This is a genomic window from Clostridium pasteurianum BC1 (assembly GCF_000389635.1).
GTDB classification, from domain to species: domain Bacteria; phylum Bacillota; class Clostridia; order Clostridiales; family Clostridiaceae; genus Clostridium_I; species Clostridium_I pasteurianum_A.
Genome location: NC_021182.1, coordinates 3,285,581 through 3,400,923, shown reverse-complemented (window position 1 = coordinate 3,400,923; position 115,343 = coordinate 3,285,581). Strand labels below are relative to the sequence as shown.

The window sequence follows — 115,343 nt, the reverse complement described above, 5'->3', positions numbered from 1 at the left end:
AGTGCAGCAGGAGTATTAGAAGGAATATTTACTGAAATATGTGTAAAGAGGTTTAGCCTATATGAAAATATTAGGTTAAACCTTATTTTTATGCATATTTTTGTATGACCAAGTATAAAACCTAATTTTTATAATCTCACTTTTTATAGTAAATGGTAGGAAATAAATGTAATTAGATATCATATAATAAATAATCCCTATGTAAATTTAACAAATATTAAAATATAGCTTAAATAAATAATAAAAGTCTAAAAATGCAATTTTGATAATGCATAACTTTCATTTATATGATATAATTACACATGTTGGCTATAAAAATGAATGAAATAGCTGTATATACTTGCATGGGATTTAAGAGGGGGTTATTTTATGCGTAAGGATTTTTCACTAAGTAATGATAAAGCAATGATTAATTTTACTTCAAAATATTGTGTTACTCATGAGCAATTATTAACAAGTAATGGATTTAGAAGGGTTATGATAGCATATCTAAACAGTCTTGAGAAAAGAGGTTCCAATCTTTATAAATACATAAAGAAAAGTATAGATGAAATAGACGAGGAAAAACTAACAGATGACATAATAAATGTGTTTAAGTTATTAATTGTTATGGATAGGGAAGAAATTTTAAAATTAAACAACAAGTATGAAGTATTTTTAAAAGATAAAAATATAATTGTAAATTTCGTAGAAGGTTTGTATGGCTTTTGGAGAAAACTGGAAAGGTATACTATTGTTCAAAATACTAGAGTGAACTATGGATTTGAAAGTGTAAATTTCATTGATGCAAATACTCAATTTTCAAAGCTTATATTAGTAACTTATAGAAAGATTGAAGAAAACATAATAGGAACTAAGCCTAATGTTTATAGACAATTACCTGCTGGAGGTAATGTGGGTTTAATAATGAATCACATAAAATGGGGAATTCCAGAAGGCTATGAGTGCTTAAAAGATATACCTTTTATAGATTCAGTTTTAGTAGATCCTCCATTCATAATTTATCCTAAAAAGAACACCAGATCCGGTATATTCAATGAGTGTTTTGAAAATCCTATTGAAGGTTGTGAAATTAATTCAGATCACTGGTTCTGTTATCCTGCAAAGGTAGGAGAACTTTTGGCATATGTATATTTTCAAAGGGATTTTATGAGCCATGGTATTTCTATGTGCAATCTATTTGAGATGGCAAGACGTGAGGAATACGAAAATATTAAGCCAGATATAGTTTACGTATTTGGTGGAAAAGATGATTATGAAGAGGTTAGAACAGTTTTCTATGACGATAAGGAAAATGATATCATGCTTGGATATGTAAGCTATGATGATGCTATAGATTATTTTGGATACATGAAGAAAATGACATTGACACTTCATAATTTAATAATGATTAAAAGAGGATATTTGCCAATTCATGGAGCTATGGTGAATATTGTTACTAAAGATGATAAAATAGCTAATGTCATAATTATGGGAGATAGTGGCGCAGGTAAATCAGAAAGCCTTGAAGCATTTAGAGAACTCAGCGAAGACTATATAAGTGATATGACTATAATATTTGATGATATGGGAGTAGTAAAGCTGGATGGGGATAATAAACCAAAGGGATATGGTACTGAAATAGGAGCCTTTGTAAGATTGGATGATCTTGATCCTGGCTATGCCTTTAGGGAAATAGATAGGAGTATATTCATGAATCCTGATAAAATAAATGCCAGACTGGTTATGCCCGTAGCCACTTATAATGATATAACTAAGGGTTATCCAATAGATTTATTCTTATATGCAAATAATTATGACGATGATGGGGATAAATTAGAATTCTTTAATAGTCCAGAAGAAGCATTACCTACATTTAGAAATGGAGCAAGAATGGCAAAGGGTACAACTTCAGAAAAAGGACTAGTTAAAACTTATTTTGCAAATCCTTTTGGGCCTGTACAAAAACAGGAAGAAACAGAAAAACTTTTAATAAGCTATTTTGATCAATTTTTTAAAGCTGGAATAAAAGTTGGTCAGATAAGAACTTGTCTTGGTATTAAGGGTAAGGAAAAGGAAGGTCCTAAAAAGGCAGCAATAAAGCTTCTTGAAACAATAAAATCTCTATTTTAATTTAGGCATCCTAAAGAAGTGAAATAGAATATAAGTAAAATTTTGATTGTTATTTATTTCTAACGATATATTTAAAAAGATTTTGCATTAAAAATTAAAAAAAGATACGAAAATAAAGCCCTAAATGGGGGCTTTATTTTTTATAATATTATCTGTCTACTCTTCTATCCCTATCTCTTCCTAAGAAGGATATTGAGTATAAGCCTGCTATACCTACTAAGGCGTAGATAACTCTTGTGAAAGTAGACATATTACCGAATAAAGCGGCAACTAAATCAAATCTGAAGAATCCTATTAGACCCCAGTTTATAGCACCTATTATAACTAATACAAGTGAAATGATATCTAAGCTTTTCATAATAAAGCCACATCTCCTTTATTGAAATTTACAACTTTATTATGCCTAGTTTTTATTAAATTATAACTTTAATAAAGTAAATTTACTTAAAGTTTTATTCTATGTATCATTAAAATTGTATATTTCTATCTATTGGCTGCGATAGAGATATAAAGGTACTGGTTCTTTGGACACCGTCTATTACCTGTATTTTTGTCATAAGTAGATCTTGCAAGTCACCTATACTTTTACATATTACTTTAGAGAAAATGGAATACTCTCCAGTAGTATAGTGAAGTTCTACTATTTCTTTAATACCCTTTAACTGTTCTAAGGCACTAAGATATGAAGTAGCCTTATCCAGATATATTCCTATAAAACAGCATACGTCATAGCCCAATTTTGAATTATCAATAATGAGCTTTGTACCTTTGATAATTCCTAGGTCCTCCATTTTTTTCATTCTTACATGAATGGTTCCTCCACTTACATGACATTGTCTTGCTATTTCAAGATACGGTGTTCTTGAATCTTTAACTAAGATATCTAATATTTGAATATCAAGTTCATCTAAACCACTAATATTAAAATTCATCTAAATCAACTCCTACATTTAACAATCAATAATATTATACCAAATATATTGATAATTTATCAAAACAAAATTGAATAATTTTTAATAAGTTTCGTATTTTTCAAATATTGCACCTAAAAATTATTAAAATAATAAAAAACAATCAATATATTATTATTATTACACTTTTTGTGGAAAATTTATACATGTACTTTTAAGAAATTTAAGATAGTTTTAATTAATAATGAAATGTTGTATAATTATTTTAGAAATTATATAAATTGTTTTGGAGGATTACAATGTTTTTAAATGAAAGAAATTCTAAAATAGATATTGACGTAAATATGTTAAATAAATATAAAATGGACAAAATAGCCTATTTTGATATTGAGACTACAGGATTTGATAAGGATGAAGATGTAATAATGCTAATATCACTTGGTTATTTTTTAAATAAAAAATCTTTTTACATAAAACAGTATTATGCTGAAAATATTGAAGAGGAAAAGAATATACTTTTTGCGTTTAAGGAGGATTTAAAAAAATACAGGGGGTGGTGCTCCTATAACGGTAAAGCTTTTGATGAGCCATTTATAGCAAATAGAATGCTAAGAAATGATATAAATGATTTTATACCACCATCAGAGCATGTGGATCTCTATAGACTTATAAGGCCTTATTATAAGCAGCTAGGTATGGAGAGATGTAATTTAAAAAGTGTAGAAAAATATATAGGCATAAATAGATTGGATAAAATAGATGGAGGAATAAGTGTAGAGTTATACAATAAATATTTAAAAACTAATGATGAAAAATTAAAAGATGTAATAATGCTTCATAATTATGAAGATGTGCTTAATTTACCTAAAATATTCAAGGTAATTTTTGATATTGATAACTCTGAAGAAGTGGTAAGAGATAATAGCATAACAGAAAAGCAGCTGAGATATCTTAAGTTTTTACTAAATAAAAATAATGTAAATATTGATACTCCTTTAGAAAGAATTTCTAAAAGAGCGGCTTCTAAGGTTATTGATAATTTACTTAAAGGTAATTCAGAATCAGAAGAACTTTTAGATATTATTAATAACAGTTATTAATAAGTAAAATATAAAGAGGGGAAAGGAATTAAATAATGTAAGCATTAATAGAATTTTAAATTTCAGATGTAGTTTTTTACATCTGAAATTTAAAATTCTTCATTTAGAAAGTAACTATGTTATCTGGAGTGTTACAGTTGTTTACTTTTTTCCTTAATTAAACCCTTCCTATAAGCAAGAAGAAGCATTTTTAAATCTTCTATTTGGTGCTGAAGGACTATCCCTATGTCCGTATCCGCTACTCTCTTCCTAGCAGAGGAATGCTCTAAAACTACTATGGAGGAGAGTATATCTGTTTCTTCTTTTATTGCTTTTTCTGTAGATTCAAAGGGCTGATGGCATATTAGCTGCAGACCAAAGGAATTGTAAATTAAGGTGTATCCAGCCATACCGGTTTTGGATTGATAAGCCTTTGAAAAACCTCCGTCTATTACCATGAGTTTACCATTAGCTTTTATTGGGCTTTCTCCATTCTTTTTTTCTACTGGTACGTGGCCATTAACTATATGGGATTCTTCAGGATCTAGTCCAAATTCTATCAATATTTTATTACATATATCTTCATTGTCTCTAAAATCATAATAAGGATCCTTTTTTTCATAGTGAGTTTCTTCTTCTTTGATAAAATATCTTTCAAAGGTTGCCATTTTTTCCTTGCCGAAAAGTGGAGAAAAGGGTCCTGCCCACAAATACCACATTATATCTGTATTATGTTGACTTTGCCTTAGTTTATTTCCGTGGAAAAAACTTTCTCTAGTAAGAATTTCTAGCTTGTCTAAAAGTGCTTTACCACTATACTCTTTCCCCTCTAAATCCACTTTTTTAAAATCTCCATTTTCATCTAATGGAATGCAACCATGGTACAGAAGGTTAGAGTTAATTTTTAAATATAGGCTTCCATTTGAGAATAAAAAACGAACATGTTTATTAAGTTTCTCACTGCTAATAAAAGAAAATTTTAATTTTTCTAGAAGCTCTTTTTCCTCTGGTGTAAGCTTATATGGATTTTCAGGATTAATAGTTGGGAAATTTGTATCAGTGATTTTGTATACCTTTTCCCCAAGATGAATACATCCCTCTTTATAATCAATTTTGTCCAATAATAGCCTATTAGACATGTTGAATTCAGGGTGTCTTGAAATAATTTCTTTTTCCAGCTTAAATTGAATTATGGATATAGCCTTGTGCATTTGCGCTGTAAGTTGAATTTCCTTTAGAGTATAGGTACTTTCACCATCGAATTTTGGTAAGAAATTTTCGCAAGGGTCATTTTTATAGAACTCCATTGCAAAGGTAGCCAGAGGAAGCAGGTTTATTCCATAACCATTTTCTATAGTGTCCAAATTTGCATATCGTGTACAGATTCTTACCACGTTGGCAATACATACATCAGAACCAGAAGCTGCACCCATCCACAATATATCGTGATTTCCCCACTGGATGTCCACAGAATGATAATTAGCTAAAGTGTCCATAATTATATCTGCACCTGGGCCTCTGTCAAAGATATCCCCAATTATATGAAGTCTGTCTATAACTAATCTCTGTATTAATTTTGATAAGGCAATTATAAATTCCCTTGCTCTGTCGATATCAATTATGGTATTTATGATTTCACCATAGTATTCGTGTTTATCTGCTCTATCAGGTTCCTCGTGTAAAAGCTCCTCAATAATATAGGAAAAATCCTTTGGAAGGGCCTTTCTAACCTTTGAACGGGTGTATTTAGAGCAAACATATCTGCATATTTCAATTAATCTGTACAGTGATATTTTATACCAATCATTAATATTTTTTTCCTCTCTTAAAACTATATCTAATTTTTGTTCAGGATAATATATAAGAGTGGCAAGACTTTTCTTATCACTTTCACCAAGAGCATTGCCAAAGACATCTTCAATTTTTCTCTTAATTACACCAGAGGCGTTTTTCAACACATGGAGAAAAGGTTCATATTCTCCGTGTATATCCGTAAGAAAATGTTCAGTACCTTTTGGTAAATTTAAAATTGCCTGAAGATTAATTATTTCAGTAGAAGCTTCATTAATGCTGCTATATTGCTGAGCAAGTAAGTTTAAGTATTTTAGATTACTTTTAATTTTTGTATTTGGTATAGATTTGTTTGTCATAAACTAACATTCCTGCCTTTCTTAATGAATGTAATTACAAATACAGTTTATATAGTACTATTTTAACATAATAACCTATTTTAAAGGAGTATAAAATAATATTTTTTATTGCAAATAGAAGCAATTGAGTAGCACAATATATAATTAGTATATCAAAATAAAAGTATTAAAATAACTATATACAGATTATTTTAATAGTAGAAACTGTAATTAGTAATTTGAACCAATAAGGAGTACTTGTCCAATCTATATAATTTTCAATTACAAATAGCTTAATAATATTTGTGTAGATTTTGAGTTTCCATAGCTGTTAATAGCTTTTTAGTAATGTAAATTATATAAAATAAATTATATATTAAGAATTGGATAATGTGAAGATTGTATTGTAAATATATGTAAAAATATGCTATGATAATTAAGTGCTGTATATGCCGTAATAAATCAAAGCTTATAATTAATTTAATATATTACTCATTGATTGAAGTTTAAAAAAAATTTATACAATATCTATATGTTAATTGTTATTTATAAAATATAATAAATTTATTAATATTTATATCATATTTATTATTTCAAGACAATCTTAAATAATAAACTATGTAATTTTTATTGTAATTTAAAAAATATATAGTATGTAATTAAAAATTTTCTGTTTATCCTATGACTATCCACTCTAATACTCCCATCCTTTTTTAGTGGGAGTGAAGAGTGGATACGTCGCTGGATAACGATTTGCCCTAAAGGACAACGAGTTCTAAGCATCACAAATCGATACTAAGAACTCTGTTAGTAACCATCAGGTGGAATAAAAACTCCACCTGATGCCAAGACCCCTTTTTATACTATAAAAATTAATTTAAAATACCATTTTAGGATATATGTCAATAATATAAAAAATTTAAGGCGAAAGGAAATTATTTATGGAAAGCATAGAGAAAAAAACGTGGTTTACAATGGTAAATGAATTTATACACAAATATGAAGAATGTATATTTAATTTCTTTTTTTTGCTGTGTCTCTTTATAGCCTTCATATATGGCATTAGCTTTAAGATTATGAATGATGGCTTTTGGCACATTAAAGTAGGAGAATACATTATAAAAAATAGAACTATACCCTATCATGATATATTTTCTTGGTATGGCATGTCTAAGAACCTTCAATGGACTAGCCATGAATGGTTATTTGGGGTTCTTTCATATTTAATTTACTCTATTCATGGTTTCTTATCAGCAGCTATATTTATGGGAATAATGAATACATTGATTTCCTTTATGCTCTACAAGCTTTTAGAAATAAGAAGTAAAAGTAAATGGATAGCTCTCATTTGCATGGGTTCTTACATAATTATGTTTGGAAGTGAGGTATCCCTCGCCTTTAGACCTATAATTGTATCATTATTACTCATACCTGTTACCTGTATTTTGCTGGAAAAGAATAGATATATAGCTGCCATATTTGTAGTTATTTTAGGCATAAACTTTCATGGTGGTGTTTATCCTATATATATAATTGTATTTGCCTACTATACTCTATTTAAGAATTATAAGTATTTTGCAGCCGTACTTGTAGGAGTATTTGTGAACCCCTATACATATGGCATATATTTATATACTATTAGATCCATGAGTGAAATGCATCTGCAAAAGCAGTACATAAACGAATGGAAAGTTACTCAAATATATGATTTGAAGTTTTCACTGGCAATAATAATTTTTATTGTATTTATCTACATCCTCGGTAAAGTAAAGCTTAAAGACATTTTATTTTCTGGAAGCTTCATAATATTGTCTATTTCCGCTGTAAGGCAAATAATATTTTTACCTATTTTAGCATTGCCAATAATATCTCCCTACATAAAGCCTGCATTAAATGAGTTTATTGAAAGGTACATAGTTCACAATGAAATTATAGAATATATCAAATCAAAGATTGGATTTTTTAAGGGCACACTAATAAAAAGTATAATAATTATAGCAATAGAGTTAGCAATAATTATCCCTAATGGATCATACTGTTATGACTTTTTCAAAAATGGAATGAAAATATTTAGAATAAGTGCTTCAGATTGTCCTGTACAAGCAGTTGACTATATAAACAAACATCCTGAAATAAAATACAGTCATCTTTTAAGTCACTATAATGACAGCCAATACTTAATTTTTAGAGGGATACCAACCTTTGTAGATAGTAGGGCAGATTTATTTCTCCCTAGCTTTAATAAGGATACAAATGCCTTCTATGACTTTATGCACGCTTTTATAGATTTATATGATCCACAGGATCTTATTAATAAGTACAATATAAAATATATACTGGTAAATAAATCCTATTCAATCTATGGAATTTTAAATGGTTATAAAAATTTATCTGTGGTTTATGAGGACAGCAATTATTGTATTTTTAAAGTGGATTATTTTATAGGGAATATTTATTGATGTTTTTTTGTTATGTATTTGTATTGGCTCTATAGTGAGATATAATAATAAGGATAATAAATAGTATAAGTTTTTGTTTTAGAAAATAGTGTATGGTTATTATAAAAAATAACATCATAAAAGTTGAAAAAATTCATAATAGTTTAGCATTAAGCATTGAATATAATGATACGTTGTACAAAAATGCCCTGTTTTTTGATTTAGAGCACTATGTATATAAAAAGCCTATATGTATAGGACTTAAAAATTTAGAGAAAATATTTGAAATAGAAAGAGAAAGTGCGGTTATAAGTGGTTCTAATTTAGCTAAGACCATTAGTAAAATTATAAAGGATAAAGATTATTTCAGCAGAATACCTGAGGAGAAAAAAGATAAAATACTTTTGTATAATCAACAGGATATGGTGAGCCTTTTTTATATATTAACTAATTGGAAAAAATATGTATAGTTTATAATTAAAAAATTAAAAAATTAAAAAATAGCTTATGTATTTGTAAAATATTATCATAAGATTAATTTTTAACATATAAAATTTGAATTTTAAAATAAAAAATATAATTAATAACTGTAAATATGTAAAATTTAAGTAGAATTAATGAATTTATTATGCTATAATGAAGTCATAAAAATGTTGGATTACCAATAAATGTGCAGAATATTGTCGAATTGGCTTTAATAGCATAAAATTCTAAACTTAGCTAAGTGTTCCTTCTTATAAGTTTAGAAGAATTGTTTAAGGACATGAATTTGTTATATTAATGAACAAAAAAAATTATAATTAAAGATTTAGTTATAAAATATAACTAAAGTGTGATCTTGGAAATGAAGGTGCATAAATGTGGCAGCATTTAATAAGAAGAGAATTGGCGATTTATTAGTTGATTCAGGAAAGATTACAGAAGAGCAGCTTCAAACGGTATTAAAGAAACAAAAGGCAACAGGAAAGAGAATAGGAGAACTTTTAATTGAAGAAAAGTTTTTAAGCCAAGATGATGTTATAGATATTCTGGAAATACAAAATGGTATTCCTAGAGTATATATGGAAATGACTAATGTGGACAAGGAAGCTATACAAGCTGTACCTGAAAGCTTAGCAAATAAGTATGTGCTAATTCCAATTAAGATAAAAGATAATACAATCCATGTAGCAATGGTTGATCCATTAAATATGTTTGCTTTAGATGATGTTAAAATAGCTTCGGGCTATGAAGTGGAACCATTGCTTGCCACAAAGGATGAAATAGTAAAGGCTATAGATAAATATTATTCTAGTCAATATATTCAAAAGGCTGCAGAGGATTTGACAAAAGAGCATAGGTTGGCCTCTACGGCGGAAAGCCAAGAAATAGAAGAAGAAGTCAAAAATGCACCAGTAGTAAGACTTATTGATTCCATAATTAAGAATGCTACAAAGGCTGGAGCTAGTGATATACATATAGAACCCTTCGAAAATTATGTGAGAATAAGATATAGAATTGATGGAGAGCTAAAAGAAGTACTGAAATCACCAAAAGAAACTTTGGGAGCACTAATTGCTAGAATAAAAATACTGGCAAACTTAAATATAGCTGAGAGAAGAGTACCTCAGGACGGGAGAATATTTACAGAATTTGATGGGAATAAAATAGATCTCAGAGTCTCAATGATTCCTACAATATTTGGTGAAAAGGCAGTTATAAGAATTCTAAACAGAGAAAATTTTATAATTGGTAAAGAAAAATTAGGATTTAATAGTGTAGAGCTTGAACAAATTAATACTATGGTAAAGGCACCCTATGGAATAATTCTTGTAAGTGGACCTACAGGAAGTGGTAAATCTACTACACTATATTCCATATTAAATGATTTAAATACTGAAAATAAAAACATTATTACGGTAGAAGATCCGGTGGAATATATGATGGAGGGAGTAAATCAAGTTAATGTAAATGCAAAGGCGGGACTCACCTTTGCATCAGGTTTAAGATCTATTCTTAGACAAGACCCAGACATTGTAATGATTGGGGAGATAAGAGATAATGAAACCGCAGAAATTGCCATAAGGGCAGCTATAACAGGACATCTTGTTTTAAGTACTATACACACTAATGATGCTCCATCCTCCGTTGTAAGACTTTTAGATATGGGTATAGAGCCTTATTTAGTGGCTTCAGCAGTAGCTGGAATAGTATCTCAAAGGCTTGTGAGAAAGATTTGTCCACACTGCATGGAAGAATATGAAGCTGAAGAATATGAAAAAAAGCTTTTAAAGGCTGATGTAAATCAATCTTTAAAGTTAAAGAGAGGAAAAGGCTGTGATTATTGCAGCGGTCTGGGATACCTTGGCAGAATTGGAGTATATGAAATAATGGAAATATCCAGAGCACACAGCGAATATATTATGAAGAACAAAAATACAGATGAACTTAGGGATTTATGTATTGAAAATGGTATGAAAACCTTGAGAGATGCCTGTGTAGATCTAGTGCTAAAGGGTATTACTACTACAGAAGAAATGGCTAAAATTGCTTACTTAAAAGAATAAAAGCTTTAATAAATCTATTCACAAGAAGGGGGTGGATAGTTAATGCCTACATTTCAGTATGAAGCAAAAACAACTAAGGGAAACATAATAAAGGGAAAAATTGATGCAGTAGGTGAAGAAGCAATAATTGAAATATTAAGACGTAAAGATTATTATCCTATAAAAATTGCAGAATACAAAGAAGGTTTCAATGTAAATTTATCTGAATATCAAAAGGTTCCAATGAAAGACATAGCCATATTCGCCAGACAATTTGCAGTAGTTTTGGAAGCGGGTATTACTATTTTGAGAGCTATAGAAATACTTAAAGAACAATCTGAAAATAAGAAATTAAAGAGAATATTGTCTGAAGTTTTTGAAGAAGTCCAAAAGGGCAACAGTCTTTCCGAATCCATGGGAAAATATAAGGATTTTCCTAAAATGTTTATAAGCATGATATCTGTAGGAGAGGCTAGTGGAACCCTTGACAGCATAATGAACAGAATGGCAGGTTACTATGACAAAGAGTACAGGCTAAGACAAAAAATAAAAAGTGCAGTAACCTATCCTATTATAGTAAGTGTATTCGCATTTTTAGTTGTAGTAATGTTAGTAACTTTTGTACTACCAAAATTTGTTGTAATGCTTGATAGTTTAGGGGCAAAAGAATTGCCTTTACCGACGAGAATAGTTATGGGAAGCAGCAGCATAATACAACATTATTATATATTGATTATTTTGATTGTAATTGCAATTATAATCATAGCAAATAGTTTATTAAAGACAAAAAAAGGTACTATTGCACTGGATACCTTTAAGATGAAGGTACCTATGTTTGGAAGTATATATCAAAAAATAGTTACTGCAAGATTTGCAAGAACCTTTGGAATACTAGTTACCAGCGGCTTATCTGTACTGGAGAGCATTGATATAAGTAAAGAGGTTGTCGGAAATGTGGTAATAAAGAATGTGCTGGATCTTTTAGAAGAAGATATAAAAAAAGGTGAAAGCCTTGGAGAAAGTCTGAAAACAAGCAATGTCTTTCCACTGATGCTATCACAAATGATTAAAATAGGAGAGGATTCAGGTACACTGGATTATGTCCTTGATAAAACCGCAGAATTTTATGATGGAGAAGTGGATTCAGCCACAGCACAAATTGCTGTAATGGTGGAACCACTGATAATTATAGTACTTGCAGCAGTAGTTGGTTTTATAATAATATCCGTAATATTACCTATATTCGATATTTACAATGCCATGGGATAGGGTGATTTTACATAAAAATTATCATGGAGGTGTTTTTAATGAAAAATGAATTAGTATTAAATTCAAACAACATAGGCGTAAACACAACAAAGGAATCATTAATAAAAAAGAAAAAGAAAGGCTTCACATTGGTAGAACTTATTGCGGTTATTGCAATACTTGCAATATTGGCTGCTATTATTGTGCCTAGAGTTGCTAATTATACAACTAGTGCAAATAATGCAAAACGTTTGGCAGATGCGAAAACAATTGCTCAAGCCGCTGAACTTTATCAAACGGAAACTGGAAATACTATACCTGATGATACTCCTTTAACTGACTCTGATTCTACTGCGACTAATGATTTAAAAAGTATATTAACTACTACTGTTAGCGGAAAGACTTATTTAAGTAATTTTCCAACTGATTCCACTGAATTAAGTGCAATAGGCCCTAATTATTCTAATTTAAAGACGTACATTACAACAACTCATTAGCTTGGTATACTTATTTTAAAGATATTACTCGGAGAATTTCATTTCTCCGAGTGAACTTTAAAAATTATATAAAGTCTATAGAGATTTACTTTTATAAAATAAATATTTAATTATAATATATGTAATAAAAAGGTGATATTATGTTTTCAAAAGATATAATGGCTGTAAATATTGGTGATAGTATTATAAAAATAATAGTAGGCAACAAATCAAATATTAAATTATGTGAAAGCATAAAAACTCCAGCGGAAAGCATAGTAAACGGTAAAATGGTAAATTTAGATGTTGTGGCTCTAGCTTTAAGAAAATTTATAAATAAAAATAATATAAATGTAAAGAGAATTTCCTTTGCCATTAATGGTCAGGATATTGTCATAAGACAAATTGAGACTCCAATAATGAAAGATAAAGAGATAAAAAAGTCTGTGGATTGGGAAATGAATCAATACCTTAGAGAAGAGGGTTCAAATCACTATATAGATTTTGAAAAAGTAGATACTGTAATGTCAGAGGATAAAAAAGTATACAAGCTTTTAGTGGCAGCTGCACCTAGAGATAAAGTTGATCAATTGGTGGAGCTTTCTAAAACATTAAATATGAAATTGATTTCAGTAGATGTATTATCAAACTGTATTGTACGAGCATTCCAGAACTTTGGTATAACTTCTAAAGAAATGGAAAGTATTGCGGTTATTGATATTGGCTATGAAAATACAAGTATAATTATACTTGAAAAAGGTAAATTTTTTATAGAGAGAGTAGTACCATTTGGATTGAATAATATTGTCAGAGAAATATCAAGAAAAAATGGCATTGACATAGAAGAAGCTTTTACTTATATTGATGATAAATACGACATAAATAGTTTAAATAATGATGATGAAACTGAAAAGAGAATAGAAACTCTATTTGAAAATGTATACTCTACCTTTGCAAAAGTAATTCAATTTTATACTAGTAATAACACCAAGAAAAGTATTGATGAAATTTTTATAATTGGCAGTGGATGTAAAATTAAGGGTATAGACAGGTTCACCAGTAATTATTTTTCTATTAAAACTACTATTGCAGATTCTCCTGAAATAATAAAGCTTAATGCTAAATTCTCAAAGGAAGTTGATTTTAAATCCTTTGTAAGTACTTTTGGGCTTTTGCTTAGAAAGGAGTAAAATATGAAAGAGTTGAATTTAATTCCCTATGAAATTAAAGAGAAGAGAGATAAAGAAATATCTGTCTATAAAGCAGGTTTATATGGAATTATTGCTGTTTTTATTATATTTGTTATGCTTTATATACCAAATTTCATTCTCAATTATTATAAATCAGAAGGAAATCAGCTGAAATTAAAAATAGATGCTAATAGTAGTGTTAGTGCTGAAAAGGGAAATTTAACTGATGAAATAAATAGCTATAGGACATATACGGAGAAAATAAATAGTATATCCAAAGGGAAAATTTTATTCAGTGATAAGCTTAGAGGTATACAAAAGCTTATACCTAGTGATTTAACTATTGTTACATTAACTTATAATAGTAAAGTGATTACTATAAATGGAACTACTAATAATTATAATTCCATAAGTGAATTTGCTGCAAATTTACAGCTTACAGATAACTATAAAAATTCTAGAATAAATAGTATAACTTCTTCTAGTAATCAGGTTGGCGGTTCAAGTTATAATTTTACTATAGTTATTAATTGATAGGTGGTGGAGTAAGTGAGTAATTTAAGTAATCGAGAAAAATATTTAATAATAGCAATTGGAATCTTAGCTGTTATATATGTATATTATAGTTTTTTTCTATCACCTGTAATGAATAAGATAAAAGTTGAAAAATCTAAAGTGGATGCCTATAATACACAATTGAAAAATATAAATGTAATGAAAACTGACAATAAAAAACTTAGTAATGAGTTACATGCTTTAAGGGAAAAGAATAATCAGAATTCTATGGCCTTACCTAATTTTGAAAGAAATCCTGAAATTGCATATAAGTTAAAAGCTATAGCTGATAGTAATAAAGTAAGTATAAGTAATATTAATTTATCTCAGCCCACTGCTTATAGTCAAACTTCTTCAAATACGTCAAGTAATAATACTAATAATTCACCACAGAATAATACAAATAGTTCAAGTAATACGGTTACTGCAAAGCCAGGAAGTCTTTTAAGTATACCTGTCAATCTAAGTGTAACTGGAGATTATGATGGGATAGTAAATTTTATTTCTTCCATAGAAAAGGATGAGAGACTCTCAGTAATAAATAGTATCAATTTAAGTTCGCAAGGTACTAGCGGAAGTTCAAATTCAGGCTCAAATAGTATTACTGCAACTATTATGTTAGATTATTTTTATATTGTTACTTCGGAAAAAGATAAGGTGGAGTATGATTTTAATAAAGGGAATTATGGAAAGGATAATCCTTTTAAATAAGAATTCTATTGCTATTCATAAATATTTTATGTTAGGTGGTGTAGTAGAGTATGAAAAAAGGTTTTACTTTAGTTGAAGTGGTTGCGTCTATAGCTATATTTTCTATTACGATTTTAGCTATTTCAATGGCTTTTTCTACATCCTTAAATATAAGTCAGATGAACGATATTAAGCAGGATACATCACAGTACGCTAAGGCTATTACGGAAAATTATATAGCTCTGAGGTATAGTGCTATAAATATAAATGCAAATACTGAGGTGTCAGCTTTTAAATATTTTAATACAGTAGACGACATACAGAATTTATTTAATACGGGAAATAGTATGACAAACATTTCTGGAAGTGTAAATAACACTGCCTATCCTTCTATGCAGGGAATGAAGTTTGGTGTTTTAATAGATATTAGTAAAACTACCAATCTTAATGTAGATTTTTATCATATTTATGTGCGTGTATGGAGACTAGACAAGGGAGCACAAAGTCAATCTGTTAGAGATATTTATGAAAGTAGTGATTGATATGAAAAATCAGATTAAAAGAAAGGGCTGTTCACTTATAGAACTAATTGCTGTAATGGCCATACTTACTATTGCATATGGAATTATATTTGAGATTTTTACTACACAGACAAGGATATACAGTAACGAGATGGTAAGAAATGATGTGCAGAATTCGGCAAGATTGTGTTTGAGTAGTATAAGTGACAGCATACAATTGGCTTCATATTCTAAAGAAAATATAAATATAATGAAACAACAAAATACATTTGACGGATTAGGCCAATGCACACAGATTGTAAGTGTAAATAATGGTGAATATACCTATGTTATAAATAACAGAAGACTCTTCAAATATGTAAATAGTACAAATTATACAATGATTTCCGGTAATGTGGATGATATAACTATAACCCAAAATAATATTTATGAAATAGATGTAAATATAACAGGAAAACATTTTTATACTGAAGTTTCCTTAAGAAGTATTGAAATGGAGGTGCAGTAACTATGAATTCAAATAGAAAAAAAGGGTCGGTACTTATATTAATGCTGGCTGTAGTTGCCTTAATATTAGTATTTGTGACATCTCTTGTAATAGTGAATACCAGCACTCACAAAGTACAGATTTCAACTGATACAGTAAACAGGGTGAATTATATTGCAGAATCGGGAATAGAAGTGGCATGGGCTAATTATTTTGCAAATTATACGAATGCAAGCAATATTGATAGTTATATTACAAATTTGAACAGTAAACTAAAAACAATAACTGATAACAAAAGCTTAAAATCTCAAGATGGAAGTATATGGGTTAGCACACTTTATATTGATACTTCTTCATACAGAATAGTTTCAACTGCTACAAATGGAAACATTACAAAAACATTATATCATATAATTCAAGTTAACGATTTAAATAGTGGAAGTGACAGCCATAATATATTATCTCCTCTATTCTCCACAAAACGAAAATTTATGATTTTCAATGTAACCACTAATTCAAATTCTGATAATAATTTGAATTTTCTTGTTAAACCAGGTAATGATAAAAAGACTTATGATGAAAAATTTTTGTTTTTAAATATTGGGCAATATCAAAATAATTTTAATAATACTGATTATTCCTTTAGTAAAAATAATGGTGGCAATAGTGGTATTAAAGCAATATCAAATAGTTTTTTTGTTTTTCCTGTTTCTGATTGTACTTTACCAGGAATCAAATCTAGTAGTAACAATGATGAGTGGATAACCTATCCTAATACTAATGTGCAGTATTATGTATCAAGTACAAGTGTTGCTAATTCAATAAACAATTCAAATCTGACAAGCCCCAATAATGCATTTATTCAAGGATTAGTAACAAATAAAGATAAAGTTCGTGTAATAATAATTAATGGAGATATAACCCTTGATAATATAGACACCATTCATGCAAATACTTATTTAAATAACTTGATTGTGTATTGTACTGGTACTATTAATCTAAATAATTGCAATATACAATCTGGAAGCAATGGAAACAATGGTCAAAGTGATATTAATATTTGCTTTATAGGAAATAATTTAAATGTTCAAGGAGCAAATACTGTTAGTTATGTATATGGAAATAATTTTAATAGTAATGATGATGCAACAATTAAAAAAATTATTGGAGAAAATATTACTGCTGATGTAACTTGGCGTTAAGGCTTAGTACCAAGCAATATAGATGTGAAAGAAAGACAAGATGAGATGTACTTAATAAGTAGATCTATGGAAGAAAATGTGAAAGTAACAAGGAGTTAACGAGAAGATATGACATATTTACTTGCATAGCGCTGTAAAGATTTTGTAAGAATACAAATATAAATAATAAATTAAAAAGTTAGAAAAGATATGTTTTTATTGTTATATTGAATTGAACTGAAATAGTAATACTTATTAATTACTTTAAAGCTTAGTAATATAATGTTCAACTGTAAATAGCTCAATAATATTCTAGGAAACTTGAGTTTTCATAGTTATTCCTAATAGCTTTTTAGTAATGTAAATTAATTAAATTGCGTAAGTATATGTAAAAATGTGATATCGTATATTTGTGATTATGAAAAGATTTACAATTACTATTTATAAATCTTTTTCATTACGCTATTTGTATTAGTTCTACATTAGGATATAATAATAATAGAAATAATAATGAACAGCGTAAGTTTTCGTTTTAGAAAGAGTGATATATCGTGATTATAAGAAATAATACCATAAAGGTTGAACAAATTGATAAGAGTTTAGTACTAAGCATTGAAGATAAGAATGAACTATATAAAAATTCTCTGTTTTTTGATTTGGAGCACTATGTATATAAAAAGCCTATATGTATAGGAGTTTTTGGCTGCTCCTATTATGATGATGATAAAAGAGAATTATTTGTAACACAATATATGATAGAGGATAAAAAAGATTCTGAAGAAATTATCTCTAAGATAGAAGAATATTTTATAAAATATAAAAACAGTTATGAAAAGAAGTATATAGTCACTTTCTCTGGAAATAATGATTTTACAGTATTAAGATATTTATTCAAAGAAAGAAATATATATTTTGATATAGATTCAGAGTTTATTCATATAGATTTACAAAAGCAGTATGAAAAAGAGAAAAAAGAGGGAATTGGACTTAAAAATTTAGAAAAAATCTTTGAAATAGAGAGAGAAAGTGCAGTGATAAGTGGTTCTAATCTAGCAAAGACCATAAGTAAAATTATAAAGGATAAAGATTATTTTTCCAGAATGCCTGAGGAGAAAAAAGATAAAATACTCCTTTATAATGAACAGGATGTAGTAAGTCTCTTCTATATATTGACTAATTGGAAGAAATATATAGTACATGAGGAATGAAAATTTTACCATAATTTTGAAATAGTAATGCAAAATTATATATGCTATAATAAAAATATTTTAGTAGGCGGTGATAATTTTGGATAAAGAAACAAGACAGATGTTTGAATTGATATTAAAAAAGCTTGATGGCTTGGAAACAAGATTTGAAAGCATGGAAACAAGGCAAGAAAGTATGGAAACAAGATTTGATGTCATGGAAACAAGGCAAGAAAGCATGGGGAAAAGGCAGGATGAGATGTATTTGCTTTTCAGGTCTTTAGAGGAAAATGTGAAAGTAACAAGGGCTGAACAGGAAAAGGCTACATATGTGCTTGCAGATATGCAGGGTAAGCTTACAAAATTAACTGAAAAAGTAGAAGATCACGAAACAGTTATAGAGCAAATCAGAGCAATAAATTAGTATTATAATATATAACACAATAAAAGCCAATATAAAATTGTTATGGAAAATATGAGAATTTTAATTTAATATATAGTGAGATAGTTAGAAATAGCTATCTTTTTTTGTTACAGATAACTTAAAAAAATTAAAAATTTATTTAACCAAATAGGTATATATATTTAATTTCTGTCCATAATCAAGGTATAAAATACAAAATATATGAAGGAGAAGAGATGAGGATGGAAAATTTAAAATTGAAGGATTTAACAACAAAAAATATTAAAGTTAAAACAAAAAAGAAAGGTTTTACCCTTATAGAAGTCATAGCTGTCATTGCAATTCTTGCAATCTTAGGAGCAATACTCGTACCTAATGTTTTAGTTTTAGTTAATAAGCCTTTATAAATAGGAACTTACAAATAATCCGTCAAAAAATCGTCAAAAATTAAAATATTGTATTGATTTTTTTTGACGCATTTTCTATCATGTCAGATGTTACGTGAGAATAAGTATTCATGGTTTGTTTAATATCATGTCCTAGCAGCTTTGCGGCGGTTTTAAAGTCAACACCATGACTTATCAACATGGTAGCATAAGTATGTCTTAATTCGTGCACTGTTATACTATACCCAGCTTTTTTATAATTTCTACTCAAGTCAGACGATATCCCTACAAGTGATTTATTTTTAAAAATTCTATTATCAAAATTAATAGGATTTTCTTTTTTAAATTTCATAAGTTCATCCATAACCACTACAGGAATAGGGACTTCCCTTTTAGAATTATTAGTTTTTAATTTTCCTAATCCATATTTATTGCTATCAATTTTCTTCCATTGAAGCGATACTTGTAGAATAGACCTTGGTTCGTCAATATCTGACCATCTCAGACCAACAATTTCTCCTATCCTTAAGCCACATTTTGCAGCCAAAAGAGACATTAAGAAAAAAGGTTTATATTGTATTTTTTTTAACAAATCTTCTAATTGAGTTATAGTCAATGCAGTTTTCTCACTTGTATTTTCGTCTACAGGTATATCAATATTGGATGCTGGATTTTCCTGTATAAGCTTATATTTTTCTTTTGCATAGGCGAATATAAGTTTTATATTGGATAAATGCCATTTTATAGTGGAAGCTTTTAATTTTTTGTTTACAAGCAAGTCAATGCAGTTTTGAACATCTAGATTCGTAATTTCTGGTAAAGAAAGATCATAGAGAGAAGAGAATTTTTTCAAAGAACTGTAGTGAGAACTTATTGTATTAGCTGTTTTATATAAAGTTTCATGCTTAATGAACTTTTCCCCAAATTCTTTAAAACTCATTTTGTCACATTCATTATGTTCAACAATACAACTCTTTAATTTTAGTTCGTCTACTGTTACTAGAGCGGCATCTTTTGCAGCCTGTTTTCCCTCTTTGTTCAAAGGGAAGCCTTGTTTCGATTTCTGTTTCCATTTTCCCAAATTATCTTTGTAACTGATAATGTATTGCCATCCATTGTCTTTCTTTCTATAGGTTATATTGTATTGCATAAAAATTACCTCCTATCGTTTTCTTTTCGACAATAAGTACTTCATATATTGAACTATTTCGGACCTTTCAGTTTCGGTAAATTCTACATCATAAAAAGGTTCTAGTATTAAATTGTTTTTATTATCCACTACATATGAACTATTTTCTAAACCTTCTTTAACAATATTATGTATGTTCTTTATAGTATCAATAGTATAGTTCAACTGTTCCTCAGTAGTTAACAATTCTTTTATTGTAATTCCAAGCGCATCTGCAATTTTTTCAATTTTATCTATCGTTGGATTCTTTTTCTTATTATTTTCTATGTCACTCAGATATCCTACAGACATGCCAGCTAATTCAGCTAGTTTATTAATAGTAATATGCTTTTCTTCTCTAATTTTTTTTATATTATATCCATTCATTAATATCACCTCATTTGTAATTATTCTCCCATAACGAATATTTTATACTTAAAATATTTCAATGTCAACGAAATATTAAGAAAAATAAAGTATTTCGCTGAAAACGAACAACAGTTTGCTTTCTTCGCCTGTAGTGAAATAATATAAACTTTGTTCTCTACCAGAGAAAAACATATAATTTAAATATAGCAAACAGGGGGTGAGAAGATGAACAGAATAAAAGAATTTAGACAGTCTATAGGGATGACAGTAAAGGAATTATCATTAGCATCTGGTGTGGCCGTGGGGTATATAAGTGATATAGAAAATGACAATATGAATGAGACTAATCCAACAAAATTGGTAATGGAAAAAATATCAAGCGCTTTAGGGAAAACAGTGCCTGAAATATTTTATGAGGGGGTCAAGAGTTGTGGATAAGTTATTAACTAAAAAGGATTTAGCAGAAAGGTGGCAAGTTTCAGAAAGAACAATAGACCAGTACAGAGAGAATAGAATCATTGTTCCCGTAAAAGGAATCCCTTGCATCAGATACAATTTACAATACATTGAAAAGATTGAAGGTTGTATTCCGGAAAGAGCTACTTTAAGGGAAAGAAAACTTGAAAAGGAATTAGAAGAAGTAAAAAAAGAAAGAGATTGCTTTAAAGGGATTTTACAAACTGTTTTAGCGGAAAGCAGTAAGATAATATCTTTCCAAGAAAAGAAAGTAGTTTAATCATTTCAAAACCAAATATCAGCATTTCAATAACTAATCATATCTATAGTGCCGCAATGGCTAAAAAGTAAGAGTGGATAAAAAGAACCATGACATGATTAGGAGCTGTGGCTATAAAATATGTCATGATGCGAAAAAAAGTGAGGTAAGGAGGACTTGAATAAATATCAAAAAGTAATCAATCAAATAACTAAAGACCATTTAGAGAAAACTTTTATGCCAATACCATTTGTTACCACAAGAAAAGCAATCCGCAAAAAATTTAAAAGAGTAACTAATGAATATGGCTATAAGAGCCTTAGATTTTCAACGTTACTAAAAATCAAACAGTATGGCAAGGATCATGAATTTAGAGCATAGGAGGCGAAACCATTGAAGATTAATGAAAACTACAAAATTGAAGCCATTGATGAAAGAAATGTTTGCATCATGGAGCGTAAAATTCCAAAAGCAGAACCAGGAAAAGAACCAAAGAAACCTTATTGGAAAACAGAAGGCTATTATCCCAACATAGAATTTGCTCTTAAGAGTTTAGTTACAAAAGAGATTAATGGTACTGGAATAAAAGGTTTAAAGACGATTACAGATAAGATTAAAGAGTTGCATGAACTTATTGGGGGACTTAATTATAAAACAGCCATGGAGCTACTGGAATATGAGAAAAAGAATAAGGAGCTTGAAGCACAGCTTGAGGAAATGTCAGAGAGGATTTTAGATTTGGAGGCATGTAAGTAATGAAAATAACAGCCAAGAAGAAGAAGCAGGTAATTAATCTTAAGAAAGAAGGCAAGTCTTATAAAGACATATTTCTGATAGCTAGAGTTAGATTTGAAAATGCAAGAAAAATAATTAAGGAGGCAGGTGTTAAGTAATGGTATTTGAAAATCTAATGGCTCTCCATGTTGCTATAAGGCGAAATTGTCCGCCTGAAATAGCTTTTAAATATATAGATAATCTTGCATGGCTTGAACGTAAAAGATCTCCAAACTTTGATTGGATTGAGAAGGATGTAAAAGATGTTCTTAAATTCAGAGAAGAAGGCCTTAGTTGGAGCGAAATAGGTAGTTATTATGGGACTACTGCCAGTGGCGTATGCCATGCAGTTATAACAAGGAGGAAGAATAAAGTTGATAAGAAAATTGTTAGAGCAAAACGGTCTTAAGATGTCGGATACAAAATTTAAAGAGGTCATGACAGAAACTCAAAACGACATTAGAGAAAATCATCTTAGGTTAGGGGTTAGGACTTCAAAGGATTATCTGTTAAAGGTGGCAATTATTTATTATGGAATTTCAAAGAGTATATAAAAAAAGAGCTCTTAGAAAAAGAGCCAATAAATAAAATAGTGTATCCCTATTCTACTATGGAATGAGGGTAAAAGTCAAATAGGAGGAAATATAAATGCAGGTAAATATAAATAAGATAGCCATAAAAGGCTTTAAGGGCTACGTAGACGAATGCGAATTTGTCTTAGGTAAAAGAACACTGGTAAGTGGCGATAACGGTCTAGGAAAGTCTAGCATAGGTGAAGCTATAGCGTGGGCTATAACTGGTTGTGATATTAACGGAAATGAAAAGGCTACAGCAAGGCTTGTTAATGATAAAAAGCCTAAGTTGACTGAGGTGGTACTTGATCTTGAGATAGATGGAACACCACAAACTTTAATCAGAAGAAAGAAAGGTTCCAGTAATGAGATTTACTTGAATGACGTTAAAGTGGCCAACAATGATATCTCAAGGGACTTGTATAAGAGCAAAGATGTTTTCCTCAGTATATTAAATCCTTATTACTTTCCTAATTTAGCTCCAAAAGATGCAAAGAATCTTTTATCCAGTATCTTAAAGCCAATAAGCAAGGAAGACATATTTGCAGAGCTTGGAGACTTCTTAAAGGAGAAATTAGAAAAGAATAAGTTTAGAACTCCTGAAACTTTTCTTACAGATAAGAGAGCAGAATTAAAAGACCAGGAGGAAAATATCATCTTCCTAGAGGGGGTCATCGAAGGGGCTAAACCTATAGATATTCCTGAAAGAAAAAGTTTTGCTGATACAGAATTAAAGAATCTTAGAGAGCAGCTTAAAAGTTTAGAATCAGTATCTAAAGATCCTAATTTTGATAGACTGGAAAGAAAAAAAAGAGATTTAGAATTAGAACTTTTAAAAGGTTACCTTGATATAAAGCCTATAGAGGGTACTAAGTGGCTGAGAGCAGAGAAAGACAGTTTACTTAAAAGATTTAGAGATATTGAAGCCAAAACATCTAATATTGGTAAAAACGTGGTTACTTGTGATAACTGTGGTAATGAAATAGATCTTAATGCAACTCTAAAGGTTAGTTTAGAAAAAGAATTAAACGAGGTAAAGGCTGAGGGCATAGCCAAGAAAAAAGAGATAGATGAACTTGAAAAAGAAAATGAAATTACAAAAGCAGAGAATATGAAAGTAGTCCAGGAATGGGAAATAGGTCTTAAATATCAAATAGAGACTATTCAAAAAGAAATAAGTAACCTTGCAGCAGAAAAATCAAAAGAGGAAGAATCCAGAAAAGAGAAAATCACATCAATAAAAGCAAAAGTATTAGAGCTTGATGAGGAAGAGAGAAGAATTTTTGCTCATAACTCAAATATAGAAGCTCTTGAAAAGCAGAATGAAAAAATCAAGCATGATATAGAAAAATCCAAGAGAGAAATTGAAAACTCCAAGCTAAAAATAGCAGAATTAAAAGTTGCTATAGATGCCGGTAAGCAGTACAACTCTATAAAACTTAAAAAGCAAACTGAGATTATAGGTAAGTACCTAGATAAAGTAGAGTTGCAATTTGAAAAATTAACCAAAGATGGAGAGCTTAAAGATGATTTTAAAATCCTATATGAAGGTAGAGAATTCAATAAGTTATCTAATGCAGAAAAAATAAAGGCTGGCCTTGAAATGAGTAACTTTGTTTCAAATATGATGGATTTACATTTTCCAGTGTTCATTGATAATGCAGAGAGCATTACAGTTATACAGGAATTAGATACACAAATGATTATGGCTAAAGTAGTTGAAGGCCAAGAATTGAAAGTTGAGGTGCTTAAATAATGAGAAATGATAATACTGATGTTTTAGCAATGGGCAGAGTTGAGTATGAAGTTAATGGAACTCAAATAAAGTTAACTTCTACTATAGTAAAAAAGTATTTAGTAAGTGGTGATCCAACACGAGTTACAGATGAAGAAGTAGGAGTTTTCCTTCAATTATGCAAAGGTCAAAAATTAAATCCATTCTTAAGAGAAGCATATCTAGTAAAATTCGGCAATAAGCCAGCAGCCATGATAGTTGGCAAAGATACTTTTACCAAGAGAGAATTAAGAAATCAAGATAGTGAAGGCCATGAGGCAGGAATAATAGTTGTTAATCTAAAAAAAGAGGTTGAGCAGAGAAGCGGAACATTCTATCTTAAAGGCCAAGAAACACTAGTTGGTGGATGGGCCAAAGCTTATAGAAAAAATAAAAAATTTCCTACTGAAATTACAGTTACATTAGATGAATATATAGGAAAAAAAGCAGATGGCACGATAAATTCTAACTGGACCCAAAGACCGGCAACGATGATAAGAAAGGTTGCATTAGTACAGGCTCTTAGAGAAGCTTATCCGGAAGAATTTGAAGGCTTATATGTAGCTGAGGAAATGAATGTTGATGATAAAGATTTAAGTACAGATCCAGTAGACGTAGAAAAGGAAATTGAAAAAGAAAATGAGGCCCCAGAGCAGCCAAAACCAGTTCAGAAAGAACAGAAACAATATTTAATGCAGCTAGGAGCTCAAAAAGGATTAGTAACAGGCGAAGGCAAGGAAGCAGATGTGTCTAAGCTTGAAGCACTGGCAAATGAACACAAAATAAGTCTTAGAGGTCTAACCTACGATAGTGCAAACACTCTTCTAAAGTTAGTTGAAGAATACACTGAGGTTGTAGATGTAGAAGTAACTCCTGTAAATGATGATCCTGGTACTGACGCACCACCCGAAGACATTGATGACGCAGATCCATTTTAAGAGGTAATCTCATGATTTCAAATGCAAATATATTTTTAGAAGAAAATGACAAGTATTCATTCAAGCCATTAGACCGCAATAGTGACACCATTATATTTAAGTTTTCAGATGGAACATGGATAACTGGCACATGGGATGCATTTAATAAACTTTTTCACACAATAGATGAAATGCTGCACGAAGAAAAAGAAACCTATATATCATTACAGGATAGATTATCAGAAGTAGAAACAAAAGCAGATAAGCTTCAGGAAGAAAATGATTATTTACGAACAAAGCTATCTATAAGGAGGCAAGCATGAAAGACATAAAGGTAGTTAAAGAACAAATAATAAATCTTTTGAGTAATGTCAAAAGAGAAAATATAGATAAGGTTGCTAAATATTTGGTAGAGGGCGATTTTTTTACCGCCCCCGCTTCAACCAGATTCCATGGAAATTTTTCAGGAGGACTTGCAGAACATAGTCTTAATGTCTACGAATTATTCAAAAGAAAAAATGAAATATATGATTTTGGACTAAGCTATGACACGGTTACAATTTCTTCACTGCTCCATGATATTTGCAAAGTAAATTTTTACACAGTTTACGATAAGAATGTTAATATCGCAAAAGCAGGAGAAAAACCAAAATGGATTAAAACACCAGCATATGGGGTTAATGATTTAATGCCTATAGGACATGGCGATAAGAGTGTTATATTGCTTCAACAATTTATAAAACTAACTAAAGAAGAAGTTATCCTTATCCGTTGGCATATGGGTGGCTATGAAGCCAAGGAGAATTTAAATACTATAAGTAATGCATGGAATATGTATAAAGCTGGTGTTGCTCTTCATACAGCAGATTTAGAGTCTAGTTATATATTAGAAGATCACTTTGAACCAGGTGAAGATAGTAACCAAGTTAAATTTAAACAATGAGGTGAAATAAATGAATAGAGTTGTTTTAATAGGTAGGCTCACAAAGGATCCAGACTTGAAATTTACCCCGGGAAGTGGTAATGCAGTATGTACTTTTACCTTAGCTGTAGATAGGAATTTCACCGACAAAAATACAGGAAAAAGAGAAGCTGATTTTGTACCTATAGTGGTATGGAATAAGATAGGTGAGTCAGCTGCAAACTACCTGACAAAAGGAAAGCTTGCCGGAATTTCGGGGAGAATACAGACAAGAAATTATGAAGCTAAAGACGGTCATAGAGTTTATATTACTGAGGTTGTAGCTGATGAAGTCCAGTTCCTTGAATGGGATAAGAAGCCAGTTGATGGAGAGATAAATAATCAAGGCGGCAAAGTCCTTGAACCAGTAAAGAATATTGATACTGAGTACGGAGATATTACTCCGATAGATGATGGAGACATACCGTTTTAGTATGAAAGTAAAAAAATAGCCCTAATAAAGGGCCAAGTGGAATATTTAACAAAAGTAGCTACTGTATTATTGTATCATTATTGGAAACAATATACAAATTGATAAATGAACAAAGGATGATAATATGATTATTTTTTCTTAGATTTAGACTTAATTATTAAAATAAGAATAAGAGAAACAGCAAATAAAATTATTGAATATAAGATAGTAATAATGGCTCTATAGGCAGATTGATTTCGCAAAATATTTAACATTATATTCGCTCCGTAAATTAATATTTTATGTTGAGTAAATATAGTATTTCCTATTGTTAATATTATAAACAGTTTAAGTATTAGTACGTACTATGATAATAGGTCGAACTAGATGGGTAGATAAAATTGTACTTTGATAATTGAATAATGCGGTGTTTATAGAATAAACTTCTAATATATTTTATCGGTAATAATGGACGATATAGAATATTATGGTATAATTTCTATATGAATTAAGCTAAAAGTATAAGATATTATCTAGCAGTTATTATAGATAATAAATACTTAATTTATAGGTAGTGGTATAGCCGAAATTAAATATAAGGAGAGTTAATGGATGAAGAAAATAGGAATGATTGGTGGTCTTGGACCCGAATCAACTTTAGATTATTATCGCCTAATTATTGAAAAATATCGTAATGAAGTAAAGGATGGTAGCTACCCTGAAATATTGATTAATAGCATGGATATGAATATTCTTTTAAGTTTTGTTGAGAATAAACAATGGGACAACCTTGTAAATTGCTTAATTAAAGGTGTCGAGATACTCTATAAAGCAGGTGCAGATTTTGGATTCATTTCATCAAATACACCACATATAGTATTTGAAAGAATTAAGGAGTTATCTCCTATTCCATTAATAAGTATTGTTGAGGAAACATGTAAAAATGCTGAGGCGTTAGGAATAAAAAGATTGGCCTAATTGGGACTAAATTTACAATGGAGAGCAATTTTTTTAAGAAAGTATTTGACAAAAGTAATATAAAAATTATCGTTCCAAAAGAAGAAGAACAGGATTATATTCATCATAAACTAATGACTGAAATTGAATTTGGAAAGTTTCTTGATGAAACACGTAATGGATTACTTAATATTGTTAAAAGGATGATTGATGAAGATTCAATAGAGGGATTAATTCTTGGTTGTACAGAGTTGCCATTAATTCTTACAAAAGATGAATTTGGTATACCATTCCTTAATACTACAAAAATTCATGTTGAAAGTATTATTAAAAATTGTATTAAGGAATCTTAATTGATTTACAAAAGTAAAATTTTATTTATATATAATATTTATTAATAGTGAAAATTAAATATTTCATAAAACACCGTATTATTCAAGAATTCTACGGTGTTTTTGTTTCGCCATTCAAAATTAAACCGAAATAAGGTGATATAAAGTTGATTTTTTACAAGTGCAATGTTTGCGGTTTAATAACAAATAGAATTTTTAAAATATGTCCTGAGTGCGGTGTTGAAAGTACGAAAACTAAGCAGGAATTTAAATATTGCTGTAATCAAATATTATCAAATGACAATCAATTAATAAAAGAAGGTGAATGAATGCATTACAAATTTTCAGAAACAGAAATCAAGAAGCTTCTTAAGGAAAACTTCATGATTTTATATGATACCAGAGAGCAAATTAATGGTCATATCCTAGATTACTTTGATAAAAAGAAGGTCCCATATAAAAAGAAAAAGATTGATGAAGGAGACTACACTGCAATAATCACTAAGCGCCCGGATATGGGAATCTACAGAGATTTATATTTTCCAGTGGCAGTAGAACGCAAAAATTCCATAGATGAACTTGCCGGAAATCTTGCCGAAGAAACTGACACGCATGATGATGTAAGACTTATCAGAGAACTTCAAAGAGCAAAGACCAAAGGCATTAAGATTTATTTAATCATTGAAGATAAGAACGGTATGGAGAATATAAAGACAGGCAATTACAGGAGTCTATATACTCCAAAAGCTCTTTTAGGAAGGCTATCAAGTATACAGGACCTATATTTATATGACACCATATTCACTGAAAGAATCAACTCAGGTTTTGAGATTTACAGGAAACTTTACTATAGTGTCAGGAATTTCTTAAAGGAATTGGATATGGATATAAGCCCAGAGGCGGAAAGCTATGAGTGATATAAAGAAAGTAACTAGTGAAGAAGCAAGTAAAATAATCGAAACAAGAGAACCATTAGGAAAATTTTATACGATAGAAAAAGACTTTAAAACAGGAAAAAGAATTTATGTGGGTATAGATAATCAATGCGGAGACGCTTGGACAGAAGATTTTAAGTGCCTCACAACATGTAAAAATTGGCTTGGATAATATAAAAAATTATGTTTATAGGGGGGGTGGAAGAAATTTGGAAATACAGGATATAGATTTAAAAGAACTTATAGAAAGAGAAACAGGAGAACATTTTAATCGGCAGGGATACGTAAGGTGTCCCTTCCATAATGAGAAAACACCCTCACTTTCAGTTAAGTTTTTCCCGGATGCCAATAAAGAGAAATTTAAGTGCTTTGGCTGTGATGAAGTTGGGGACGCTATAGATTTCATCATGAAGCTTAGAAACTTAAACTATGTTGAAGCCAGGGAGTACCTGGGGCTGACAGTAGAGAAAAGTATCTACGAGATACAGACTGAAAAAGTTAAGTCTTATATTGAATGGCAAATAGAAAAGTGTGACTTTAGAAAAGGTCAAAAGCTTCTTGGTTTATTTGAATTTGTAAATGAGAAAAATGAAGTTGTATATTATAAAGCAAAATTATTAAAACCTGACGAAAAGAAAGATTTATCTTACTATCATGTAGAAGATGATAAGGTAATCAATAAACGTGGAACAGATGAACTCATATATAACTATCACAGCGTTTTGGAGGGCATTGAAGATAAAAAGATAGTAATTATATGTGAGGGTGAAAAAGATGCCAACAAACTTAGCAGTGTGCTTAAAAAGGATAAGTATGTTGCTACAAGTATTAAAGGCTGTAAAGACCTTTCTATTTTAGAAGGTGCTAAAATTTATGTTTGCAGCGATACTGGTGAAGCTGGAGAAAAATACAAGTGGCATATATACAATGAACTATTTGCGTGTGCCAAGGCATTTAAATTTATTAATCTTCCGGGTATAAAGAATTTAGGTGACAACAAAGATGTTACGGACTGGTTAGATGCTGGACATGATAAGTTTGATTTACTGAAGGCTTTTGGTAGATCATTAGATTTAAAATCAGAATACGAATTGCAGCAAAATAAAGATGGAATATATAAAACAGCTTATAAGGGTAAGGGTGAAGAAGCTGAAAAATATAAAAAATATATTGCCAATTTTAGATTACTTGAGGCTACCAGAATAAATTTTGTTGATGATAACAAAGAAGGAATTAAGCTAGTTTTTAAATCTTCTACAGGAGAAACCATAACTAGGGAAGGGCCTTCTACTGTATTTGATGATTTAAGGAGCTTTAAAAATTTTCTAGGGACTATAGATCTGAATTTTAAAGGCAAAGTTGAAGAACTAGGAGATTTTAAAGAGTGGGTAAATAATTATTTTGCTTTGGAAGTAGAAGAGATTCATGAGGGAGCAGGTTTTATTCAAAAAGATGAAAAGCTAATTTTCATAACAAATGATGGCACTATTGATAATGGAAATGTACTGAAAAATATAAAGGCTGATGCAAAAGACAATATAGATGTTATTGGAATAGCTCCTATAGAAAAAGAGGAATTAAAGGAAATTAGGAAACACATTTTTAAATTTGCTACACCTGAAAAAACAATAAGTATTATAGGCACAGTTATAAATAACTTAGCAGTATACCAAAATCAAAAAATGAAGGAAAAGTTGCATCATTTATTAATTGTAGGCGAGAGCGGGAGCGGTAAATCTACTATAACTGAAAATGTTATAATCCCAATTCTCAATTATCCAAGAAAAGCAAAAGAAGCTATAGGTTCTGGTAAACCATTCAGTATTATAAAGGGATTGAGCACAGGGAATTATACAAAAATATATGAAGAGTTTAAGCCTTCAAAAATGGATAGATATACAATATCAAAAATATCGGATATATTAAGAAACCTATATGATAGAGATACTATTTCTAGGGGGAATAAGTCTCTAAGAGTCGACTATTATCAGCTTATAAGGCCAGTAATTATAGTTGGTGAAGAAAGTTATCCAAACCAAGAAAAGGCCCTTATAGAAAGAAGTTGTATAGTGTATCTTGGAAAAAGGGAAAGAGAAGAAAAACACACTGAAGCTATGAAATGGATAACTGAAAATGAAGAGATTCTTAGTAAATTTGGTAGAAGTTTAATTGATATTGTTTTGAGTTTATCCTTGGATCAATACAGGGAAATGAGAAATGCAGCTGAATCAAATATAAAAGGATTAAAAGATAGACCTTTGTGTACTGCAGTCAATATATGCTGCGGAATTGAAATATTTAATATTTTACTTAAACAAAATAATATAGCTCCAATAAATAATTATTATAATCATATAATCACAAATATTAAATCTGAAATTCTTCAGGGTGGAGAAGAAGCTCATTCCGTAGTAGAAGGTATGCTTACTTTGTATAACGATTTAATAGAAGATGGCAGAGCCTATGAGTATGAAAAAGTTGTTAGATGCAGAGGTGACGGAGTGTTTATAAAAACGACAGAAATGCTTAATCAAATTAATGAATATATAAACAGAGTTGGCAACAACGATATTACATCCTTGGGCGTAAGAGATTTCAGGAAACAGGCGGCAAAATCCGGATATTTAGAGGGAACATCCAACAAAGTTATTAAAATTGATAATAAGCCAGTCAAATTTGATACTTATAGTAAAGAATTGTTAAAAAAATTAAATGTCAATTCTATAGTTCCTCCAGATTATATAGATGTAACAAGCATGGATGATAATGTAATTCCGTTCAAATAAAAGTGGGTAACCTTTGGGTAACTTTTCGGTAACCTTGGGAAGGCTGATAAATAAACGGATTAGAGTATTTGATGAAATATTCTGAATAATTAATAGTAACTTTTGGGTAACCGCCACAAACCCAGTGCTTTCGGGAGTTTAGATATATAATAATATAATAGTTACTTAAAATATAAATATAATATATATATATGAGACATATACACTCTCTATATATACACGCACATTATTTTTGAAAATAGGGTAACCAAGTAACCTTATCTCTAAAGTATTGTGAATAAAGAGTTGTAGCGGTTACCTAAGAGGGTAACTTTAGGGTAACTTTTAGGTAACCATGAAAGGAGTAAATAGCTATGAGCCTAGATAGTATCAAGGTTTACAAGCATAATATAGAAAATATCAAAAAGCAAGAAAATAGAGCAATTTTAGATAAAAAGTGGACTGAATTAGCTAAATTAAGAGTAAAAAGAGCTGATTTTGAAGCAAAAATTAAAGAGATTGAAGAAGGTAATTTGTAAAGTTATTACAAATTGCATACATTTATAAAACTAAAATGTTAATTAATACTAAAGTGGTATTTAATAACTCATTATTTTTAGTTAAAAAAGAGGTGTTTTTATGGCAAAAATAAGTGCTAATGATATGTATAAAAATAGAATTGAACAAATAAAGTATGATTTGCAGCAGGAGTATTACAAAGGTAAAAGGAAAAGCAATAATAAGATAAAAAAGCTTTCTGAGGAAAAGGAGAGACTAGAAAAGTTAGTTAGGTGGTGATGGGGTGGATGATAGAGTATTTAAAAAGATAGAAAGTGATTTATATAATTATAAATATTTAAATGTTAAAATTGAAAATCTAAAAATAAAAGTTGAAGATATAAGTAATAGTTATGATGGTTGTACTGCTATAAGTTATGAAGAAAGAACAGGTAAAACTAATAAATTCAATTCCAGTGTTGAAAATGAGGTTGTTAATAGAATTGAAAACGCTATGCCTGCTATTGGGGAATTGGAAAGAAAAATTACTTATTATATAAATCTTAAGAAGAAAATAGATAATGCTTTGACTGTTTTATCACCTATGCAAAGACAATTAGTAGAATTAAGATATTTTAGTTTTCCAACTAGATCATGGGTAAGTATAGAAAGAGATCTTCATATGAATAAAGATTATTGCTGTACTAAAAGAAAAGAAGTTATAACTCTTTTATCCAAGCTTATTTAAAGTATTATCAAAGCTTTATCTAAGTAAGTCCTCAATTTTATAGGTGATAAAGGAGCTATAATAGTATCATTGAAAGAATTAAATGAAAGGCACTTGCAGAAATGTAGGTGTCTTTTGTTATGTATGATTGTAGGAGGTGAGTTAATTGCTAACTAAAGATCAAGAAGAGCTAGTCACATTACTTATACAGGGTGAGAAAATAACTGATATTGCAAAGAAGCTTAATAAAGCTAGAAGTACTATTTATGAGTGGATGAAATTAGATGATATTAACAATGAACTGGACAGACGCAAGCAAGAGTTAGCACACCAAGGAAACAACTACATCATGAGAGATTTATATACTTATATAGACAATATTAAGGAACTTGCTGACGATAAGAGCGATAAACGCGTGTGCCTTGCTGCTAACCAATATCTTATAAATAGAATATATGGTAATCCAACTGCTGTTATTGATACCAATAGTGATGATGTAAACGAAAATGTAAATGAGAATGAGCTAGAATTAGAGTTAAAAAGGTTCAAACAAATAAGAAAAGTGAAGTAATCCACAACATATTGTGTATAATGTTGATAACATATACTACATGTATTCAACTGCAACAAATTTCAGTTTGACGCAGTTCACGAAACACTGCACAGTGGTGAAGCAGTTGCATACTATAACACTTTAATGTATTAAAGGGGGGGGCCTCATATTTCCAAATGGAAGAAAATCCCACAACGGACTCCACATTTTCTGCAAAATTTAAAAAAGTCGAGGTTATCAAAACGTTTTGTAGTCAGTTTAAAATTGAGAAATGCAATATTACCAATAATTAATTTAAATCACCCTATGAAGCTGTGAGGAGGTATAAAAGATGTGGTTAAGTGAATTCTTAGAGAAACATATATTTAAAGAAATATACGAGAAATATAGAAAATAATAATTATTTTTAAAATGCATGCATAATTATTGATTTATTAAGCTTAAATTTTAATTTATTGTTATATATGATTTTTTTTTAATAAGCTCTTTTACAGCTTTTTTAATTATAGGATATAAGATTGAAAAATTTACAATAATGTCTAAGACTAAATTAATATATTCTAAATTGTGTTTCATATAACATACCTCGCTTTATAAATCTAAAATGTATTTTATCCAACTTTTAAAATGATATTCTTCAAATAAAAATAATGAGGTGGTCAGCATGAATGTTTATTGGAGTGATGCTTAATGTTTAAGAATGAAGATGAACAAAACAGATATTTAATATATAAGTATCTTCAAGATGTAGGATTTTCCGAGGAAGCTACTATTGATATGATTATTAAGCATTCCAGCAATTTATTTGGGTATCATGGATTAGCTTATCAACTTGGAAAAATGAGTTTAGAATTTTTCTGTATGTATTTTCTCCAAGATATTTTCCTTCCTAAAGAAGATAATGCTGCGGCTCCTATAGCTAAGGTTCATGAAGAGATTTGGCAAGACATTCAAGAGTCTATTGTCGGTGATGGTAATAATCAGATTGGCAGAATACTTCCTAGAGGTACTGGGAAAAGTGCTTTTGGTACTTTTGCAGCCACTATATGGGCTCATGCATATAAATTTAAAATATATACTCTGATTTGTTCAGATATAGGAACCACAGCTGAGAAATTTATTAAGGATATTAAAGATACTTTTCTTGAAAATAAATATATTGAGAAAGCTTTTGGTAAGTTACTTGATGATAAGAATAAAAGATATATTTGTAATGCAACTCAATTAGAATTTACTAATAAGACTTTTATTGAGGCTATTTCCTCCGGATCTCCAATGCGTGGTCGTAAATATGGTAATAATAGACCTGACTTAATTATCCTTGATGACTATCAAAGTGAAGATGATGTAAGAACCGAAAGTGCTAGAGAAAAGAAATGGAAAAAATTCAGTGATGATGTTAAATATGCAGTTCAAAAGGCGGTTGTCCGCAATGGCAAAACTGTTAAAAAAGGTACCACACTTATAGCTCTTGGAACTCTACAGCATAAGGAATGTTTTTATAGTAGATTACTTAAACAGCCTACATGGAAATTTAAAATCGAGAAAGGTGTTCTAATTGATGATTTCGTAAATGAAGAAGACGAAAAAATCAATGGATTAGATCATTATTTTAGTACTGGATTGTGGGCTGAGTTTAAAAATATTCTTTTTAATTTTAAAAATAAAAATCATTTGGAAGATGCTAAAGAATTTTATTGGCAGCATGAATCTGAAATGCAATATCCATTACTTTGGAAAGAGTTTTGGGATTGTTTGGACTATGCGTTGTCATATTATGAAAATCCAACATCTTTTAAGCAAGAAGTGCAGAGTGATGTTGATAGCATAGGTGAAAAATGGTTTAAAACAGTTGCTACAGAACTAAGAAAAGAGATTGAAACTCATAAATTTATTAAAACAATGCTTTGTGTAGATCCTGCAAGTACATCTAAAGGTACTTCTGATTATTCTGCTTATTTAGTTGGAAGCCTTGGTGATAATAATTTAAAATATGCTCGTAAAGCAGAACTTGCTAAGATAAATGCAAGGACTGATTTTGATAAATATATAGGTCATATGATTAAATTGTTGCTAGAATATCATGAAATAAGAACAGTATATATTGAAAAAAATACTTTCAATGGCGCGGATGCAAACCAGCTTGAATTAAAAATTAATAAGAATTTTATATTAAAGTCCAGAAATATTAAAATCATAAATGAATCTCAAAGAAAAAATAAGGACGATAAAATTTCAACTATAATTCCATTTATGAATAAAGGGCAAATTATTTTTGCCGAAGAAGATGAAGATTTTACAGAGCAGATTTTAGAATTCAGAGGCCAAAAATTTAGTGTACATGACGATGCTCCTGATGTTACCGCTGAATTTGCAAATAGAATTGAAAATGTAAAGAGAAGTTCCTCAATGGAGCCTGTAGTTGTTAACGGATTATATTAAAGGGAGGTGAAATTTTGTTAACAGACTTAAGTTTTTTAGATATAGACCAACCGTGGCCGCCACAAAATGAAACTGATAGATTGCAGCAGTACCAAACTAATAAAAGATTGTTTGAAGGTGACCATACAGCTGTTTACGCTGACCAGTTCCATAGGATTGAGCGCGTTATCGGTAATTTTCAAGATATAATTAGTTATGCGGTACTGGCAAATTTCCAAAAGATCATTAGTCTTAAGACAGCGGATCTTCTTTTAGGTGAAGCACCACAAATTAAAATTGATGAAAGGTCAAGTGTTGAACAAAAGACTGTAGATTCTATAGTTGAAAGCTCAGATTTAATAAACACAGCCTATGAAAATACGATTGATATTAGTCGTTATGGAGATGGGCTGTTTTTTATTTATAAAGATACTGACACTGGAGCTGGAAGAATAGATGTTACTCAGCCTTCAATATGGTTCCCTATAGTGTCTGCTGATAATGTGAAAAAGATTCAATATCATGTTTTAGCATGGACTTTTGAGGTTAAGGCTCCACAAAAAACAGGTTTTTGGCAACAGTTTTTTACCTCCACAAGCGAAAAAGAAAGCTTTCTAAAGGTTCAAATCCATAGCAAAGGCAGCTATGAAGAAAAATTATATAAATTAGAAAACGGTACTCCTACTAGAATAAAAGAACTAATATCTAGTGACGTAAAGCAAACTGGTTTAAATAATTTTGCAATTGTTCAGGTATCCAATATAATTACCAGTGATAGAATTACTGGGCTTAATGATTATGACGATATAAGTAGTTTGATTTCTGAATTGGAGGTTAGAGTAAGTCAGGTCGCAAGAATTTTGGATAAACATGCAGCTCCTTCCGTTCAAGGCCCAAGTACTGCAATAGAAAAAGACCCAAGAACAGGACAATACGCACTAAAAATGGGGAATTATTTTCCTAGGGACTCTACTGATGATCCACCCGTGGAGTATGTTACCTGGGATGCTCAGCTTAATGCAAATTTTACAATTATCAATAAACTTATTAACCTGTTATATACAATTTCAGAAATGGGCAATACCATTTTTGGAGATATGAGTGGCCAAAGTATGGGTACTGGTAATCTTTCTGGAATAGCACTAAGACGTTTAATGATGTCACCACTGGCAAAGGTCAATCGAATTAGAATGAGAATGGATACAGCGCTTAAGAAGGCTCTAAAATTATGTTCTCAGCTTGGTGGTGAAGGTATAGTTGATTTGTCAGATAAGCCTATAAGCATTATTTGGAAGGATGGTCTTCCAGAAGATCCACAAGAAATGGCTCAGGTAATGCAAATTAGAACTGGTTCTAAACCAACAATTTCACAATTTAGAGCGGTGCAACAGCTTGATAACACCAATGATATTGATACTCAGCTTGAAATTGATAGAATTAATGAAGACGAGGCTAGGACTAATCCTATGAGCGGTCAAAACTTCCCATTTTCCAGTACCGCTGTGAACACTGATCCGAACAACAATAATAAAAATCATATGAATATGGGCGGTGCTGACTAATGAGTGATAAATTAGTCCAAAAACTTATTGAAATATATCAAAAGGCGAAGCAGGACCTTGTAAAAACTATAGCTGAAAAAGAGGCTATAGGGAACTTAGTAACTTATCAGAAAAGCTTATTGTTCCAGGTAAATCAAATATTATCTGAGTTAACTAGTCAAGCCTATAATCTGACTAATGAGATAGTTGAATCTTATTATAAAGATACTATTGATGAGGTTTTGCAAGACTTAAAAGACAAAGGTGAACAAATTCAAGCTACCGGATTTTCAAAACTTCATACTGGAGCTATAGCTGTTATTGCTAAGAATTTTTTCCAAGATCTTCAGGATGCAAATAACTTTGTTGGTAGACAAATATCTGATGCAATAAGAAAAGCTGGACTTGATGCAGTATCACAAAAAATTGCCACTGGTCAAACTGTCCAAGAATGTAAAAAGAATTTGGTTAATATGCTTATTGACCAAGGATTTAATGGTATTAAGGATAAAAGAGGAAGAATGATAAGCTTAGATGCTTATGCTTCTACTGTGGCACGTTCTACTACCACAGAAACAACGAATACAGCGACTACAAACCAACTTACAGAGCTTGGCTATGATTTAGTACAAATGACAGAACATTCGCCTACGTGCGCTATATGTGCTTTATATCAAGGGCGTGTTTATTCCATTAGTGGTAAAGATACTAGATTTCCATCTTTAAGTGTTGCCTTTAACGGTGAATTTGCAAATATTCATCCAAATTGTGCTCATAGACTTTTCCCTTATATTGAAAGTTTGGCAGATAACTTTGACAAAGATATTGAGTTTAGTAATAGACCTTTTGAACTATCCGAAAAAGATAAAAAGGTTTTGGAAACTTATAATAACCAGCAAAAGGAAAAAATTAAGCTGAGAAATGATAGGGATCAGTGGCAAAGATACAAATTAGCAATGCCACAGGATACACCTAAGAATTTTGCTAGTTTTAGAAGAAATAAAAATCTAAACAATAATAAGTACCAAAATTTATTGAGTAGTTATAGAAGTTTAAGACAAGGTGGTGAGGGAGATTGATTAAAACAATTATTATTGATTTAGCTGGTTTGTTTATGATTGCGTCATGTATTTATGATATGCATGTAAATCATAAAGCTGATAAATTCAATGAAGAAATGAGAGAAACAAATAAGGAACTGGAAAGACAAGTAAAGCAGATGAACACGCCTAAAATATCTATTCAGCTAGATAGTAAAGAAATAGTGAAAACTATAAATAAATCTATGGAAGCTGAGCAAAGGAAGGCTGGATTATAATGTCAAAAGTAAAAATAATATCTGATGGAGTAAAAACTAGGGTCTTTATAGATGATAAGCCAATAACAAGAGTTACGTCTTTGAAGCTATCTCAAAGTGCTATGGAAGCTCCAAAACTTACTTTAGAGATAGCTCCTAAAAGTCTTGAAATTGACGGTAAGGATATACCAATTGAATTCAGTGAAGATGTGAGTGTTAAAAATAGTTTCGGCTATGCACTGGAATTATTAAAGCATGGTAAAGCCGTTAAGCGTAGGGGATGGAATGGTAAAAATATGTTTTTATCCTATGTAACAGCTGCAGAATGGAATCCAAAGCACCGTAATTTACTACTGGGTTGGTTAAAATTAGGGTTTATAGCAATAAAAACAGCAGATGATTACGTAGTACCTTGGCAACCAAGCCAAGCCGATATGTTAACAGAAGATTGGGAAGAAGTAGAGCTTTGGAAATAAGGTTTTTTATTTTTACACTTTTTTATATGAAAGGAGAATATCAAAATGGCAGATTTAAAGAAAATACTTGGTGAAGAATTATATAACCAGGTTACTGAAAAATTAGGAGAAAACAAAATTGATGTTGTTTCTGATGGAAGCTATATTCCTAAGAATAAATTTGATGAAATAAACACTCAAAATGAAACTTACAAAACTCAAGTGGGTACACTTAATGGTCAACTAAAGGATTTTGAGAAAGCAGCAAAGGGTAATGAAGATTTACTTGCACAGATTGAAACTATGAAAACAGATAATGAGGCTTTAAATGGCAAAATCAAGGATATTACACTTGATAGTGCTATTAAACTTGGACTTGTAAATAACAATGCTAAATATGCAGATTTACTTACTGGAAAGATTGATAAATCAAAATTGCAGTTAGGTGATAATGGTTCTGTTATTGGTTTAGATGAGCAAATAAAGGGATTGCAAGAAGGTTATAAGGATTTATTTCAGTCTACTGTTAATCCATCACCAGGGGCTAACCCTGCTGGGGGTGGTGATCCAGTAAAAACAGATTTTAGAAATGCAAGCAAAGAAGATTATCAAAAGGAAATGGGTAAATATGGTATACACCGTTTTTTTTAACTATATTAAGAAAATTAAGGAGGAAATAATATGTCAGTAAATGCTTTTCCTGCTGCAATAGCAGCAATGATACAAAATGGTATTTTGGATAGAACATTCCAGGAGGCCTTGCTACCAAACTTTTTATACAGAAACTTAGCAACACAAAGACCATTCCAGGGAAACTTAGGTGAAACAGTTCTATTTACAAGGACTGGATTACTTTCTACAGCGGAAACACCTTTAACACCTGGTTCTGATCCAACGCCACAGAGCTACTCTATCGAACAATATGCAATGACACTTAATCAATATGGTAATGCCATGGACACTAATATGTTAACAAGTAAAATTGGATTATCTTCTAAATTCTTAGAGGACAATATGAAACTTGGTATTAATGCCGGTCAAACAGTTAATAGAATATGCAGAAATAAACTCTATGGTGCATATTCAAGTGGAAATACCTATGCCGTTGGTGCTGGCTCTGCGATTACTGCATTGGTAGTAAATGATGTTACTGGATTTACTACACAACTTGTTAATGGAGTACAAACTGCAGTAGGGGCCGGAAACCCTATACCTGTAGTGGTAAGTGGTAATGCAAATACTGTTGTAGCTGTTAATGTTGGAACTAAAACATTAACCCTTGGAACTGCTGCAACGTGGGTGGATAGTGACCCTGTGGTTGCTGTTAATGCACCACAGATATTTAGACCTAATGCAAGAGCTGATACAAAGAAACTTATTGCTGGTGATAGTGCTACACTTGCAATATTCCTTGATGCTGTAGCTGCTTTAAGACAAAATAATGTACCTAGTTTTGGAGGTTACTATGCAGCCCATATTGATGCTGTTACTGAAAGACAACTATTTGCAGATGCAGACTTTAAGCAGGCACTACAAGGTAGACAAGATTCTCCTGTGTGGGGTAGCTTATCTATTGGTAGATTCGCAGGGATTGACTGGGTAAGAAATACTGAGGCTCCAACTGTAGCTAATGGTGCATTAACTGTAAGAAGACCTATGGTTGTCGGTGCTGACGCTCTTATTGAAGGACCACTTCAAGGATTTGGAGAATTACTTGGTGAAGCAAATTTTGCAGAAGCTAGAGACTCAGGTATTGTTTCTATGGTTGATGGTGTTGCCTTCATACACAGACCACCAATTGATAGATTACAACAAGTAATTTCTAGTGCTTGGAGCTGGGTTGGTGACTATGCAGTACCTACAGATGCATTGACTGGAGCTGCAGCACAGTACAAGAGAGCGGCGGTGATAGAACATGTCTAAGATTGATGAAAAAGCGGAGGAGAAATCTTCTGATGATTCTGTTATTGAAGAAACTGAAAACAAACCAGTTGAAAAACCTTCTTCTTATATCATCAAAGAAGATTGTAAGGTAACCTATAAAGGACATTTTCTTGAATATAAGAAGGGCACAAAGCTTGATAATCTCATAGGCAAATATCTATTAGAAACAGGAGCACCAGTAAAAGAGGTGAAGTAATATGGCTGTAAATCTTGTTGTAGGTACTAATAGTTATATTGACGTACCTACAGCACAAACCTATTTTGATGATAGGCTTTATTCTGATGCTTGGGAAAATGCCACTGATGATAATAAGGCTAAAGCACTTATAATGGCAAGTAAAAAGCTAGATAGATTACCCATTAAAGGCGTTAAAGCTAATTATTATCAATCTATGGAGTTCCCAAGAGCACTTGAAACTGATTATAGATATTGGCAGTATATGAGTTTAACTATAGACGCTCATTTTTATGGCTACTGGTATGTTGAGCCTGCTGTAACTGATAATGTGAAAAATGCTGTTTGTGAAGAAGCTCTTGCACTTTTAAAAGGTGTTCCAAAACGTATTGAACTTCAAAGACAAGGTGTAAAATCATTCAGTTTTAATGGTGGTATGAGTGAAAATTATGGTAATGGCAAAAATATGCTTTTGTATTCTCAGGAAGCAAGAGAATTTATGCAGCCTTATTTTGGGAGTGTGAGCCTAGCATGATAGAAGATTATTTTAATTCCAATGTTGTGTGGAAAAAATCAACCGGCACAAATGCTTATGATGAAAAGACATATGAAAATATAGATACACCTTGTCTTAAAATAGATAAAATCAGACTTACTAGAAATAAGTTAGGTGAACAGGTTAGTTCTACATCTACTATACGTATGAAGAATGAACCTGGTTATGATGATATGCTTGACGATAGAACTATCATTACTATAAATAGTATGAATGGCTTAGATGGTATTGAAGGATATGAGGTGCTAATATGAGTGATACTGAATGGACACAGATTGAAGGCTTAGCGGAACTTGAAAAGAACTTTGATAAAGCTCTTAAAGAAATGGGTGTTATAAATAATAAAGCTTTTACCGATATCACACTTGACTTACTTGGTAAATCAGTAAAAGAAGCTCCTGTGGATTTAGGAGATTTAAGAGGTTCTGGAAGTGCTACTATAAATGGTACTACTGTAGCTACTGGAAATAAAGAGGGTGGTATCAACCCTGGCGGTAATGCACAAGACGAAGAAATTATGCAGGGAACTGTTGGATTTAGCGAACCATATGCAGTAAAGCAACATGAGCATTTAGAATATCAGCATCCTAAGGGGGGAAAGGCCAAATATCTTGAAGATCCTTTTAAGGCTAATTCTCAAAATTATATTGACCATATTGCACAAGCAAATAGAGATCATTTAGGATAGGTGAGTTTATGTTAGAAGAAATAGGAGCAGCTCTGCAAAGTAAAAATATAGCAACTCTGGCGGTAGATTTATTTTATAATTCAATGCCAAGTTCGCCAGATATATGTACAACATTATATCAAACTGGAGGATTTGAACCGGGATTAAATTTTGATAAGTCATCCGAAGAAAAGCCAACTTTTCAGGTAATGTGCCGCGGTACTTCTCAAGTTGAAACAAATGCAAGGATTCAAAGTATATATAAATATTTACATGGAAACAGTGATATATTCCCGTTTATTCAAGCAATACAAAGTCCAACAAGCTTGGGACGTGATGCTAACAATAGATGGGAATTTTCATGTAATTTTAAAATAATAAAAGAATTATAGGGGGTAAAATATGACTACTAAAACAGGTATTAAAGGTAATGTGAAAATAGATATAGATTTAAGTGGTGCAACTGCTTTTCAACCAACGCATCCATATGCCATAGGTGATTTAGCTACTAATACAGGCAAAACATATTATTGCACAACAGCACATACTTCCGGAGCTACATTTGATACAACAGAACAATTAAACTGGGTAGATGTTACAAATGGAGCTATGGTATCTAAATTAAATGCCTGGAAGATTGCAATAAAACAGGCCTTAATCAATGCAACTTATTTTGGAGATGGTGGCTGGGATAGTTCAGTCCCAGGGATAAAGGACTGGTCTGGTCAGGCAGATGGATCATTCAATGTTACAGATGATAAGATTGGACAAAAAGCTATTCAAGATGCAATCACTGATGGATCACTTATTACTTTAAGTCTAATCGTTGATGATTCTGTAGATGCAGAAAAGTATTCAGGAAAAGCTTATATTTCAGAAGTTGACATTGATACTCAAACAAAAGATTTAGTTAAGTTTAGCTTTAAATTTACTGGTAACGGTCCATTGACTATGCCATCATAGGGAGGAATTTTTAAATGAGAACTAAAAATGTAACAGTTGCAGGAATTGAGGTTACCGTAAGAGAACGAAAAATAAAAGAACTTAAGGAGTTAGCAATAACATTGGGTATAAATCAAGACTTAATGAAGCTGGGTCCTTCTGCTTTATATGATAAAGCTAAAGATCTATTCTATAATCAAATATCTGTAGTATTTCCAGAATTGAAAGGTACTGACTTGGAAGAGGCTTATCCCTCTGAATTAGAAGAGCTGGTAAATGCATTTTTAGATGCCAATTTTACAGGAGCGAAGAAGGTAGCTATTCCTTTGTTGAGTTTAGCACAGAGATACTTGTCTTCTTCGCAAAAGAACTAAGTTATAAGAAAAGAGATATTGAAGATTTAACTGTTAATGAATTCTACGGATTATTAAATTCTGATTTCTTGGCTTTTAAGAATAAGGAAAAATATTATATAGAAATGACTAAGCTTGTTAAAGTAATGAGGTGGACTATTTCTGCTTTGAATAATATTAACTTAGATGATTTACCAAGTATTGAGGATTTCATAGGTGAATATCCAACCTATGGAGAAAAAGAAACTATTAAAGAGGAAACGCCTATAGAAGATAAACAGGAACCTAGTGAATCAGAAAAAGAATGGGTTGAGTGGGCCAAAAAGAATGGTTTATCTGTGGCAAAGACATCTACAGGTGTTAAAATTAGAAAATAAACTCCAATTTCCCCAAGATATATGATAAAATTTACTAAATATATATTTTGGGAGGGAGTTAAGAATGTTTTATATTTTGTTCATTATTTTAGGTATTACAATTTTGGGATATGTTCTTTTAGATAATTTTCAATCTAAAATAAAAAATAATTTTACAAGAGTGTATCCTGGAAAAGTATATACTGAAAGTATATTCTATTATATTGTAGAGGATGATGGCGTAATTTTAGTTCCTAAACTTTCTTCAGGAGATAAAAGTAAGCATATTAAGCTTTCAAACATAAATGATATTAGATTTTTTAAAGATGGAAAAGAAAAATCTAATACTGATAAAGCTGTAGTTGGTGCAGTTACATTTGGAGTTCCAGGGGCAATTATTGGCTCCAATATGAAAACTAAGAAAATAATAAAAGATATGGGAATAAAAATTTATACAGATAAAGAAGTTTATTCTCTTGATTTTGTAGGTAATGGCTGTGAAGAAGGTAGAGCTGTTTACAGAAGAGCTGCAGCAAGAATTGATTTTACTTATAATATGTTATTAAAATATATTAAAAAAGATAAAGACAACATAGAACATAAAGAAATCATAGATATTACAGGACAAATAGAAAAACTTGCAGATTTAAAAGCAAAAGGAATATTAACAGAAGAGGAATTTCAAAATAAGAAAACGGAATTATTAGAAAGAATATAAAGGATCACTAAGGTGATTCTTTTTTATTGCTATTTTTTAAGAAAGGAGGTTATAAACTTGGAAGTAGGTCAATTATTAGTTCGCCTTGGTTTAGATAAGAGTAATTTTAATAATGGTATGAATAGTGCCAAAAGTGATAGCCAGGGATTTGTAGGATTTTTAAAAAATACCTTTCAATTTTCAGTAGGCATGGGAATGTTTGATGCTATGAAAGAAGGTATTAAAGGCGCTTGGGATATGTCTCTAGGATTTAATTCTCAGATTCAGCAAAGTCAAATTGCTTTTGAAGCCATGACTGGAAGCGCTCAAGCTTCTAAGACTTTAATAGGTGAATTATCGACTATGGCAGCTAATACTCCTTTTGAATTTCCTCAACTGGCAAATGCCGCAAGACAGATGGAGGCTTTTGGTTTTAGCACCGCGCATATTCCGGATGACTTAAAAAAGATAGGTGATGCCGCAAGTGGATTAAGCTTGGGAGCTGATGGTATCAATAGAATTACTTTGGCACTCGGTCAAATGTCTGCTAAAGGTAAAGTCACAGCCCAGGATATGATGCAGTTAACAGATGCAGGCGTCCCAGCTTGGAGTATTTTAGCTCAGGCCATGGGTAAAAGCACAGCCGAAGTAATGAAGCTTAGTGAACAGGGCCTTATTCCAGCAGATAGAGCGATTCAACAGCTTATAGATGGTATGGAAACACGTTTCCCTAATATGATGGATAAGCAATCTAAGAGTTTTGCTGGTCTTATGTCTACCTTAAAGGATAATACTCAAATGACTTTAGGTGCAGTTATGAAGCCCGCTTTTGATGATTTAACCAATAATATTTTACCAGCTTTAATTGCTAAAATGGGAAGTGTTAGGGATGCTATGCAAACAGGAGGAATGCAAGGCGTATTAAATGAATTAGTTCCTCCTAGTGTTGCTAGTACTATTACAAATATTAGTAGTTTAATTAGTAGTTTATTTGGTTTTATCACGAATAATGGTAAACAAGTATTAGTTGTTGTCAGTGGAATAACTGGTGCTTTTGTAGCTTATAAAGCAGCTGTTGTGGCTGTTACAATAGTTCAAGAAGCCAATAACGCCATAACAGCTATAATGGCTATAAGATGGGGTATTGCTGAATTAGCACTTACAAAAATGAAAACAGCTACAACAAGTGCAACCTTGGCACAGTGGCTTTTAAATGCAGCCATGGATGCTAATCCTATAATGCTAATAGTAACTGCTGTAGGACTATTAGTTGGTGCACTGGTTGGATATAATTTGCTATTAGGTCAAACTTCATCCGCTCAAGATGACGCTACTCAAAAAGCAATACAGAATATCAACAAACAAAAAGATGCTCAAATTAGTGCTTTAGATAATCAGACTAAGGCTCAAAAAGATGCTATTAATAGTAAAGAAAATGCTCTTAGTGATGAACATTCCAAAACCTTAAATAGTATTCAGGAAGAATACAATGCTCAGGTTGAAGGTCTACAGGCTCAGGAAAAAGCTCTAAAAGATGCAGTACAAAAAAGAAAGCAGATTTTAGATGATGAACACAATTCTGCAATACAAAGCATTAGAGATTATTATGGTGTTGCTGCAGAAACTTCTCATTCACTTACTGATACTGTAAAGGCTGATGCAGATAAACAAAAACAAGCCTTAGAAGATGCCTATAATGCTGCCACTAAAACATTAGATGACCAAACCAATGCTCAGATTGATTCTATTAATGCTCAAATTCAAGCTATTGATGATAAAGCTAAAGCACAGAAAGAAGCTGACCAAAACGCAAAGGATAACCAAAAGCTTAGTACATTGGAAGCACAATTACAGGATGCAAAAACTGTTACCCAAAAAGCAATACTCCAGGCTCAAATAGCAGATATTGAAAAGCAAATTAATGACCGTAAGCAGCAGGATATAGATACTGCACAAAAAACAGCCCTTCAAAAACAAATTGATCAGATCAAAAAAGCTGAACAGGACAAAAAGGATGCAATGCAAGCTAGTTTAACAGCACAAAAAGCTATGATAGATAAGGATACCCAAGCCAAGATAGATAAGATTCAGGAAGAAAGAAAGGCTGCTGAAGCTGCTGAAAATGCAAAATATCAAGCTTCAAAAGATGCTCTTGATAAAGAATCAAGTGATTTAGATGGTTGGTCAGCAAAGCAAAAGAAAGTATTAGATCAGGAACTAGCTGATAAACAGGCCGCTGAAAATGCTAAGTATCAAGCTGTCAAAGCTGAACTTGATGCAGAGCTTGAAGCTGTGATTGAAACTGAGCAAAAGAAAAGACAAGAGATAGAACAAACTGCCGCACAGCAACAACAAGCGGCACAAACTCAAAGCTCAGGTGGAGGATTCTTTTCTAATCTTTGGAGTGGTATAAGTAGTTTTTCATCAAGTGTGTTTTCTCCTATATTAAGTCCAGTGTTAAGTGGAATGTATGCTAGTGGAACACCTTCTGCTTCTCCAGGGCTATCTTTAGTAGGTGAAAATGGTCCTGAATTACTTAATCTTAATGGTGGAGAATCTATTACAAATGCTAAAGATACAAAAGATATTTTTAGTAATATGGGACCACAACCAAACTTAATTCAAGTATTCTTAGATGGAAACATGATTCACCAATATTATGACTACAGCCAAGGTAGAAATACAAAATATGAAGCTAGGAGGTATGGGCTGTGATAACTTTTAACGGCAAAGAAGAAACAGATATAGATGAAGATATAAGGCTGGTAGATAGACAATTAACAGCTCCGACAAAGAAGAAAATCAAAGATACCGTACCTTTTATGAGTGGTTATTATGATTTTTCTACAGTTGGCAGTGGTGGAGAGATAGTTTATGACAATAGGCAAATACAATGTAAATTTGGAATTAAGGGTAAGTCAAAACAGGACTTACAGAATAAATATAATAAGTTCCTAAGATGGATATATGATGTCGGGCAAAGTCAATTACAATTTGATGATAAGCCAGGCATTTTTTTTATGGCAGAAGTTGAAAGAGAGCCTACATGGAAGGAAACTTTTCTATATGGTGAATCTACTGTGACTTTTATATGTGAGCCTTTTGCAGAAGGTAATACCTTTTACGGAGAGTTGCTTTGGGACGATATTGACTTTGATTTGCCTGATTATATAGAAGAAACGTCTTTCACGATTACTGGAAGTCAAACTGTTACTATTTATAATCCTGGTAAGCCTGTAGTCCCAGATGTGATAGTTTCAAGTAATATGTCATGTACTTTAAATTCTTATACTGCTAATTTTACTACTAGCAATTCAAAAGATCCTTTGTTTAGACTGTTAAGTGGCTCAAATACAATAAGTGTTACTGGTAATGGAATTATTGATTTTAATTTTAGAAAGGTGGTGCTGTAATGAGTTATTATAGTTCGACCTTGGCAGAAAAAGCGAATCAAACATATAGAAAAGAGGTGGCATAATGGGAGCATTCGGTGACGCAATAAGAGTTATGAACGCAACGGAAGTACGAGAAGCTATTGCAAAAATGGGAGATGCTTTTGACGCCTTGATAATAAATGCAGGATCTGGCAATGCAGAAATAGTGGTGGCTAGAGGTAACTTTCCAAGCTTATTAGATAAATTGAACGCTATGAAAACTGGTACTCCAAAAGCTACTTATAACACTTTGGAGGAATTGCAGACAGCACATCCAACATATGATGAAAATATATATTTAGTTAAAGATGAAAATGATATTGGTTACATTTATGACTGGAATGGAACTACTTGGTTTAATACAGGAATACAATATCTAAGTGATGGTATAGCGAAAGGTTCAATTAGTTTAGACCTATTATCAACTGCCTTATTTAACAGTAATACTCATTCTTGGCTTAAGGCTAGTTTTTCTAATGCTAGAAGTTTTGAAAATGCTTATCAGATGCGATTTACTTTTACTATACCAGCTGGGATAACTTTAAATACTATTACTGCAAAAATTAAATTTAAAACAGGTTCTAGTAACATTACACAAGCTAGGATGAAAGTACAGGTTGGTACAAATCCTGTAAGCCAATATTTAACAACTCCTAGTTATACAACTATAACACCAAACACTGAAACACAATTAGAGGTAACGAGAAGTAATAATGATACTGGATTTACTACAATAGTTGCTTATATTTATGGATATGGAAGTAATATTGCTTTACCAGCAATGTATGAAACCGCAGAATTAGAACTTTATATAAATGGAAATAAAGTAGATTATACAGCTGTGCTTGACGAAGCATTTAGCCAAGTAGATGCAACTTGCACGTTTAACTATTCAGATGCAAAAATAGCATTGATTTCTGACATAGAATCAGCAAATTCAGAATTACAAAATGGTATTAATACCATAAATGGTAATATAGATAATATAAATGATAGTTTATCACAGTCAATAAAGGCTAAAAATGTTGGAGGATATAAAGCTAGTTTTAGTAACGGGAGAAGTTTTGAAAATTCTTATCCACTGAAATTTGCATGTAGTAATATATCAGGAACATATACAACTATTGAGTTTAAAGTTAAGGTTACATCACAAAGTGATAATTTATATCGGGGTCATGTAAAGATATATTTTGGTTCTCCAACATCTTCTGATTTTGCAGTAGGCGAATATATACCTTTAGTACCTGGGCAAGAAGTAACTCTATCTGTAACAGCGACTAGAACTAACATACAAACAGTCTACGTTTACATTTTTCTTGAAGGTACTAACATTGCTTTAGAATCAGAATATACATTCAAAGATTTAAAAATTCTACGCAATGGGGTCGAAGATGACACAATAACTCTTACAAATGACCCGACATATGGTTCAACGGACATAACTTCGTTAACTATTACAGAGAACGAACAATATGTACTGGCAAAAAATAACGGTGACCCATTAAACCTTGCCATAGACCAGGAGGTTGCAGAAGTTAAAGAAAGAATAATATCACCTTTACAGGGGAAAAAGATTAATGCTTTAGGAGATAGTTATTTTGCAGGACATACCTTGGGTCAAACCGTGACATGGGTTTATAAATTAGCAGCTAAGTACAATATGACTTTAAATAATTATGGTATAAATGGTAATAAAATGACAGGAGTAGGAGGCATAGCTGATAGATTTGGAACTATGAATGATGATGCCGATTATATATTGGTAGATGGAGGAAGAAATGATTACTTAGCGGGTGTGCCAATAGGAACGAATGCCGATACTACTATAGATACATTCAAGGGTGCTTTAAATGTGTTATGCCAAGGTTTAATTGACAAATATATAGGTAAAAAGATAATATTTGTTACTTGCTGGAATGTAAATGATGATATGATGGCTTATAGTGATGCTATGTTAGAAACATGCGGTAGATGGTCAATAAAATGTATAGATGCAAGTAGAGACAGTGGTGTGTATATGAGATCATTAGCTTTTAGAACACAATATTGCATAAATCAGGATGATGTTTCTCATTTAAATGGCATTGGACATGATTATGTTCTACCTTTCTTTGAAAGTCAAATAAGTTCTAATTAATAATAGGATACTAGATCGAACTAATTAAATATTGAACTCAAAAGGATTTAGGCTAATTTCTAAGTCCTTTTTTATTTTGAATATTTTCCTAAAAAATAAAGGAATTTCAATTATTTTGTAGAAAGTTAAAAAGAAAAGGAGATGATGTCAATGAAATTTTTATTACCATGCATGGTGTGTTTAAAAGAAAATAAAGTATTAAATATTAACTTTAATGATGTAAATGTTAATGATGAAGGAATATATGAATTAACATGTAACAAAGGACATAAAACACATTTAATATCTCAAAATGAAAAATTTGAAATATTATTTGATATGAGTATATCAGCTTTATTAGATGGATACAAGCAAGAAGCAGTTTCGTGTTTGGCTTCATCATTAGAAAGATTTCATGAATGGTGTATTTCAGTGTTCTCTGTAAATAATGGTGTAAGCTTTGAAGAATATGAAAAGACATGGAAATATGTATCTTCTCAATCTGAAAGGCAATTAGGTGCTTTTTATTTCTTATATTTACAAGAATTTAAAAAGCGCCCTGAAGATATAAATAACACTATAATGAAAACATATAAAAAAAATAAAGAAAAACAAAATATAACAAAATTCAGAAATGAAGTTATTCATAATGGGTATATACCTACTGATGAACAAGTAAATGAGTATGGGGAATATCTATTTAACTACATTAATAAAAACTTAACAATTATTAAAGAAAAATACAATAAAAGCTTAATAGAAGTTAATATGCATAAACTTAATAAGAAATATAGTTTTGAAAGTGACTATCCTAAGGCTACCAAAGGAGAGGTTACGGCTTTAGGATTATTAGCGGCAAAAAATGAAAATAAAACATTTAAAGACGCTATAGAGTATATAAAAAAACAAGAGGAATTAATTAATACAATACATTAATTGATAAAAGAGTTTTGAAGAAATTCAAGGCTCTTTTTTAATACCCAAAAAGGAGGTGATACCTATTTATAAAGTAATCTTAATTAATGGTACAGAAGAAACTATTGTGCATTTTCCTGCACCAGATAAAAATACTCCCAAGTTTACAAAACTAGATTTGAATAGAAGAAAGTCCGTAGCTGAAAAATTAACCTTTACTGTTCCTAAGTTTAATCCAGGTTTTGATAAGATCTATGACTTAGTTACATTAATCAAAGTTATAGGTATCAGAAATAACGAGATTAGATTTGAAGGCAGAGTTTTAAGCTCTCCGAACAAAATGGATAACACAGGCAAATTTTATAAAGAGGTTACTTGTGAAGGAGAACTTGCTTATTTAAATGATACTAGAACCAGGTCGTGGGATTTAAGCGGGCTTTCTATTATTCAAGGGCTACAATTACTTATAGACTATCATAACAGCCATACCACCAGTGATAAACAGTTTACTTTAGGTACTGTAGATGTTACTGGTGTTTTGGCTATTGCAACAAATTTTGAGAATACACTTAATTTTATAATTGACCAGTTTGTAAATAAGTTTTATGGGGTCTTAAGTGTTCGCAAAGAAAATGGGATTAGATATTTAGACTATACGGGACTAGTGGGTCAGCAAAGCTCTACGACTATTCATTTAGGTTATAACATGAAGGATATGACACTTGAAAATGATGTAACCAATATAGCAAGTAGAGTTATTCCAGTAGGCAAAGATAACCTTACTATAGAAACAGTGAATAATGGTAAGGACTATTTAGAAGATGCTGCCACAGTAGCACAAGTTGGAATAGTCGAGCAGATAGCCGACCTAAAGGATATTGCAGATGTAAACGCACTTAAAGCTGCAGGCCAAGAATATTTAGACAACGCTAAGAAAGCTAAAATCAAATTACAGATTACAGCCTTAAATCTAAGTGTATTAAACCTTAATATAGATGATTTTGTTATAGGTAATGACTACAAAGTTATTAATGAAGTCATGAATGTTAATGATTGGTTTACAGTTATTGAAACGGATGAGGATTTGTTACAACCTTGGAATTCCACGCTTACTATAGATAATAAATTTGAAACCTTAACAGATAGACAAATCAATATGCAACGTGCGGCTAATGCTCTTGATGCAGTTCTAACAGCACAGGGAAAACTTAATACTTTCTTCCTGCAGGGAATAATAGATACGCTTAAAAACAAGTTACTTGCCAGCGGAGCTTATCAGAATGCAACTGTAATGGAAGATAAGGGATATTTATTAGAAAATACAAATGCGGATAGTCCTGATTATGGAGCTATGTATTTGGGTCCAGGTATTTTTGCCATAGCTGCAGATAAGATAGGTAATGCTTGGAACTGGAGAACCTTTGGAACTGGAAAAGGATTTGTTGCAGACTTAATAGTTGCTGGGCTTTTAGTTGGTGGAAAGGTTACTTTTAATTTAGACCAGGGAACTCTTCTTATTGGAAATTCCACTACAGACTATAATCTTTACTTTGATGGTACTGACTTAAAGTTAGTTGGAAGAGATTATAGTTTTGATGGTCAAACATTTACTCTCGGTAAAGCTGGAGATACAGCGCAGCATACTAAGGATTATTCATTATATACACATTCAGACGGTACCTCAACCAAAATTTCAGCTGATGGGTTAGAACACATAAACGGTGCCACAAAGAAAAAATATCATTATTTAACTTATAAGGGTTCTGCCACCATACCCAATAGTACACATACCATAATAACTCTACCGGATGAATATAGAAATAAAGAATTTAGTATTAATATATCCATTAAAAGTGATACGGCCTCAGGATATATTTTAATGAAACAATATATTTCAACATCAGAAAACTATGCAAATGGAACTTTTGATGTATATGTAACAATTCTTACAGGAAGTGTAAACGCGGATGGTATTACGTGGACTTTTTATCAAGACGGTAACATTGATATTGATTATATAGCTATTGCTTAATTTAGGAGGTAAATTGAAATGGCAACATTAGACGAAATGAATACTAAAATGACAGTATTCTATTACAAAAGTAATGGAGATATATATTCTTTATGTACTGGAATCCAAGAATTAAATGTTTTCTTTGGCAGTCACTCTACGGATCTAGCCTTAATTTTAGATTCTGTGGTGTTGGATAAGGATATGAACGTTATGAATAGTCCTAAAGATTTTAAGGTCAATACTGCAAGTAAAACCTTGGAGGTATTAGCAAGTGCAATAAATACAAGTTATCCAATAGCATCTACTTAGGTAGGTGTTTTTTTAATACTCAAAAATTCAAGGAGGTGCAATGTGAAAAGACAATTATTAGGTGACAATCCATTATTTAATGGCATAGTAGCAGGGATAGGAGGTGTATTTACGTATATTCTTGGTGGGTGGGATACTCCGCTGACAGTGTTATTTTGGTTCATGGGACTAGATTATATAACTGGGCTGGCAGGAGCTATATGGCAACACAAGGTAAATAGTAAGATAAGCTATAAAGGGATTGCTAAGAAACTGTCAATTCTTATAATAGTTACAATAGCAGTTTTATTAGACAGATTAATAAATAATGATGTATGGGTGTTCCGTACCTTCGTTTGTTATTTTTATATAGCGAACGAGGGTATTTCTATTTTAGAGAATATAGGCAAAACAGGAGTGCCATTACCACAGAAACTTATTAATGTTTTGGAACAATTAAAAAATAAGGGAGGGAAATAGCATGAATGGAATAGATCTTTCAGATTATCAGAGTATCGTTGATTTTAAAGCGCTTAGAAGTGATGGCAATGAAATTGCCTATATAAAAAGTACAGAAGGCAAAACATGGAAAGCCAGCAATTTTAGAACCTATTATGAGCAGGCAATAGCAGCAGGACTAAAAATAGGTTTCTATCATTTTCTTAGAAATAATTCTATGGAAGATGAAGTTAACAATATACTAAGTGTAATTGGCAGCTTGCCATTCCATTGTAAACTAGCAATTGACTGTGAGGTTACCTTAGGTCAATCAAAGCAGCAGATAACAAATAATATAAGACAGTTCTATGACCTTATGAAATCTAAAGGTATAGAATGTGTACTTTATACCTATGTAAGCTTTTTAAGAGATAATATAGATTATTCACAGCTTCAAGATATTCCTGTATGGATAGCTAACTACAGCTCTAATGATCCACAAGTACAAAATGAAGTAGGGTGGCAGTATACAGAACACGGAAGATCAGCTGGAATTTTAAGTGAATGTGATAAGAATATCTTTAAAGATGGAATATTGTTAGGATCAGCAAGCAATAACGTTATTTTAACAGCTGCAAAAATAAATTTGGAGGTAGATACTATGGGGGCAATTAAACAAGGTGAAAATAGTAATAGAGTAAGATTACTACAAGCTATACTAAATGTATTGTTGGGTATAAATCTTAAAATTGATGGTGATTTTGGAACACTTACTGGTGATGCAGTACAAAGGTATCAAGAGATTATGCATATAGCTGCAGATAGAGAAGTTGGAACACAAACCGCAAATACTTTGTATTCAGATATAGAAAATAACTGGTTCAAGATTCACTAAGGCAGCCTTGATTATAGGTTGTCTTTTTTAATATAAAAATAAATTAAAAGGATGGTAATGTAAAATGAATAACACACAGGCTATAATTGAAGGTTCAAAAATAGCAATACAAGGAGTTGCGGTTGCTGGAATACTAGCAATATTAAAAATTGTTCTTGATGGTTTAATGGACATTGGAATTCAGTATATTAAAGCTGAAAAAGATAAATTAATTCAGCAAATGGGTACTGATAAATACAATGCGAAAAGGCAATTAGCAGTAGATATATATAATAGAGTAGAACAGGAGTTTAAAGGCAAAATTGGTGTATCAGAAGATAAATTAAAAACTTTTGATAAATATATAGCTGAAAAGATTCCTGGTATTAGCCAAGAAGATATTCAGCATTTTAGGGAATCAATTACTGGAGATGTGAATTCAAAACTATTAGAGAGTGGTATTATCAAGCCTGCAGATGTTCAAAAATCAGCAGCATTACAGCAGGCACAAGCTCAAAGTGCTCAATTAATTCAGGAGAATGCAGCTCTCAAACAAAGACTTGTTGATATTCAGAACTCTGCTACTGTTCAACAAGCTCAATAATTTTAAGCCTAGGGAATTAATCCCTAGGCTTTATTTTTTTACATAAAAATATGTTCTATTTTCATTTATCGACGTAATTGGAATTAATACAGGCATATAAAAATAAATTAAAATCAAATTTTTATATTTAATTTATTTTTATGTGTATTTAATTTATTCTTATTGAACATAATATGAGTAGAGAAAGAGCAGCTGGAACTGCTCAATCAACTACTTTAATTTAAGAAAATATTCAATTAGTAATATCCCAACTTTTATTACTAAAATAAAAAAGTTAAAATTCATCATGTAGTCCTCCTTTCTCGGTGTTAGAGGATTAATTGCGTTTTTAGTATTTGTTGATATAAAGATTTTTATCCTTATATCAATTAGGAAACTTAAGGAATCAGTATTTACTGTTTCCTTATTTTCTTATATAAAAGATGGATCATAAAGGCACATCTTAAAAAAATAAAGAAGATGCAGCTTAAAGTGTAGTTGAGATTATTGACATATATTAGAGTTTTATTGAACCGTAAATAATTTTGGTTATTCTCCAGTAAAAGGGAGGATTTTTTTATTTTTTGTAGAATTATTGTATAAAAATATGAAGGAAGGATTATTATGGATTTAGATAAAATTTTAGATTATTTAAAACAACATTGGATGTATATTATTTTATTTATCTGTGTTTTGCCTGTAATAGTATATATATTGGTGATAATACCATTCCCTTATTCGGGAGGCATTGGGAGGGACGCATGGGTTGGTTTTTTTGGTAGTTATTTTGGAGCTATTTTAGGGGGTGTTTTTTCGGTTGCTGGTGTATTTTTGACACTTGACTATTACAAAAATAAAGACAGTGAAGAAAAGGAAAAAGATGATAATAAAAAGTTAGAAGAAAGAAAATTTACAAAAAATTCTAGGATTTTAAAAGTCAAGCCATATTTAAGGATTATAAATAAGACAGTTGAAAATATTACTGAATATCAAAATATTAATATCACAGTTGATAATGAAAATTATGTAAAAAATGCAAATATTAATAATAATAGTTTAAAAACTAAAAATATTACTTTTATTTTAAAAAATGATGGCATAGGGATTGCATTAAATATAATTTGTAGGGCAGAAAATAAAAAAATAACAAAAAATGATAATTACGGAGTATCGCTTTCAGTCAGAGAAAAATGCATTGTGCACCTTGATGTATTATCCAATGTTAGTGCTGAAGATGATATAAACTTTATTTTTAATTTTTATGATATATTTGAAAATGAATATGAACAAAAAATTAAAATTAAAATTAAAAATGCAGATAATTTTGGCTATAGTTTTTCTATAAAAAATATAGAGGCTCCATCATTAATTAATGAAAAAGAATAATACAAATAGCATAAAGGAGTAGCTTATATAGTTACTCCTTCCACCATTTTTTAGAATGATTCTTTTTATTTGGTATATATTTGATTAATTCATCTAGTCTACAGTCTAATACCTCACATATCTTATCCAAATGCTCTAAATTCACTCTTTCAGATAATTCGTGGTATATTTCATTTATAGTTGCTGGTCTTATTCCAGTTTTACGAGCAAGGTCTGCTTGTGTCCATCTACGTTCTCCTAATAACTTAGATAAGTATATTCTGATCATAACGTTACCTCCTATCACTAGATTAGATTGTAACGTTATTGGTTATAATTAGTATCAATTCAGTAAGAAAATTACTATATACGTAATTTTATATACTGTCATAAATTACACATTTTATAAAACTGTTCCCAAATTTCATATTTAATATTATCCAATTAAAGTTATTATTCAAACATGCGAAATATGTATAAGAAATGAATGCATTGTTAATATGCTTTCAACTAAATCTTAGATTAAAATAACAGCCTTTAGAGTATTTTCCAAAATGAGGGTGTCGAATATAGAATTTTAAAAAATTTGCAGAACATAAATAAAAGTTGTACAATAATATTACACATACGAGAACAGATGTTCGGGAAGTGTTCGCAAATATAGATATAATAAGGGTTGCATAAGAAAAATAAATTTTAATAATAAAAAACTTATAAGAAAAAATATTTGATAATATTGGGGGAATCTTAGTGAAAGAAATAGAAAAATTAAAAATAGAAAATGAAAAGCTTAGATTACATAATAAAAAATTAATGAATGCAAACGAGTATTTAACAAAACAATCAGTAAAGGTTAAAAATAAATGTGAAGAAATATTAAAGGCATTTAATATCAATTATATATAGAAGAATAATTTTGACGTCAAAAATTCGTCAAAATTATTCTTCTAAACTATTCAAATAATTGTTAGTTGTAAAAATTATAAAACCCTTATAAATGGCTATTTTAAATACATTTGCTCAAATTTATTCAAATCGATTCAAATGTTAAAATACTTGTACCTAATGTTTTAGGCTACAGAAAAAAAGCGGAGAAATCTAATATTCAAACCAGTGCAAAAACTATAATGAGTGCTATAGAGGCTTATAATTCAGACAAAGGTCCCAGTGATGCTCAAATAGGAGATAATTCAACAAATTATTCAGGGAAAATTACTTACGCTGATGGAATTGATAAATTAGTTGCTGAAGAGGTGTTGGATAGTAATAAGATTCCAGATTGCCTCAATAAAACTAATGAAGCTATGTCTATGGAAAGCTTAAATAAAGTAGCATCAGGAGAATTTTCTATAGATAAATTAGATGGAAAAGCATCACTCATTACAATTAATGGCCTTGAAACTAGTGAACCTTAGAGTAATTAGGTTATTGAATAATTATATAATCAGCAATTTTCATTAAGTAAAACGATTATAAAATAAATACTTGAACAATGCATAAAAATCTCTTACTATAATATGGTAGGAGATTTTTTATTAAAGATACTTGAAGATAAGGAAGATCAAAATTATGAATATTTTAATAGGAATATACATTATTATTTTAGGATTACTCCTTGGAAGTTTTTTTAACGTATGTATTTATAGGATACCAAGAGGAGAATCCATAGCTTTTCCACCATCCCATTGTACAAGCTGCAATAATAAAATTAAGGGCTATGATCTTATACCTGTAATAAGCTATATTTTTCTTAAGGGGAAATGCAGATATTGCGGCGAAAAGATATCTTTAAGATATCCCTCTGTAGAAATAGTAACTGCTGCTCTATTTTATTTTGTATATGAAAGGTATGGATTAACTTTTTTTACTATTAAATTTATTATCCTAGTTTCACTACTTATTGTAATTGGAATGATCGATTTTGATACTACAGATGTATATTTTAGTACTACCATAACAGGTATTGTATTTGGAGTAGGCTTTATTATAGTAGGGTATTTTTTTAATTTAAATGTTATGGAGTTTGTGTTAGGTGGTATAGCAGCTGGTGGTTTTATAGCCCTAATTATTCTGTTAACAAAGGGCATGGGCTGGGGAGACGCAGAGATATGTCTTATGTGTGGATTGTTTTTGGGACTTAAACTTTCCATAGTAATGCTTTTTTTGTCCTTTATTATTGGAGGAGCAGTTGGAATAGCCTTAATTTTGTTGAAAATAAAGAACAGGAAAGATTACATTCCCTTTGGTCCTTTTATAGCCATATCTAGCCTGTTAACTTTGTTTTTTGGACAATATATTATAAATTATTATATATCTATGTTTTAATGTGTAAGTTAGTGGTAGAATATCTAGGATAGGGGTAGTTAAAAAGTCAGATATGAATGTAATTTTAAGATTTATCCGATGATTATCCACTCTCTACTCCCATCTTCTTCAAAGTGGGAGTAGAGAGTGACTACGTCCCTGGATAACGACTTCTAAGTATGAGTTGGAATAAAAACTCCACCTGATGCCAAGAATTCTGTTTATAAGAGGATTTGGTGTAAGTATAATTTATGTATTATTGTAATTAAAAGTTTTATTGTGTGCAGCTTTAAATGGAGATACTATTATAGCAATTAGTAATACATAAAAATCTTAGAATACTATATAGAATATAAAAAATTGAAAGGAAGGTGAAAAATCCTGATTAAGCTTGGTAAGCAGATACATTATGTTTACTGCTGCATTATTCAGTCCATAATGTAATAATGTTGATTAGATAAGTCTATTTAATATTATATTAAGTCAGGATGATATGTTTAGTCCTATAAAGAATACAAAGGTTTATGAACAGGTTATTATACAGATAAAGGATATGATAGCCAAAGGAATACTTAGAAAAGGTGATAAGCTTCCCTCCGAGAGAGAGCTTGTAGATAAATTAGGGGTAAGTAGAACCTCTATAAGAGAAGCACTTAGGGCATTGGAAATTATAGGTTTAGTTGAAAGCAGACAGGGTGAGGGTAATTTTATAAGGGATAATTTTGAAAACAGTCTCTTTGAACCTCTATCAGTAATGTTTATGCTGCAAAAAAGCAGTACTCTGGAGATACATCAGGTAAGAGTTATGATTGAAACGGAAACGGCTTCTCTTGCAGCAAAAAATATAAAGGATAAAGATATAGAGGTACTGCAGGGATTTATAGATAAACTTAAGAACTCAAAGGATGAATTGGAGAGGAGTATTTCTGATAAAAATTTTCACTATAAAATAGCTGAATGTTCTGGAAATTTTTTGATAAATAATATATTGAGATCTGTTTCTTCTTTAATGGATGCTTTTATAGTCAACGCAAGAATGGTTATAGTGAATGAGTCTAAGGCCAGAGAGCTTTTAGTAGAGCAGCATGAAGATATATTACAGGCATTAATTGATAGAGATTCAGAGGCAGCAGTTAAAGCTATGAGAAAGCATCTTGACTGTATAAAAGAACATTTAATATTGATGGATAATATTTATTCTTAATTCTATGTATGTAGCTTGCAATTAAATTGTATATTTAAGCAATAATTATAGATAATCAACTTGATATATAAATTTGTGCCTTAAGATATAAAATTAAAAGGCATTGTAGTTAAAAAAATGTTTGATTATGAAATTAGAGATTTATAATAAAATATATATTTTACTAATGAAGATAATTTATTACAATATGTAGATAAAAATGAAAAATTTTTCTAATATAAAAAACTTTGTTAAATAAATAACTATTATGGAATTGTGAAAAAGTATGTGCTATTATATAAATATGGAAGAACAAAGTTGTTCTTCCGAAAAATTATTGATAATGGTAATACCATCTTACCAATAAAATATGTGTTGGAGGTAATATTAATGGACATTTTAGTTTGCATTAAACAAGTTCCAGGTACATCAAAGGTAGAGGTTGACCCAGTAACTGGAGTGCTAAAAAGAGATGGAATAGATACGAAGATGAATCCTTATGATTTATATGCTTTAGAGTCCGCTCTTAATATTAAAGAAAAAAAAGGTGGAGAGGTTAAAGTAATAAGCATGGGACCACCTCAAGCTATGGATGTAATAAGAGAAGCCTATATGATGGGAGCAGATGAAGGAGCACTAATTTCAGATAGAAAATTTGCAGGAGCAGATGTTTTAGCTACTGCTTACACTATATCTCAAGGTGTAAGAAAGATGGCACCTTATGACCTTATATTATGTGGAAAACAGACTACTGATGGAGATACAGCACAGGTTGGACCTGAAATGGCTGAATATTTAGGTATACCTCACATAGCAAATGTAATCGATATAATAGAAATTAAGGAGCATTCAATAGTAGTTACTATGGACATGCCGAACACTATTGAAAAGGTAGAAGTACAGTATCCTTGTTTACTTACGGTTGAAAAGGATATCAATCAACCTAGACTTCCTTCATATAAGAAAAAACTTGAAACTAAAGATAGAGAGATAAAAATAATAAGCCTCAAAAATTTTGAGGATCAAAATGAAAATAGATATGGATTAAATGGCTCACCAACTCAGGTAGAAAGAATTTTTCCACCAGTACATGATATTAAGAGAGAAAAATTTCAGGGCACTGGAGAAGAAGTTGGTAAACAAATTGCTGATAAACTTAAAGAATTAAAATTCGTATAAGGCATGTGAAAATAAATAGTAAGTCAAAGATGCGACGAATATTTTGAATCATACAAGGAAGCAGGTTCCGAGGATAGTGGGCTATCTGAGGGTTTTGCTGAGGTCGTAGGATTCAAAATAGGCTAGTATACTGACTAGTTATTTATTTGAATATGCCTAAATAGAAAACGTTTCAATTTAATTCTTTAGATAGAGTTAAAATATAGTTTTTATATTAATTAGTGTGTTTCAATTTTCTATGCATAATTATAATTTGCATGGAACTCATGGAAGGAGATTATTATGGGAAAGTTATTTGTACATGAAGAAAAATTAACACCGGAAATTGTAAGGGATTTAATTAAAATATGTCCCTTTGGAGCAATAGAAGAAAAGAACGGAAAAATTGAAATGAATGCAGGCTGTAAAATGTGTAAGCTTTGCATTAGAAAGGGCCCTAAGGGAGTTGTAGAATTTATAGAAGATAAGGTTGAAAGCATAGACAAAAGCCTATGGAGAGGCGTAGCAGTTTATGTGGATCACGTAGAGGGAAACATACATCCTGTAACCTTTGAATTAATTGGAAAAGCTAAGGAGCTAGCTGAGAAGATAAATCATCCCGTATATGCTGTATTTATAGGACATAACATTTTAAATAAGGCAGAAGAACTGCTGCATTATGGAGTAGATGAGGTATTTGTTTACGATTATGAAGAACTTGAAGATTTTAGAATAGAACCTTATACAGCAGCAGCAGAGGATTTTATAAATAAAGTAAAACCTTCAACTATACTGGTTGGAGCTACAACTGTTGGAAGATCTTTGGCACCAAGAATAGCAGCAAGGTTTAAAACTGGACTTACAGCAGACTGTACAATTCTTGAGATGAAAGAAAATACTGATTTAGTACAGATAAGACCTGCCTTTGGTGGAAATATAATGGCTCAAATAATTAATCCTAATCATAGACCTCAGATGGCCACAGTAAGATATAAGGTCATGAATGCTCCAGAAAGAAGCGAAGAGAAGACTGGTAAAATAACCGCCTGTAATATAGATAGAGAAAAATTCAACTCAGGAATTAGAGTATTAGAGGTAAAAAAGAAAGAGGTTGAGGATAATATATCTGATGCTGATACTATAATTGCAATAGGAAGAGGCATAAAATCAGAGAAAGATATTGAAAAGATAAATGAATTGGCAGAACTGCTTGAAGCTAGGGTAGCCTTTACAAGACCATTAATAGAAGCAGGTTGGGGAGATGCAAGAAGGCAAATAGGTTTAAGTGGAAGAACTGTTAAACCAAAGCTTATTATAACATTTGGAATATCTGGTGCAGTACAATTTACTGCTGGTATGGATGGATCGGAATATGTTTTTGCAGTTAATGAAGATCCTAATGCACCAATATTTAATGTTGCCAATTATGGTATAGTAGGAGATTTGTATGAAATTCTTCCAGAACTGATTAAGGACGTAAAGAGCTATAAGGAGGCGCTATAATATGTCTTATAAAGTTATTGATTCAAAAGATGTAGAATATTTAAAATCTATTGTAGGTGAAAATAGAACCTTTACAAAGGAAGAGATAAGTGAAGACTTTAGTCATGATGAATTAGGTGGAGTAAGTAATATGCCAGACCTACTTTTGAATGTACTTACTACAGAAGAGGTTTCAAAAATAATGGAGTATGCCTATAAAAATGATATCCCAGTGGTAGCTAGGGGGTCTGGTACAGGGCTTGTAGGATCCTCAGTACCTTTAGAGGGTGGAATAATGATAAACCTTACAGGTATGAATAAAATACTTGAATTAGATGAGGAGAATCTTACCCTTACTGTGGAACCAGGAGTTCTCTTGATGGAGATAAGTAAATTTGTAGAGGAGAATGATTTATTTTATCCACCAGATCCAGGAGAAAAATCTGCTACAATTGGTGGAAACATAAGCACAAATGCAGGGGGGATGAGAGCTGTTAAATACGGCGTCACAAGGGATTATGTAAGAGGTCTAGAAGTAGTCCTACCCAGTGGCAAAGTGCTTGAACTTGGTGGTAAAGTAGTTAAAAATAGTTCAGGATATAGTTTAAAGGATTTATTGGTAGGCTCAGAGGGAACTTTAGGTATAATAACAAAGGCAGTACTTAGACTATTACCATTACCTAAAAAAGCCATAAGCTTACTTGTACCTTTCCCAGACTTAAATAAGGCCATAGGAACAGTACCTAAAATAATAAAGTCTAAGGCAATACCTACAGCCATAGAATTTATGCAAAGAGAAGTAATATTATCAGCAGAAAAATTCCTTGGCAAAAAATTTCCTGACAATTCTTCAGATGCATATTTGCTTTTAACCTTTGATGGAAATAGTAAGGAAGAAATAGAAGAAGCTTATGATAAAGTGGCAAAGATATGTATTGAAGAGGGAGCCTTTGATGTATTTATAGTTGATACAGATGAAAGAAAAGAAGCTGTATGGTCAGCTAGAGGAGCTTTTCTAGAGGCAGTTAAGGCATCTACTACAGAAATGGATGAATGTGATGTAGTAGTTCCAAGAAATAAAGTTGCAGAATTTATTAACTATACAGATGAACTTCAAAATGAATTTAATGTAAGAATAAGAAGCTTTGGCCATGCTGGAGATGGAAATCTACATGTTTATATACTTAGAGATGATTTATCAAAGGATTTATGGAAAAATAAACTTCTTAAAGTTTTTGATGCTATGTATAACAAGGCAATTGAACTTAAAGGCTTGGTATCTGGAGAGCATGGAATTGGATATGCTAAGAGAAAATATATATTCAAGCAATATGGTGAGGAATATATGTCTGTAATGAGAGGAATAAAGACAGCTTTTGATCCAGAAAATATTTTAAATCCAGGGAAGGTATGTGAATAAAGTACATTAATTAATGTACCGCTTATAAAGCTTTGTACAATGAAAAACAGTTTAGGACTAATTCATATTAGCACTAAACTGTTTTTTATTAAATCTTTAAGCTAAAGCAGCCTTTAATTTCTCTATACCTACTTTGATTCTCTCTATGGACTCAGCTTTTCCTATTATATCAGCTATTTCAAAGGCTCCGCCAGGAGTGAATTTCTTACCAGAAAGAGCAGTTCTTAGTGGCCATAAAACTATTCCATTTTTAACTTCCATATCCTTAGCAAGCTGCATCATGGAATCATGGATGCTATTAACATCCCATTGTCCTAAGGCTTCAAGTATAGGAAGAGATTTAGTAAGACTTACCAATGAATTTTCTGTATTAGTCTTCATTTTTTTATGAGTATAAATTTCTATATCATAGTCAGGAAGTTCATTAAAGAAATCTACCATCTCTGGTATTTCATTCATAACTTCTACTCTTGTATGTAAAAGCTCACTTATTTTTATAAGGTCTAAAGTAGCTTTAGTTATAGTATCTTTATAATAAGGTAGTGCAAGAGTGTGGAATTCTTCTGGTGACATTCGTCTTATATATTCACCATTCATCCATCTAAGTTTTACAGGATCAAATATTGCTGGTGATTTATTGATGGTCTTATAATCAAAAATCTTTACTAATTCTTCAAGATTGAATATTTCATTTTCACCTTCAGGATTCCAACCGAGAAGTGTTATATAGTTTACAATAGCATCCTTTAAATAACCTTTATTAACTAAATCTTCAAAAGAAGCGTCTCCATTTCTTTTACTAAGTTTACTATGAATATCCTTCATTATAGGAGGGCAGTGAACGTAAACAGGAACATCCCATCCAAAGGCCTCATAGAGTCTGTTATATTTAGGAGCAGAAGAAAGATATTCATTTCCTCTTACTACATGAGTTATTCCCATAAGATGATCATCTACAACATTTGCAAAATTATATGTAGGATATCCGTCAGATTTAATAAGAATCATATCATCCAGTTCAGAATTATCCACAGAAATTTTTCCGTATATAACGTCATCAAAGGTAGTAGTTCCTGTAGTAGGATTATTTTGTCTTATAACATAGGGAATGCCTTGAGATAATTTTTCCTGTACTTCTTCTTTTGAAAGATGCATACAGTGCTTATCATATTTAAAAGGTCTTTTTAAAGCTTCTGAGTTCACCTTTAATATATCTAATCTTTCTTTTGAGCAGAAACAGTAATAAGCCTCACCTTTTTCAACTAGTTTTTTAGCATAATCTAAATATAAGCCTCTTCTTTCACTTTGTACATAAGGACCTACAGGACCGCCTATATCAGGGCCTTCATCATGTACAAGACCGGTAAATGCCAAAGTTTTATATATAATATCTACAGCACCTTCAACAAAACGTTCTTGATCTGTATCCTCAATTCTAAGTATAAATTTACCACCTTCATGCTTTGCAATCAAATAAGTATATAGTGCGGTTCTAAGATTACCAATATGCATATACCCTGTTGGGCTTGGTGCAAATCTGGTTCTAACTTCTTTTGCAGCCATTTTACTCACTCCTATGAAATTTAAATTTATTCCTAACATAAACAGAATTCTTAGCATCAGGTGGAGTTTTTATTCCATATAATGCTTAGAAGTCGTTATCTAGGGACGTAGCCACTCTTTATTCTCACTTTGAAGAAAAGGTGAGTATTAGAGTAGGTAGTCATCGGATAAAATTAAAGCCTCTCATCCTCAAAGAACGAAAGGCATTACTAGATATACTTATAATAATATAATAGAAAAATAGTGTCAATACCTTTAAAACTTTAAGTATGAATTTCCGTCCAGTGGTACTAGTATTCTCAGTGGTGGATTGCCGCCTAAAAGGCCTACTGCATATATGCTGTAAAATCTATTTTCTCTAAGTCTTATATTAGGCGCATCTAATAGAACCTTATTTGTGTTAGCATCTCTTAATTGGAAATGATAAATTCCAGGAATAAGAGATGCATAATCTGTTACACCTTTGAAGGCTACATTTCTGAAAAGAACTGTTCCATTTGCAAGGGTTAAATTCAAATTCGGTGAATTAGGTGACAGGTTACCAAATCTAAGAAAAAGCTTACCTGGAATTACAGGACCTTTTGGTTCCGCAGAAGGCAATAGGCTTATATTTGGAAGTATGCCTACTATAGCTGTAGTAGAAATAGAGCTTGGTGGAATAGTAACATTTTTACTAAGTAGTAAATTATGAGTGTTACCTGCTGGATACACCTTAACAGTATAGTTACCAGGTTTAACGGATAAATATTCTGTAAACTCTTCATAAGAAAGATTTTCAACTAGTTTAGTATCATTTAGATAGATGTCCACAGCTGGGGAATTAGGGCTAGCATGCAGTGCTCTTACATAGGAAACAGGGACTGTATGCCTAAAATAATTTTCATAAGGATTAAAAGCCATATAAATTCACCTTTCACATATTTTTACACCTTAATATTATATGCGAGAATTTTTTTTATGATAATCAAATTCCTTGAAGATAATTTGCTTTTACAAGGTTAATAGTATTAGGCGTCTGAAAATAAATAGTAAGTCAAAGATGCGACGTATATTTTGAATCATACAAGGAGACAGGTTCTGATGATAGCGAGCCATCTGAAGGTTCTATTGACACAGTAGAATACAAAATAAACTAACATACTAAATAGTTATTTATCTACTATTCCCAAAATAATAAAAAGAAAAGAGTAATTTCCAATACATATTTGTATTAAAAAAATCACTCTTCTCCTCTTATGTGTAATTGAACTTAAAATTATTTTCGTTACAACCTATATACATCTCTACACACCCAATAATAATCTTTCGACTATTAAAGAGCATTTTAAAACACATATAAATCTTGGCTCGATTATATAAAATACCTTCAAAACTATATAAGATCTTTTGACCTTATATAACCTTACACTTTTTTTACCATTTAAAGGTCATAAAAAGTAATTCGGCAACTTATACAGTCTCAGCTCGACTATTATACATAATTACAAACCACATATATACCTTGCGGCACATAAATAGCTTTACACCACCTATAATAATCTTCCGCCGGCACATAAATAGCACTTTCATACCACTTATATACCTTGGGCATCTTCGAAAAATAATTTAGTCAGTATGCTAGACTATTTTGAATCCCACTACGTCAACAGAACCCTCTGATAGCTTACTATCATCAGAACCTGTTTCCTTGCTGGATTGAAAATATTCGTCGCATCTTTGACTGATTATTTATTTTCGGATGCCTTAAGTCGAATACATTACAACCTCTATATTGGAAATCATAATATACTCTTTGCACAATAATTTTAAATCCTCTTTACGATATTTATGATACCCCGATAAAGATATTTTATACAATAAAAATAAAAAAAATTAAAAAAGTTGTTGATACTTAGTGCTGATTACGGATAAACTAGTAATATAGGAAAAATTTTTTGTATCTAAAGATAAGGTTTTTTAAAAAAAATTTTAAAATTTCTAATTTAGAGCCGTGAAACTGCTATCTTTAGATAAAATAAGCCGAAAAATGTAATTGCTAGGTAGATAAAAATTTTTAAATGTCTGCAATTTGATGAAAGGTTTATAATATACTAAGAGGAGTGTTAAAATGGAAATGAGTGATAAGAGCATTATAGTACTTGCAGAAGATGAATTTGAGGATATTGAACTTTTATATCCGTTATTAAGATTAAGAGAAGAAGGAATAAGAGTTACAGTTGTAGGAACAGGAAATAAGGATAGCTATACAGGGAAGCATGGCTACACTATTGATATAGATGAAAATGCTAATACTATAAATCCAAAAGAGTATGATGGAATTATAGTGCCTGGAGGATGGGCACCAGATAGATTAAGGGCGAATATTTATGTGAAAGGTCTTATAAAGGACATGGCGAAAAGTAATAAGGTTATTGGATGCATATGTCATGGTGCATCAGTACTTGTATCTGCCAATGTCATACAGGGATATAAATTGACTTGTGTGGATTCTATAATAGATGACGTAATAAATGCAGGTGGAGATTACACATGTGAAGGAAATTTTGTAGATAGGAATATTGTCAGTGCCAAGATACCCGGGAATCTCCCGCAGTTTATGAGGAGTATTTTAGACTATTTAAATAGCGAAAGCTTTTCAACTACTGAAGCGGTGAAGAAATAAAAGACTGCCTTGGGGCAAAGCTAAATCTTTAATGGTGTTGTGCTTGTTAAAAGCTTTCATATAAAATTAGTATTCTTTAAGAAAGGTAAAATTAGGCTTTTATATCTTATGAAAAATTTATGTTATAGTATAGGTTATTCTAATAGAAAAATAGACGACTTCATGAGGCTATTGCTGGATTATGAAATTAATTGTGTAGTAGACGTAAGATCTGTGCCCTATAGTAAAGGTGAAAAAACAATAGTTTATAATAGTGATAATATTAAAAAGGTATTGAATAAGCAGGGAATATATTATATATACATGGGAAAAGAATTAGGAGCAAAAAATGAAGAGTGTATTGATGAACAGGGCATAATATGCTATGAAGCTATAAGAAAAAATAATAGCTATAAAATGGGAATTGCAAGATTAATTGATGGTATAGACAAAGGATATAATATAGCAATTATGTGTGCTGAAAAAGAGCCTTTAAATTGTCACAGAGCTATTTTAATAGGATATGATTTGAAAAAAAAGAATATTACTGTTAAACATATAGTGGATAAAGATTTGGTGAAATCTCAAAGTGATATTGAAGAAGAACTGATGGAAATGTATAGAGTAAAGCTTATTAAAAAAGTAGCACAATTTTCCATTGCCAGTATAATGAACCATGTGGATTTAGAAATGGATGAAGAGGACTTTAAAGTTGAAATGATAGAAGAGGCCTATAGAATGAGAGGTAAGGATATTAATTTTAATATGCCTAAGTAACGAAACGGAATTGCTAAAGTAAAGAGGTGAGGATAGTAATGTAACTCACCTCTTTATTAATAATACATATACAGAAAGGTATGATGAATTTGACTTTCTCTATTAAATTTATTCACACTGCAGATATTCATTTAGGAAGTATGCTTAATATCTATGATGAAAAGTTAAAAGATAATGAGAATATATTTAAAAATGCTGTATATGAAGCTTTTGAAAGAATAGTAGATTATGCTTTAGAATTTAAAATAGATTTTTTGCTTATAAGTGGAGACTTATATGATAGAGATGCTAAATCTATTAAGGCCAATAGCTTTTTTAATTTACAGTGTAATAGACTTCTAAAGGCAAATATTAATGTATATATTATTGCAGGTAATCATGATCCTTTTGTAGGGAAAAGGGAGATTTTTAAATTACCTGATAATGTATTTGTTTGTGATAGTGAACAGTGCAGTGAGTTTCAAATTAAGGATAAAAGCTTAAATATAATTGCTAGAGTTTATGGTAATTCCTATAGAGGAAAAGCAGATAGCAGAAAATTGTACAATTCTTACAATCCCCCAGAGGATAGTGTATTTAATATAGCAATGCTGCATACAGAATTAAATCCCAATAATTTTAATTATGTTCCCTGTACCTTAGAAAATTTGAAAGCTAAGGAAAAGATTTCTTACTGGGCCTTGGGGCATATACATAAATGTAAGATACTAAATAGATCAAAACCCATAATTGCCTATTCGGGTATTCCCCAGGGAAGAGATATTGGTGAAGAAGGCGTTGGAGGCTGCTTATTAGTGGAGGTAGATGAGGCTAACAAAACTTTTATAAAGTTTTTGCCTACAGCTTCAATAGCTTGGGAAAAAGTTTATATAAATATAAATGAAAATAGTAATGCTGAACCTAAAAATCTCACAGAGCTCATAGAGCTAATTGAACATAAAGCACAGAATATACTGTATAAAATTGAAGATATCCCCTGCGAATTAAGCTCTGAGTCAGATTTAAACAATTGCCTAAAGGGTTATGCTGTCAGATGGATCATAGAGGGAAGAGGACATATAAAAACTATATTTGAAGAGGGAGAGGATAATTTAGAAGAGATAATAAAGGAGAGTTTAAATTCAAAACTGATGAATTATTCCCCAGTTATATATACTGATTCTATAGATGTAAGAATAGAAAAAGAAATGCCTAATATTGAAGAGTTTAGAAATAGTAATAATATTATTAAAGAAATTGAAGAGTTATGTGATGAAATTTCTAAGGATGGTTCTTTGAAGGAAGAGATTTCAGCTACTTTTGGACAAGTTTGGGAAAAAAATTATGACCTTGAAAATACAAATGATTTAAAGATGCAGCTGGATGAGGAGAGTTTTAAGGAGATATTGAGAAAAGCCAGAGAACTAATAATTTATAGACTTATGGAGGAAAGCTAAATGCATATAGAAAAATTATACATAAAAGATTTTGGAATATATAGTAATGCTAATTTAGAAAATATTTCTCCTGGAATTGTAGTTTTAGGTGGTAAAAATAGAGCAGGCAAATCCACATTATTAAAGCTCTTAAGATATTTTCCCTATGGCTTTTCTAAATCTCTCAATCTTCCAGATTGTAGAGTGGAATATGAAATGGAAGCACAGCTAACCCATAATAATGAGGAATATAATGCAAGAGTTAAAGGTTTCGCTGATCCATTAGTTACAACTGTTCATAAGGAAAGATTGTATAAAAATTTATATGGTAAAATTGATAGTTTTACTTATAAAGAAATATTTACTATAAGTCTAGATGAACTTCAAAATACAGATAAAAGAAATGAAAAAATGCAGGCACTTCTCTTAGGTGCAGGATTAAAGGATATTATTAAAATACCAAAGTTAATAGTTGAAATAAAAAAAGAAGCTGAGAAAATAGGCGGTAAAAATGGTAATCCTAAAACAAAATTATTTAAAACCAATTATCTAACCATCAGTGAAGGCCTGGATATTAAAGAAAAAGCTATGCTTCAGGTAGATGAATTCAAAGCTTGTCGGGATAGAATTAAGACTATAGTAGAAAAGATAAAGAAAGAAGAAAATGTTAAGATAGATATAGAAGACAATATATTTATACTGGAGATTTTGAAAAATAATTATGAAATCTATAGTCAAATGGATAGCATTGCTGCTCAGCTTGAAATAAGAGAAAATAGACTCATATATAACTCTTTTAAAGATAAGGATTTGTCTTTGGAAGCACTGAATAATATTAAAGCTGAATACCTTCAAATAGATGAGGATTACAATAAGTCTAAGATAAAGTTTTTTCAAAATGTAGATGATTGCCATAAACAAGAAAAGGACTTTGATTTATACGGAAGCAATATAAGAAATATGCAGTTAACTATTTCAGGGTTAGAGGAAAAAATAAAAAATTATAACTTAGCCTGCCTGGAGTGTAAAAATACTAGAGGGGAAATAAATAAGGATATTGTGGATATAAATCAGCATTGGAAGGATAATTTTGCATATATATTAAAGATGAACACAGAGGAAATATCTTTTGTTGAATTATGTGAAAATATAGATAAATTAAAAAAAGTTAAAGCGGATATTGAAGCTGTAAATTTAAAGATAAAAGAACTTCAGCAGGAAAAAAATATCATTTCACCTTCAAAGGTAAAGGTACAAACTATAAAGATAAATAGCTCATTTGCCATGTATTCCTTAGTTTCTCTAGCCTTTATTATTTTGGGCATAGTTATTTATAGATTCAGCAAAAGTCTTGGAGTTATTACAAGTTTGGCTGGAATAGCCGGGGCCTTGTATTATAGTTTTTTAAACAATAGATATTCAGCAGCAGAAAAAGTAAGTATGAGAGATGCAGAAATAAAGTTAAAAGCTATTGACAATGAAATTTATAGAAAAAGTGAAGCTTTAGAAAGCCTTCATAGGAGTAAAAGTCAGTTAGATTATATTATAGAAGAATATAAAGTAAAGCTTTCTATAGATAGACAGGTGCCCCTGGACAGCATAAAGGATTATTTTCGGCTTGTAAGAGATATAAAAAAAAGAGTTATGGATTTAGAATACAATTTGGGTAATATAGAAACTATGGAAAAGGATATATATTTTAAATTAAATAAGATGCTGGAAGCTATTGTAGTTTTTCAGGATATAGTGGATTTACCTAAAGAAAATATAGAAGAAGATATCCTTAGTAATAGTGAATACATATTTGAAGCCGTAAAAAAACTGAGTACAAGTATGAAATTTTATGAAGATTTTAAAGCAATAAATAATGTAAAATGTGAAATAGAGGATAGGATAATAAAAAAGTTTAAATTAGGCGGGGCTCAGTATAGGGATATAGATTTACTAAAAGAAATTGACAAAAATATAGACTATTTTAATAGCTATAATAAATATAGAGAAGATAGAGAAAGATACGTAAATTTAAAGCATCAATTGCTTCATTCACTAAAGCTGGATAGAGTAAAAAAACTGCTGGACGATACTAATGACAATATTAGTGATACAGATATATTTAATACTTTTAGAGAGCTTATAAAAAATTATGCGAATATAGAGGAAATAGATAGACAAATTGATGAATTGAATTATAAGCTTAAAGGTAATATAAAAGAGTTAGAGGCTTTAAGAGATGAAAAATTAAATATAAAAGATAAGATAAAGAAGTTATATAACAGTGAAGATATATTTATAGCTCAAAAGAAAATAGAAAGTGGGCGGAGAGAGCTAAAGAGCAAAGCAGAGGAATATGCCGTATATAATGCTGCGGTATTTATGCTTGATAAAATTCAGAAGTCTTTCATCGATAATGCAAAGGGTACTATTTTAGGCAGTGCAGGAGATATATTATCCAGAATAACAGAAGGAGAATTTGTTTCAGTACTACCTGCAGAGGAGCTTACAAAATATGATTTTAAAACCTATAATCAGGATGGAAGCTTAAATGAGAGTTCGGATATTTTAAGTAGAGGAACAAAGGAACAATTATTTTTATCTGTAAGACTCAGCAGGATAAAGGATATTAAAGATAAGCTTCCTGTTGTAATTGATGACTCTCTAGTTAATTTTGATTACAGGCATCTTAAAAATGTAATAAAAGTATTAAAGGAATTGTCCAAGGAAAATCAAATATTTGTTTTAACCTGCCATTCCGAATTAGTTAAGCTTATTGATGAAGAGGATGAAAATTCTCAATTCTTTAAAATTGAAAAAGGAAATTTTAGTGAGATAAAAGGAGGAGAATTATCAGATTATTTATTATAATATACTCTGTTAATATTTAATTTAAATTATAGATAAACAACTTAATATATAAATTTATGTTTTAATATATAAAATTAAAAAGCCTTGTAGCTTAAAACAATGTTTAATTATGAAATTGGATATCTATAACATAAAAGATTCTATTTTAAGTACACTAAGGCATCCGAAAATAAATAAGAAGTCAAAGATGCGACGAATATGTTGAATCTAACAAGGAAACAGGTTCTGATGATAGTTGGGCTATCAGAGGGTTCTGTTGGCGTAGTAGGATTCAACATAGTCTAGCATACTGACTTAGTTATTTTTTGAAGATGCCTAAAATGAAAGGTTAGGTGAATTTAATGAAACATATTAAGACTGCAGCAAGAATATTATTATATCTTTTAATTTATTATGCATTTCAAATATTGTTTTTTGCTATACTGGGAGTTAATGCAATGCTGAAGGGATTAAACAGCAATGAAATGGGAAATTATGTGTATGAGAATTCAGGAATTATATTAATTTTATCTATGATTATATCACTTATAATATACTTTTTAATGTTGAGAAAAAAGAAAAGTAATATATTTGATAGGTGTAATTTTAGAAATATAGGTATAAAAAATGTTATATTAATAATAGTTATTGGTATAGCCTTTTCTATGATTTTATCAGGAATTGTGGAATATGTTATAAAATTTTTCCCATCCTATAATGAGACCTCCAAAATGATAAGTATGTCCATGACTTCCATACTGGGTATACTAGCAGTTTTAATGTTTGCTCCTATTTTCGAAGAAATACTATTCAGGGGTATTGTGTTAAGTGAAATAAAAATGAATATTAATATAACAGCTGCTGTGATTATTCAAGGAGTTTTATTTGGACTCTATCATATGAATATGTTACAAAGCCTTTATGCATCGGTTTTAGGAATATTGTTAGGCTTTCTATGTGTAAAAACTGGAGGTGTAGTAGGATCTATAGTAGCACATATAACTTTTAATATTTGTGGAACCTTTATATTCCCATATCTAGTTGAGCTTAGTGGTAAATTTGCATTTTTATATATTATAGCTGGTACTGTTATTTTTATAGTATCTGCATATAATTTTGTTAGACTCAATAAAAAGGATCACTCAATCAGTTTAGAATAAATTATGAATTTTATATTCTGTGAAATATAAAGGTTGTTGAATAAGTAAACTTTATCCACGAATATGAGAACAAAAATATCTATGAAAATTACTTATATAATTTATGATAAAAGCTAAGGGGCTGTCTCGAGGGGAATAAATAGTCATTAAATTTGAGAAAAGTCTTAATTAATTATTAAAAATTGAACTTTAAAAATTATTTTTAATAGTAAAATAATTAAGGGATTGCCTTACATGCATATATATGCATTGTGAGACAGTCCCTTAATTGAGGAAGAATGTTTATACAAATTGAAGATTGTAAGCTTTATTTTTAAAAGTTTGGTTATGTTATATTTAAGGAAAAATTTACTTTATATACTTAGAACTAAATTATAGAGCTAAAGTATTTTTTTCTTCTGTTCGTACCCTTATTACTTCCGATATGTCTCTTACAAATATTTTACCATCTCCAGGATTTTGTGTCTGATTGGTTTTGATAATAGTTTCCACCACTTCATCCACGTCTTCATCATTTACTACTATAGTAAACATCCTATTGGAGATAAGCCTATGTTGATCTGAAATTTCCTGTTGCGTATAATGGTTTTTGCTAGAATCCCAATGGGTAGGGGTAAAGTCTACTTTCTTTTTACCTCTGCCAAGAACTTTTCTACAGGTAAAAGATGCAAAACCAATTTCTTTTAGAGCCTCTGCGGTTAAACCAACCATGTTCATTCTAACAATAGCAGTAATTTCTTTCATAATTAAAATCCCCCCTGTAACAAATTTTATAACGCTATAAAAATATAAAGACTATAGACCTTTTAAGCCAGAGCTTATAGTATATACCTCGTCCAGTGAAGAGATGAATATTTTACCATCTCCGAAATTTCCCTTTTCACCGGTTCTTGCATTACTCAGTATAATTCTAAGGACATCATCTTTATCTTCATCATTTACACCAATCATAAGCATTTCTTTAGGAATTTCATCGTAATGAATAGCACCAGCGGTAATTCCCTGCTGTTTACCTCTTCCTACTACATCATATTTTGTTACTGCAGGAAAGCCTGCTTCATTTAGTTCTGCTAATACCTCATTTACTTTTTCTGGTCTGATAACAGCTTTAATTATTAACATAAAAATCTCCCCCTAAAATTAAATAATTGATATATTTAAAAATAAGTAGCAGAGCTCATTTTTACTTTATATACGTAGCATCTTTGGCTTACTATTTATTTTCATATGCCTTATACAAAATACACAAAGTTCTTAAAATGAAACTAAATCTAACTATCTATTTTTAATATAGCTTGTTTGAAATCTATAAGTAAACGTTACCATTTTGTAAAATAAAAGTCAAGCTTATAGCTCATAATAAATCGTAAAATATATAAGAAAATTGTGAAAATTTTAATAAAAAAACATTATCATTTTAATAGTACAATTATATAATGATAATGTTTTTTGTTAAATTTGTATTTTTAAGAATAATTATCTATAATAGGATTTTCTTCTTCCTCTTTTTGAAAATAAATTGATAATATTAAAGATTAAAATTATAATTACAGCTACTACAGCAATTATTCCAGCCAGTACGCCGCCGTAAAGAAGTTTATTATCCTTTATTAAATCGCCAGTAGAGACTCCAGCATAAAGGTTATATTTTTTTGTTATACCTCTTTCAGTTAAAGTAAGAGTTCCAACAGAAGTATCAGTTTTAAGTTTCCAAGGATCCAGTGAAGAAATATTATCGGTTAATTTTTTTTCTTTATCGTTTATATCATTTTTATAATATTTGACATTTTCCTTTAAGAGTAGAGGAACCTGTATAGTTTTTGTTGGGCCAAAAAATTTTAAAGGTTTATAGGAAACTGTCTCAGTCTTATAGGTGGAATTACTGGTATACAAATTAGTATAGTTTATGGTGTAGCTATAATTAACAAGATTCTCCATATCTTTAAATACTAATGTATCTTGACTATCATACCCGGAATTCATAATGACACCTATAATCTTTCTACCACCTCTATCAAATACTGCAATTAAACACTTCCCAGCTTCGTTAGTGTAACCAGTTTTACCACCTATGCAAGTTTTATCATAAAGGGAAGTCTCTTTTTCTAAAATAAGCTTATTTCTATTTTCTATAGGTATGTTAATTCCATCTGCAGTAGTAATAGTGGCTTCCTTTTGTTTTACAGTATCTAATATATATTTATTGGAAAAAGCATTTTTGGCAATTACACTCATGTCATAAGCGGTGGTATAGTGATTTGGATCATGAAGCCCATTAGGAGTTATAAAATGAGTACTTTTAAGACCTAGTTCTGCTATCTTTTTATTCATTAATACTGAAAAATCTCTATTTGTATCACTGACGTTATCATCTAGTTTTCCAAGTATATTATCTGCAATCATATAGGCTATATCATTTGCTGAATATATTAAAAGGCCCTTCATGGCGTTTTCCACAGTCATTTGTTGACCTATATTTAAAGGCTTTTTATCTAAATTTATAGAGGCAGAGGGCTGAGCTTTAGCACTGGCAGTATATGTAAGTAGATCAGTAGGCTTTTTTGTTTCAGTAAGAAGTAGTGCAGTTAAAAGCTTTGTAGTGCTTGCAGGATATATCTTATTATCTAAATTTTTTTCATATATCACTTCGCCGGTTTCAGCATCTATGGCAACAGCAGTGGTTTTAGGATACAGTTGTGGTGGCTGATTGTTTTCAGCAGCAAAGGCTGTAGAACCTATAGAAAGTGATATTGCAAAGGTTAATATTAAGGAAATAATTTTACGTTTCAAATTTCATCGCTCCATTTTTGAATAAGGCATCTGCAAAAATAGTAAATTAAGAATGCCTAAAACTTATTGAGATTTAAGAAATTATTTAAAATAAAGTATCTTAAATAAAGCTAAAAACCATAATAAGTATATCATTTTATAAATTCTATAACAACAAAAAAAGCATTCGTTCATTTATTTTTAATAAACATAAGTGGAGACTTATTTCATGGCTCACAGCTTCTTAGTAAGAGTGGCTACGTTTGGATAATGATTTAACCTAAAGAACAATGGAGTTCTAAGTATCATAGATCTGATACTAGGAACTCCGTTAGTAAGAATCAGAGGTCATAAAAACTCCACCTTATGCCAGGAACTCTGTTTATGAGCCAAATATTGAAAAGAGTAGTCCTTTACTAAGAAGACTGCTCTTTTCAATATTGTCAAGCGGTTTTTTTATTACCTATATTTGTAAGAATCATAGATATTGCCATTACGGCTATATATATAAATACATAATATATTGATATCAACCCTGCTGTGAAGAAAAATTTGAAATATATAAATAAAGCTAAAGAAGCTAAACACCAGAATATTGATATATTGCCAATTATATTATTTTTCTTTCTCCAGGATATAGGATCCTTCATTTCACCAATTATCTTATCTCTTGATTTATTATCTGGAGATGTTTTTACCACAAGAGTCTTATAATAAATGCAGAATAATAATGAAATTAAGGCTATACCTAGAAAAAAATATGAAAAGGAAATACTTGTAACAAACATAATAACACTCCCTTTAAGTCTTTTTTATTTGTAAATATAGTATTCCCTAAAAATTGAAAAAAATAAAACACTAAGGCAAATTCTTTACAATATATCTAAAAATAAGTTAATATATTTAGATATTAAAAATTACCTTAGTATTAATGGGTTTTTTTATTTTTTTGTATGAACTTTTATATTGAGAAATTTATTAAATAAATTTATTAAGTCAATATATTGATATTCTACATAAGGTTTTTCACCAGAGTTCAAATCACTTTTTATAGCCTGCTTTGAAATAGTGATGTCAATTATTTCATCATTGTGCTTAAACTTTACAATGTAATTTTCAGTACATTGTAAATCATCTTTTAATAGTTTTAAATTTGAAGGTGTTGTACATGTTTTCTCAATGGATATAAGATTTGCTTTTACTATAGGTCTTCCTTCAAGCAATTTTTTTAATAAATATTTTGAAAGTTTAATTAATAAAAGTATAAATAAACCAATAAAAGCTAATCGATAATATAACTTTATATATACAATTATATTAAAATAAAGATTATATTTGTTGAAAAAAGATGAACGTAGAAAAAAATAAAGTATACCTGGTGCTATTAAATAGCAAATTATGAAAATTATTATATAATCTAATAATTTCTTTTTCAAAATATTTTCCTCCTCAAAAGCCAATAATAATGTAAAAAAAAATTCACTATGTAAAAATTATATTGTAAAATCCTATAATTTAAAAGGGTTAATTTAAATGTTTAAATATTTTTGTATAATTTATGGATGTAATTAAAGATAATAAAAGTAAAAAAGTATATTAAATTTTTGTTAATTTTTATCATTTCAGTAAAAAGTATTTATTTTTCTATTATTATAGGCTATAATAGAAAAAAAGCCAATGTAAACATTATCATTATTTATGGGAGGGGTTGTTATTATGGTCAAATGTCCATTTTTAAGTGCTCATAATCAAGAGGTAGAGTGCTTTGAAGATTGTGCATTTTATAATTTTCAGGATGCAAAAGGGGAGTGTCCTTTTAAATCGATTACAGGAAAAATTAATAATAAAGTGAGAAGGCTAGATTATAATTATTACGTAAATTCGGAGGAGGATATCTTCGATTTTGATGAAGAATATAAAAAAGTAGGATATTTATAAAAAATTAATAAGGCATATGAAAATAAACTAGCATACTGACTAGTTATTTATTTGAATGTCCTAAGGTAAGGGGCTGTGTGCTATGGAAAGGACACTGGTATTAATTAAACCTGATGGAGTTAGAAGAAAACTTATTGGGAAAATTATAAGTTTTTACGAGAAAAAAAATCTTAATATAATTGCTTTGAAAATGCTTAGGGTTAATAGAGAACTTGCAGAGGAACATTATAGCCAGCACAAGGGAAGACAATATTTTAATGAATTAATTGAATATATAACAGAGGGTAAACTCTGTGCTATGGTGATAGAGGGTAGAGATGCAATAACTATTGTGAGAAATATTAATGGTAATAAAGATCCTAAAATTGCACCTATGGGAAGCATTAGAGGCATTTATGCCAGTGACACTACAAAAAATTTGGTTCATGCATCTGATAATATGGAGAATGCGGAAAAGGAAATAAAAATTTGGTTTCCAGAGTTTGAAATTTGTTAGAGATAATATTAGAATAAAGTAGAGGTATTTTATAATGCCTTTACTTTTTTATTTGGAGATATTTGGAGGATGAATATGAAAAAACCCCGTATTATTAAAATGTTTAGTTATATGTATGAACTTAATAAACGTAATTTAAAAGTGTATAGAGTTCCAAGAAGAATTCCTAAAGCTGCTCCCATTCTAGAAAATTCTATTCATTGGGTAGGACATGCTACTACAGTGATAAATATGTATGGAAAAGTTTTTCTAACAGATCCTGTGCTGGGAAACCTTGGACACTTAAAAAGGATTGTAGATCCATCTATAGATTTAACTAATATTAATCTAGATTATATACTTATAAGTCATGGACATATGGATCATTTAAATTATAGAGCACTAAATAAGCTGAACAAAAAAGCTGTAATTATTGTGCCGAGGGGAATAAAAAGTATGCTTAGGCTATTAGGTTTTAAAAATGTGCATACTTTAAGTGCAGGTGAGGTATACAAGGATAAAGCCATTACAATTAGGGCTATAGAGGCAAATCACATAGGCAGAAGATATCCTGGCTTTGGCTTTGGAAACAGCAATTCTTATATAGTACAGCATAGAGATAAGAAGGTGCTGTTTGCAGGTGACACAGCCTTTACAGATATATACAAGGGAATTACCGTAGATGCAGCAATAATGCCAGTGGGATGCTATAAACCTGATGAATTTACAAAAATGCACTGCACTCCTGTACAAAGCTATGAAATGTTCAAAATGATGAATTCAGGAATAATGATACCAATTCATTATAAAACTTATATTTTAGCTCAGGATGAGGATAGGGAAACTGAAAATACCTTAAACAATATAAACGATGGTACAATAAAAATTATTGATATAGGTGGAACTGTAAAAATATAAAAAGTATAAATTTTTGTTGTTTTCCTAATAATATTTAATAGTATTAAATATTCCAATGGAGGTAACAATAGTGAAAAAAAGTTTAGTTACAATTTTATCTTTGTTTTTTATGTTAAATATAATGATTCCTGTTCATGGGGAAGTAAATTATAGCAGCAATTATCTTTCAACAAAGAGTAAGCCTGTATCCGCGGCAGTATTTATGCATCCTATACTATCTATAGAGACTGTTTTAGAGAAAGATTTAGGCTTTAGTAAAGAAGAGGTTGAAAAATCAAAGGCTTTAGGAGAAAATGCTTTTGATTTAGCCAAAAAAAATGGCATCACCAAAGAGCAACTTAAGGATAGTATAATAGAAGTAAAATGCAGAAAAGTAGATGAAGTATTTAATAGAGGCTTTGTTACCACAAAGCTTGCTAATATGATGAAAGGCATTATAAAATCCAGAACTGAAAAATGGGATGGCAGCTTTTAAAGTTTTGTTTAGGATTAAGGTGAATGAAAAGTTAAAGGTTTCAAAATATTTTTTCTTGGGGGGATAAAGTTTGAAGTTCAAAAAAGTTGATAATAAATGGATAATGAGAATTGATAAAGGAGAAGAAATTATTTCTACACTAAAAAAATTCTCTAAAGATAATAATATAAAATGTGCCTTTATAAGCGGAATTGGAGCTACTGATAAGATACAACTAGGTGTCTTTGATGTTAAAAAGAAAGCCTACAATTTAAGAGATTTTTCAGGTGATTTTGAAATTACCAGTCTCATGGGAAACATAACAACTTTAGATGATGATGATATTTATATACATTTACATGCAACTATTGCAGATATACAGTGCAATGCTCGTGCAGGACATGTAAAAAGTGCCTATGTGAGTATAACTTCGGAAATACTCATAGAGGAAATAGAAACTGAAGTTGGAAGAGATAAGGATCCAGATTTAAAAATTAATATATTTAAATTTTAATAAAATTTCTATGTCAAAAGCTACCTTAAATTCATAGTATATAATAGTGAATTTAAAATTAGGCATTAAAGAAAATTAATAGGTCAAAGGTATTAAACAAATATAATGACTGAATATTTCTTTACTATGCCAAGGAGGTAGCTATGAGAAGAAAGATATTTTATTCTTGTACTTTGCTTTTATCTATGATTTTAATTGCAGGAATTTTTACAGGTTGCGGCAGCAGCAATAAAACTTCCCTTAAAAAAGTACGATTAAATGAAGTAGCCCGTTCAGTATTCTATGCTCCCATGTATGCTGCTATAAATCAAGGGTACTTTAAAGAAGAGGGGCTTGATATTGAAATCAGTACGGGTCAAGGAGCAGATAAAACCATGCAGCAGGTAATAAGCAGAAGTGCAGACATAGGTTTTTGTGGACCGGAACAGTCAATTTACATTCAAAATCAAAATAAAGAAGATTATCCTGTAGTTTTTGCACAGCTTACACAAAGGGATGGATCTTTCTTAGTTGGCAGAAAAGACGAGAAAAATTTTGACTGGAGTTCTGTTAAGGGTAAAACCATTATTGGCGGAAGGCCAGGGGGAGTACCGGAAATGACTCTGGAATATGTTCTTAAAAATCATGGTATAGATCCTAAAAAAGATGTGAATATAATAACCAATATAGACTATACTGCTACTGCAGGTGCTTTTAAAGCAGGAACTGGTGATTACGTTGCACTTTTTGAACCTACAGCAAGTATTTTAAAACAGAGTAATTCGGGATATATTGAAGCTTCTGTGGGAGCATCTGCAGGCCCTATACCCTATACCTGCTATTTTACAACAAAATCCTATATAGATAAAAATCCAGATGTAATTCAGAAATTCACAAATGCTATTTATAGAGGTCAGAAATGGGTGAACAGCAATAGTGATGCAACAGTAGCTGAAAACATTAAATCATTTTTCCCTGGAACTGATGTAAAACTTATAGAACAAAATGTTAAGAACTACAGAGCTGTAAATGCCTATGCACCAAATCCTGTAATACAAGAAGCAGATATAAACAGACTTATGGATATAATTCAAGGATATCAAAGCAGTTTGATTAAACAGAGACCGGCTTTTAATAAGCTTGTAAATACTGACTTTGCTAAGAAGTCTGTGGATCAAATTAAATAAATTTTAAATAAGTGCCATGAAAGTTTGTTATATTTTAATAAATTTTCATGATGCTTTGTTATATATTCATCTATAAACTTCAATTCGTAATTTGGGCAAAGCCCTTCAATATTGCTATACTAAAGTTAAGGTGGATCAAGCAGCTTCCTTATTTCTGCAGAGCAGCTAGCATATAATTGAATAAATTCAACAAAAGAAGATATACCAAAATATTGACCAGAATATATTATAATGGACCTTTGCTTATCCTCTTTATAATTCTTAATAATTAATGTGAGGGACTTGCCTGAATACTTACTTCTCTCCTTAAGATTTTTAAATAACTGAAAATACATATATCCAATTTAATGATAGAGCCCAATATTATAAAGACATTTTAGCGCCTATTAGAGGATGCATTGTCCAGACTTTTGGCAATGACTCTTCTTTTGAGGGGATTTCTAATTCAGAGGCTTACCATTGGAATTAGAATTTAAGGACATTTGAGTAAAGATTAATGTCGGTCAAATAGGTGATTTGCAAATATTTATATAAATTTAGAAAAAATTTTAAACTATTAAATTTGTGCGAAGCAGATAAAATTGGGCAAGAAGATAAATTAAAATCTGTAACTGAAGAGATTTATAAATATAATTGCAAATAAAGATAAATTATATGGATTAGGATTTAATTTTTGGGATATGTAGTTAATAATAGTAATTTTATTATATAATAAATTCATGAAGTTAATTCGAAATTGTGAGAAAGTATGAATTGAATTTATATTTTGTGAATATTTAGAGGTGGATAATAATGCCTAAGAAATCTATATACAAAAATTCAAAGTGTGAAAAAGAAATGTTGGAACTGTATGATACACTTCTTTCACGACTTGACATTGAATACGAAGAAATAATGATTAATACACGTTTTGGATATACACACATTTTGGTAGTAGGCGATAAAGATGCACCGCCATTAGTTACTATTCATGGTGGAAATGGTATAAACCCATTAAATTTAAGATTGTTTTTAACACTTACAAAACATTTTCGAATATATGCACCTGATGTTATTGGATTCCCAGGAAGAAGCGCTCAAGTTCGTCTTTCTCCTAAAGATAATAGTTATGGAGAATGGGTAATTGATGTTTTAGACCAACTTAATCTTAAAAGTGTTCCTTTTGTGACCAGTTCATTTAGTTCAGGCATATTATTACAAGTAGCTGCTATAGCTCCAGCAAGAATTTCACAAGCTGTTTTACATGTACCATCAGGAATATCACACGGAGCTATTTTACCAATGATAACTAAGTTGATGATTCCATGGATACTATATACAATTTTTCCTAGTAGAAATAGATTACTTAAAGCTTTTGCACCAATGATGACAGAAACCAATGAAGATTTTCTAGAGTTTTCTGATGCAATGCTTCGTACCTATAAAATGGAAATGAAAGGACCGAGAGAAGTATCAAAAGAAGAACTAAAAGGTTTCATTGCACCCACCTTTGTTATTGCAGCAAAGGACGATATATTCTTTCCAGCAGACAGTGTTATTCCAAGAGCAAAAACTATTTTTCAAAATCTTGTGAAAACTGAATGTATAGACGGTGGGAATTTATCATCAAAGAACACACTTGAATATGTTAATCACAAGATAGTAGAATTTATCAACGAGTATAATTGATTTTATCCTGTAGTTTTTGCACAGCTTACACAAAGGATAGAAATACAGTTTCTTGTTGGAATTCGTAGATAGTCAATAAGCATCATGAAAATTTGTTGAGATTTAATAAATTTTCATGGTGTTTATTGTATTTTTAAGAGTAAGTTTATCATAAGAGAAGGCATAATATATAAAAATGAAGGTCATTATATGCCTTCATTTTTAAGTACAGTTTAAACTTCTTCTAGTGTAATATTGTAGATCCAAGTATTAAAGCTCTCTACATTAACAACTTTGTAATTTTTACCTTTTTTAGAAAATACACCATCTTCAACTTCTTCATATCCATTATCTTCTAGAGCCTCTACGCTATCTCCATAATGCTCATTAATTTCTAATTTTGTTGTTTTGTCCATTTTTCAATGCACTCCTTTAGGTTTTATATTTTATTTTATTTTACTATATTAAAAACATTTTGACTAGTGTGAATTTATATTTTTTATCAATGTAAACGTTATTTAATGAAAAAATTATAAGCACATTATAAATACATTAAAAAAATTGTAATGAATATGAATTTTTATTGTTAAGCTTTCAATATTGTTTTTACATAAGACAATAAACGACTTATTTTGCGTTTGTGAAATTATAAAAAATATATTGCAGTCAGTAAAAATATCTGGAATTATACCTGTAATAATTTTTAAATTACACAATATATACACAATTTTCATATAATAGTATATCAGTGTAATATGGGGGATGAAAAATGAACAAAATTGATGTAAAACATATATTTATGAATTATCACTCCATGAAAAGTGAAACGGAGGCAATAAGTGATATAAGTTTCAGTTTAAAAGAAGGTGAATTTCTAAGTATTGTAGGACCTTCTGGCTGTGGAAAATCTACTTTACTTAATATAATATGTGGACTTGTAAAACCATCTAAAGGAGATATATTTATGGATGGTAAAAAGCTTCAGGGATTAACTATGAAAATGGGCTATATGTTTCAAAGAGATCATCTCTTTGAATGGCTGACAGTATGGGATAATGTGTGTATTGGTTTAAAAATACAGCATAAATTAACGGATGATTCCAAAAGAAACCTTAAAGAATTGCTTAAAAATTATAAGCTGGAAGAATTTAAAGATTATCATCCAAGTGAACTTTCAGGGGGTATGCGCCAAAGAGTAGCATTAATCAGAACTTTAGCCCTTAATCCAGAGGTACTTCTTTTAGACGAACCTTTTTCTGCATTAGATTATCAAAGCAGGTTAAAAGCTAGCGATGAAATTTTTAAAATAATAAAGCAGGAAAATAAAACAGCTATAATGGTTACTCACGATATTTCCGAGGCAATTTCTATGTCAGGCAGAGTAATAGTTTTTTCGAAAAGACCTGCAAAAATAAAAAAAGATATCAGTATAGATTTTTTAGATGATTCAATTACACCCTTAAATAGAAGAGAGCATCCAAAATTTAGAGAATATTTTGATGTCATTTGGAAGGAGCTTGAGTTTAAATGATAAAAGTAAGCAGCAGTGAACATATAGAATATATAAAGTCAACGAAAAAAAAGAATGTTATGGTTTTTATAACAAGACTATTAATACTCATTGGAATATTTGCATTGTGGGAAGCAGCTGGAGATTTTAAATGGATAGACCCTTTCCTCATAAGTACACCTTCAAGAGCTTTTAAGAGTCTTATAACTATATATAAGGAGGGTACACTTTTTAAGGATATTGGAATAACCTGTATGGAAACAGTATTAGGTTTTACCATAGGAACAGTACTTGGAACGGCAGTTGCAGTTTTACTTTGGTGGTCTAACTTTGTTTCCAAAGTTTTAGACCCATATTTGGTAGTATTAAATGCGCTGCCTAAAGTGGCCTTAGCTCCAATTATAATATTCTGGGTGGGAAATGGAATAAAGGCTATAATTGTAATCGCACTTTTAATATCTATTGTAGTTACCATAATAAGTATTTTAGATGGCTTCAGGCAGGTAGATGAGGATAAAATAAAGCTTTTAAAAACCTTTGGGGCAAGTAAATGGCAGATACTCTCCAATTTGATAATTCCGGCCTCTGTACCTACTATAATTTCAGCATTGAAGATTAGTGTTGGTCTTTCCTGGGTAGGAGTAATAATGGGAGAATTTCTTGTAGCTAAAGAAGGATTAGGTTTTTTAATAGTTTACGGGGGACAAATATCTCAGCTTGACATGGTGATGATGAGTATAGTAGTTCTTGCATTTTTGGCTTATATAATGTATGAAATTGTGTCATTAATAGAAAACAAAATAAATGCTAAATTTCAGAAATAATTAAGTTGAACTAAATAAATAGTAAATAAAAATAGTCTAATATACTGACAGAATGTTATTTGAATATGCTTTAAAATAGTAATTTTTACATTATTGAAAATAGTATTTAAATTCACTGATAAATTAATTATATAAGGAGATTGTATTATGAAGTTCGATGCAGTATTCCAAGGAGGAGGCGTGAAAGGTATAGCTTTTGTAGGTGCAGTAAACTGCCTTGAAGAAAATGGATATAAATGGAATAACTTAGCGGGAACATCTGCTGGTTCTATTGTGGCGACTCTTTTAGCTGCAGGCTATACAGGAAAGGAACTAAAAGAAATTATGATGGATATGAACTACGCAAAACTTTTGAAGAAAAATATTTTAAATGATATTCCTGTAGTAGGAAATGTATTTCAGTTGGTTAATGATTTAGGTGTATATAGCAGCAGAGTAATAGAAAACTGGATGTTTGAAAGATTATGGGAAAAGGGAAAGACTAAATTTAAGGATATTGAAAAAGAAGGCATTATGCTGAAAATTATTGCAGCAGATGTAACCAGAAGAAGTATTTTAATTTTGCCAGATGATTTAAAAAAATATGGTATTAATCCAGGAGAATTTAGTATTGCAAAAGCAGTTAGAATGAGCTGCAGTATTCCATTTTTCTTTAAACCTGTAAAACTGGAATACGATGATAAAATAGATTATATTGTAGATGGTGGACTTATAAGTAATTTTCCAATTTGGGTATTTGATAGCGATACTGCTCCAAAATGGCCAACTTTTGGATTTAAGCTGACAAATGATTCCCCAAAAAATGATTTTAAAAAAAATGCAGTGGAAAGAAAAAGCAATTTAATATCCTATTCCATTGATGTAATCAACACTGCTTTTGATAGAGATGAGGAAGTTTATGTGGCAGATAAGGATGCAGTGAGGACTATTAACATTCCTACTAAGGGAGTAAAAGCTACAGATTTTGATTTATCAAAGAAAAAGACTATGGAATTATATCACTCAGGCTATAATAGTACTAAGGCCTTTTTAGATGGCTGGAATTTTGGTGAGTATATTTTAAGATACAGAATGTGAAAAATGTTTATAGGAATAAAATCATTTTCATTGGTAAAAAATATTAATAGAGAGGAAGTGATTTTATGTCTCATGAAGTTGGTAAAAAGAAAACAAGAAAACAGGCTATGAAGATGTCAAAGCCACAGGAGGTTCATGAAGATGAAATTAAAAAGAACACAACTCCTGGAGTGATAAAAGGGGAAAGATAGATTTTAATATAAAGCTTTACTTAAAACATGTAAAATTTATTTATACACAGGCTTTAAAATTAGTCTCAAAGCTTCATATGATGTATATATGTGGTAGCTATTATTTTGTAAAAAACTAATTTAAGTCTTGGATTAATTATTTCAAAAATTTATTTAATTCAAGACTTAAATTTTAAAAATAGTGTATTTTATAGATTATTTATCTCTGTGAGCACACTGACTATTGGATTTTTCAGAACAGCCAGAACAGGTGGTGCAGCCACCTTTAGAGCAGCTGCTTAAACTATTATCAAAAGGTTCACATTTTAACATAAAGGTAGAATTCTTATATATTAAATTTATACCTTTTATTTTATCTACTATTTCTTTAGAATAAGCAATAGAAATATCATTATATTTTTGGATAAAATCATGCTCAGTGAGCTCATCTAAAATTATATCAACTCGGGCACTTTTACAGCAGGAACTAACATAGGAAAATCTTGCACAGTTGTATTCTTTATGCTCTGATAAAAGATTAAATAAATTTTTATATGCCTCCTGCGATATTTCTATTTTAGGGCTAATATTCATTTCATTCTCCTTGTTCTTCGTATATATTTGAATAAGAATGTAATAGGCTCTGTTTTATATCCCATAGCTTATTAGATAGATCCACATAGTAAGTGTGAGGATTTTCAAGTCTTAAAACTTCTGGCCAAAGCTTATCGGTTTCTGTTTTGGCAAATTCTTTTATTTCACTTACACTAGGACTTTCATAAATAGCTTCTCCATTTTTAAAGATTTGAACCATTAATTCTTTAACATAATAGTTCTTTAATTTTTTCTTTTTCCATGTATAAGTTGGATTAAATATTTCTAGTCTTTTATTTTCATCAATTGTTTCATCGTGTAATGTAATCAAATCAGCTAGTGCTTTATCTGTAGATTTATCAAATATTCTAAATATTTTTTTAAAACCTGGATTGGTAATTTTTTCTTCATTTTCACTTATTTTTATTTTAGGTATAATAGAATTTTTCTCCTCTACAGCAGATAATTTATATACTCCTCCAAATACTGGTTCAGATTTTGCAGTTATTAGTCGTTCTCCAACTCCAAAGCTGTCTATGCAGGCGCCCTGAGCCAAAACATCTGTTATTATGTGTTCATCTAAAGAATTTGAAATAGTTATCTTAGCATCACTGTAACCAGCTGCATCAAGTATTTCTCTGCATTTTTTAGAAAGATAGGTTATATCTCCACTATCTATTCTTATTCCCTTAGGTCTTATACCTAGTGGTTTTAAAATTTCATCAAAAACCTTTATGGCATTTGGAAGTCCTGATTTTAATACATTGTAAGTATCTACTAGTAACAGGCAATCTTCTGGATATGCCTTTGACCAGGCTTTGAAGGATTCATATTCACTATCAAAAAGTTGAACCCAAGAATGTGCCATAGTTCCTATAGCCGGTATTCCAAACATTTCCTCAGATATTGTACAAGCAGTAGCACTACATCCCCCAATAACAGCAGCACGGGATCCGTAAATAGCACCATCATACCCTTGAGCACGTCTGGAACCAAATTCCATTACAGGTCTTCCAGCAGCAGCTCTGCATATTCTATTGGCCTTGGTAGCTATAAGGGTTTGATGATTAATAGTTAAGAGTATCATAGTTTCTACAAATTGAGCCTGTATTGCTGGACCTTTAACTGTAACTAAGGGCTCATTTGGAAAAACTGGATTACCCTCAGGTATGGCCCAAACATCACAGCTAAATTTAAAATTTCTAAGATAATCTAAGAAATCTTCAGAAAATCCACCTTTGGATTTTAAATAGTCTACATCATCTTTGCTAAATTTAAGATTGGATAGGTATTCAATTAGCTGAGTTACACCAGCCATAATACAGTATCCCCCACCATCTGGTATTCTTCTGAAAAACATATCGAAATAAGCAACTTTATCTCCTACACCGTTTTTAAGGTAGCCATTACCCATGGTAAGTTCATAGAAGTCAACAAGCATAGTGAGATTTCTTTCATTTCTCACATCAAAATTTTTAGTAAGCTCCATAAAAAATTTCTCCTATCTTTTTAAATAAATATAAATTTGTATATAATGTATAATAAGGTATATTCAAATAAATAATTTTTTAACATTGTATTTATATTTTCTATATATAAACTGAGGCACATTCAAATAAATAGTCAGTATGCTAGTCTATTTTGAATCCTACTGCGTCAACAGAACCATCAGATAGCTCACTATCATCTGAAACTGTTTCCTTGTATCATTCAAAACATGCGTCGCATCTTGGACTCACTATTCATTTTCATATGCTTAAATACAATTATATTTAGTTTATAATAGAATTATATTTATTGTAATACCTATTCATTTTTTATACAATAGCTTTGCTGTTTATCTCATGACTACCACGCTGATACTCTCATCGCATTCTGTGAAAGTGATTCGCACAAAATCGAAGATTTTGGTTCTCTGCTTGCACTCTGTGAAAGCGATTCACAGAAAATCAAAGATTTTTGTTCTCTACTTTTCTTCAAAGTGGGAGTAAGGGGGATAGGGACATAGATAATGGTTTCTAAGTACAAGGTGCCATAAGAACTCTATCTTATGGCAGGAACTCTGTTTATATATTAGTAGTTATATTATATGTTTCTTTGGGGGTAATATTAAAGATGAAGTACAGTTTAGATAAAAATCAATTAGAAGCAGTTACTACAGAATATAATAATGTATTAATTGTAGCAGCACCAGGTTCTGGAAAAACCACAGTTATAATAAACAGAACGGCCTACCTCATAAAAAATAAAGCTGTGAAACCTGAAAATATTATTATTATAACTTTTACAAAAGCCGCTGCATTAAATATGAAACAAAGATATAACGCTCTATTTAATAATATTGGAGAACCATTCTTTGGTACATTTCACGGACTTTTTTATAAAATTTTGAGAAGACACTGCAATTCGATAAATATTATACAAGCCTATGAAGGTTATAGAGTAGTAAAAAAGGTTCTTGAACCCTATATGGATGAAGTAAGTGAGGATAAGTTAAGGGAAATAATAAATGATATCTCTAAATATAAAAATTCCAAATATTCTTTTGAAGAATTTATACCATCCATTGAAAAATCTATTTTTAAACAGTGCTATGACGCTTATGAAACCTATAAATTTGAAAAAAACGTTATGGATTTTGATGATTTACAGCTGAAGTGCTTGGAATTATTTAAAAAGGATGAAAGGCTTTTGAAGGGCTACAGGAATTTATTTAAATATATGCTGGTGGATGAATTTCAGGATTGCGATTCTCTCCAAATAGAAATGCTTAAGCTTCTAAATGAAAATAATAATTTATATGCAGTGGGAGATGAGGATCAGTGTATATATGGGTTTAGAGGTTCAAGACCAGATTGCATGGTAGATTTTCATAAGATATTTAATCAGGGAAAAAAGATATATTTGAATATAAATTACAGAAGCGTATGCAATGTAGTTAATATATCAAAAAATCTCATAAAAAATAATATTATGAGAAATGAAAAGCACATAAAGGCCAATAAAAATGAAAAGGGAAATATCAGTATATTAAATAACATTAACGAAAATTCTCAGGCAGAGGATGTGTCTGAAAATATTATAAAGCATAAAATTATAAACAATTTACAATTTAGGGATTTTGCCATTCTATACAGAACTAATGTGGAAAGTCGAGGCTTAATAGATAATTTTATAAGAAAGAGTATACCTTTTAGACTTTTAGATAAAGAGTACAATTTTTTTGAGCACTTTATATGCAAGGATATACTTTCTTATTTAAAGCTCAGTATTAATAGCAGTGATAAAGAAGCTTTTTTGAGGATAATAAATAAACCCTTTAGATATATTGGAAAGTCAAATTTAGATATAATTAGAAAACATGAATATAAAGAAGATTTATTTGAAGTACTTAAAAATATAGAGGATTTACCAGTTTATCAGATGAAAAACATTGATAAATTAAAGAGAGATATTCAAAAACTCAATAAAATGTCTTTAGGGCTAGCTATACAGTATGTAGTAATTGAACTGGGTTATAGGGATTATATTGTGGAATATGCTAAAAAATATAAGCTTGAAATTCAGGAATTGGAGGATATAATAGAGGAATTTAAAAAGGCGGCAGAGGAATATAACTCTATAATTACATTTTTGGTTCATGTAGAGGAAGTAGGAGAGAAGTTAAAAAATAATAGAAAAGAGACTAAAAAGGATGGTATCATACTTAGTACTATGCACGGAGTAAAAGGCATGGAATTCAAAAACGTGTTCATTATAAACTGCTGTGAAGAAAATATACCCCATAAAAATAGCTTGCCGGATAATATAGAGGAAGAGAGGAGACTTTTTTATGTTGGTATAACCAGAGCTATTGATAATCTCTGGATATGCTTTAGCAGGGATATTAGGGGAAAAAATAAAGAGCCTAGTAGATTTATAAAGGAATGTGAGCTTGATTTTAATGAAGACTGTAACGGAGGCTTTAAGGTAGGCGATAAGGTAAAGCATATGTCCTTTGGAGAGGGTAAAATAATATTTTTAGACAGCAAAATTATAGAAATTGAATTTTCTGATGGAGTAAATAGAAAATTTGATACTGTGATCCTGGGGAATAATAGGCTTATTGATAAGGTTAGATAAAAGAAGACAAAGTGATATTATCTTTTAATTATCATGATATTATATAAACTTTATTCCATTCACTAAATTATATAAATTTTAGTATAGGGTATGGAATGAAATTTATTATTAAATTAAGAAAAAATGCAAATTATATAAAACAAAAATAAACCTTATGTCACTCCAAAGCATAAGGTTTATTTCTTACAATGAATAGAAATTCAAAGTTTATGTGAAAATATATTTTTCACAAGGGGTATAGTTAAATGATATCAATAAAATGTGGAAGAAATATAAAATAATTATGTTATGTTTATGTGATTTTTAGATACCACTACTTTTTTCTAATAAAATTATATATCAATACTACAATTCCAATAAAAAGTAAAAATTTTATTGCTACTATTGTAATTCTCAGCAATAATATTAAAAAGAATATAAATATTATTCCATGTATTATTCTAAACACATTCTTTCCTCCTTAGTATACTCTTTATTTCGTTCCAATAAGTAAATCCCTTATTTGCAGAAACTAGTTCTTTAAGTCCACTTTCAGTAATTTTAATTAATAATTAAAATTGTAATATAGAGATTATAACATGTTTCATAGATAATAGTAAATTTTATGATTTATATATTTTATTAGAGCTAAAATGATATATTTAATAAAAAAAGGTTACTGGATTTGATAAATTATGATATAATTATCGTCAATTAATAATGTATTCTAAAAAATTAAATTTTAGGAAGGTGAGATATTATGGGAACCCAGGGAAAGACTTTAACTGATGAAGTAAAAAACGATATACTTAAAAAATTTAAAGAAGGAAAATTAGTAAGCCAAATTGTAAAGGAAAATGATTTAAGCAGAAGTGAAATTAAGGATGTTATAGAAGATTATCTTAATGCTAAACTTATTTCAGAAGACAAAGTAGTATAATATTTTTTATTTTCAGATTTAAATTGAATATAGGGTCAATGAGGGTGTCTTAAAGTGATCCTATTATTAAATTGTTAGGAAATAATCAGTTTAGTAAAGCTTAATAAATGCCGTAAATTTTAAGAAATTTACGGCATTTATATATTGTATTGGTGTAATTATTTAATTGTTATGATATCATATAAAATAAATTAATGCTAAGAAACAACAAGTGATTATCGTTATAGTTCAGTATTGTTTTTAGAGATTAATAAAATTTTAGGAGTTGATATTTAAGTGATAAATGCAATTGTAAATATGCTTATGGGTGTAAATACTTTATACCTACTAGTTGGAGTAGTAGCAATAGTTATTATTTTAAAAGTAGTAGGAAAGATATTAAGAATTGCACTTGTAGTAGGTGTTATAGCTTTAGTTTTATATAAAATAGGGGCATTCCCTTTTATACAGGATTTGTTAAAAACAATAAATATATAATGAATAATTAATCTTTTTAATTTAAGTTAATATTTACTCCCTTATTTCATTTCTAGAGATAAGGGAGTTTTTATGGTTTATTACATTACTAATTACTAGATAATTAATTCATTAAACAATTCACTGATGTTTAAATAATATTTTCTTATTTTTATCATATAATTACACAGTGAAGAAGTATTGTACTAACAGAGGGCATAGGTTTAAAGTAACAACTTATAAAATTTATTGTAGGGCATGAATGTAAAAAATATATAACAGAAAATAATTTTTTAAAATACATTGAAAAAAATATATACAAGCATTATTATGTAACTGTATGTACAATTAAGTTATATTTTATAACTAATTAGCAAAGTATGTACAGGATAAATTAATGTCATAATACATAATATTCATTAGGAGTTAGTAAAAAATAATAGGGGAGATTTTCTTATGGAAGAAAGCAAAAAGAGTATTATTAAGGGTTCGGTAATTTTATTCATAGCAATAGTTATATTGTTTAGTGTTTCATATTTTATTGGAATGAAAAATAAAAAACCTGTAGCTTCCAATAAACCATTTAAAGTTGCAGAAATTAGCCATACTGAGGTGGTAAAAAAAGAAACTGTACCTACAGTGCCAAAAACTCCAGGTAAAGATGAACTGAGAGGCTTAATAAACGTGAATGATGGACAAAAGGTTGCTTATCTAACTTTTGACGATGGCCCATCACCCAATATTACTCCTGAAATTTTGGATATCTTAAAAAGAGAAGATGTTAAGGCTACTTTTTTTATAATTGGAAAAAATGCAGAAAGAAATCCTGAACTTCTAATGAGAGAAAAAAATGAAGGGCATACTATTGGTATGCATAGTTATACTCATGAACCAGCAATAATATATAAAAATCCTGAGGCATATTTAAAAGATTTGGAGGAATGTTCAGCGGCTATGACTAAAGCTGTGGGGGAAGATGGCTATGATAAATGGCTAATTAGATTTCCAGAAGGCTCTGGTATAGTAAAAAACAAACCTGGTTTTAGAGAGGCTATAGCAGCAGCAGGATATCATTATGTTGATTGGAATGCATTGGATGGAGATGCAGAACATTCTAGAATGGAGACTCCACAATACCTAATGAGTAGATTTACAAGTACTATTGGTGAACAGCATCATGTAGTAATATTAATGCATGACGCTGCAACTAAAAAATCTACAGCGGATACTTTGCTACAGTTTATAAAATATTTAAAGGATAAAGGCTTTATATTTAAGACTATACCTAAATTTCAAACATGATTAATTATGTATAAATTAAAGAAATTTAATAGAATTATTTAGGACAAGTTAATAGAGAGCATTATAATTGTCTTGATAGTATCTTCCATATATTTTAAATTAATTAAACATTGTCAATAATTATATAAAAAGTGATATAATAATAGTATGTAATTTTTTATAAGCTTGTCAATGTTTACATATTAATTTATTTTACTGATTATATAGCTAATGAAAAATAACTATAAATGGGTTATAAAATTAAAAACATTGACATAAATTTTCTATATGATATGCTTTACAATAATAGATTAAGGCATCTGAAAATAAATAACAAGTCAAAGATGCGACGTATATTTACAATTCAACAAAGGAACAGGTTCTTCTGATAGTTTGGCTATCAGAGGGTTCTGTTGACGCAGTAGGACTTACAATAGACTAGCATACTGACTTAATTATTTTTTGAAGATGACTAAGTAGGGGAGAGTTGATTTGCATGATTGCGTTTACAAGAATGTGGGAGGATGTATTTAAATTAATAGATCAAGGTAAAGTTAAAGATTTGAATATAATTAAAAGTTTTAAAAGTGGTTTTATAGTTTTTGAAAATGAAAATACTGATTTTGTAACTAAACAGGATTTTCTGGATATTTGGTGTGAATTGCTTTATTATAACGAATTATCCAAGGAACATGTAATTAAGGATCAAGGAGCAAAAGCCAAATATGTATATGATTTAATTAGCAAACTTCCATATGTAGTTGAGGAGGAAGGAAAAATCAAGCTAAAAGAGTAGTTTTATTGAATATTTTGTAATAGTATTATATAATTTTATTAGGCTTATATTCTTAAAGAATACATTGCAAATCCTTGTAATGTATTATAAATCAAGACATTTAAGAATACCAATAGCAATAAACGTACTAAAAACGTACTAATACAAATCATCAAGTTTATTAGAAATAACAGTACCTTTATTAGGGTATAAGTGTGAATAAGTATTAAGAGTTGTTTGTACATTCTCATGTCATAATCGTTCTGCTATGAGTAATGGAGTGAAACCAAGTTCTATGAGTAAAGATGCATGAGAGTGTCTTAAATCATGGGTCCTAATTGGTTTTACTCCACTTTTTTTACAGATTCTTTTCATTTCATAAGATAGAAAAAATCTAGTGAAATGAAATATTCTATCTGTAACATTATAGGAGTATAGTTTACTCTTATACTTTTCAATATCTTTGCATAATGAATCTGAAATAGAAATTACTCTTTTACTTTTTTGAGTTTTAGGTTCATTTATTATATCTTGTTTTTTTATTCTAGCATATGTTTTATTTATATCTATTGTTTTATTTTTTAAATTAATATCTTTCCATGTAAGAGCTAAAAGTTCACCGCACCTCATGCCAGTCCAAAAGAGTATTTTAAAAGCCAGTCCAGATATGGGTTTATCATCAAGCCCCATAAATTTTTTAAACTCTTTTATAGTCCAGAACTGCATATCATCAGCTTTAGTTTTACCCATTATCCCTGCTTTTAAAGCTGGAATGCTGTTGAGGTTATAATACCTAATAGCAAAATTAAATATAGCTCTTATTTGATTGTTAATTACTTTTAAATATGTTTGTGCGTATTCCTTTTTAATTAATTCATTTTGCCATCTTCTTATGTGGTTAGCTGTAATATCATTCACATTCATATTACCAAAACAAGGTTAACGTGTAGGCTATAAAGGTAAGACTTATATAATTAACAGACGTGTTGTTGTATAAGCACTTATAGAATTTGTTACTAAAATTAAAGGTTATCAACCTATAGTTTTCTGTTTTGTACTCTAACAAAGCAGTGGTTAAAAATATGGGGTAAAATCTTGGACTGTAGAAATATAGGGTAGGTCCGAATCCTACTACCTCATACTAAATAAGAGTAATGAGAAATCATAAGGGCAGGAGTAGCTGATGGTTCGATTCCAACGCCTTGATAAGTGTCTGCACTGCTTACCTACTCTTAAAAATTAGATTATAAATGGAGCACTCTTGAACGGAGTGCTCCATTAAATTTGTATTTAATACATCTCAAAAGATCTATAAGGCATAGGTCTACGTCTTCTACGTCTTCTTCTACGTATTCTTCTTCTACGTCTGCGACGGGGATCAGAATCTGGGTCATCTACTTGGTCATCAAAATAATAAGGGTCTGCGTCATCATAGTAATCATCTGGATCATCAGCATAAGCATCGTCATAGCCGGCATCGTAGCCGTCGTCGTAACCATCATCATAATTATACATCATTGGATGCATCATCATAGGGCAACAGACTGCATGTGGTGCCATAGAAGGCATCTTAGTATATTTTTTATTGGCATGATGAGATGATTTAGGATTCATAGAAGGTTTAGGGCTCATAGATGGCCCAAGATTCATAGAAGGTTTAGGGTTCATAGAAGGTCCAGGATTCATAGGGAAATTAGGGTTCATAGGGAAATTAGGATTCATAGATGGATTAGCACGATCTTCGTCAATCTCCTGATTATTATTGTCAATGTCTGAATCTCCTCTATTGTAAGTATAGTACATAACTACCTCCATAAAATTTACTACATAAATAGAGTATGTAAAATTATAAAATACGTTACAAGAATAGAATAAAAGTAAAATTTAAATAATATCATAAAAGTATACGGTATCCCTTGTATGCAAATACTGAAAGAGCACCAGCAGAAATGTTGGTGTTTTGTTGTGTTTAAGACAGAGGAGACTTACAGTAGGGGCTATTATATTTAAAATATATTAACTTTGATTTTAAAAACATAGATAGGTTAGAAGATGCAACAGAGTTTTACTGGGAACATCAAAGTGAAATGCAGTACCCTCTTTTATGGTCTGAATTTTGGGACTGCCTAGACCAAGCACTTTTATATTATGAGAATCCTTCTTCATTTAAGCAGGAAGTTCAAGGTGATGTAAATTCAATAGGTGAAAAGTGGTTTAAAACAGTTGCTACAGAACCAAGAAAAGAAATTGAAACCCATAATTTTATAAAAACTATGCTTTGTATAGATCCAGCCAGTACAGCAAAGGGTAAATCAGATTATTAAGCTTTTTTGGTTGGATCTCAGGCTGATAATAATTTAAAGTATGCTCGTAAAGCTGAACTTGCCAAAATAAATGCAAGAACCGATTTTGACAAGTATATTGACCACGCCATTAAGCTTTTAAGAGAGTATCCAGATATTTCTCAGGTTTACATTGAAAAAAATACTTTCAATGGCGCGGATGCGAACCAACTTGAACTTAAAATTAATAAAGATGATGTACTTAGATTTAGGGGAATTAATATTATCAATGAAGCCCAGAGGAAAAATAAGGATGATAAAATTAGTACTATTATTCCTTATATGAATAAAGGCCAAATTATTTTTGCTGAGGAAGATTCAGAATTTACGGATCAGATATTAGATTTTAGAGGACAAAAATATTCTATACATGATGACGCACCGGACGTAACTGCTGAATTTACAAAATAGCGTTAAAAGCACAAATTATGATTATAAAGATGTAAAAGCTAAATTTACACCTAATGTTCCTATGGATGATATGATGACAGCACAGCTCGGGGATAAATTATGTATTCAAACTGCGTTATCCCAGCTAAGCTTCGTAGAAAATCCACAGGGAGAAATGGCAAAAATAAAACAGGAAAGTAAGGATGCTGTTTTTGGGTCTATCCTATTAGGCGGTGGCAGTATTCCCTTGGATAGTGGAAATAGTAATATTGATAATACCAACAATACTGATGGTGATAATGGTGGCAGCACTGAAAACCAACCTAACTAAATTTGATTTGGTAAACAAACTTCCACGGAATAGCAAGATTTATACAATATCATCAGTGCGAAATCAAATCGAGCAACTTAGTGTGGATAATATGGATAATGCCAATAATGCCATGAAACCAATATTCAAGCAACAAAATGACATGATGGACAAAATAAAAAAACAATAGCGTTGATATTTATGGAATATGCGTCTAAGGGCGTTTTACAGTTCACTAAAATTCAAAGGACAAATATATCAAACAAAATATTTTTTGAGCTAGAAAATGACTTTAAGACACTAGAAAAGACAGAGACTGATAAGGTAAGCAATATATTATCTAATGTTTATGAAAATACCTATAATAAGAACTCTGATATATTAAATGCAAGCTTAAATTTTCCGTCTGAAAAAGATATTCTAAAAGCTGTGAACACAAAAATAGATGGGAAATTATTTTCAGACAGAATTTGGGATAACAAAACCAAAACTGTGAATATGCTAAAAAAATTAATACTTGATATAACTAATAGTAATACAACAATAGATGGAGCTGGAAAACAGATTGAAAAAGTATTTAATGTAACTGCTTACGAGAGCTATAGGCTTTTAACTAATGAGCTAATTAGAGTACAGGCAGCTGCTAGTATTGATATTGCAAAAAAAGCAGGCATAAAAAAACACATATGGAGTGCAAAATTTGAGCATACTTGCTTCTTTTGCATGGAACAGGACGGTAAAATATATGCTATTGATGATAGTGAAGCGCCAGAAATACCTGCGCATGTATTATATAAATGTGTTTGGGTAAATATCGCAAATAATTAATGGGGATGGTAAAGGAAATGAGATTTTTGTTATTCGTACTAATACAAATATGAGCATATTGAAAATAAAATATAAACTTTCATGATTTTTTTCTAATGTCAATAGTTCGGGTGGTATAATGACATAATCCGTGATTAATTAAATTAAAACCTTTTAGGTATAGAATGGAGAGAATTATTATGGAATCTGAGCAGAAAACTAAAGCTAAAAAGTCAAAAAAAGTAGTTAGTTCCATTGTTTTATATTCCGCTGCTATTTTTGTAGCACTTATTGGAATTGCATTATTGATTGATAATGTTATTCTATATAGAAGTGCAGTGAGCCAATATATAGCCCAGGGCTATAGTGTTACTACCGTTGAACAACAATTGATACCATCACAACTGTTACCATCAATATTTAATTCAGTTGGTATCTACGGAGGTATGGCATTTATATTAGCGGGTGTTGGTATAGTTAATACAAAACTTTCAAAACACTTAGTTAAAAATAAAGATGTTAATAAAGAAAGCACTTTGGAAATTGACACTATACAAGAAGAAAAAACAAAAGATGATGAGAATGCTGAAGTTATTTAAAGTTTTATTTATGAAAAAAAGTTTAAAAAAGTCTTAGAAATAAGGCTTTTTTTATTTTGTCCGCAATGACACTAAACTACTAAAATAATTGTACTTATAGGACTTAATTGAACTATAAGGACATAAGGAGAGTGAATTAATAATGACAGGTGATGAAATAAAAGCATTGACAGAAGCAATAACAAAAGGCGGCGACGAATTAACTAACTACATTAAGGGTTTAACACCTACAGAACCACAGGCAATAACACTTAATGGAGTTACAAAGTTTTTAGCAGAAAATGAAGATGGCAAGAAGTATTTACAGAGTTATGCAGATAGCAAAGTTACAAATGGAGTACAGACAGCTATTGACAATTTTAAAAAGGATAAACTTCCTGGTCTTATAGATGAAGAATACAAGAAGAAATATCCCGAGGCAGATCCTAAAGATAAGACTTTAGCAGATTTACAGGCTAAAATTGCAAAAATTGAAGCTGATAGTTTGAGAAAAGATCTGACTAATAAAGCATTGAAAACATTGACAGAAAAGAAATTGCCTTCCGAGCTAGCTGACTTTGTAGTTGGGAATGATGAAGATGCTACTAGCAAAAATCTTGAAACTTTGACTAATTTATTTAACAAATACGGTGAAACTGTAAAAACAGAATTCGCAAAAACAAGTGGCTCATATAAGCCGCCAAAAGATGACTATAAGCCTGGGCTTTATTTTTATATTTAGTTCAACGTATTAGAATAATCTGAATGAAATATTTTATTCTCCCAATGTAAATTCTTCTAATACTTTCATAGCAAATCTCGCATTAGGATAAGTGATAGAACCGCCACCAATAACGCCAATCTTTATTGCTTCCATAATCTCATCTACACTTGCTCCAACATTTAGGCAACCCTCTATGTGATAACAAATACACTCGTTGCAACGGCTAACTACTGAAATGGCTAATCCCATAAGTTCTTTGTGCTTTTTATCAATCGCACCAGCAGAATATGTTTTATCATCCAATTCTCCAAATTCCTTAAAGAAGTCGTCAGCCTGAATGAGTTTCAGATTGTACTCTTTTCGATACTCTTTCATTTTTTTAATGTCCATGGTTATTCCTCCTGTTATAAATAATATTTACTTCGTTTAATTTTACAAGTCCGTATTAATGCATGTACTAATTATAACTTGAATTAAACAGTGTTTCTAGATTTTATTTATAGAATAAAAAAAGATGAACCACAATAGGCACATCCTGTTTAAATAGATAGTTATGAAAAAATATTATTGATAATCCTATGGAATATATTCATCAGTAGTATAAAAATAAATTCCATAAAATTGTTAATACATATTTATTAATTTATTCATTGATATTAAACGTATACATGGAAAATGGAAATTGACAATAATATGGCAAAAAGAGCTGAAGAATTAGGAGCAACTATTTCTCTTGATAAGGATAATCTTACTCCAGAAATTTTAAAAAATTCTGTTAAGAAGGTTTTAACTGATCCAAATTATCTTAAAAATATAAAAAAAATAAGTGACTCTTTTAAAGAAGCTGGTGGTTATAAAAAAGCAGTTGAAGAAATTTTTAAGTTAAAAAGAAAAAAAGTTATTCTTGCTTAAAATTTTAAATATCTAATATAGAAAACAGATGTAAGTAATTTTTACTATGCATCTGTTTTCTATTTGTACAACTATAAATGGGGTACTTCCTTATATTTATAATAATACTTTTATAATATTTCAATAGTAATATTTTTTTTACATAAAAAACAGGTAGCCATAACGACTACCCTCAAACAAGTTGATTTCAATAAAATGTCAGCATATTCATTGGATTAATTCAATATTAAAAAAGATGCACCACGAGGGCACATCATGGAGTGATATTTGTGAAAATTAGCAAACATTATTCTACTAGCAATCTTTTATAGAGTTTAAAGGAGAAGTATAGCATAGCTACATCTTACACTATATATTATATGTACAAGCAGTGAAAAGGTACACCGATTGTCCAGTGTACCTTTCATTATTTTATAAAGGAGATTCAATGATTTTTCATTATAGTTAGATTATTGACAGATATTTGAAATTAATTAAATTTAGTTCGTGTAAATAATAAATTATGAATTAACATAATTTATTATTTCATCTATATTCTTCTTTCTTGTAAAATCTACTGGCCTATCATATACAGCAAGCATACCTATTTCATCATTTGTTAATTCCTTTTCCTGTTTACTTTTCAGTTTCCATTTCAGTAATGTCATAAGAATTTTATCAAAGAGGTTTAATTTACTATAATTAAATCCACCCCTTAAATAAAAGAACTTAATATATTTTTGTTGCTCTGTAGTAAAATTTTTATTTCTAACATCATTTATTACATCTTCTCTTGATGGTGATGCTCTCGTTGCAAAAACAACTATATTTTTATCTTTAAGTTTATCAATGGTTTGTGTTATTAATTTTATTCCATTAATACCTACTGCATACAAACCAGCACCATAAATTATGGTATCATATACAGTCAGCATATTAATATTAATCTTTTGATACATCAAAAATATCTGCTGACAAATCTTTAGCAATCCATTCTGAATATTTTTTTGCAAAACCCGCTTTAGACTTATATATTACCACAGCTCTCATCATTTACACCCCACAATAACTTAATACACTTTTTATTACGAGTCCGTATTAATCAATATAGTAATTAAACATTGTATTAAACATCATTTCCACATTTTATTATTTAGATAAAAAAGATGCAACACAAAAATAATAGTATATTACAAAAATAATGGGAAATAATAATATTGTCTATAGTAGAATTCTTAATGAAGAATAAAGTCAAGGGTAGCTAAACTACTTTAGGCTTTATTTTTTAATTACTTAAGATTCATACAAAGCAAGTCCTATGGCTGTGGCATTGAGCATTAAATTTCATATAATATACTGCAAAAGATTATTATGATTTGTTAAATACTATATGAGAAAGGATGAGTAATGTATGGAAAAGATATATGACCAAAATGAAAATGTTGTGGGTCATTTAAGTGGTAATATTGTTTATGATGGAAGTAACAGAATCATTGGATATGTTAATGATCCTGTACTTTATGATTCAAATTATAATCCAATAGCCTATGTATCAAATGGAGTAATTTATAATTCTGTGGAAATGCCAGTTGGATATTTTAATGGATGGAATGTATATAATATGAATGGCAATAGACTTGGACGTGTGCATAGTTCATGGCTAGGACTACTTGCAGCAGGTTTATTGTTAGGAGCTGCATTCGGTGGATTTGGATTTGGGTTTGGGTTTGGATTTTGATATCCTTATTGGGGATATGATGGATTTTTCTAAAAAATTGAGAAAGAAGAATGTTTAATTTCTACAAGTAGTTATTCGATAGCTTTTACAATACAGAAATAAATTTAAGCCTAGGGATTAATTTCTCTAGGCTTTATTTTTTTACATAAGAATAAACATTTTGAATAATTTGTGGTGTAAATTATTGCAATGTACGGAAGATGAGTTATTTACGGCTATTAAATCAGTTGGAAATTCTGAAAAAGATATAAGAAGTTATTTAAAGAAGAAAAAGGAGTAGCTTATATAGTTACTCCTTTGTTATGCTTTTTATATAATTATATGTCATAGGTGCATACGCTTTTAGTATTGTTCTTGAGTCTACAGAGTTAAAGCCCTTTCCAGAGATTTACTTTCAGTAATCTTAACACTATCCCTTGTGACCAAATTATTGATTTTAAGTTGTTCAGCCTGTATACTAAATACAGTACGAGTGTTGTAAATAGTTAATACTAAAATAAAAATTAAAAGCATTATTGATATTTTTTTATTTAAAAGCACTCCTTTATGAGTACTAAAAACGTACTAATAAATTTCTCAACCTTAAAAATTATCGCGGAATATGTGTAATACACGCATTAAAAGTAGTTTGTTTAAAGGGTTTGCAACCTATATGCAAATAAAGGCGTTCTTAAAGAATATGAGCCTTTAAATTATATTATTAAGGGGTATAAATAATGGCATATCCAAATATTAAATCAGAAGACATTTTATTTTCTTTAGATATTGGTACCCGCACTGTTATTGGTACAGTAGGGATTATTAAAGATAAAAAATTTAATATTATAGCTGAAAAGTTTACAGAACATGAAGAGAGAGCTATGGTAGATGGACAGATACATGATATAAGTCTAGTTACTAAGGCTGTAAATAAAGTTAAAAGTGAACTGGAAGAGGAATTGGGTTTTGAACTTAAAAAAGTGGCTATAGCTGCTGCAGGAAGGTTTTTAAAAACTATCCTAGTTAAATCAGAATTAGGAATTGATGAAGATAAGGAAATAGATAAAGAGCTGGTAAGGAGCCTTGAACTTACTGCAGTAAAGCAAGCTGAGGAAGAGGTCAATAAGAATACTCAGGGAAAGCTGTATTGTGTGGGATACAGTGTTAAAAATTACTATCTTAATGGATACGCTATATCTAATCTTTTATCTCATAAAGGTCAAAATATTTCAGCAGAAGTAATCGCTACTTTTTTACCTAGTTCAGTAGTTGAAAGTCTTTATGCCGTTACGAAAAAAATAGGTTTATCTGTACTAAACCTTACATTAGAACCTATAGCCGCAATGGAAGCGGCAGTACCTAAAAATTTAAGACTTTTAAATTTAGCTCTTATAGATATTGGTGCAGGTACTTCTGATATTGCTATAAGCAGTAATGAGACTATTAGTGCTTATGGAATGGCGCCTATGGCAGGAGATGAGATTACTGAAGCATTGGCACAAGCTTGTCTTGTAGATTTTAATACTGCTGAGAAGATAAAAAAAGAGGTTATTGAAAAAAAAGAAGTAAGTTATGTGGATGTATTGAGTTTAGAAAATAGTATTACCTTTGATGAAGTGATTAAGATAATAACGCCTGTAGTTGAGAAATTATCGGAGGAAATAGCTAAGAAGCTTCTTGAGCTTAATGGTGGTAAAGCACCTAATGCAGTATTCTTAGTTGGAGGGGGAGCACATACTCCACTGCTTAAGGAATTAATTGTTAAAAATCTCAATATACCATCTCAAAGAATTGCAATTAAAGGCAGAGAAAGTGTTGTGGATTGTGTATGCGACGATAATAAATTAGGTAGTGTAGGAGTTACGGTTTTAGGTATAGCATTAGTAGCTATGAGAAAATTTGGGGGAGATTTTATTGATGTATTTTTAAATAACAGTGCAGTAAGTCTCTTTAATTCTAAAAAGAACACTATTATGGACGTTATTATGCAAGCAGGTATAAATCCTAAAATTTTAATTGGTAAGAATGGAAGGAATATAAGATTTAATTTGAATGGATCAAAACGTGTAGCCTTTGGAGGTATGTCGAGAGGTTCTATAATTAAATTAAATGGAATATTTGCAAGTTTAGAGTCAGAAATAAGGGAAAATGATAAAATAGAAATAGTTTTTGCACAAAATGGACATAATGCAAAGGCATATATAAAGGATTATATAAAAAAATTAGATTCTGTAGGATTTTATTTGGACGGTAAGATTAAAAATCTTGAACCATTGTTTTTTGCCAATGATCAAAAAGTTAATATAGATCATATAATAGCTGAAGGAGATAATATTAAAACTGCATTTCCAAAAACTATTGGAGACTATAGAAAATTTATTGATAATAATTTAAATTTGGAATTTTATATTCAGTCTACAAAACTTAAGGATGATTATATTATCAAAGAAGGAGACAATATATCTACCACTATAATAAATGAAGAAAAAAATAATCAACATGATTATGGAGAAGTAGTTAACACTGCACAAGCAGAAGCTGCGGCAGGTTATGTAGTAGATGAGGAAGAAAATTATATTGAAACTAAAGTAGAAGAAGATAAAAAGTATTATGACAAAGCTCCCATAGAAATACATAAGAATTCTTATAAATCAATAGAGGTTTTTGCAAATGATAAGAAGATAACCTTGAAAGGGAAAAGTTCATATATGTTTGTAGATATATTTAACTATATTGAATTTGATCTCAGTAAAGCAAAGGGAGAACTTGTGCTACTGTTAAATGGTAATAAAGCGGGTTTCTATGATGAATTAAAATCTGAAGATAGAATAGAGATAAAGTGGAAATAAATTTTTACAGGAAAAGAGGTAAATTATGAATTTTTTAAATGAAGCAAATAAAATAAAAGATCAGCTTATAGCGTGGAGAAGAGATTTTCATTCTCATCCCGAATTAGATTATGAACTTTTTAGAACAAATGAGAAAATTAAAGCCTTTCTTGAAGGTGAGGGAATTGAATATAGAATTGTAGCTAAGACTGGTATATGTGCTATTATAAAAGGGGCTAAATCTGGCAAGACTATAGCTTTAAGAGGGGATATGGATGCACTGCCTTTGCAAGATGAAAAGAAGTGTGAATATGCTTCAAAGGTAAATGGAAAAATGCATGCCTGTGGTCATGACGCACATACAACTATACTTATGGGTGCTGCAAAGCTATTAAATGCTATAAAAGGTGAATTAAGTGGAAATATAAAGCTTTTCTTTGAACCAGCAGAGGAAACTACTGGAGGAGCAAGGTTAATGATTGCGGAGGGTGTTTTAGAGAACCCAAAGGTAGACGCAGTTATTGGACTTCACGTAGATGAAGCTATTGAAGTAGGAAAAATAGGTGTAAAAAAAGACGTAGTTAATGCTGCTTCAAATCCCTTTACTATAAAAATAAAGGGAAAAGGCGGTCATGGTGCCCATCCGGACACAACTGTGGATCCTATAGTTATTTCCTGTAATGTAGTAAATGCTCTTCAGACAATAATAAGCAGAGAACTTCCACCAGTGGATCCAGGCGTTATAACTATAGGCTATATTCATGGAGGTACTGCACAAAATATAATTCCAGAAGAGGTTAAAATAGGTGGAATTATAAGGACTATGAAAACAGAACATAGATCTTATGTTAAAAAGAGACTTAGAGAAATAGCTGAAGGAATAGTAACTTCTATGAGAGGCAGCTGTGAAATAGAAATAGAAGAGAGTTATCCATGTTTATATAATGATGATGAAATGCTTAATGTTGTGAAGGAAAGTGCAGAAGAGGTTATTGGAAAAGATAAGATAAATATTCTTCAAAATCCAAGTATGGGTGTTGAAAGTTTTGCATATTTCTCTTTGGAAAGACCTTCCGCTTTTTATTATCTTGGCTGTAGAAATGAAGCAAGGGGAATAGTAAATCCTGCTCACGGAAGTCTATTTGATGTGGATGAAGCTTGTATTCCCATTGGAGTAGCAATTCAATGTACAGCAGCAGTTAACTATCTTCAAAAAAATAATTAGAAAATATAATATGAGTTTTACTGCTTATTTTTAGGTGTAAAGTATTAAAATAAATTATATATCATTTATTTTAATATAGCTTAGTAGTATAATAATATCTTGTCAACTATAATTAGGTATATCATTAATTAATGTATATGCCTAATTATAATTTTTAAACCATGGAGGAAAAGATGAAAATTGAAATAGGACCAAATGAGGCAGGACAAAGAGTAGATAAATTTGTTAGAAAATGGCTTAAAGATGTACCCCTAAGTGCCATATTTAAGGCTTTTAGAAAAGGTGATATAAAAGTAAATGGTAGAAAGACAAAGGAAAAATATTCTCTTTTAGAAGGAGATATAGTAGAAACTTATTATATTTCATCTAAGCCCGAAAAAAAAGAATTTGTAAGAATAGATAACGATTTTAAAGTTACCTATGAAGACGAAAATATGCTCCTTCTAGAAAAATGGCCAGGAGTTTTAGTGCATTCAAATAGTGAAAGTGGAGAGCCTACCCTTACAGACTATGTATTGTCCTATTTATATGATAAAGGTGATTATGAACCAGAAAAAGAGGTTACATTTACACCGGCTCCTTGTAACAGATTGGATAGAAATACTTCTGGTATAGTTGTATTTGGCAAGAACTTTGAGGCACTAAAGCTTCTAAATGAAATGATACGAGAAAGAAAAATAAAAAAGTACTATACAGCTTTAGTTAAGGGAAAGCTTAAGGATGGAATTTATGAAGGATATATATACAAAAATGAAGATGCAAATATTTCTAAAGTATTTGACAGTGAAATGTCTAATACAAAGAAAATAGCTATGGAAGTAAAAACTGTTCAGACCTGTGGCAGCTTTTCATTAATAGAAATAGATCTTATTACAGGAAGAAGTCATCAGCTTAGAGCTCATTTAAATCATTTAAATCATCCAATAGTTGGAGATAATAAATATGGAGATAAAAAACTTAATAGTTTTTTTAATAATAGATATGGCTTAGACTATCAATTTTTATATGCCTATAAGCTTATATTTAAGAATTGTCCTGAAAAGCTAGCATATATGGAAAACAAGACCATAGCAGAGTCATTACCACCTATATTAAAGAAAGTTAAAACAGATGTATTCAAGTTTTAGTGTGTTAAAGAGGTTAAGCTTATGAAAGAACAATCAACTGGTAAAGGATTTGCCATTTTATCAGCTGCTACTATGGCAGCGAAACTTTTGTCCATAATTTATATGCCTTTTCTCTTAAAGATAATTGGAGGAAACAGGCCCTATGCTATCTATCAAGTTACATATTTAATTTATGCTTTTATATATGTGATAACAAATACGGGAATTCCAAGCGCCATATCAAAGCTTGTATCTGAATTTGTGGCGGTTGAGAATTACAGGAGTGCAATAAAGACCTTTAAAATATCCAGATTTCTTTTGTTTGCTATAGGAATAATTATGTCCATTGTAATGTTTTTATCAGCAGGGTCTCTTACTGCAAGTATACATTATCCAGAGGCAAAATATTCTGTAATTGCACTTTGCCCTGCTATATTGTTTACTTCTGTAGCTTCTGCCTACAGAGGATATTTTCAGGGAAGAAGCAATATGAAGCCTACAGCAATATCACAGGTACTGGAGCAGGTATTCAATACAGTTTTCTCGCTGCTGTTTGCAGCAATATTAATAGGACGTGGGATTGAAGCTGGGGTTGTAGGAGCAACTGTTGGTACTACATTAGGAGCATTAGCCTCTGCTCTCTATCTCATAATAACCTATGAAAAGAATAAACATTTTAAATCTGGAATTTTACACAATAATAAAAGACATACAAATAAGCAGGTGCTGAGAAGAATTATAAAATACAGTATTCCCATTACTGTGTGTATTGCAATAACAAATGCTGGTACACTAATAGATAGCTATAATATAACATCAAGACTTATAGCTGGAGGAGCTCTAACAGATTACGCTCAAAGCATTTATGGAATGTATGGAAAATATCTTACACTTATTAATATGCCAATTACAATAATATCTGCTCTAGCTATGGCAGTGTTGCCAGCAGTATCAAAAGCTGTAGCACTCAAGAATAAAAAACTTGTGAATGATAAAATAAATTTTGCATTTAGAATAAATTTTCTCATAGCTGTACCAGCAGCAGTAGGACTCTCGGTGTTAAGCAGACCTATATATGAATTATTACAAATAGGAGACGGATACAGAATTATGATATTTGGTTCCATAGTAGTAATATTTATGGCACTGGCTCTAATTCAAACCAGCATTTTACAGGGTATGGGAAGAATTTATATTGTAACCTTTTATTCAATTTTAGGATTAATTGCAAAATATGTTGTAAATTATATTTTGGTAGCTATCCCTAAAATAGGAATTTATGGAGCTATTATAGGTAGTGCTATAGGTTTTGGAGTTCCTATAATTTTAAATATTATATACATACAGAAAATTTTAAAATTAAAAATAAATTTTAAGTCTTATATATTCAAACCTATAGTTTCTTCCATATTTATGGCTGCTGTAACCTATGTAATATATAATATTTTAAGTTACATATTACACTTTATTGTAAAGGGATATCTAAATAATGCAGTGTCTTTACTTGCAGCGGTTGCTATGGGAGTGCTAGCATATTTATATGCTATGATATTGTGTAAAGGCATTACAAAGGATGAACTGGATATTATCCCCGGCAGAATAAAAAGATTTATACCTAAAAGGATAATCTCCAATATAAGATAGTTGTTTCAGTGGTTAGAAGTGATATTTAGAGCAAGATTTTATATACAGGAATTATATATAGAAAGCTTTAAGGAAATTATAGTATAAAACACTGTGAAAATTATTTGTATTTTAATATATTTTCACGGTGCTCTTCTAATGTAAAAAATAATTTTCTATGAAAAACTAAGCTATTATTTTTTCTTTTACTACCATAGTCAATAAGAAATACAGTAAAAAACCAGTGATAATAATTAATACATTTTTTGATATAAAAATAGAGTCGGACATAACATGATCCATAATTCCAAGCACTAGAAATACCAGTATACTCATCATAATGTCTATTAGAGCATTTGTAGAAGAAAAACCTATAGGGCATACTTTTTTTATTTCATAAATATTTAGTATGAAGGAAGTAAGTCCAGTAATAAATAAAGTTATAGCAAAACTATAAATATTTATACTTGGTATAGCCGTCAAAATATATAGAAGTACCAGTTCTTCTACTGAAACAAGCATAGAATTAATTAATATGATTGTCTGTTTACCAAGACCACTGAGTATAGAATAAGTAGAGGCGGCAGCATAGGTGATGGGTAGGCATAAAGCACTGGTTACAATAAATACACCTAAGTCATTTCTGTTGAAAAATAGCTTGCCCAAATTGTTAGGTATACAAAGACATATAATCATTGTTGCTATTCCCAAATAAAAAGATATTTTTAAAACTTCTCTTATTCTTTCTTCTAAAGCATAGTAATTTTTTTTACTAAGATTTCTAGATATATCGGGGACCAGTACAGTAGACATTGCCATAATAACTACCATGGGAAAAAAGGTTATGTTAAGTGCCATCCCTGTAAATTTTCCTATAAGAGAAAGTGCTGTATCATAGTTGATGCCAGCTGCAACTAGTCTCCTTGGAAGTACTAAAGTTGATGCTGTATTTAATATGGAGCCAAGAAATCCATTTATACAAAGGGGAATAGCTACAATTAATATATCAAATAAAAGTTGTCCCTTGTTCTCTCTACGAGTATTTACAGTTTTAAGTTTTCCACGATATATTAGGTAGGCAACATAGAGCATTAGAAAACTTATTAATTCTCCAAAGGTTAGAGCTGCATACACTGCACTTATGGTTTGTACCATAGTTTTTAACATTAATATATTTACAATTCCTATGACTACACAAATTCTTATAGCCTTTTCAAATATATCTATGTATGCTGGTATTTTGGCCTTAGATATTCCATAAAAATATCCCTTTAATATGGAAGATAAAGCTACAAAAATTAAAGCAGGACATATTATTTCTATAGAGTATAGGGTTCTGCTGTCTTTTATTAAAAAGGAAGCCACAAAGCTGGAATTGAAAAATACCAATACTGAAATAAATACAGACCAAAGCAGGTCAAAAATAATAGCTATACGTATAAGCTTGTTTACATTTATATAATCTTTATTTCCTGAAAATATAGCTGCCTTCCTTGATACTGCAATAATCATTCCACCGCAAACCACACAGCAGAAAAGATCATATATAGGCATTATTATGGAATATAAACCTAGTCCCTCTGCGCCTAATTTATTAGAGAGTATTATAGAAAATACAAATCTTAAAATACCTGTTGCAAGATTGGAAATTGTAAGTATAATGGTGTCTTTGTAAAAATTATCAAATTGCATATATGTACCTCACAAAATTATTGATATATAATACTATGTTTAGTAAAGTTTTAATATTCACTTACAGCTTTAATAAAATATAAGCAAATACCGATAAAGGATAGTAGGATAAGCTGGATATTACAGTGAAAAATAATACTATATTGTGAAATATGTTATAAAAATATTTAATTTAATTTAAATTTAAATTAAATTTAAATTAAGAATCTATTGAATTTAGTTGCATATTTTGATAAATTATTACTTGGAGAAAGTTATACATAAATTAATAGTCATAATATCTCAGATTTTAAAATGGCAAAGTGATTGTATTTGTAGATAATTATCTAAAACTTAGTAAATATAATTTTTTCTAAATAAATTTTAATTATTAACGATTATTTTATTGAGAGGATGAGTGGTAAATGTTAAATACAGTTAAAAGAGAAACCAGCAAATCTATTTTTTTAAAAGGGATTTTGAAATTTAAATTGGGATTAGCTGTAAAACAATGCGAAAAATTAAAGAATTATGCAAAAATTAATTCGGATTTAAATAAGGATGATTATAAGTATAATTTATTTATTACATCGGAAGATGGAAAAGACATAGAAGATAAATATTTTTTATTTAAGGGTTCCCATAGAGATGGAAGACTAAAAGAATTAAAAAAGTTTAAATTTGAAAAAAGTAACGCCAAATTAATAAAAGATAAAATTAAATTAAAGGTTTTAGCAGCAGATATATTTTCTGAAAATATTTTTATGTATAATTTTTCAGAAGATGAAGAGTACATATACGGAAATGAAATTAAAAAAATAAAGGATAAGAAATATCCCAATATAGTGTTTGTAGTAAGCAGAGATAGAGTTAAAGTACATAAAAAAAATATAAATAATACTTTAATATTTGGTGACATGGAGAGTTTAATAAATAAATATGGCTACTAGAGATTAAGTAATACTTTATTTGAATTGTACTTAGTTTTAAAAAATTTAAAATGTTAAACTAAAACAAAGCTGCTATTTTTCAAGCGGCTTTGTTTTATTGAGAAATTTGTTTTAAAATATAAGGTGCATATAAAAATAATTTTTTAGAAAAAATTAAATGCGGGGGTGCAAAGGTGAATAGAATAAAATGTATGGTTTGTGGAATGGATATTAATGAAAAAAATTTTTACATTAATAGTTCCGCATTTTTAGAAAAAAATAAGGAAGATAGAATAATATACTGTCCATTTTGTGGGGTAAGTGAAATTTATTTAAGTAATAATGGAGAAACTTATAATGTTGATAGTAAATTACTAGATAAAAATGCACTGAGAATTATAGACCATGCTGTTAAGCTTGAAATTTTTAATGGAGATTTTTATAAAAAAGCTTCTGAAATGGCTGAAAGTAGTGAAGTAAAGGAAATTTTTACTGCATTAAGTAAAATTGAAATGCTTCATGCAAAAATTCATTTTAGAATAGGTGGATTTAGTGAGTTCCCTAAATTAACTGAAATGAATTATGATAAATATAATACGGATAAGGCTCTTTTAGGGGCAGCAGCAATTAGAGAAAAGCATGCTGTAACTTATTATGATAAATATAAAGGGGAAATTAAAGATAAAACTGTAACTAACATATTTGAAGCACTTTGTCAGGTTGAAAAAGAACATATTATATTAACATCTAAATAGAATTTCATGCATATCCTGGTATTTAATTAATATAAATTAGATACCAGGACTTTTTTATTTAGGAGGAGAATATGAAGAAAATATTAGGCGCCATAGTTATAGTTATTGTTATGATCTTTTCTGTAAGTGTACTAGCTAATAAATTCTATAAAAGCTATAAAATTAATATAAGTGAAGAGGGGAAAGAAGCTGTCTTAAAATTTAAAGGATTAATTTCAGCTAAAGATGTTGCTGAAGACAATAATGGAAATTTTTACATAGCATTTAGTAATAGAATTCAATTTGTAAATAGTAGTGGTAAAAGTTATAATATATTTAAAGATAACAATTTAAATATAGATAATATAGAATATTATGGCGGGAAAATTTATTATACCTCTAAAAATGATATATACTGTTATGATTTACAAAATAGAAAACAAGAAGAATTAATTAATGATTTGCCTAATTTTGGTGATTATAAGGATATAGAAATAAAAATATATAATGGCTATTTATATGCATCCATAGGTGCTG

At 30.3% G+C, this 115,343-nt stretch carries 123 protein-coding genes and 6 pseudogenes (1 of these 129 cut by a window edge); 106 read left to right on the top strand and 23 right to left on the bottom strand.

Annotated features, from left to right (window positions below):
• The first annotated feature begins 369 nt into the window (after positions 1-369).
• On the top strand, positions 370-2,112 hold the full coding sequence (locus tag CLOPA_RS16155) for a phosphoenolpyruvate carboxykinase (ATP) (protein ID WP_015616503.1): 1,743 nt from the start codon (positions 370-372) through the stop codon (positions 2,110-2,112).
• A 148-nt stretch (positions 2,113-2,260) separates the two neighbouring features.
• Here the strand turns inward: CLOPA_RS16155 and CLOPA_RS16150 are convergent, their stop codons facing one another.
• Together CLOPA_RS16150 and CLOPA_RS16145 are read right to left on the bottom strand one after the other, a co-directional pair.
• A complete protein-coding gene (locus CLOPA_RS16150) occupies positions 2,261-2,470 on the bottom strand; it encodes a DUF378 domain-containing protein (RefSeq protein WP_015616502.1) in 210 nt (69 codons plus the stop codon).
• A gap of 109 nt (positions 2,471-2,579) precedes the next feature.
• Positions 2,580-3,044, bottom strand: coding sequence for an Lrp/AsnC ligand binding domain-containing protein (locus tag CLOPA_RS16145; RefSeq protein WP_015616501.1), 465 nt, complete (start codon positions 3,042-3,044; stop codon positions 2,580-2,582).
• A 278-nt stretch (positions 3,045-3,322) separates the two neighbouring features.
• On the opposite strand from CLOPA_RS16145, the gene CLOPA_RS16140 reads away from it, so the two are divergent.
• Positions 3,323-4,123 (top strand): ribonuclease H-like domain-containing protein, encoded by an 801-nt coding sequence (locus CLOPA_RS16140; RefSeq protein ID WP_015616500.1) that lies wholly within the window; start codon positions 3,323-3,325, stop codon positions 4,121-4,123.
• A gap of 131 nt (positions 4,124-4,254) precedes the next feature.
• On the opposite strand, the gene CLOPA_RS16135 is transcribed toward CLOPA_RS16140, so the two are convergent.
• Positions 4,255-6,252 (bottom strand): fructose-bisphosphatase class III, encoded by a 1,998-nt coding sequence (locus tag CLOPA_RS16135; protein WP_015616499.1) that lies wholly within the window; start codon positions 6,250-6,252, stop codon positions 4,255-4,257.
• Between the two features lie 920 nt (positions 6,253-7,172).
• Here CLOPA_RS16135 and CLOPA_RS16130 point away from each other — a divergent pair.
• The 14 genes and pseudogenes from CLOPA_RS16130 to CLOPA_RS24490 all read left to right on the top strand — a co-directional run.
• A complete protein-coding gene (locus tag CLOPA_RS16130; protein ID WP_015616498.1) occupies positions 7,173-8,690 on the top strand; it encodes a hypothetical protein in 1,518 nt (505 codons plus the stop codon).
• A gap of 92 nt (positions 8,691-8,782) precedes the next feature.
• On the top strand, positions 8,783-9,139 hold the full coding sequence (locus CLOPA_RS16125) for a ribonuclease H-like domain-containing protein (protein ID WP_015616497.1): 357 nt from the start codon (positions 8,783-8,785) through the stop codon (positions 9,137-9,139).
• Between the two features lie 390 nt (positions 9,140-9,529).
• Positions 9,530-11,215, top strand: a complete 1,686-nt coding sequence (locus tag CLOPA_RS16120; RefSeq protein WP_015616496.1) for a GspE/PulE family protein — start codon at positions 9,530-9,532, stop codon at positions 11,213-11,215.
• Positions 11,216-11,257: 42 nt separating this feature from the next.
• Positions 11,258-12,463, top strand: coding sequence for a type II secretion system F family protein (locus tag CLOPA_RS16115; protein ID WP_015616495.1), 1,206 nt, complete (start codon positions 11,258-11,260; stop codon positions 12,461-12,463).
• Positions 12,464-12,501: 38 nt separating this feature from the next.
• On the top strand, positions 12,502-12,939 hold the full coding sequence (locus tag CLOPA_RS16110) for a prepilin-type N-terminal cleavage/methylation domain-containing protein (RefSeq protein ID WP_015616494.1): 438 nt from the start codon (positions 12,502-12,504) through the stop codon (positions 12,937-12,939).
• 140 nt (positions 12,940-13,079) lie between these two features.
• Positions 13,080-14,108, top strand: coding sequence for a type IV pilus assembly protein PilM (gene pilM / locus CLOPA_RS16105; protein ID WP_015616493.1), 1,029 nt, complete (start codon positions 13,080-13,082; stop codon positions 14,106-14,108).
• Positions 14,109-14,111: 3 nt separating this feature from the next.
• Positions 14,112-14,642 carry a PilN domain-containing protein gene (locus tag CLOPA_RS16100; protein ID WP_015616492.1) on the top strand — a complete coding sequence of 177 codons (531 nt, stop codon included), beginning with the start codon at positions 14,112-14,114 and terminating at the stop codon, positions 14,640-14,642.
• Between the two features lie 15 nt (positions 14,643-14,657).
• Positions 14,658-15,374, top strand: coding sequence for a GspMb/PilO family protein (locus CLOPA_RS16095; RefSeq protein ID WP_015616491.1), 717 nt, complete (start codon positions 14,658-14,660; stop codon positions 15,372-15,374).
• A 50-nt stretch (positions 15,375-15,424) separates the two neighbouring features.
• Positions 15,425-15,895: a type II secretion system protein gene (locus CLOPA_RS16090; protein WP_015616490.1), complete on the top strand. Its 471-nt coding sequence runs from the start codon at positions 15,425-15,427 to the stop codon at positions 15,893-15,895.
• Positions 15,879-16,382, top strand: coding sequence for a PilW family protein (locus CLOPA_RS16085; RefSeq protein WP_015616489.1), 504 nt, complete (start codon positions 15,879-15,881; stop codon positions 16,380-16,382). The genes CLOPA_RS16090 and CLOPA_RS16085 overlap by 17 nt, the downstream gene beginning before the upstream one ends.
• A gap of 2 nt (positions 16,383-16,384) precedes the next feature.
• The gene (locus tag CLOPA_RS16080) at positions 16,385-17,563 is read left to right on the top strand and encodes a hypothetical protein (protein WP_015616488.1); all 1,179 of its coding nucleotides are present in this window, start codon (positions 16,385-16,387) and stop codon (positions 17,561-17,563) included.
• Between the two features lie 530 nt (positions 17,564-18,093).
• Complete coding sequence (locus CLOPA_RS16075; protein WP_015616487.1) at positions 18,094-18,750, top strand: ribonuclease H-like domain-containing protein; 657 nt, start codon at positions 18,094-18,096, stop codon at positions 18,748-18,750.
• Positions 18,751-18,829: 79 nt separating this feature from the next.
• Positions 18,830-19,153, top strand: a complete 324-nt coding sequence (locus CLOPA_RS16070) for a hypothetical protein (RefSeq protein WP_015616486.1) — start codon at positions 18,830-18,832, stop codon at positions 19,151-19,153.
• 221 nt (positions 19,154-19,374) lie between these two features.
• Positions 19,375-19,530, top strand: a pseudogene (locus CLOPA_RS24490) (type IV pilin protein); the annotation flags it as partial.
• A gap of 49 nt (positions 19,531-19,579) precedes the next feature.
• Here CLOPA_RS24490 and CLOPA_RS16065 read toward each other — a convergent pair.
• Complete coding sequence (locus tag CLOPA_RS16065; RefSeq protein WP_015616485.1) at positions 19,580-20,668, bottom strand: tyrosine-type recombinase/integrase; 1,089 nt, start codon at positions 20,666-20,668, stop codon at positions 19,580-19,582.
• 12 nt (positions 20,669-20,680) lie between these two features.
• Positions 20,681-21,073: a helix-turn-helix domain-containing protein gene (locus CLOPA_RS23895; RefSeq protein ID WP_015616484.1), complete on the bottom strand. Its 393-nt coding sequence runs from the start codon at positions 21,071-21,073 to the stop codon at positions 20,681-20,683.
• A gap of 207 nt (positions 21,074-21,280) precedes the next feature.
• On the opposite strand from CLOPA_RS23895, the gene CLOPA_RS16055 reads away from it, so the two are divergent.
• From CLOPA_RS16055 to CLOPA_RS15845, 47 genes and pseudogenes are all read left to right on the top strand, one after another.
• A complete protein-coding gene (locus CLOPA_RS16055) occupies positions 21,281-21,493 on the top strand; it encodes a helix-turn-helix transcriptional regulator (RefSeq protein WP_015616483.1) in 213 nt (70 codons plus the stop codon).
• Positions 21,486-21,791 (top strand): hypothetical protein, encoded by a 306-nt coding sequence (locus tag CLOPA_RS16050; protein ID WP_015616482.1) that lies wholly within the window; start codon positions 21,486-21,488, stop codon positions 21,789-21,791. The genes CLOPA_RS16055 and CLOPA_RS16050 overlap by 8 nt, the downstream gene beginning before the upstream one ends.
• Positions 21,792-21,947: 156 nt before the next feature.
• A complete protein-coding gene (locus CLOPA_RS16045) occupies positions 21,948-22,151 on the top strand; it encodes a hypothetical protein (protein ID WP_015616481.1) in 204 nt (67 codons plus the stop codon).
• Between the two features lie 12 nt (positions 22,152-22,163).
• Entirely contained in the window at positions 22,164-22,526 is a 363-nt protein-coding gene (locus tag CLOPA_RS16040; RefSeq protein ID WP_015616480.1) for a hypothetical protein, read from the top strand.
• Positions 22,526-22,663: a hypothetical protein gene (locus CLOPA_RS25225; RefSeq protein ID WP_015616479.1), complete on the top strand. Its 138-nt coding sequence runs from the start codon at positions 22,526-22,528 to the stop codon at positions 22,661-22,663. The genes CLOPA_RS16040 and CLOPA_RS25225 overlap by 1 nt, the downstream gene beginning before the upstream one ends.
• A gap of 17 nt (positions 22,664-22,680) precedes the next feature.
• Entirely contained in the window at positions 22,681-22,953 is a 273-nt protein-coding gene (locus CLOPA_RS16035) for a hypothetical protein (RefSeq protein WP_155241927.1), read from the top strand.
• Entirely contained in the window at positions 22,919-23,098 is a 180-nt protein-coding gene (locus CLOPA_RS16030; protein WP_015616477.1) for a hypothetical protein, read from the top strand. Before CLOPA_RS16035 ends, CLOPA_RS16030 begins: the two co-directional genes overlap by 35 nt.
• A 94-nt stretch (positions 23,099-23,192) precedes the next feature.
• Positions 23,193-24,872 carry an AAA family ATPase gene (locus tag CLOPA_RS16025; protein ID WP_015616476.1) on the top strand — a complete coding sequence of 560 codons (1,680 nt, stop codon included), beginning with the start codon at positions 23,193-23,195 and terminating at the stop codon, positions 24,870-24,872.
• A complete protein-coding gene (gene bet, locus CLOPA_RS16020) occupies positions 24,872-25,828 on the top strand; it encodes a phage recombination protein Bet (RefSeq protein ID WP_015616475.1) in 957 nt (318 codons plus the stop codon). Before CLOPA_RS16025 ends, bet begins: the two co-directional genes overlap by 1 nt.
• Before the next feature lie 11 nt (positions 25,829-25,839).
• Entirely contained in the window at positions 25,840-26,130 is a 291-nt protein-coding gene (locus tag CLOPA_RS16015) for a hypothetical protein (protein WP_015616474.1), read from the top strand.
• A complete protein-coding gene (locus CLOPA_RS16010; protein WP_015616473.1) occupies positions 26,127-26,750 on the top strand; it encodes an HD domain-containing protein in 624 nt (207 codons plus the stop codon). The genes CLOPA_RS16015 and CLOPA_RS16010 overlap by 4 nt, the downstream gene beginning before the upstream one ends.
• A 10-nt stretch (positions 26,751-26,760) precedes the next feature.
• Complete coding sequence (gene ssb / locus CLOPA_RS16005; RefSeq protein WP_015616472.1) at positions 26,761-27,201, top strand: single-stranded DNA-binding protein; 441 nt, start codon at positions 26,761-26,763, stop codon at positions 27,199-27,201.
• A gap of 591 nt (positions 27,202-27,792) precedes the next feature.
• Positions 27,793-28,490: pseudogene (locus CLOPA_RS26840) on the top strand (aspartate/glutamate racemase family protein).
• Positions 28,491-28,636: 146 nt separating this feature from the next.
• On the top strand, positions 28,637-28,798 hold the full coding sequence (locus CLOPA_RS25220) for a hypothetical protein (RefSeq protein ID WP_155241926.1): 162 nt from the start codon (positions 28,637-28,639) through the stop codon (positions 28,796-28,798).
• The gene (locus tag CLOPA_RS15995) at positions 28,799-29,386 is read left to right on the top strand and encodes an ERCC4 domain-containing protein (protein WP_015616471.1); all 588 of its coding nucleotides are present in this window, start codon (positions 28,799-28,801) and stop codon (positions 29,384-29,386) included.
• Positions 29,379-29,576: a hypothetical protein gene (locus CLOPA_RS15990; RefSeq protein WP_015616470.1), complete on the top strand. Its 198-nt coding sequence runs from the start codon at positions 29,379-29,381 to the stop codon at positions 29,574-29,576. The genes CLOPA_RS15995 and CLOPA_RS15990 overlap by 8 nt, the downstream gene beginning before the upstream one ends.
• Positions 29,577-29,613: 37 nt before the next feature.
• Positions 29,614-32,190 (top strand): CHC2 zinc finger domain-containing protein, encoded by a 2,577-nt coding sequence (locus CLOPA_RS15985; RefSeq protein WP_015616469.1) that lies wholly within the window; start codon positions 29,614-29,616, stop codon positions 32,188-32,190.
• Positions 32,191-32,543: 353 nt separating this feature from the next.
• Complete coding sequence (locus tag CLOPA_RS25670; RefSeq protein WP_015616468.1) at positions 32,544-32,708, top strand: hypothetical protein; 165 nt, start codon at positions 32,544-32,546, stop codon at positions 32,706-32,708.
• 100 nt (positions 32,709-32,808) lie between these two features.
• Positions 32,809-32,967 (top strand): hypothetical protein, encoded by a 159-nt coding sequence (locus CLOPA_RS25215; RefSeq protein WP_015616467.1) that lies wholly within the window; start codon positions 32,809-32,811, stop codon positions 32,965-32,967.
• A gap of 4 nt (positions 32,968-32,971) precedes the next feature.
• Positions 32,972-33,415 (top strand): hypothetical protein, encoded by a 444-nt coding sequence (locus tag CLOPA_RS15980; RefSeq protein WP_015616466.1) that lies wholly within the window; start codon positions 32,972-32,974, stop codon positions 33,413-33,415.
• Between the two features lie 145 nt (positions 33,416-33,560).
• Positions 33,561-33,965: a helix-turn-helix domain-containing protein gene (locus tag CLOPA_RS15975; RefSeq protein ID WP_015616465.1), complete on the top strand. Its 405-nt coding sequence runs from the start codon at positions 33,561-33,563 to the stop codon at positions 33,963-33,965.
• Positions 33,966-34,637: 672 nt separating this feature from the next.
• Positions 34,638-36,389 (top strand): hypothetical protein, encoded by a 1,752-nt coding sequence (locus tag CLOPA_RS15970; protein WP_015616463.1) that lies wholly within the window; start codon positions 34,638-34,640, stop codon positions 36,387-36,389.
• Positions 36,390-36,403: 14 nt separating this feature from the next.
• Positions 36,404-37,930, top strand: a complete 1,527-nt coding sequence (locus tag CLOPA_RS15965; RefSeq protein WP_015616462.1) for a phage portal protein — start codon at positions 36,404-36,406, stop codon at positions 37,928-37,930.
• Positions 37,930-38,988, top strand: coding sequence for a phage minor capsid protein (locus CLOPA_RS15960; protein WP_015616461.1), 1,059 nt, complete (start codon positions 37,930-37,932; stop codon positions 38,986-38,988). Before CLOPA_RS15965 ends, CLOPA_RS15960 begins: the two co-directional genes overlap by 1 nt.
• Entirely contained in the window at positions 38,985-39,227 is a 243-nt protein-coding gene (locus CLOPA_RS15955) for a hypothetical protein (RefSeq protein ID WP_015616460.1), read from the top strand. Before CLOPA_RS15960 ends, CLOPA_RS15955 begins: the two co-directional genes overlap by 4 nt.
• Positions 39,227-39,682, top strand: coding sequence for a DUF2829 domain-containing protein (locus CLOPA_RS15950; RefSeq protein WP_015616459.1), 456 nt, complete (start codon positions 39,227-39,229; stop codon positions 39,680-39,682). The genes CLOPA_RS15955 and CLOPA_RS15950 overlap by 1 nt, the downstream gene beginning before the upstream one ends.
• A gap of 45 nt (positions 39,683-39,727) precedes the next feature.
• Positions 39,728-40,312 carry a phage scaffolding protein gene (locus tag CLOPA_RS15945; RefSeq protein ID WP_015616458.1) on the top strand — a complete coding sequence of 195 codons (585 nt, stop codon included), beginning with the start codon at positions 39,728-39,730 and terminating at the stop codon, positions 40,310-40,312.
• Between the two features lie 30 nt (positions 40,313-40,342).
• Positions 40,343-41,584, top strand: coding sequence for a N4-gp56 family major capsid protein (locus CLOPA_RS15940; RefSeq protein WP_015616457.1), 1,242 nt, complete (start codon positions 40,343-40,345; stop codon positions 41,582-41,584).
• Positions 41,577-41,801, top strand: coding sequence for a hypothetical protein (locus CLOPA_RS15935; protein WP_015616456.1), 225 nt, complete (start codon positions 41,577-41,579; stop codon positions 41,799-41,801). The genes CLOPA_RS15940 and CLOPA_RS15935 overlap by 8 nt, the downstream gene beginning before the upstream one ends.
• Position 41,802: 1 nt before the next feature.
• Positions 41,803-42,315, top strand: coding sequence for a DnaT-like ssDNA-binding protein (locus CLOPA_RS15930; RefSeq protein ID WP_015616455.1), 513 nt, complete (start codon positions 41,803-41,805; stop codon positions 42,313-42,315).
• On the top strand, positions 42,312-42,590 hold the full coding sequence (locus CLOPA_RS15925; protein ID WP_015616454.1) for a hypothetical protein: 279 nt from the start codon (positions 42,312-42,314) through the stop codon (positions 42,588-42,590). The genes CLOPA_RS15930 and CLOPA_RS15925 overlap by 4 nt, the downstream gene beginning before the upstream one ends.
• Positions 42,587-43,024, top strand: a complete 438-nt coding sequence (locus CLOPA_RS15920) for an HK97 gp10 family phage protein (RefSeq protein ID WP_015616453.1) — start codon at positions 42,587-42,589, stop codon at positions 43,022-43,024. The genes CLOPA_RS15925 and CLOPA_RS15920 overlap by 4 nt, the downstream gene beginning before the upstream one ends.
• Positions 43,025-43,032: 8 nt before the next feature.
• A complete protein-coding gene (locus tag CLOPA_RS15915) occupies positions 43,033-43,395 on the top strand; it encodes a minor capsid protein (RefSeq protein ID WP_015616452.1) in 363 nt (120 codons plus the stop codon).
• 10 nt (positions 43,396-43,405) lie between these two features.
• Positions 43,406-43,966, top strand: coding sequence for a phage tail tube protein (locus CLOPA_RS15910; protein ID WP_015616451.1), 561 nt, complete (start codon positions 43,406-43,408; stop codon positions 43,964-43,966).
• A gap of 14 nt (positions 43,967-43,980) precedes the next feature.
• Complete coding sequence (locus CLOPA_RS15905) at positions 43,981-44,319, top strand: hypothetical protein (protein WP_015616450.1); 339 nt, start codon at positions 43,981-43,983, stop codon at positions 44,317-44,319.
• Positions 44,320-44,387: 68 nt separating this feature from the next.
• Positions 44,388-44,675 (top strand): hypothetical protein, encoded by a 288-nt coding sequence (locus CLOPA_RS15900; protein ID WP_015616449.1) that lies wholly within the window; start codon positions 44,388-44,390, stop codon positions 44,673-44,675.
• Positions 44,676-44,739: 64 nt separating this feature from the next.
• Positions 44,740-45,372, top strand: a complete 633-nt coding sequence (locus tag CLOPA_RS26210; protein WP_015616448.1) for an SHOCT domain-containing protein — start codon at positions 44,740-44,742, stop codon at positions 45,370-45,372.
• Between the two features lie 57 nt (positions 45,373-45,429).
• Complete coding sequence (locus tag CLOPA_RS15890) at positions 45,430-48,066, top strand: tape measure protein (protein WP_015616447.1); 2,637 nt, start codon at positions 45,430-45,432, stop codon at positions 48,064-48,066.
• On the top strand, positions 48,063-48,764 hold the full coding sequence (locus CLOPA_RS15885; RefSeq protein WP_015616446.1) for a distal tail protein Dit: 702 nt from the start codon (positions 48,063-48,065) through the stop codon (positions 48,762-48,764). Before CLOPA_RS15890 ends, CLOPA_RS15885 begins: the two co-directional genes overlap by 4 nt.
• A 64-nt stretch (positions 48,765-48,828) precedes the next feature.
• On the top strand, positions 48,829-50,922 hold the full coding sequence (locus CLOPA_RS15880; protein ID WP_015616445.1) for an SGNH/GDSL hydrolase family protein: 2,094 nt from the start codon (positions 48,829-48,831) through the stop codon (positions 50,920-50,922).
• A 150-nt stretch (positions 50,923-51,072) separates the two neighbouring features.
• Entirely contained in the window at positions 51,073-51,837 is a 765-nt protein-coding gene (locus CLOPA_RS15875) for a hypothetical protein (RefSeq protein WP_015616444.1), read from the top strand.
• Positions 51,838-51,892: 55 nt separating this feature from the next.
• Positions 51,893-53,848 (top strand): phage tail protein, encoded by a 1,956-nt coding sequence (locus CLOPA_RS15870; protein WP_015616443.1) that lies wholly within the window; start codon positions 51,893-51,895, stop codon positions 53,846-53,848.
• Between the two features lie 18 nt (positions 53,849-53,866).
• Positions 53,867-54,139 (top strand): hypothetical protein, encoded by a 273-nt coding sequence (locus CLOPA_RS15865; protein ID WP_015616442.1) that lies wholly within the window; start codon positions 53,867-53,869, stop codon positions 54,137-54,139.
• Positions 54,140-54,181: 42 nt separating this feature from the next.
• A complete protein-coding gene (locus CLOPA_RS15860) occupies positions 54,182-54,598 on the top strand; it encodes a phage holin family protein (RefSeq protein ID WP_015616441.1) in 417 nt (138 codons plus the stop codon).
• A 1-nt stretch (position 54,599) separates the two neighbouring features.
• Complete coding sequence (locus CLOPA_RS15855; RefSeq protein WP_015616440.1) at positions 54,600-55,451, top strand: GH25 family lysozyme; 852 nt, start codon at positions 54,600-54,602, stop codon at positions 55,449-55,451.
• Between the two features lie 64 nt (positions 55,452-55,515).
• Entirely contained in the window at positions 55,516-56,034 is a 519-nt protein-coding gene (locus CLOPA_RS15850; RefSeq protein WP_015616439.1) for a hypothetical protein, read from the top strand.
• Between the two features lie 603 nt (positions 56,035-56,637).
• The gene (locus CLOPA_RS15845) at positions 56,638-57,399 is read left to right on the top strand and encodes a hypothetical protein (RefSeq protein ID WP_015616438.1); all 762 of its coding nucleotides are present in this window, start codon (positions 56,638-56,640) and stop codon (positions 57,397-57,399) included.
• A 31-nt stretch (positions 57,400-57,430) separates the two neighbouring features.
• Here CLOPA_RS15845 and CLOPA_RS15840 read toward each other — a convergent pair whose 3' ends face one another.
• Positions 57,431-57,667, bottom strand: coding sequence for a helix-turn-helix domain-containing protein (locus tag CLOPA_RS15840; protein ID WP_015616437.1), 237 nt, complete (start codon positions 57,665-57,667; stop codon positions 57,431-57,433).
• Positions 57,668-58,128: 461 nt separating this feature from the next.
• On the opposite strand from CLOPA_RS15840, the gene CLOPA_RS25210 reads away from it, so the two are divergent.
• The 7 genes from CLOPA_RS25210 to CLOPA_RS15810 all read left to right on the top strand — a co-directional run bounded on the left by CLOPA_RS25210 (position 58,129) and on the right by CLOPA_RS15810 (position 64,925).
• Complete coding sequence (locus CLOPA_RS25210) at positions 58,129-58,284, top strand: hypothetical protein (RefSeq protein ID WP_015616436.1); 156 nt, start codon at positions 58,129-58,131, stop codon at positions 58,282-58,284.
• A 110-nt stretch (positions 58,285-58,394) separates the two neighbouring features.
• A complete protein-coding gene (locus tag CLOPA_RS15835; RefSeq protein WP_015616435.1) occupies positions 58,395-58,793 on the top strand; it encodes a hypothetical protein in 399 nt (132 codons plus the stop codon).
• Between the two features lie 154 nt (positions 58,794-58,947).
• Positions 58,948-59,703, top strand: a complete 756-nt coding sequence (locus tag CLOPA_RS15830) for a prepilin peptidase (RefSeq protein ID WP_015616434.1) — start codon at positions 58,948-58,950, stop codon at positions 59,701-59,703.
• Between the two features lie 472 nt (positions 59,704-60,175).
• Positions 60,176-60,886 carry a FadR/GntR family transcriptional regulator gene (locus tag CLOPA_RS15825; protein ID WP_015616433.1) on the top strand — a complete coding sequence of 237 codons (711 nt, stop codon included), beginning with the start codon at positions 60,176-60,178 and terminating at the stop codon, positions 60,884-60,886.
• A 369-nt stretch (positions 60,887-61,255) separates the two neighbouring features.
• Positions 61,256-62,044, top strand: a complete 789-nt coding sequence (locus CLOPA_RS15820; protein ID WP_015616432.1) for an electron transfer flavoprotein subunit beta/FixA family protein — start codon at positions 61,256-61,258, stop codon at positions 62,042-62,044.
• A gap of 282 nt (positions 62,045-62,326) precedes the next feature.
• Positions 62,327-63,526, top strand: a complete 1,200-nt coding sequence (locus tag CLOPA_RS15815) for an electron transfer flavoprotein subunit alpha (RefSeq protein WP_015616431.1) — start codon at positions 62,327-62,329, stop codon at positions 63,524-63,526.
• A 1-nt stretch (position 63,527) separates the two neighbouring features.
• Positions 63,528-64,925, top strand: a complete 1,398-nt coding sequence (locus CLOPA_RS15810) for an FAD-binding oxidoreductase (protein ID WP_015616430.1) — start codon at positions 63,528-63,530, stop codon at positions 64,923-64,925.
• Positions 64,926-65,021: 96 nt separating this feature from the next.
• On the opposite strand, the gene gltX is transcribed toward CLOPA_RS15810, so the two are convergent.
• Complete coding sequence (gene gltX / locus CLOPA_RS15805) at positions 65,022-66,488, bottom strand: glutamate--tRNA ligase (protein WP_015616429.1); 1,467 nt, start codon at positions 66,486-66,488, stop codon at positions 65,022-65,024.
• A 255-nt stretch (positions 66,489-66,743) separates the two neighbouring features.
• Positions 66,744-67,388, bottom strand: coding sequence for a DUF4397 domain-containing protein (locus CLOPA_RS15800; protein WP_015616428.1), 645 nt, complete (start codon positions 67,386-67,388; stop codon positions 66,744-66,746).
• Positions 67,389-68,595: 1,207 nt separating this feature from the next.
• Here CLOPA_RS15800 and CLOPA_RS15795 point away from each other — a divergent pair.
• The 5 genes from CLOPA_RS15795 to CLOPA_RS15775 all read left to right on the top strand — a co-directional run bounded on the left by CLOPA_RS15795 (position 68,596) and on the right by CLOPA_RS15775 (position 75,322).
• Positions 68,596-69,150 carry a type 1 glutamine amidotransferase domain-containing protein gene (locus CLOPA_RS15795; RefSeq protein WP_015616427.1) on the top strand — a complete coding sequence of 185 codons (555 nt, stop codon included), beginning with the start codon at positions 68,596-68,598 and terminating at the stop codon, positions 69,148-69,150.
• 108 nt (positions 69,151-69,258) lie between these two features.
• A complete protein-coding gene (locus CLOPA_RS15790; RefSeq protein ID WP_015616426.1) occupies positions 69,259-69,906 on the top strand; it encodes a DUF488 domain-containing protein in 648 nt (215 codons plus the stop codon).
• A gap of 80 nt (positions 69,907-69,986) precedes the next feature.
• A complete protein-coding gene (locus CLOPA_RS15785; RefSeq protein WP_242834209.1) occupies positions 69,987-71,342 on the top strand; it encodes a metallophosphoesterase family protein in 1,356 nt (451 codons plus the stop codon).
• Positions 71,343-74,183 (top strand): ATP-binding protein, encoded by a 2,841-nt coding sequence (locus CLOPA_RS15780; RefSeq protein ID WP_015616424.1) that lies wholly within the window; start codon positions 71,343-71,345, stop codon positions 74,181-74,183.
• A 341-nt stretch (positions 74,184-74,524) separates the two neighbouring features.
• Entirely contained in the window at positions 74,525-75,322 is a 798-nt protein-coding gene (locus CLOPA_RS15775; RefSeq protein WP_015616423.1) for a CPBP family intramembrane glutamic endopeptidase, read from the top strand.
• A gap of 372 nt (positions 75,323-75,694) precedes the next feature.
• On the opposite strand, the gene CLOPA_RS15770 is transcribed toward CLOPA_RS15775, so the two are convergent.
• The 5 genes from CLOPA_RS15770 to CLOPA_RS15750 form a co-directional block, all read right to left on the bottom strand.
• Positions 75,695-76,066, bottom strand: coding sequence for a P-II family nitrogen regulator (locus CLOPA_RS15770; protein ID WP_015616422.1), 372 nt, complete (start codon positions 76,064-76,066; stop codon positions 75,695-75,697).
• 51 nt (positions 76,067-76,117) lie between these two features.
• Positions 76,118-76,444, bottom strand: coding sequence for a P-II family nitrogen regulator (locus CLOPA_RS15765; RefSeq protein WP_015616421.1), 327 nt, complete (start codon positions 76,442-76,444; stop codon positions 76,118-76,120).
• A 354-nt stretch (positions 76,445-76,798) separates the two neighbouring features.
• Positions 76,799-78,112 carry a D-alanyl-D-alanine carboxypeptidase family protein gene (locus CLOPA_RS15760; RefSeq protein WP_015616420.1) on the bottom strand — a complete coding sequence of 438 codons (1,314 nt, stop codon included), beginning with the start codon at positions 78,110-78,112 and terminating at the stop codon, positions 76,799-76,801.
• A 422-nt stretch (positions 78,113-78,534) separates the two neighbouring features.
• Complete coding sequence (locus tag CLOPA_RS15755; RefSeq protein WP_015616419.1) at positions 78,535-78,879, bottom strand: hypothetical protein; 345 nt, start codon at positions 78,877-78,879, stop codon at positions 78,535-78,537.
• Positions 78,880-79,032: 153 nt separating this feature from the next.
• Complete coding sequence (locus tag CLOPA_RS15750) at positions 79,033-79,527, bottom strand: hypothetical protein (RefSeq protein WP_015616418.1); 495 nt, start codon at positions 79,525-79,527, stop codon at positions 79,033-79,035.
• A 280-nt stretch (positions 79,528-79,807) separates the two neighbouring features.
• Here CLOPA_RS15750 and CLOPA_RS15745 point away from each other — a divergent pair, with 280 nt between their 5' ends.
• The 7 genes from CLOPA_RS15745 to CLOPA_RS15710 all read left to right on the top strand — a co-directional run bounded on the left by CLOPA_RS15745 (position 79,808) and on the right by CLOPA_RS15710 (position 85,224).
• A complete protein-coding gene (locus CLOPA_RS15745; protein WP_015616417.1) occupies positions 79,808-80,029 on the top strand; it encodes a hypothetical protein in 222 nt (73 codons plus the stop codon).
• 82 nt (positions 80,030-80,111) lie between these two features.
• The gene (gene ndk, locus CLOPA_RS15740; protein WP_015616416.1) at positions 80,112-80,525 is read left to right on the top strand and encodes a nucleoside-diphosphate kinase; all 414 of its coding nucleotides are present in this window, start codon (positions 80,112-80,114) and stop codon (positions 80,523-80,525) included.
• 75 nt (positions 80,526-80,600) lie between these two features.
• Positions 80,601-81,422 carry an MBL fold metallo-hydrolase gene (locus CLOPA_RS15735; RefSeq protein WP_015616415.1) on the top strand — a complete coding sequence of 274 codons (822 nt, stop codon included), beginning with the start codon at positions 80,601-80,603 and terminating at the stop codon, positions 81,420-81,422.
• Positions 81,423-81,492: 70 nt separating this feature from the next.
• On the top strand, positions 81,493-81,897 hold the full coding sequence (locus tag CLOPA_RS15730) for a hypothetical protein (RefSeq protein WP_015616414.1): 405 nt from the start codon (positions 81,493-81,495) through the stop codon (positions 81,895-81,897).
• Between the two features lie 70 nt (positions 81,898-81,967).
• Positions 81,968-82,390: a PPC domain-containing DNA-binding protein gene (locus CLOPA_RS15725; protein ID WP_015616413.1), complete on the top strand. Its 423-nt coding sequence runs from the start codon at positions 81,968-81,970 to the stop codon at positions 82,388-82,390.
• A 143-nt stretch (positions 82,391-82,533) separates the two neighbouring features.
• A complete protein-coding gene (locus CLOPA_RS15720; RefSeq protein ID WP_015616412.1) occupies positions 82,534-83,556 on the top strand; it encodes an ABC transporter substrate-binding protein in 1,023 nt (340 codons plus the stop codon).
• Between the two features lie 792 nt (positions 83,557-84,348).
• Complete coding sequence (locus CLOPA_RS15710; protein WP_015616411.1) at positions 84,349-85,224, top strand: alpha/beta fold hydrolase; 876 nt, start codon at positions 84,349-84,351, stop codon at positions 85,222-85,224.
• 212 nt (positions 85,225-85,436) lie between these two features.
• Here CLOPA_RS15710 and CLOPA_RS15705 read toward each other — a convergent pair whose 3' ends face one another.
• Positions 85,437-85,619: a hypothetical protein gene (locus tag CLOPA_RS15705; protein WP_015616410.1), complete on the bottom strand. Its 183-nt coding sequence runs from the start codon at positions 85,617-85,619 to the stop codon at positions 85,437-85,439.
• A gap of 353 nt (positions 85,620-85,972) precedes the next feature.
• Between CLOPA_RS15705 and CLOPA_RS15700 the strand changes: the two genes are divergently transcribed.
• From CLOPA_RS15700 to CLOPA_RS26520, 4 genes are all read left to right on the top strand, one after another.
• Positions 85,973-86,734, top strand: a complete 762-nt coding sequence (locus CLOPA_RS15700) for an ABC transporter ATP-binding protein (RefSeq protein WP_015616409.1) — start codon at positions 85,973-85,975, stop codon at positions 86,732-86,734.
• Positions 86,731-87,537, top strand: a complete 807-nt coding sequence (locus CLOPA_RS15695) for an ABC transporter permease (RefSeq protein WP_015616408.1) — start codon at positions 86,731-86,733, stop codon at positions 87,535-87,537. Before CLOPA_RS15700 ends, CLOPA_RS15695 begins: the two co-directional genes overlap by 4 nt.
• 147 nt (positions 87,538-87,684) lie before the next feature.
• The gene (locus CLOPA_RS15690; protein ID WP_015616407.1) at positions 87,685-88,614 is read left to right on the top strand and encodes a patatin-like phospholipase family protein; all 930 of its coding nucleotides are present in this window, start codon (positions 87,685-87,687) and stop codon (positions 88,612-88,614) included.
• Positions 88,615-88,679: 65 nt separating this feature from the next.
• Positions 88,680-88,805: a hypothetical protein gene (locus CLOPA_RS26520; protein WP_015616406.1), complete on the top strand. Its 126-nt coding sequence runs from the start codon at positions 88,680-88,682 to the stop codon at positions 88,803-88,805.
• A gap of 195 nt (positions 88,806-89,000) precedes the next feature.
• On the opposite strand, the gene CLOPA_RS15685 is transcribed toward CLOPA_RS26520, so the two are convergent.
• Both CLOPA_RS15685 and CLOPA_RS15680 read right to left on the bottom strand, forming a co-directional pair.
• Positions 89,001-89,378 carry a hypothetical protein gene (locus CLOPA_RS15685; RefSeq protein ID WP_015616405.1) on the bottom strand — a complete coding sequence of 126 codons (378 nt, stop codon included), beginning with the start codon at positions 89,376-89,378 and terminating at the stop codon, positions 89,001-89,003.
• A 1-nt stretch (position 89,379) separates the two neighbouring features.
• Positions 89,380-90,867, bottom strand: coding sequence for a nicotinate phosphoribosyltransferase (locus CLOPA_RS15680; protein ID WP_015616404.1), 1,488 nt, complete (start codon positions 90,865-90,867; stop codon positions 89,380-89,382).
• Between the two features lie 626 nt (positions 90,868-91,493).
• On the opposite strand from CLOPA_RS15680, the gene CLOPA_RS15675 reads away from it, so the two are divergent.
• Positions 91,494-93,500 carry an ATP-dependent helicase gene (locus CLOPA_RS15675; RefSeq protein WP_015616403.1) on the top strand — a complete coding sequence of 669 codons (2,007 nt, stop codon included), beginning with the start codon at positions 91,494-91,496 and terminating at the stop codon, positions 93,498-93,500.
• Positions 93,501-93,813: 313 nt separating this feature from the next.
• On the opposite strand, the gene CLOPA_RS26515 is transcribed toward CLOPA_RS15675, so the two are convergent.
• Positions 93,814-93,948, bottom strand: coding sequence for a hypothetical protein (locus CLOPA_RS26515; RefSeq protein ID WP_278245992.1), 135 nt, complete (start codon positions 93,946-93,948; stop codon positions 93,814-93,816).
• A gap of 291 nt (positions 93,949-94,239) precedes the next feature.
• Here CLOPA_RS26515 and CLOPA_RS15670 point away from each other — a divergent pair, with 291 nt between their 5' ends.
• The 4 genes from CLOPA_RS15670 to CLOPA_RS15655 all read left to right on the top strand — a co-directional run bounded on the left by CLOPA_RS15670 (position 94,240) and on the right by CLOPA_RS15655 (position 96,952).
• Positions 94,240-94,419, top strand: coding sequence for a hypothetical protein (locus CLOPA_RS15670; protein WP_015616402.1), 180 nt, complete (start codon positions 94,240-94,242; stop codon positions 94,417-94,419).
• A gap of 276 nt (positions 94,420-94,695) precedes the next feature.
• Positions 94,696-94,896: a hypothetical protein gene (locus CLOPA_RS15665; protein ID WP_015616401.1), complete on the top strand. Its 201-nt coding sequence runs from the start codon at positions 94,696-94,698 to the stop codon at positions 94,894-94,896.
• 435 nt (positions 94,897-95,331) lie between these two features.
• Positions 95,332-96,177 (top strand): polysaccharide deacetylase family protein, encoded by an 846-nt coding sequence (locus CLOPA_RS15660; RefSeq protein ID WP_015616400.1) that lies wholly within the window; start codon positions 95,332-95,334, stop codon positions 96,175-96,177.
• Between the two features lie 475 nt (positions 96,178-96,652).
• Positions 96,653-96,952 carry a hypothetical protein gene (locus CLOPA_RS15655; RefSeq protein ID WP_041710926.1) on the top strand — a complete coding sequence of 100 codons (300 nt, stop codon included), beginning with the start codon at positions 96,653-96,655 and terminating at the stop codon, positions 96,950-96,952.
• Between the two features lie 231 nt (positions 96,953-97,183).
• On the opposite strand, the gene CLOPA_RS26675 is transcribed toward CLOPA_RS15655, so the two are convergent.
• From CLOPA_RS26675 to CLOPA_RS15645, 3 genes and pseudogenes are all read right to left on the bottom strand, one after another.
• Complete coding sequence (locus CLOPA_RS26675) at positions 97,184-97,657, bottom strand: site-specific integrase (RefSeq protein ID WP_347460080.1); 474 nt, start codon at positions 97,655-97,657, stop codon at positions 97,184-97,186.
• 150 nt (positions 97,658-97,807) lie between these two features.
• A pseudogene (locus tag CLOPA_RS26670) lies at positions 97,808-97,864 on the bottom strand (hypothetical protein); the annotation flags it as partial.
• Positions 97,865-98,221: 357 nt separating this feature from the next.
• Entirely contained in the window at positions 98,222-98,734 is a 513-nt protein-coding gene (locus CLOPA_RS15645; protein WP_015616398.1) for a hypothetical protein, read from the bottom strand.
• Positions 98,735-98,940: 206 nt separating this feature from the next.
• Between CLOPA_RS15645 and CLOPA_RS26835 the strand changes: the two are divergent.
• The 5 genes and pseudogenes from CLOPA_RS26835 to CLOPA_RS15620 form a co-directional block, all read left to right on the top strand.
• Positions 98,941-99,675 (top strand): annotated as a pseudogene (locus CLOPA_RS26835) (hypothetical protein); the annotation flags it as partial.
• A complete protein-coding gene (locus CLOPA_RS15635; protein ID WP_080648332.1) occupies positions 99,665-99,994 on the top strand; it encodes a phage portal protein in 330 nt (109 codons plus the stop codon). The pseudogene CLOPA_RS26835 and the gene CLOPA_RS15635, both read left to right, overlap by 11 nt.
• Positions 99,995-100,174: 180 nt before the next feature.
• Positions 100,175-100,801, top strand: coding sequence for a hypothetical protein (locus tag CLOPA_RS15630; RefSeq protein WP_015616397.1), 627 nt, complete (start codon positions 100,175-100,177; stop codon positions 100,799-100,801).
• Positions 100,802-100,980: 179 nt separating this feature from the next.
• Positions 100,981-101,379: a hypothetical protein gene (locus CLOPA_RS15625; protein ID WP_015616396.1), complete on the top strand. Its 399-nt coding sequence runs from the start codon at positions 100,981-100,983 to the stop codon at positions 101,377-101,379.
• A 142-nt stretch (positions 101,380-101,521) separates the two neighbouring features.
• Entirely contained in the window at positions 101,522-102,100 is a 579-nt protein-coding gene (locus CLOPA_RS15620; RefSeq protein WP_015616395.1) for a DUF4355 domain-containing protein, read from the top strand.
• A 33-nt stretch (positions 102,101-102,133) separates the two neighbouring features.
• On the opposite strand, the gene CLOPA_RS15615 is transcribed toward CLOPA_RS15620, so the two are convergent.
• Positions 102,134-102,472, bottom strand: a complete 339-nt coding sequence (locus CLOPA_RS15615; protein WP_015616394.1) for a carboxymuconolactone decarboxylase family protein — start codon at positions 102,470-102,472, stop codon at positions 102,134-102,136.
• A 303-nt stretch (positions 102,473-102,775) separates the two neighbouring features.
• Here CLOPA_RS15615 and CLOPA_RS15610 point away from each other — a divergent pair.
• Positions 102,776-102,994, top strand: a pseudogene (locus CLOPA_RS15610) (glycosyl transferase); the annotation flags it as partial.
• Positions 102,995-103,494: 500 nt separating this feature from the next.
• On the opposite strand, the pseudogene CLOPA_RS15605 reads toward CLOPA_RS15610, so the two are convergent.
• Positions 103,495-104,023: pseudogene (locus tag CLOPA_RS15605) on the bottom strand (flavodoxin domain-containing protein).
• A gap of 361 nt (positions 104,024-104,384) precedes the next feature.
• Between CLOPA_RS15605 and CLOPA_RS15600 the strand changes: the two are divergent.
• From CLOPA_RS15600 to CLOPA_RS15580, 6 genes are all read left to right on the top strand, one after another.
• On the top strand, positions 104,385-104,711 hold the full coding sequence (locus CLOPA_RS15600; protein ID WP_015616298.1) for a 5-fold beta-flower protein: 327 nt from the start codon (positions 104,385-104,387) through the stop codon (positions 104,709-104,711).
• Between the two features lie 160 nt (positions 104,712-104,871).
• Complete coding sequence (locus CLOPA_RS24485; RefSeq protein WP_347459993.1) at positions 104,872-104,991, top strand: DUF3606 domain-containing protein; 120 nt, start codon at positions 104,872-104,874, stop codon at positions 104,989-104,991.
• A 436-nt stretch (positions 104,992-105,427) separates the two neighbouring features.
• Positions 105,428-107,539: a cell division protein FtsA gene (locus CLOPA_RS15595; protein WP_015616393.1), complete on the top strand. Its 2,112-nt coding sequence runs from the start codon at positions 105,428-105,430 to the stop codon at positions 107,537-107,539.
• Between the two features lie 25 nt (positions 107,540-107,564).
• Positions 107,565-108,743: a M20 metallopeptidase family protein gene (locus tag CLOPA_RS15590; RefSeq protein ID WP_015616392.1), complete on the top strand. Its 1,179-nt coding sequence runs from the start codon at positions 107,565-107,567 to the stop codon at positions 108,741-108,743.
• Between the two features lie 173 nt (positions 108,744-108,916).
• Positions 108,917-109,870: an RluA family pseudouridine synthase gene (locus tag CLOPA_RS15585; protein WP_015616391.1), complete on the top strand. Its 954-nt coding sequence runs from the start codon at positions 108,917-108,919 to the stop codon at positions 109,868-109,870.
• Positions 109,871-109,891: 21 nt separating this feature from the next.
• Complete coding sequence (locus tag CLOPA_RS15580) at positions 109,892-111,493, top strand: putative polysaccharide biosynthesis protein (protein WP_015616390.1); 1,602 nt, start codon at positions 109,892-109,894, stop codon at positions 111,491-111,493.
• 165 nt (positions 111,494-111,658) lie between these two features.
• On the opposite strand, the gene spoVB is transcribed toward CLOPA_RS15580, so the two are convergent.
• Positions 111,659-113,164, bottom strand: a complete 1,506-nt coding sequence (gene spoVB, locus CLOPA_RS15575; RefSeq protein ID WP_015616389.1) for a stage V sporulation protein B — start codon at positions 113,162-113,164, stop codon at positions 111,659-111,661.
• Between the two features lie 404 nt (positions 113,165-113,568).
• Between spoVB and CLOPA_RS15570 the strand changes: the two genes are divergently transcribed.
• The 3 genes from CLOPA_RS15570 to CLOPA_RS15560 form a co-directional block, all read left to right on the top strand.
• Entirely contained in the window at positions 113,569-114,093 is a 525-nt protein-coding gene (locus CLOPA_RS15570; protein WP_015616388.1) for a hypothetical protein, read from the top strand.
• 173 nt (positions 114,094-114,266) lie between these two features.
• Positions 114,267-114,827 carry a ferritin-like domain-containing protein gene (locus CLOPA_RS15565; protein WP_015616387.1) on the top strand — a complete coding sequence of 187 codons (561 nt, stop codon included), beginning with the start codon at positions 114,267-114,269 and terminating at the stop codon, positions 114,825-114,827.
• A gap of 71 nt (positions 114,828-114,898) precedes the next feature.
• Positions 114,899-115,343, top strand: the 5' end (the start) of a protein-coding gene (locus CLOPA_RS15560; RefSeq protein WP_015616386.1) for a PQQ-dependent sugar dehydrogenase. It continues 875 nt past the right edge of the window; only the first 445 of its 1,320 coding nucleotides appear in the window; its start codon is at positions 114,899-114,901; the stop codon falls past the right edge of the window.

What these genes read in the sequence shown, in the direction of transcription:
- CLOPA_RS16155 (WP_015616503.1), top strand. Translation starts at nt 370, where the DNA reads ATGCGTAAGGATTTTTCACTAAGTAATGATAAAGCAATGATTAATTTT.
- CLOPA_RS16150 (WP_015616502.1), bottom strand. Translation starts at nt 2,470, where the DNA reads ATGAAAAGCTTAGATATCATTTCACTTGTATTAGTTATAATAGGTGCT.
- CLOPA_RS16145 (WP_015616501.1), bottom strand. Translation starts at nt 3,044, where the DNA reads ATGAATTTTAATATTAGTGGTTTAGATGAACTTGATATTCAAATATTA.
- CLOPA_RS16140 (WP_015616500.1), top strand. Translation starts at nt 3,323, where the DNA reads ATGTTTTTAAATGAAAGAAATTCTAAAATAGATATTGACGTAAATATG.
- CLOPA_RS16135 (WP_015616499.1), bottom strand. Translation starts at nt 6,252, where the DNA reads ATGACAAACAAATCTATACCAAATACAAAAATTAAAAGTAATCTAAAA.
- CLOPA_RS16130 (WP_015616498.1), top strand. Translation starts at nt 7,173, where the DNA reads ATGGAAAGCATAGAGAAAAAAACGTGGTTTACAATGGTAAATGAATTT.
- CLOPA_RS16125 (WP_015616497.1), top strand. Translation starts at nt 8,783, where the DNA reads ATGGTTATTATAAAAAATAACATCATAAAAGTTGAAAAAATTCATAAT.
- CLOPA_RS16115 (WP_015616495.1), top strand. Translation starts at nt 11,258, where the DNA reads ATGCCTACATTTCAGTATGAAGCAAAAACAACTAAGGGAAACATAATA.
- CLOPA_RS16110 (WP_015616494.1), top strand. Translation starts at nt 12,502, where the DNA reads ATGAAAAATGAATTAGTATTAAATTCAAACAACATAGGCGTAAACACA.
- pilM (WP_015616493.1), top strand. Translation starts at nt 13,080, where the DNA reads ATGTTTTCAAAAGATATAATGGCTGTAAATATTGGTGATAGTATTATA.
- CLOPA_RS16100 (WP_015616492.1), top strand. Translation starts at nt 14,112, where the DNA reads ATGAAAGAGTTGAATTTAATTCCCTATGAAATTAAAGAGAAGAGAGAT.
- CLOPA_RS16090 (WP_015616490.1), top strand. Translation starts at nt 15,425, where the DNA reads ATGAAAAAAGGTTTTACTTTAGTTGAAGTGGTTGCGTCTATAGCTATA.
- CLOPA_RS16085 (WP_015616489.1), top strand. Translation starts at nt 15,879, where the DNA reads ATGAAAGTAGTGATTGATATGAAAAATCAGATTAAAAGAAAGGGCTGT.
- CLOPA_RS16080 (WP_015616488.1), top strand. Translation starts at nt 16,385, where the DNA reads ATGAATTCAAATAGAAAAAAAGGGTCGGTACTTATATTAATGCTGGCT.
- CLOPA_RS16065 (WP_015616485.1), bottom strand. Translation starts at nt 20,668, where the DNA reads ATGCAATACAATATAACCTATAGAAAGAAAGACAATGGATGGCAATAC.
- CLOPA_RS23895 (WP_015616484.1), bottom strand. Translation starts at nt 21,073, where the DNA reads ATGAATGGATATAATATAAAAAAAATTAGAGAAGAAAAGCATATTACT.
- CLOPA_RS16055 (WP_015616483.1), top strand. Translation starts at nt 21,281, where the DNA reads ATGAACAGAATAAAAGAATTTAGACAGTCTATAGGGATGACAGTAAAG.
- CLOPA_RS25225 (WP_015616479.1), top strand. Translation starts at nt 22,526, where the DNA reads ATGAAAATAACAGCCAAGAAGAAGAAGCAGGTAATTAATCTTAAGAAA.
- CLOPA_RS16035 (WP_155241927.1), top strand. Translation starts at nt 22,681, where the DNA reads ATGGCTCTCCATGTTGCTATAAGGCGAAATTGTCCGCCTGAAATAGCT.
- CLOPA_RS16025 (WP_015616476.1), top strand. Translation starts at nt 23,193, where the DNA reads ATGCAGGTAAATATAAATAAGATAGCCATAAAAGGCTTTAAGGGCTAC.
- bet (WP_015616475.1), top strand. Translation starts at nt 24,872, where the DNA reads ATGAGAAATGATAATACTGATGTTTTAGCAATGGGCAGAGTTGAGTAT.
- CLOPA_RS16015 (WP_015616474.1), top strand. Translation starts at nt 25,840, where the DNA reads ATGATTTCAAATGCAAATATATTTTTAGAAGAAAATGACAAGTATTCA.
- CLOPA_RS16010 (WP_015616473.1), top strand. Translation starts at nt 26,127, where the DNA reads ATGAAAGACATAAAGGTAGTTAAAGAACAAATAATAAATCTTTTGAGT.
- ssb (WP_015616472.1), top strand. Translation starts at nt 26,761, where the DNA reads ATGAATAGAGTTGTTTTAATAGGTAGGCTCACAAAGGATCCAGACTTG.
- CLOPA_RS15995 (WP_015616471.1), top strand. Translation starts at nt 28,799, where the DNA reads ATGCATTACAAATTTTCAGAAACAGAAATCAAGAAGCTTCTTAAGGAA.
- CLOPA_RS15990 (WP_015616470.1), top strand. Translation starts at nt 29,379, where the DNA reads ATGAGTGATATAAAGAAAGTAACTAGTGAAGAAGCAAGTAAAATAATC.
- CLOPA_RS25670 (WP_015616468.1), top strand. Translation starts at nt 32,544, where the DNA reads ATGAGCCTAGATAGTATCAAGGTTTACAAGCATAATATAGAAAATATC.
- CLOPA_RS25215 (WP_015616467.1), top strand. Translation starts at nt 32,809, where the DNA reads ATGGCAAAAATAAGTGCTAATGATATGTATAAAAATAGAATTGAACAA.
- CLOPA_RS15970 (WP_015616463.1), top strand. Translation starts at nt 34,638, where the DNA reads ATGTTTAAGAATGAAGATGAACAAAACAGATATTTAATATATAAGTAT.
- CLOPA_RS15960 (WP_015616461.1), top strand. Translation starts at nt 37,930, where the DNA reads ATGAGTGATAAATTAGTCCAAAAACTTATTGAAATATATCAAAAGGCG.
- CLOPA_RS15950 (WP_015616459.1), top strand. Translation starts at nt 39,227, where the DNA reads ATGTCAAAAGTAAAAATAATATCTGATGGAGTAAAAACTAGGGTCTTT.
- CLOPA_RS15945 (WP_015616458.1), top strand. Translation starts at nt 39,728, where the DNA reads ATGGCAGATTTAAAGAAAATACTTGGTGAAGAATTATATAACCAGGTT.
- CLOPA_RS15940 (WP_015616457.1), top strand. Translation starts at nt 40,343, where the DNA reads ATGTCAGTAAATGCTTTTCCTGCTGCAATAGCAGCAATGATACAAAAT.
- CLOPA_RS15935 (WP_015616456.1), top strand. Translation starts at nt 41,577, where the DNA reads ATGTCTAAGATTGATGAAAAAGCGGAGGAGAAATCTTCTGATGATTCT.
- CLOPA_RS15930 (WP_015616455.1), top strand. Translation starts at nt 41,803, where the DNA reads ATGGCTGTAAATCTTGTTGTAGGTACTAATAGTTATATTGACGTACCT.
- CLOPA_RS15925 (WP_015616454.1), top strand. Translation starts at nt 42,312, where the DNA reads ATGATAGAAGATTATTTTAATTCCAATGTTGTGTGGAAAAAATCAACC.
- CLOPA_RS15920 (WP_015616453.1), top strand. Translation starts at nt 42,587, where the DNA reads ATGAGTGATACTGAATGGACACAGATTGAAGGCTTAGCGGAACTTGAA.
- CLOPA_RS15915 (WP_015616452.1), top strand. Translation starts at nt 43,033, where the DNA reads ATGTTAGAAGAAATAGGAGCAGCTCTGCAAAGTAAAAATATAGCAACT.
- CLOPA_RS15910 (WP_015616451.1), top strand. Translation starts at nt 43,406, where the DNA reads ATGACTACTAAAACAGGTATTAAAGGTAATGTGAAAATAGATATAGAT.
- CLOPA_RS15905 (WP_015616450.1), top strand. Translation starts at nt 43,981, where the DNA reads ATGAGAACTAAAAATGTAACAGTTGCAGGAATTGAGGTTACCGTAAGA.
- CLOPA_RS26210 (WP_015616448.1), top strand. Translation starts at nt 44,740, where the DNA reads ATGTTTTATATTTTGTTCATTATTTTAGGTATTACAATTTTGGGATAT.
- CLOPA_RS15880 (WP_015616445.1), top strand. Translation starts at nt 48,829, where the DNA reads ATGGGAGCATTCGGTGACGCAATAAGAGTTATGAACGCAACGGAAGTA.
- CLOPA_RS15875 (WP_015616444.1), top strand. Translation starts at nt 51,073, where the DNA reads ATGAAATTTTTATTACCATGCATGGTGTGTTTAAAAGAAAATAAAGTA.
- CLOPA_RS15865 (WP_015616442.1), top strand. Translation starts at nt 53,867, where the DNA reads ATGGCAACATTAGACGAAATGAATACTAAAATGACAGTATTCTATTAC.
- CLOPA_RS15855 (WP_015616440.1), top strand. Translation starts at nt 54,600, where the DNA reads ATGAATGGAATAGATCTTTCAGATTATCAGAGTATCGTTGATTTTAAA.
- CLOPA_RS15850 (WP_015616439.1), top strand. Translation starts at nt 55,516, where the DNA reads ATGAATAACACACAGGCTATAATTGAAGGTTCAAAAATAGCAATACAA.
- CLOPA_RS15845 (WP_015616438.1), top strand. Translation starts at nt 56,638, where the DNA reads ATGGATTTAGATAAAATTTTAGATTATTTAAAACAACATTGGATGTAT.
- CLOPA_RS15840 (WP_015616437.1), bottom strand. Translation starts at nt 57,667, where the DNA reads ATGATCAGAATATACTTATCTAAGTTATTAGGAGAACGTAGATGGACA.
- CLOPA_RS15830 (WP_015616434.1), top strand. Translation starts at nt 58,948, where the DNA reads ATGAATATTTTAATAGGAATATACATTATTATTTTAGGATTACTCCTT.
- CLOPA_RS15825 (WP_015616433.1), top strand. Translation starts at nt 60,176, where the DNA reads ATGTTTAGTCCTATAAAGAATACAAAGGTTTATGAACAGGTTATTATA.
- CLOPA_RS15820 (WP_015616432.1), top strand. Translation starts at nt 61,256, where the DNA reads ATGGACATTTTAGTTTGCATTAAACAAGTTCCAGGTACATCAAAGGTA.
- CLOPA_RS15815 (WP_015616431.1), top strand. Translation starts at nt 62,327, where the DNA reads ATGGGAAAGTTATTTGTACATGAAGAAAAATTAACACCGGAAATTGTA.
- CLOPA_RS15810 (WP_015616430.1), top strand. Translation starts at nt 63,528, where the DNA reads ATGTCTTATAAAGTTATTGATTCAAAAGATGTAGAATATTTAAAATCT.
- gltX (WP_015616429.1), bottom strand. Translation starts at nt 66,488, where the DNA reads ATGGCTGCAAAAGAAGTTAGAACCAGATTTGCACCAAGCCCAACAGGG.
- CLOPA_RS15800 (WP_015616428.1), bottom strand. Translation starts at nt 67,388, where the DNA reads ATGGCTTTTAATCCTTATGAAAATTATTTTAGGCATACAGTCCCTGTT.
- CLOPA_RS15795 (WP_015616427.1), top strand. Translation starts at nt 68,596, where the DNA reads ATGGAAATGAGTGATAAGAGCATTATAGTACTTGCAGAAGATGAATTT.
- CLOPA_RS15790 (WP_015616426.1), top strand. Translation starts at nt 69,259, where the DNA reads ATGAAAAATTTATGTTATAGTATAGGTTATTCTAATAGAAAAATAGAC.
- CLOPA_RS15785 (WP_242834209.1), top strand. Translation starts at nt 69,987, where the DNA reads ATGATGAATTTGACTTTCTCTATTAAATTTATTCACACTGCAGATATT.
- CLOPA_RS15780 (WP_015616424.1), top strand. Translation starts at nt 71,343, where the DNA reads ATGCATATAGAAAAATTATACATAAAAGATTTTGGAATATATAGTAAT.
- CLOPA_RS15775 (WP_015616423.1), top strand. Translation starts at nt 74,525, where the DNA reads ATGAAACATATTAAGACTGCAGCAAGAATATTATTATATCTTTTAATT.
- CLOPA_RS15770 (WP_015616422.1), bottom strand. Translation starts at nt 76,066, where the DNA reads ATGAAAGAAATTACTGCTATTGTTAGAATGAACATGGTTGGTTTAACC.
- CLOPA_RS15765 (WP_015616421.1), bottom strand. Translation starts at nt 76,444, where the DNA reads ATGTTAATAATTAAAGCTGTTATCAGACCAGAAAAAGTAAATGAGGTA.
- CLOPA_RS15755 (WP_015616419.1), bottom strand. Translation starts at nt 78,879, where the DNA reads ATGTTTGTTACAAGTATTTCCTTTTCATATTTTTTTCTAGGTATAGCC.
- CLOPA_RS15745 (WP_015616417.1), top strand. Translation starts at nt 79,808, where the DNA reads ATGGTCAAATGTCCATTTTTAAGTGCTCATAATCAAGAGGTAGAGTGC.
- ndk (WP_015616416.1), top strand. Translation starts at nt 80,112, where the DNA reads ATGGAAAGGACACTGGTATTAATTAAACCTGATGGAGTTAGAAGAAAA.
- CLOPA_RS15735 (WP_015616415.1), top strand. Translation starts at nt 80,601, where the DNA reads ATGAAAAAACCCCGTATTATTAAAATGTTTAGTTATATGTATGAACTT.
- CLOPA_RS15720 (WP_015616412.1), top strand. Translation starts at nt 82,534, where the DNA reads ATGAGAAGAAAGATATTTTATTCTTGTACTTTGCTTTTATCTATGATT.
- CLOPA_RS15710 (WP_015616411.1), top strand. Translation starts at nt 84,349, where the DNA reads ATGCCTAAGAAATCTATATACAAAAATTCAAAGTGTGAAAAAGAAATG.
- CLOPA_RS15705 (WP_015616410.1), bottom strand. Translation starts at nt 85,619, where the DNA reads ATGGACAAAACAACAAAATTAGAAATTAATGAGCATTATGGAGATAGC.
- CLOPA_RS15700 (WP_015616409.1), top strand. Translation starts at nt 85,973, where the DNA reads ATGAACAAAATTGATGTAAAACATATATTTATGAATTATCACTCCATG.
- CLOPA_RS15695 (WP_015616408.1), top strand. Translation starts at nt 86,731, where the DNA reads ATGATAAAAGTAAGCAGCAGTGAACATATAGAATATATAAAGTCAACG.
- CLOPA_RS15690 (WP_015616407.1), top strand. Translation starts at nt 87,685, where the DNA reads ATGAAGTTCGATGCAGTATTCCAAGGAGGAGGCGTGAAAGGTATAGCT.
- CLOPA_RS26520 (WP_015616406.1), top strand. Translation starts at nt 88,680, where the DNA reads ATGTCTCATGAAGTTGGTAAAAAGAAAACAAGAAAACAGGCTATGAAG.
- CLOPA_RS15685 (WP_015616405.1), bottom strand. Translation starts at nt 89,378, where the DNA reads ATGAATATTAGCCCTAAAATAGAAATATCGCAGGAGGCATATAAAAAT.
- CLOPA_RS15680 (WP_015616404.1), bottom strand. Translation starts at nt 90,867, where the DNA reads ATGGAGCTTACTAAAAATTTTGATGTGAGAAATGAAAGAAATCTCACT.
- CLOPA_RS15675 (WP_015616403.1), top strand. Translation starts at nt 91,494, where the DNA reads ATGAAGTACAGTTTAGATAAAAATCAATTAGAAGCAGTTACTACAGAA.
- CLOPA_RS15670 (WP_015616402.1), top strand. Translation starts at nt 94,240, where the DNA reads ATGGGAACCCAGGGAAAGACTTTAACTGATGAAGTAAAAAACGATATA.
- CLOPA_RS15660 (WP_015616400.1), top strand. Translation starts at nt 95,332, where the DNA reads ATGGAAGAAAGCAAAAAGAGTATTATTAAGGGTTCGGTAATTTTATTC.
- CLOPA_RS15655 (WP_041710926.1), top strand. Translation starts at nt 96,653, where the DNA reads ATGATTGCGTTTACAAGAATGTGGGAGGATGTATTTAAATTAATAGAT.
- CLOPA_RS26675 (WP_347460080.1), bottom strand. Translation starts at nt 97,657, where the DNA reads ATGCAGTTCTGGACTATAAAAGAGTTTAAAAAATTTATGGGGCTTGAT.
- CLOPA_RS15645 (WP_015616398.1), bottom strand. Translation starts at nt 98,734, where the DNA reads ATGTACTATACTTACAATAGAGGAGATTCAGACATTGACAATAATAAT.
- CLOPA_RS15630 (WP_015616397.1), top strand. Translation starts at nt 100,175, where the DNA reads ATGGAATATGCGTCTAAGGGCGTTTTACAGTTCACTAAAATTCAAAGG.
- CLOPA_RS15625 (WP_015616396.1), top strand. Translation starts at nt 100,981, where the DNA reads ATGGAATCTGAGCAGAAAACTAAAGCTAAAAAGTCAAAAAAAGTAGTT.
- CLOPA_RS15620 (WP_015616395.1), top strand. Translation starts at nt 101,522, where the DNA reads ATGACAGGTGATGAAATAAAAGCATTGACAGAAGCAATAACAAAAGGC.
- CLOPA_RS15615 (WP_015616394.1), bottom strand. Translation starts at nt 102,472, where the DNA reads ATGGACATTAAAAAAATGAAAGAGTATCGAAAAGAGTACAATCTGAAA.
- CLOPA_RS15600 (WP_015616298.1), top strand. Translation starts at nt 104,385, where the DNA reads ATGGAAAAGATATATGACCAAAATGAAAATGTTGTGGGTCATTTAAGT.
- CLOPA_RS15595 (WP_015616393.1), top strand. Translation starts at nt 105,428, where the DNA reads ATGGCATATCCAAATATTAAATCAGAAGACATTTTATTTTCTTTAGAT.
- CLOPA_RS15590 (WP_015616392.1), top strand. Translation starts at nt 107,565, where the DNA reads ATGAATTTTTTAAATGAAGCAAATAAAATAAAAGATCAGCTTATAGCG.
- CLOPA_RS15585 (WP_015616391.1), top strand. Translation starts at nt 108,917, where the DNA reads ATGAAAATTGAAATAGGACCAAATGAGGCAGGACAAAGAGTAGATAAA.
- CLOPA_RS15580 (WP_015616390.1), top strand. Translation starts at nt 109,892, where the DNA reads ATGAAAGAACAATCAACTGGTAAAGGATTTGCCATTTTATCAGCTGCT.
- spoVB (WP_015616389.1), bottom strand. Translation starts at nt 113,164, where the DNA reads ATGCAATTTGATAATTTTTACAAAGACACCATTATACTTACAATTTCC.
- CLOPA_RS15570 (WP_015616388.1), top strand. Translation starts at nt 113,569, where the DNA reads ATGTTAAATACAGTTAAAAGAGAAACCAGCAAATCTATTTTTTTAAAA.